Here is a 115343-nt window from a genome sequence, read left to right on the forward strand (position 1 = left end):
CGCGCACAAGACGCTCGGCGTCGTGAACTTCCCGACCTTCTACCAGGCGATGGACGCCGCGCAGCACATCGTGAAGCTGAAGCCGGTGGCCGTCGAACTGGTCGACCGCACGATGATCGACCTGTCGATGGAGAACCCGGCATTCCGGCCCGTGATCGAGCAGGCGCTGGTCGGCCAGCCGCAGGCGATCCTGCTCGTCGAGTTCGCGGGCGAATCGCGCGATGCGCAGCTGACGCAGCTCGACCGGCTCGCCGAGCTGATGGCCGATCTCGGGCTGCCCGACTGCGTCGTGAAAATGACCGATGCCGGCGCGCAGAAGGCACTGTGGGACGTGCGCAAGGCCGGGCTCAACATCATGATGAGCATGAAGGGCGACGGCAAGCCGGTGTCGTTCATCGAGGATTGCGCGGTACCGCTCGAACATCTCGCCGAATACACGCGCCGCCTGACCGACGTCTTCCACAAGCACGAGACCGAAGGCACCTGGTACGCACACGCGAGCGTCGGCACGCTGCACGTGCGGCCGATCCTCGACATGCGGCGCGACGGTGCGGCGCGCATGCGCGAGATCGCCGACGAAGCGGCGGCGCTCGTGCGTGAATACAAGGGAGCGTATTCGGGCGAACACGGCGACGGGCTGTGCCGCGGCGAATGGGTCGCATGGCAGTACGGCCCGCGCCTGAACGCGGCGTTCGCGGAGATCAAGGCGCTGTTCGATCCCGACAACCGCTTCAACCCGGACAAGATCGTCAACCCGCCGCGCATGGATGTGCGGGAGAACTTCCGCTTCGCGCCCGGCTATGCGGCGCTGCCGCTGCAGCCCGCGCTCGACTGGTCGGCCTGGAACGTCACGCGCAACCCGCTGACCGGCGACGAAACCGCGCCCGGCACGGGCACCGACATCACGCACGGGCTCGCGTCGGCCGTCGAGATGTGCAACAACAACGGCCACTGCCGCAAGTTCGATGCGGGCACGATGTGCCCGAGCTACCGCGTGACACGCGACGAACAGCACGTGACGCGCGGCCGCGCGAACACGCTGCGGCTCGCGGTGACGGGGCAGCTCGGCGACGACGGCCTTGCCGGCGACGACGTGAAGGCCGCGCTCGACCTGTGCGTATCGTGCAAGGGCTGCAAGCGCGATTGCCCGACGGGCGTCGACATGGCGCGCTTCAAGATCGAGGCCCGGCATGCGTGGAACCGCAAGCACGGCACGACGCTGCGCGAACGGCTCGTCGCGTATCTGCCGCGTTATGCGCCGTGGGCTTCGAGGATGCGCGGGGCGATCGCGTTCGCAAACGGCGTGCCGATCGTCGCGTCGGCGATGAAGCGATGGATCGGCCTCGCGCCGCAGCGTGCGCTGCCCGCGTTTGCGCGGCCGTTTCTGGCGGATGCAGGCGCACGCGCGGCTGCGCCCACGTCTTCGCAGGAGGCCGGTTCCACAACCCGCGAAGTGCTGCTCTTCGTCGATACGTTCAGCAACTACCAGGAACCGGACAACGCGCGCGCCGCGCAGGCCGTGCTCGAAGCGGCCGGCTACACCGTGCATTTCAACGTGCGCGAAGGCGAACGGCCACTGTGCTGCGGCCGCACGTTCCTCGCGGCGGGGCTCGTCGACGAAGCGAAGGCCGAGGCGAAGCGCACGCTCGATACGTTGCGCCCCTATCTCGAACGCGGTGTCGCGGTTGTCGGGCTGGAGCCTTCGTGCCTGCTGTCGATGCGTGACGAGTTTCTTGCCTATGGCTACGGTGATGAAGCCGCACGACTCGCCAGTCACGCGTTCCTGTTCGAAGAGTTTCTCGTGCGCGAGCAGGAAGCCGGCCGGCTGTCACTGCGACTGCGCGAAATCGACGGAACCGCCGAGGCACTGGTGCACGGCCATTGCCACCAGAAGGCATTCGGCGCGTTCACACCGGTGCAGACCGTGCTGCGCTGGATCCCGGGTTTGAAGGTGTCGCCGGTCGAATCGTCGTGCTGCGGGATGGCCGGCAGCTTCGGCTACGAAGCCGAGCATTACGACGCGTCGCAGGCGATGGCCGAGCTGTCGCTGCTGCCGGCCGTGCGCGCACGCGCCGAAGGCGCGATCGTCGTCGCGGACGGCACGAGCTGCCGGCATCAGATTCATGATGGTGCGCAGACGCAGGCCGTGCATGTGGCACGCGTGCTGGTGCAGGCGCTCGGCGACACCCCATCCCGGTAGCGGCGCGCGCACGCCCCAGCCGGCGTGCTTGCAGGATGTGCCCGGCAGCGTCCGCTCACCGGATGCTCGGGCCACCTTCGATTGTTCCGCTTCGGGATTGCCCGCGCCGATCACGGCATCTGCTCGCCCAGGCGAAGCTGATTCGTTACTTGCGTCACGCCGTCGACTTGCCGAGCCGCCTCCACGGCCATCGCGGCCTGCTGACCGTCGCTCACGCCGCCGCGCAGCGTCACGACGCCGCTCCGGGCACGCACCACGATGCGCGTCGCGTTCAGCCCGCGCGCGCGTGCGAGTGCCGCGCTGACGCGACGTGTCAGGCGCCGGTCGCCGGCTCGGCGCGCCTTGTCCGCGGGTGCCCCGCTGGCAACGGTTGTCGACGCCGGGTCCGATGCGGCTCGCGCGGAGCCGGCTACGGACACGGTGCCGAGTGCCACGACGATCGCGACCAATCCAGGTTGCAATGCCTTCATTGAGTCTCCCTTCACACACGGAAAATGTCGTCGACCAACGCTCAGAACTTCGTCATCAGGCCGATAGATGCGCCCGTCATGCCACTGCCGCCCGGCCGCAAACCGATGGCCGAGATATTGACCGGATCGGTGCGATACGCGCCGGAGAAGCCGTTTCGATCGAACTCCGCATAAATCTCGGTGCGCTTTGACAGAAAGTATTCGACGACCGCATATGTCGTGAGCTTGTGCCCGTCCGCGTCGCGCCGGTTGCCGAGATTGCTGCCGATGTCGTCGTACATGCCGGCCGTGAATTGCAGGAACGGCGTGGCCTGATAGACGACGCCCAGCGACGGGATCTTGTCGCGACGATGCGGCCGGCTCGGGTTCGCGCCCGATATGTCGAGGGCCGAGTAGCTCGCATAGAGCCGGCCGGCACCGATCTGCCAGGTCCCGCCCGCCATCCAGGTCTGCGCGGACTGCGTCGCGTCTGCGCTGTACGTCTTCGCGTAGGACGCTCCGCCGAGCACCGTCTGGTACTGATACATCGCCGCAGCAGAAAAATTGGTTCCGGCACGCGTGTTGCCGGCGACGCCACCGGGCGAATAGCTCGCCGCGACACGCAGGCCGCCCAGTTCGCCGATGTACTTGATCGTGTTGTTGAAGCGGGAATCGAGCGTGAACGGATTGCCGCTCCACAGCACACCGGGCTCGATCGCAAGCGACTGGCCGCGTCCGCCCGCCGGATCCACGACGATCCCGAAGTCGGTTGCCGCGTTGAACTGGCGCCCGAACGTCAGGCGCCCGAAGCCACCCGTCACGCCCACGTAGGACGCCTGCGAAAACAGCGTGCCGGACGTTTTCAGCGCGCCGGTTCCGCTGCTGAAGGAACCATCGAGCACGAACAGCGCCTTGATCCCGCCGCCCAGATCCTCCTTTCCCCGAATGCCGAAATCGTTTCCCGAGATCAGGTTGTTGTTGAACCCCACGGCGCTCCCGCCCTGCATGCCGTTGGTCCATCGAATCCCGCCGCCGATCTGCCCGTACAGGGTCACGCTCGACTGCGCCACACTGATGCCCGGCAACGCGCCGAGCAATGCCATCCATGCGAATTTCCTCATCCGTCTCCTCCTGCCAGTGTCTGGCTTTATGTGCTTTTCACTGCCTCACTTTATTATTCGCATACCGAAATAATTTATCGATACCCGATGCCGATCACTTCCTGTTGCGGCCCGGGACCGGCGTTCCGCGCGCCCGCGTGAGCCGATCTCCGTCTTCCTGGATTACTCGGCCGGGCACCCGACGTTCTGCACGAGCGAGCTGATGTATCCCGGCCCGCCTGCACCGCCGTGCTCGACCTCGACGTACCACGCGAGGTTGTAGCCGGTCCGCAGTTTCAGCTCGGTGCGCCACTCGCCGTCATGCGCCGCCATCGGCGTCGATTGCCACGTTGCGCTGCGCCAGTCCTGCGAGACCGGGTGAAACGCGTGGAACAGCCTGACACCCGACACGTGCTCCGGCTCGACGCGCGCAGCCACGGTCAGCCGGTCGCTGGCCGCCTCGTGCCGGGCCACCGGCATGCGCGGAATGGGGCGGCCGGCAAAGGTGCGGGCGAGCCACATCCGCCATGCCGCCAGATGCTTCGTGGAGACCCACGAATGGCGCACGTTGTCGATGGCGAGATAGGCCTTGTCGCCTGGCATCTCGGTCATCATGCTGTTGGGGGCGCCGAGCGCGAAGAACTCGTCGTTCGTGCCGAGCGCAACGAGATACGCTGCCTTGATCCGGTCACGCCACAGATACGGATCGAAATGCAACAGCATTTGAAAACCGACCGGATTGTTGAGTGCGCGCAGCATCGTCTCCGCACCCTGAAAGCCGGGGCCGGCACGCGACTCCGACGGCCCGGCGACGTGCGGCCCGAACTCGGCGAACTTCGTCGCAAGGTGATACAGGTTGTTCCCGCCGTGGTAGCCGCACACCATCACGCCCGCCACCCGGTCCGGGTCCGCGCCCGCCGCAATGGCCACGCCGACCCCGCGTTTCGAATGGCCGAGCAGGACAGCCCGCTTGGTCCCGATGCCCGCGAGCGAATGCAGCAGCGTGATGGCGCGCAGATATGCCTTGGCGATCGGGTAGTACCCGTTCCAGGTCAGGTCGCCGGTTTCCAGCATCTTCTTCAGCGCGTATCCGGTGAAATCCGATTCGTCGAGGCCGAACGGGCAATCGGCCGGATTCGCGAAGATCATGATCGGCATCCCGAGGTCGAGCGCGGTGCCTTCCGCGTATTCGCCCTCGGTATCGAGCGTCGTGCCCGGAATGACGCGCCGGGCCCATTCTCCGGGCTCGAAGCCCTGGCGCTCCGTGCCGATGATGCCGGCTGCGCCGTCGCCGTCATAACCATCGGGCACGTAGATGCGGGCGGGATGCCGCCAGACGAGCCCGTGCCATTGCTGGCTGGTGAAGGTCAGCTCGATGACGCGAACCCGGCGCCCGGCACGATGCCGGCTCTCGCGCACGCAATCCGAGACGATCTCCGGCTTCAGCGTCGATTCGTCGAGCAGTTCCACCGTGTCGAAGAAGGGAGCCGGCCCCAGCACCGGCTTCGTGTCCGTGAACATCTGATTCATGAGCGGAGTTCCTTGTTGATGAGTGCCGCTTCGGCGGCCTTTGGACGAATGACGCAGGCGAACAGCAGCACCACGGCGACGAGCGCGAGCGCGACGAGATAGAGCGCCGGGTCGAGGCTGCCGGCCCGCACGCGAATCGCGCCGAACAGCGCTGAACTCACGCCGGATGCCGCGCCCATGCTCGAGATCAGCGCAACGCCGGCCGCCGCCGCATCGCGCGGCAACAGACGCGTCGCGATCGCCCAGAGCACCGGATAGGCGGACGCGATGCCGCTGGTCGCCACGACGGCACCGGCCACGACGCCCGGCAGCGCACCGTGCGAGACGGCCATCGTGCATAGTCCGGCAATACCCGTGCCGACTGCGACGATGAAGTGGCCGTAACGCTCGCGGCGCCGGTCCGAACGGCGGCCGTACCAGACCATCGCGATCGTGCCGATCAGGTTCGGGATCACGACATACAGGCCGACCTGCTGCAGGTTCGTGACGCCAGTCGCCTCGATGATGGACGGCAGCCAGAAAATCAGCAGGTTGGTCGCGCACCCCAGCGAGAACGTCGTGAAGCCGAGCAGGTAGACGCACGGCTCCCGCAGCGCGACGCGCAACGGATGGCGGGCGGCATCCCGGCCCTCGGGTGTGCCAAGCGCCTGCTGCACGATGCGACGCTCGTCGGGCGATAGCCACCGTGCCTGTTCGGGGCCTTCGGGCAGCACCCGGTACGCGATCACGCCGAGCACGATACTCGGCACGCCTTCCAGCAGCATCAGCCATTGCCAGCCATCGAGCCCCGCCACGCCGTTCATCGAGTTCAGTACCCAGCCCGATACCGGCCCGGTCACGAGCCCGGCGGCGGCGGCGGCCGTCATGAACAGCGCAATGACCTTCGCGCGGCGCTCGGGAGGAAACCAGAACGTGAGATACACCACGACACCGGGGAAGAATCCCGCCTCGAACGCGCCGAGCAGGAAGCGCAGCGTGTAGAACTGACCCGGCGTCCTGACGAACATCGTCGCGGCCGCAACCGTGCCCCACAGCACCATGATCCGCAGCAGCGTGCGGCGAACACCGACCCGCCTCAGCAGCAGGTTGCTCGGCAGCTCGAACATGAGGATCCCGACGAAGAACGCCGAGGCCGCCACGCCGTATACGGCGTCGGTGAATCCGAGCGCCCCCTGCATCTGCAGCTTCGCAAGACCGATGTTGTTGCGATTGACGAACGCAGTCAGGTAGCACAGGAACAGCAACGGCACGAGGCGCGTCGTGATGCGCGCGAATACCCGATCTGGCTCGATGTGCACGGCCATGCCCTCGCCGCCCGTCTGGCAATCCGTTCCGACGTTCATGCCGATGCTCCTTCTTCGGCGCCCGACGCGCGCACACGGTACCCGAGCCCCGGCGACAGCACGCTGCAGTCGCCGTCGGTCAACATGACGGAGTCGAGCGCGTCGCGATCCATCGCGTCGTCCATGAACTCGACGATCGTGCGCACCTTTGCGCACGCGACGCCGGCGCCGGCGCACGCCTGTTCGAAGTCAGCCGCGCGCCATTCGCGGATCGCGGACGCGAGCACGGCGCGCAACGCCGCCGGATCGCTTGCACGCAGGAAGGCGGCCGGTGCGTCCGCATCGAGCGGCGGATCGAAATAGCGCGGGTCGCACGCGACATCGGCACGCCCGAGCACGCCGAGCACGGCCGCCAGTTGCCTCGGCGTGTTCGCGCCAAGCGCGACCCAGCCGTCCTGCGTCGCAAACAGGTCCGCCGCCGGGCTGCCCGAGTAGCCCTGGTTGCCGACCCTCGGCGGCGCGACGCGGGCCGTAAGCGCCTGACACGCGAACGGATACATCAGTTGCAGCGCGGCACCCGTCATCGACACGTCGAGATAACGGCCGAGACCGGATGCGTCGCGCTCGCGCAAGGCAGCCAGGATCGCCATCGCGGCGATGAGCCCCGTGCCTGCATCGATCACCGGGAACCCGGTCTTGACCGGCGGTTCGCCATCGCGGCCGGCCATCAGCGTCATGCCCGTTGCCGCCTGAACGACATGGTCGTAGGCCGGCCGGTCGCGCCACTCCCCGGTATTTCCCCAACCGCTGATCGAACAGTAGACGAGCCTCGGATTGCGGGCTCGCAGCGAATCGTCGCCGAGACCGAACCGGTCGAGCACGCCCGGCCGCAGGCTGTCGACCAGCACGTCGGCTTCGCGTGCGAGCTCGAGCGCCTGCTCGCGATCGCCGGCATCGCCCAGGTCGAGTTCGATGCAGCGCTTGCCTGCATTCAGCGCAACGAAGCCCATGCGGCCGTTGCCGCGCCGCATCACGTCGCCGCCGTTGCGATTCTCGACCTTGACGACGTCGGCGCCGAGCTGCGCCAGATGGAACGTTGCGAGCGGACCGGCGATGACGTGCGTGAAATCCAGCACGCGTATCCCGGCGAGCGGTTTGAATGGCGTCATGCCTGCGCTCCTTCCGTTGCCGCGCGGCGCGACGGCCCGGCCGGACGCCGTTGCCCGTCTCCTGCTTGTCCCACACCCTTGCGCATATCGGTCTCCATTAGGTCGAGTCGCTATTGTGGGTAGGGCGCGCTTTCATGAAAATTGAAGATTCATGAACTAGACTTCCGAAAACGTGAATCCCGACCTGATTTCCGGACGACGCAATGCCGGCAATTTCCTGCGGCTGCGGCACTTGCGCATGCTTGAGCTCGTCGCGGACGGCGGATCGCTCGCGGCAGCCGCGCGTACGCTGCACCTGTCGCAGCCGGCCGTCACCAAAATGCTGCAGGAGATGGAAGCGGTGTTCGGCACGATGCTCGTGACGCGCGGCGCACGCGGCGGACGGCTGACGGCCGACGGCGAAGCCGTCCTGCAGCGGCTGCGGATCGCGCTCGCACAGTTCGACGTGGCGCTTGCCGGCGACGGCCACGACGAGGGCCGGCCGCTCCTGCGCATCGGCATGCTGCCGGTCGTCAGCGTCGCGCTGCTGCCGCGGATCATGCGGCACTTGCGGGATGCGCCCATGCCGCGGCTCACGATCATGGAATCGAATGTGTCGGGGCTGCTGGATGCGCTTTCCACCGGAAGGATCGACTGCATCATCAGCCGCGCCGAGGCAGAAGCGCTGTCGAAGCTCGATGGCCTCGACGTCACGATTCTCCCCGTGTACGAGGAACCGCTGGCGATCGCTTGCCCGCTCGCGCATCCGTTCGCCGATGCGCGACGCATCTCGACCGAGCAGCTGCGGCGCGAGGACTGGATCATCCCGCACACCGGTACGGACACGCGTCGCGCCTTCGACGCGCTGTTCGTCGATCACGGCCTGATGCCGCCGCGCCCGCTGGTCGAATCAATGTCGTTTCACACGAACCTGCAGATGGCCGACGCGCTCGGTGCGCTGACCATCGCGCCGCAGTCGGCCGTCCTGCACTATGCGCGCATGGGCGTGGTGCGCAGAGTCGGCGGCTTTCCGGTGATGCCGGTGGGCGAAATCGCGCTGATCCATCTCGCCACGATGGCGGACATGCCCGCGTTGCAGCGCTTTCGCGGCGCGGTCGAGGCAGCGGCAAAAGCAAGCTGACGCTGCCCGCGTCAAGTGCGTCACATCAACTCGCCCATCGGCACCATCAGTTGCAGCGGCACGACCATGTCGTGCTGCACACACATCCGGACGTGCGGTGCAGCCCGACCCATGTCAGCTCCGCATCGACGTGTCTACCGCCCTTGCGGCGATAGGATGTTCAGCGCCGCAGATTTGCCTGTCTTCCATCAGGCGACGGACACCGCACGGCACATTTCATGGGGCCCGCGTGCCGGCACAGGCGCTGCAAGACTGATCGCCGCGCCCGCGCTCACGAAATCCACTCGGCGTGCAGCTGCGCGCTGTCGCCGAGATAGTCGAGCACCCAGTGCATCACCGGCGCGGTCTTCTGCGCATGCCACGCGACACAGCACGGGCTCGGCGTCTTCGGCTCGCGCAGTGCCTTCTCGACCAGCCGCCCGGTGTCGACGAACGGCCGAGCGAGATGCCGCGGCATGTAGCCGATGCCGAGCCCTTCGACGAAGCAATTGATCGCACGCTGCCAGTCCGGCACCACGAGCCGCCGCTGGCCCGGCAGCAGCCACGTATCGCGACGCGGGATGTCGCGCGACGTGTCTTCGAGGCAGATCGACGGGAACGCGACGAGTGCGTCGGCCGACAGCGGCGCGTCGGCACCGGCGAGCGGGTGATCGGGGCTCGCGAGGAACGCCCACTCGATCGCGCCCATGTCGCGAAACCGGAATTCGCCGCCCACGGGCACGGCCGTCGTCGCGCCGATCGCGATGTCCGCGCGCCCGGTCGCCAGCGCTTCCCAGACGCCGTTGAACACCTCGATCCGCACGATCAGTTCAACGTTGTCGAAGCGGCGATAGAAGTCGGCCATCAGCGCATCGATGCGGCGGCTCGACACGATGTTGTCGAGCGCGATCGACAGGCTCGGCTGCCAGCCGTTCGCGACGCGCAGCGTGTCGCGGCGGATCTCGTCCATCCGTTTCAGGATGTCGCGCGCCTCGTTCACGAAATGCTCGCCGGCTTCGGTCGGCACGACGTGCCGGTGCAGGCGCTGGAACAGCACGACGCCCAGCTCGTCCTCGATGTTCCGGACCGCATAGCTGACGGCCGACGGCACGCGATGCAGCGCGTTGGCAGCGGCCGTAAAACTGCGCGTGCGCGCGATCAGCTCGATCAGTTGAAGCGACTCGATGGACAGCACCCCGCGTCTCCTTGCCGTGAATTCTTTTGAATGCGCGCGTGAAAATATACCGTTTCACGCCCGTCCGGCCCAGACCGATACTGTTACCCGCAGTATTCGTGGTTCGACATTTATCGGCACGCAACGGGCAGAGGGGACATGGCAAACAACATCATCGGGCTGGCCGCGATCGCGGCGATCGGCGGCTGCGCGGTCGCGCTGCAGGGGCAATTCATGGGGCTCATGTCGAAGAGCATCGGCACGACCGGCGGGATCTTCGTGAACTACATCAGCGGCGCGCTGCTCGCGATCGTGCTGCTGGCCGCGCAGCAGGGCGGCGAACTCCGCGCGTGGACGTCAGTGCCGTGGTATGCGCTGTCGGCCGGCGTGCTCGGCCTCGTGATCGCCGGATCGATCGGCTATACGGCATCGCAGCTCGGCCTGACGACGGCGTTCACGATCATCGTCGCGACGCAGTTCATCGTGTCGGCGCTGCTCGATCATTTCGGCTGGTTCGGCGCGATGACGCGGCCGCTCGACGTCACGCGCTTCGCCGGCATCGGTGCGATCGTCGCGGGGGTCTGGCTCGCGTCGAAGTAATCGAGGGCCGCCGCATGCGCGTCACTGCGGCTCGCCGATCCCGCCCATCAGCGTCGTCAGCTGTTCGCGCAGCCACTGGCTGCCCTGGTCCTGATCGGCGCTGCGATGCCAGTAGCAGAAGTAGTCGAGCCCAGGCATCTCGAACGGCAGTTCGAGAATCCGCGCCGGATAGCGTTGCAGCAGCCGCAGCGGCGCCGTCAGCGCGAGATCGCCGCGCATCGCGATCAGCGGCGCGACCATGTAGTGCTGCACGCGCATCTGGATGTTGCGCCGCAGCCCGAGCCGCGTCAGCTCCGCATCGACGTGCCCGCTGCCCTTGCGGCGGCTCGACACGTGGATGTGCCCCATCGACAGGTAGTCGTCCATGGTGAGCGTGTCGCCCTTGAACGGGTGATCGTCGCGGATCATGCACGCATAGCGGTCCTGCACGAGCAGCGCCTGGTGCAGGTGCGGATCGCCGATCAGCGGCGCGTCGATCGCGATGTCGACCGAGCCGTTCGCGAGTGCGGTCGCGACTTCGCGGCGGTCCATCGTGTAGCTGCGCACGTGCATGCCGGGCGCATGCGTCTGCAGCAGTTCGCCGAGCGCGGGCAGCAGCAGCGCTTCGGTCAGGTCGCTCATGCTGAGCCGGAACACGCGTTCGGACGACGCCGGATCGAACACGTCGCCTTCGTGCGCGCTCGAATCGAGCAGTTGCAGCGCCTCGCGCACGCGGCCGACGATGTTCTCGGCCATCGGCGTCGGCATCATTCCGGCCGGCGTGCTGACGAACAGCGGATCGTTCAGCGTCTTGCGCAGCCGCGCCAGCGCGTTGCTGACGGCCGGCTGCGTGAGGTTCAGCACCTCGGCCGCGCGCGTCAGGTTGCGCTTGTTGTAGATCGCCTCGAATACGACGAACAGGTTCAGATCAATCTTCGAAAGGCGCATCGCCGGATCTCCTTGCCGGCATCTTACGGCGTGCGCCATCCGTTCGTCCATGTCGCGTGGCGGGTCGCGCGGCCGGTCAGCCGCGCGGCGGCGGCGTCAGATACGGTGCGGTCGCACCGGGCTCGCCGTCCTTGATCTCCATCCGCGCGATCGCCTGCAGGTGCACCTCGTCCGGGCCGTCGGCGAAGCGCAGCGCGCGCCCCCAGGTCCACAGGTCGGCGAGCGGCGTATCGGGGCTCAACCCGGCCGCGCCGAACACCTGCATCGCGCGGTCGCACACGTCCGTATAGACGGTCGGCACGAGCGCCTTGATCATCGAGATCTCCTTGCGCGCGGCCTTCGCGCCGACCTTGTCGATCATCCACGCGGCCTTCAGCACCAGCAGGCGCGCCTGGTCGATCTCGATGCGCGAACGCGCGATCCATTCGCCGACGGTACCGTGCCGGTTCAGCGGCTTGCCGAACGCGACGCGCGACTGCGCGCGGTCGACCATCAGCTCCAGCGCCAGCTCGGCCGCGCCGATCGAACGCATGCAGTGATGAATGCGGCCCGGCCCGAGGCGGGCCTGCGCGAGCGCGAAGCCGCTGCCTTCCTCGCCGAGCAGGTTGCGCGCCGGCACGCGCACGTTGTCGAACGTGATCTCGCAGTGCCCTTCCGGCGCGTAGTGGTTGACCACCGTGATGTTGCGCACGACCGTCACGCCCGGCGTATCGCGCGGCACGAGGATCATGCTCTGCTGCTGGTGCGACTCGGCATCGGGATCGGTCTTGCCCATCACGATGAAGATCTTGCAGTTCGGATGCGCGGCGTTCGTGATGAACCACTTGCGGCCATTGATCACGTACTCGTCGCCCACGCGCTCGATGCGCGTCGTGATGTTCGTCGCATCCGACGACGCGACGTCGGGCTCCGTCATCGCGAACGCCGAGCGGATCTCGCCGCGCAGCAGCGGCAGCAGCCACTGCTCGCGCTGCTCGGGCGTCGCGAACATGTGCAGCAGCTCCATGTTGCCGGTGTCCGGCGCATTGCAGTTGAACACCTCCGACGCCCAGCCCACGCGCCCCATGATCTCGGCAAGCGGCGCATATTCGAGGTTCGTCAGGCCCATGCCGGGCTCGTCGTCCTTCAGGTGCGGCAGGAACAGGTTCCACAGCCCTTCCGCCTTCGCACGCTCCTTCAGCTCCTCCATGAACGACACGGGGTACTGGCCCGCGTGCACTTCCTCGTTCCACTGGCGGATGCGCGGCACGATGTACGCGTCCATGAATGCGCGCACGCGTTCGCGCAGTGCGTCCACTTTCGGGGTGTAGCCAAAGTCCATGATCGACTCCTCGAGATTCCGTGTTCCGTTCGGTCAGAAGGCCGAGACACCGCCGTCGACGGCGACGGCCTGCCCGGTCAGATAAGTGTTTTCCTTCGCGCACAGCGTCAGCATCGTCGCGACGATTTCGTCGGGACGGCCGAGCCGCTTCATCGGCGAGCCCTGCGCGAGAAAATCCTGGCGGTCGCCGATATCGCTGTCGGTGACCATCGGCGTCGTGCTGTAGAACGGGCACACCGCGTTCACGCGGATGCCGTGGCGCGCGTATTCGAGCGCGGCCGTTTTCGTGAGCCCGACCACCGCATGTTTCGACGCCGCATACGCGGCCAGCTTCGGCGCGCCGCCGAGCCCGGCCATCGACGCGACGTTCAGGATCACGCCTTCGCGCTGCGCGAGCATCTGGCGGATCTGGTGCTTCATCCCGAAGAACACGCCTTTCGCGTTCACCGCGAAGCTCAGGTCGAGATCGGCTTCTTCGGTATCGATCAGCGCCTTCATCGGCGGTGCGATGCCCGCGTTATTGATGCCGACGTCGAGCCGTCCGAAGCGCGCGGCAGCCTCATGCACCAGCGCGGCAACCTCGGCTTCGACGCGCACGTCGCAGCGCTGCGCGATCACGTCGGCGCCGGCCGCGCGCAACGGCGCGGCCACGCGTTCGAGCGCTTCGCCGTTCAGGTCGCCGAGCGCGAGCCGCGCGCCCATCGCGGCGAGTTCGCTCGCGAGCAGCGCACCGAAGCCGCTCGCGGCGCCGGTGATCATCACGGCCTGTCCGGCGTAGCTGTCGATCTTCATCGCACGCTCAGATCGTCAGGCCGCCGTCGACGACGATGCATTCGCCGTTCGTGTAGCTCGCCGCATCCGACACGAGATACAGCACGGTGCCGGCCATTTCGCGCGGCTCCGCGTGGCGCTTCAGCGGGATCTTCGCCTTCCAGGTTTCGTAGATGTCCTTGTCCGCGAACAGTGCGCCCGCGAACTTCGTCTTCGTGAGCCCCGGCAGCAGCGCGTTCACGCGGATGCCGAGCGGCCCGCACTCCTTCGCGAACGCCTTCGTCATGTTGACGACGGCCGCCTTCGTGATCGAGTAGATGCCCTGGCGATCGCCCGGCTGCAGCGCGTTCACCGACGCCGTGTTGACGATCGCGCCGCCGCCGTGCGCCTTCATCAGCTTGCCGGCCTCGACCGACATGAAGAAGTAGCCGCGGATGTTCACGTCGACGGTCTTGTCGTACGCCGCGAGATCGGTATCGAGGATGTGCCCGAAATACGGGTTCGCGGCCGCGTTGTTCACGAGGATGTCGAGGCGGCCGTGCTTGCCGCGGATATGCTCGAACGTCGCGGTGATGTCCTCCAGCCGCCCGACATGGCACGCCAGCGCCTCGGCGCGGCCGCCCGCCGCGACGATTGCGTCGGCCACCGCCTGGCAGTCGTCGAGCTTGCGGCTCGACACGATCACGTGCGCGCCCTGCTCCGCGAGCAGCTTCGCGATTTCCTCGCCGATGCCGCGGCTCGCGCCCGTCACCAGGGCGATCTTGCCCGTCAGGTCGAACAGATTCGTTGCCATGTTGCTGTGCTCCTCCATTGATTGGGTTGTCGTGTCGCCGCCCGGCGACACTGGCGATATCAGCGGTGCGCGTCGATCACGCCGACGGCCAGTTCGGCCAGCCGGCCGGCCATTTCGCCGACGCGCAATGCCTGCTCGCTCGATGCGTTGCCCTGCAGCGCGCGCGCCTTCACGCCCTGCGCGATCGCCGCGAGCCGGAAGAAACTGAAGGCGAGGTAGAAGTGCCAGTCGCGGATCGGCTCGATGCCGCGCAGTTCGCAATAGCGCGCGACGATCGCCGCTTCCTCCGGGATGCCGAGCGCCGCGCGATCCTGGCCCGCGAGCCCGCGCACCTGCCCGCCGGACGGCAGCCGCAGGCACATGCAGAAATACGCGAGATCGGCGAGCGGGTTCCCGAGCGTCGACAGTTCCCAGTCGAGCACGGCCTGCACGCGATAGCCGTCTTGCGCGAACATCAGGTTGTCGATCCGGAAATCGCCGTGCACCAGCGCCGGCCGGCCCGTATCCTCGGGGCAGGCTTTCGGCAGCCAGTCGATCAGCGTCTCCATCGCGTCGAGGCGCCCGGTTTCGGCCGCGCGATACTGCTTCGTCCACACGCCGATCTGGCGCTCGAAGTAGTTGCCGGGGCGGCCGTAGTCGGCCAGGCCCACAGCGTCGACATCGACGTCGTGCAGCGCGGCCATCGTCTGCAGCAGCGCGTCGTAGCACGTCGCGCGATCGGCCACCGGCAGTTCCGGCAACGCCGGATCCCAGAAGATCCGACCGTCCTCGAAGCTCATCACGTAGAACAGGCTGCCGATCACGTCGCGGTCTTCGCAGAGGTGATACGGATGCGCGACCGGCACCGCGGTGCCCGACAGCGCGGTCAGCACGCGGAATTCGCGGTCGACCGCATGCGCGGATTTCAGCAGTTCGCCCGGCGGCTGGCGGCGCAGCACGTAGCGGCCGCTCTTCGCGTTCAGCAGGAAAGTCGGGTTCGACTGGCCGCCGGCAAACTTCTCCGTGTCGACCGGGCCTTCGAAGCCCGGCACGTGCGTTTCCAGATAACGCGTGAGGCGGGCTACGTCGAGTTGCTGGGAAGGGTTCGTCATCGTCGCGATCGTTCGTGGGTCAGCCGTAGGTTCGCAGCGCGTGCCGTTCGGGATCCTCCAGATGCGGGATGCCGTTGAACGACGCGAGATGGAACGCATCGGCGTTGAAGAAAAACTGCGAAAGACTGCTGTTGCGGATCTGCAGGTTCAGCGCGATCGCGCTCGACGGCGGCGCCGCGAGCACCTGCTGAACGGTGACCGCGATCGGGCCGCCGGAGCTCACCGCGAGCACGCGCTGGCCGCCGCCGTGGCGGATCGCGGCGCGGGCGTCGGCCACGCGCTGCTGGAAATTCGACCAGGTTTCGGGGGCCGCGTCGCCGAGCTTGTCCTCGGTCCACAGCTGCAGCACCTGCCGGAGCGCGCGAAAGTGTTCCTTCATCGAGCCGGCCGCGAGCCGCGCAACCTCCGGGTAGTCGCTGGCGGCCGCCGCGAACAACCCGTGGAAATCGTATTCGTTCAGGCCCGGATGGCGGTCGACCGGCGCGCCTTCCCGGCCCATCCCGCGCAGGATCGCGTCGACCGTCTGCGCGTGGCGGTTCATCGTGCCGCAGATCACGCGGTCGAATTCGAGGCCCTGCCGCGCGAAGTATTCGCCGAGCCAGACGCCCTGCTGCACGCCGCCCGCGGAAAGCCGGTCGTAGTCGTCGGTGCCGAACGACGCCTGCCCGTGCCGTACCAGAAAGAGTTCAGCCATCGCATGCCCGCCAGAGTGAAGGATTCAGCATAGCGAGCCGGCTGTCATTTTTAAAATTTATTTGATGAATGAATGGGTATTCACCATGCGAATTCCTGCCCGTTCGTACCGGCGCGCGCGGCCGGGCCGGCCGACTTATACTGCGCCGACCCGACCGTCTGTTGCCAGGAGCCTCGCCCATGTCTCAATCCCCGCCGAACGACCTGCCCCGCTACCGCCTGCTGACGGGCAAGGACGACGCCGTGTTCTGCCACCGCGTATCGGAAGCGCTGGCGCTCGGCTACCGCCTGTACGGATCGCCCGCCGCCACCTTCAACGGCGTTCACGTCGTCGTCGCGCAAGCCTTGCTCTGGCCTGACGGCGACGGCACGGCTTCCGGCGCGTAATCGCCCGCCGGCCCCGGGGCGAACCGCCCGGGCCGGGATCGGCACTGCACGGCTTCGCCGTCGCCCGATGCGGCACACAAATTGCGACAGCCCCCTCCGTCATGTCGACCACGTTACAGGAGGGGTGCGATGCTCGGTACGATTCTTATCGTCATACTGATTCTGCTGCTCATCGGCGCATTTCCGTCATGGCCGCACAGCCGAAGCTGGGGCTACTGGCCATCGGGAAGCGTCGGGCTGATCGTCATCATCGTCGTCGTGCTGGTGCTGCTCGGGCACATCTGACGCACGGCGACACGATCGTGCCCCGGCGCCCCGGGTCGTCATGGTGCCGCCACCGTCGCCGGCGACGGCACACGCAACCCGTTACTGGCTGCCTTCCAGCCGCAGCTGGAGCCTGCTCTTCACCGACGTCACGCCCGGTACCTGGCGGGCCGCGTCCACTGCGGCCCGGTCCTGCGATTCGTCGGTGATCAGCCCGGCCAGCGTCACGTCGCCCGTCTTCGCCTTCGCGAACACGGTGACCTGCGCATGGCCGACGCCGGGCGCTTTCGCGATCGCCTGGCGGACCTTCTTCGCGAACGCGCGGTCGGCCGCACGGTCCGCTTTCTTCGCCGCACGCGGCGAAGTGGCCGACGACGCGGCGGCCTGCTCGGCGGGCGCGGCGACCGTGGCGGACTGCGCATGGCCGACGATCGGCGACAGCGCGACGAAACTTGCAACGACGATTGCAAAACGGGACTTCATCGGATTCTCCTCAACAGGAACGAACGGGAACTGCGGGTGGATGGGCCATCAGGCCGCGACACCGGACATCGCGCGGGCACGGTCTCCGCCGCGCGGCGCCGCGATCGCGTCCAGCGCACGCGCGTCGGCTTTCAGCGCGGGCGACAGCGTCGCGCGCAAATGATCGACAAAGGTGCGGACCTTCGCGTCCAGAAAGCGGCGGGACGCGTACATCGCGTACACGTCGAGCATCGTCAGCCGATAGTCCGGCAGCACGCGGACGAGCCGCCCGCTTCGCAGGTCGTCGATGGCCGAATAGGTCGCGAGCGATCCGATACCCAGCCCGGCACGCAGCGCGATCGACAGCGCCTCCGGCGCATTCGCCTGGAACGGCGCGGCCGGCACGGCATGCGAGACGGTCTTGCCGCCCGCACCATGCAGCAGCCATTCGCCGTTCGCTTCCGCGGGTGTATCGAGGCGCAGGCACGTATGGCCGGCAAGGTCGGCGGGCGTGGACGGCATGCCGTGGCGGTCGAGATACGCCGGCGAGGCGACAAGCACGCTGAACGACGTGCCGCACGAGTGGGCGATGTAGACGGAATCGGGCAGGCTCGATGCGGTGACGACCGACACGTCGTAGCCCTCTTCAACGAGATTGGGCATGCGTTGCGAATAGGTCATCTCGATGGCGACTTCAGGAAAGCGCGCCTGATAGGCGACGGCGGACTCCGTCACGTGGCTCTGCCCGAGCCCCGGCATCGTGTGCACGCGCAAGCGTCCGTACGGGCGGACCAGCGCGTTCCTGGCCTCGGCGTTCGCCTGGTCGACGTCGCCGAGGATCGACTGCAGGCGCTCGAAGTAACGGCGCCCGCTGTCGGTCAGCGCGATCTTCCTGGTCGTCCGGTGCAGCAGGCGAATCTGCGCATACGCCTCCAGGCTCGCGACGGCTCTCGACACCTGCGCGGTCGCGACAGCGGTCTGCTTCGCCACGGCGGTGAAGCTGCCGGCCTGCACGACGCGCACGAACGTCCGCATGTTCTCGAGCATGTCCATTTCGACTCATCGTTCAGTGCTGCATCCATGCGACACGCCGGCGGGGCGCGGCGACGCATTCGGTGTCACCGATTGTCGGACATTCTCCGTCGCGCCTTCAGCCCCCCGACCGGGGGGCTGAAGCGCGGGCCGATCATGTGGAATGCTTGGCGTTTCCGTCGACGGCGTCCTGCAGCGATCGATCGGCCGCCGGCGTCACGAGCACGATCTTGCCGATATGGCGCCCGGAATCCATCAGCGCGTGTGCCGCACGCGCGTCGCGAAGATCGAACAACCGGTAGACCTGCGGCTTGACGATGCCTTGCCGGATCAGCGGCCACACGGCCTCCTCGAGCTCGCGAATGAGCTCCGCCTTCTCGGCGTAGGTGCGCGAACGCAGCGTCGAGCCGATGTGCGTGAGCCGCTTCGTCAGCATCGGGAACAGGTCGAGCTCCTTCGCGGGGCCGTTGATCACGCCGATCTGCACGATGCGGCCGTTCATCGCGGCCGCCGCGAAATTGCGCGCGACGTAGTCGCCAGCGACGATGTCGACGATCACGTCGACGCCCTTGCCGCCGGTAAAACGCGCGACCGCATCGACAAAATCCTCGCGGCGGTATTCGATCGCGAGATCCGCGCCGAGACGCATGCTTGCGTCGCGCTGCGTGTCCGATCCAACGGTCGTGATGATCGTCGACGCGCCGAATGCCTTTGCCAGCATCGTCGCCGTCGTGCCGATACCCGACGCGCCGCCGTGGATCAGCACGCTTTCGCCGGCCGCGAACCGGCCGCGCTGGAACAGGTTCAGCCAGACCGTCATGAAGGTCTCGGGCAACGCGGCCGCTTCGGCCATGCCGAGGCCGTCGGGAATCGCGAGCGTGTTGCTCTCGTTCGCCAGCGCGTATTCCGCGTAGCCTCCGCCCGGAATCAGTGCGCAGACGCGATCGCCGACGGCAAACCGCGTGACGCCGCGCCCGACCGCAACCACCTCGCCGGCAATCTCGAGGCCGGGAATGTCCGACGCGCCGGGCGGCGGATCGTACAGCCCCTTGCGCTGGAGCACGTCGGGGCCGTTGACGCCGGCCGCGTGAATGCGGATCAGCACGTCGCCGGGGCCCGGCGACGGTACGACGCGCGTCGCAGGCTCGAGTACGTCAGGGCCGCCGGGGCGCACGATTTCGATCGCGGTCATGTCGGCGGGAAGGGGTTTCGCGTCATCAGTCACGATATGATCCTCAACGTTCGTCGATGCACGGCCGATTCGCGGGCCATCCCCGAATCGCGGCATCGCCATGTGTGTGAGGCCAGTCTATGGGCGATGCCGCTCGCGGGCACGCAGCGAATTGCCGGTCGGGGAATGCAAAAATGCATCAGTCGGGACAAACGATGAACTGGGACGACGCGCGCGTCTTTCTCGCAATCCATCGCGAGCGCACACTGCGCCGCGCGGCGCAGACGCTCGGCGTCGATCAGGCGACGGTCGGGCGGCGGCTCGCGACGCTCGAGCACATGCTCGGCGCAACGCTGTTCCTGCGTTCGTCGAAGGGCTACCTGCCTACGCCGGTCGGCGAACTGGCGCTGCGCGCGGCCGAGGCGATGGAACAGCACGCGCACGAGCTGGTCCGGCTGACGCAGGGCGTCGACCGGCGGCTCGCCGGCGAGGTGAAGATCACAACGACCGATGCGCTCGCGCTTGAATTCGTCATCCCGTCGATCGCGCGACTGCATGCGAAATATCCCGATGTATCGATCGCGTTAAGCACGTCGACGCAGATTCTGAACCTCGCGAAACGCGAGGCGGACATCGCTATCCGCACGGTGCGGCCCGAGAATCCCGATCTCGTTGCGCGCCGCCTCGCATGCTGGGACATGGGCCTGTTCGCTTCGCATGACTACCTTCATCGGCACGGCGAGCCCAGGCAAGGTGAAGCTTTCGCCGGCCACGACCTGGCCGTCTACCAGCCGTACATCGACGCGAGCCGCACGCCGACCCTCGCCGGTGAACCGATCGCCGCGGGCCGCGTCGTCGCGCGCATGAACTCGAACCTGATGTTGCGCGCAGCACTGAGAGCGGGCCTCGGGATCGGCGAGATACCGATATACATGGGCGAACGCGACGGCCTGGTACGCGTCTGGCCGACGCAGATCCGGCAGGTGCCGTATGAAGTCTGGCTCGTCACGCATCGCGACCTGCGCCATACCGCGCGCATTCGCGCGACGATCGACGAATTCCTGTTCGCGTTCGCCGCGCACCGATGAACGCGGCTGGCCCGCCGGTTTCATGCGAAACCCGTGCCCCGGGGAGATTCGCGCCGATTTACCGCGATGCCCCCCCGATTTATGTGCGGTTGCAATGCCGGGTGACACGATCGCCCGCTGCAGCGCGATGTAAGATATTCGTCAATGCACGCACTGTCAGGACCGCCATGAGTCAATCCGATCCGGCTATCGCTCCGCCGTTTTCCGCGTCGAAGCAGCCGTGCCCGTTCGAGCAATGCATGGACCTTCTTTCGGGTGCATGGACACTGAGGATCTTGTGGCTTCTCATGGACGGCAAGGCCTGCCGGTTTGCGGAAATCGAGCGAACGATCGGGCCCGTATCACCCAAGGTGTTGACCGAAAAGCTGCGCAACCTCGAGCAGAAGCAGATCGTCAGGCGAACCATCCGCGAAGCGTCGGTCCCTCATGTCGAATACACGCTCACGGAGCGGGGCAGGAGGCTCGAGCCGGTGTTCCGCACCATGGAGCAGGTTTCCGCCCGACTCTTCGAGGATGGCTCCCCGGGCTGAACCCGCAAAGCCGCACGGTGTCGTTCGCGAACCCGGCGTGCATGCCGTGTCGACGTGCGTCGCGGCAGCGCCCGGAATGGCTCGACCGTAACAGCGCGACGGCGGGGCCCGTCGCGCATGCACCGGCTACTTCACCATCCCGAACGGATCCGCAACCGTATGCTGGTTCGCGTTGTTCCAGTAGTTCTGGAGCACGAAACCGTACTCCGGAAGATTCTGGATGAACGGCGCAAGCATGTCGTTCGCACTCGGAAGTTTCCAGTCTGCCTGCAGTTCGCACGCGAGCGGAAACGTCGTGACCAGCTCGGCCCCGGCCTTGCTCATCCGCGACATCGCGGCCTGCGCTTCGTAGTGGTTCCACGCGCCGCAAGCGTCGACGACCGGGAACACCTTGTAGCCGTCCTGCAGCATCGACAGCGTCGGAAACGTACAGCACGTTCCGATGGTCACGCCGGAAATGATGATGTGTCGCCGCCCGGTCTGCCGAACGAGCGTCTCGAGCGCATCCCGGAAGGTGCGGTCCTCGTAGCAGTTGATGATGCCGGTACGGCGATAGATCGGCTCGTCTCCGAAGAGCTCCTTGAGCTCGGGCAGCGTGTCGCCGTTCTGCCACTGCGCGTTGGACGACGAGATCAGCACCGGCATCTTCAGCGCCTTCGCCGTACGCGCGAGACCCACGACGTTGCTGCGATACTCGGCGAGGGAACCGAAGTCGCGCACGCCGGCCATCAGGCCGATCTGATGATCGATGAACAGGAAGATCGCATTGTCGATCGTCGGCTTGTCATAAGCGGCCCGGCCTGCTCGTACCGCATCGTCCGGTGAAACGGCGGGCGGCTGAATCCGGTTGGTGACGGGACTGACGATATCGGCCGGTCGACTGCTCATTTTGCTCTCCTTAATGAATGATTTCCACGGCGACCGGCGAATGAATCCGATCGCGATCGCCATGCAACCCTATCACGCACATCTTCACGACGTAAGGTGCTTACCAACCGGTAACCAGACGGCATTTGCACGGCTCGATCCGGCTCGCCCTTGTCCGTGCCACGTTCGGCGTACCCGCCCCCTGATCGGGGGGCTGATTTCGCGCATCCGTCGCCTCATGCTCGCGCCGTACGGGTGTCCGCACCGCGCCCGTATCCGGGGGCTTGCCCGGACCGGAATGCCGCTTCCCTGCGCGATCCGTTCGATGCTCGACCCGCCGCCACGCCAGCTTGTCAAACAGGAATACCTTGATGATTCGACCCTCCGTTTCAGCCTTCATCGCCATCCTCGCCGTCTCGCTGCCGGCTGCTTCCGTCCAGGCCCAGATCCAGCTTGCCGATATCACCGTGCAAGCCAACCCGGAGGCATCGCCCGCGCCCGCCGCCGATACGGCCCGCAACGCCGCACGCGCCCAGAACCGGAAACTTGCGAAGGATGTGCGGCGCGCACTGTCGCGCACCCAGGGGCTGAACGTCGTGCATATCCACGTGCAGGCGAAATCCACCACCGTGCTGCTCACCGGCTCCGTCCGTGACACGCAACAGATAGAACTGGCCGGAAGCGCCGCACAATCCGTCGCGGGCGTGACAAGCGTCGACAACCGGTTAAGCGTGCGGGAGCCGGGCCAGTAAGCACGGATCGGCGCGCGATCGCACGGCGGCACTGCTGCCGCCGCGATCGGCTTACTCGTCCTCGCGCACGGACGAGCGTCGCGAGTCGAGTGCCAGGCCACTGCGCACGGCCTGAATGCGCGACGTGACGTTGAGCTTTTCGAAGATGTTCTTCAGATGCCACTTGATCGTCTCCGGCGCGACGCGCAGCGCACGGGCGATCTCCTTGTTCGACAAGCCGCGCGCGACATAGTCAAGTATCTCGACCTCGCGCACGCTGAGGTTGCCTGGCGTCCCGGGCGGCACCGCGTTCGATGCGCGGTCCGCGTCGAACGCGCGCGCGAGATCGCGCAAATACCATGCGTCGACCGTCGGAAACCGGTCGCCCCCCTTCAGCATGCGTGCCGTCATGCGTTCGACAGCCTGGCCTTCGTCGAGGAACGTGCGGACCAGCCCGTTCGCCTGACCGTACGCCAGCGCACCGGCGAGAATGTCGAGCGCCGCGCCCTCGTCGCCGGCCTGTTCGAGTGCGATCGCACGCAGCACGGCGGCCTGTGCCGCGAACCAATGGAATCCGTGCGTCGCAAGCGTGTCGTGCACGATCGCCATGACCTGGGCGGCTTCGTCCGCGCGCGCATCGGCGAGGAGCAGCCGGGCCCGCGCCGATTGCGCCATCTGCCACGTCTCGACGTCACTCGACGCCGCCCCCGGCGGCGCGTCCGGCACGAGCGCCGCGAGCGCCCGCCCGACGCGGTGGGCCGGCGTGAGCTTGCCCGCGCTCACGTGAAGCCGGATGCCGGTCGCCATGCACGCGACGCGCAACCGCAGCCACTGCCGGCTGCAGGCGATGTGATCGGCGTCGTCCAGCATTTCATGCGCGCGCTCGTCGTTCCCCGAGTGGAACTGCAACTGCGCGGCCGTCTGCGTGAACCGCAACAGCGGCCCCAGCGAACAGGCCTGCATCGCGATGTCGAAGCGGTCGCGCTGGGCTTCACGCACCTTCGGCCATTCGTTCCATTCGTAGTAGAGCGCAGACAGGTAGCCGGCCGACAGCGCCGTCGCGGCCGACAGCCGCCCCGCGGATCGCTCCGCGGCGCGCAATGCCGCCTCGAATGTCTTCGACGCATCGTGCAGGCGGCCCGTGACGAACTCCGCCAGCCCCGCCATGTTCTGCCGATAGACGTTCGCGTAAAGCGGCTCCCGGCCCGATGCCGCCCGGTCCGCACGCGCGCGCAGATCCAGCACGTCGTCGATGCGTCCCGCGTAGCCGAGCCCGAAAATCAACGTCGTCTGCCCGATCTGCTCGATCCACGAGCCGGGCTGCGGAGCGGCCTCCAGTACGCGTGCGCCGAGCGCCAGCGACTCGCCGCTGTGGTCGGACAGGCCTGCGATCAGCGAGCGAACGGCCAGCAGTTCGGTGGCCGTCGCCGCATCCGTGTCGCCTCCCAACGCGTCGATATCGCGCTCGATCGTATCCAGCGCCCGGCGTGCGTCGACCATCTGCATCGACAGCGCAAGCGCCCATGCATGGGCGATCCGCAACCGCAGGCGGCCTGCCAGCGCCGGCTCGGGCAAACGGGACACCCAGTCGAGCACGGTGCGCACGTCGCTCGCCGCAATCAGCTTCATCGCGCACGCTTCGACCCAGCCGGCCGCCGCGTCGAAATCGCCCGCCGCCAGCGCGTGACGGACGGCATCCGGCCAGTGCCGCTCGGCCGCGTACCAGGCACTCGCCCGGCGATGCAGCGCGGCGACCGCATCGGGTTGGCGCAGCGCCAGTTCCTCGCGCAGGTATTGCTGGAACAGCGCGTGATAACGGTAACTCTGGCGGCCGCCGTCGACCGAGCGGATGAAGAGGTTGTGCGCGCCCAGCCAGTCGAGGCAATCGGCCGCGTCGTCGCGCCCCGTCAGCGCGTCGCACAACGCGGGCGTCATCTGGTCCAGTACCGCCGTGCACAGCAGGAACTGGCGGATCGCGTCGGGTACCTGCGTCATCACGTTCTCGTTCATGTACGCGGCAATACCGGCGCGTGCATGACTCACCTGCTCCGCGACGCGCGCCGCATCGCTGTCGTCACGCAACGCGAGGGCGGCGAGCTGCAGGCCCGACACCCAGCCTTCGGTCGCCGCGCGCAGGCGTTCGACGTTTTCCGCATTGAGCGACTTGCCGGCGACGCGCTCGAAGAACGACCGTGCCTCCGCGTCGTCGAAACGCAGATCGTCCTCGTCGATCCTGACGAGTTCGTCGCGCGATTCGAAATAGCTGAGCGACAACGCCGGCGTCGAGCGACATGACAGGACGACGTGCAGATTCGATGGCGCGTAGCGCAACAGTTCGAACATCGCGCCGTGGATCGCGGACGACGCCAGGCGATCGAAATCGTCGAGCATCAGGAACAGCGTCACATCCGCGGCTTCCAGTTCGTTGAGCAGTTCGTCGAATACCGTCTTCAGCGGGATCAGCGCACGGTCGCGCAGCAACTGCTGCGCGCGGCTGCCGACGCCGCCGGTCGCCTCGACGATCGCGGCGACGACGTACGACGAGAAGATCGACGCATTGTCGTCGTCCGCATCGAGGCTGACCCACGCGACCTTTGCCCCGGTCGATACGAGCACGTTGCGCCATTCCGCGAGCAGCGTTGTCTTGCCGTACCCGGCCGGTGCGCAGACGAGCGTGAGCCGTCGGTCGAGGCCGCGCCGAAGCCGGCCGAGCCGGTCGATGCGCGGCACGATCCCGCGTGCCGACGCCGGCGCAAGCTTGGTCCGCACGAGTACTTCGATCCCGTCGGTATCCGCAGGTTCGGGCGCGTGTCTGCTGTCCCTGGACGTCATGCTGTTCCCGTTCTCCTCGCGTTGTGCGCGTGTCCGTCCCGCCCGGATGGCGAAGCCGTCGACCGGCCCGATCGGGCCGTACGCCGAAACAGCATAGCGACATGGCGCCGGCCGTCAAAAGTAGGTGATATCCGTACCGTCGCGCGCGGGATCGTGTCCCGTGCCGGCCGGCGACAAAAGGACCCGTATTGTTCTCGATCGGCCGCGTGATGTTCAGCCCCCCGTTCGGGGGGGCTGCGTTGCGCAAACGAGTCGTTCCATCCTGACGCTGGCGGCATCCTGCGCAGCCGCTCCGCACGCCGGGGCCGCCGTTCCGTTTTGTCTTTAGGAGTCTCCATGAATCGTCGCGACGTCGTCGTCCGCTTCTTCGACCAGTACCGCAAGCATGACATCGAGGGCATGCTCGCGTTCTTTTCCCCTCGGGCGACACTCGACTACGCACCGCTCGGCGCACCCGCTCCGGCGGCCACGCACGGCAGGATGATCTGGCGTGCGCTGCTGGAAGCCTTTCCGGACCTGTCGAACACGATCGACGCGATTCACGCGGATAACGCCGGCCGCCACGCCACCGCCGAGGTGACGATCAGCGGCACACAGGCTCAGGGATTTCTCGGCATCCGGAATCGCGGGCGGTCGTTCTCCCTGCGGCACGCATTCCTGTTCGAGTTCGATGCCAAGGGCAGGATCGTGCGGCTCGCCGCCTTCTGGGACAACGTCCGGTTCTTCGAGGATCTCGGCAAGGCGACGATCGGATGACCCGATGCCGCCCGCGGCCGAAGCGCCGCTCAGTCCGGCTGGTAGCGCTCGCGCAGCGCGCGCTTGTTGATCTTCCCGACGCTCGTCTTCTCGATCGCGTCGACGATCAGCAGCCGGTCCGGCACCGCATAGCGCGAGATCAGCCCGCGGTCGGCCACCGCCTTCACATGCGCGCGAAGCGCCGCCGGGTCGACGCGGCCGACATGCTCGTCGGCCAGCACGACCAGCGCGAGCGGGCGCTCGCCCCAGCGCGCATCCTTCACGCCGATCACCGCCGACTCCCGCACGGCCGGATGGCGCGACAGGATGTCCTCGAGTTCGAGCGACGAGACCCATTCACCGCCCGTCTTGATCACGTCCTTGATCCGGTCGGTGATCTGCAGCCGGCCGTCGGGATCGATCACGCCGATGTCGTTCGTATGCAGGTAGCCGCCGGCCCACAGCGCCGCCGACGCCGGCGCATCGCCGAGATAGCCTTGCGTCGCCCATGGCATCCGCACGACGACCTCGCCCGCCGACCGGCCGTCGTGCGGCACGTCGCGACACTGCGCGTCGACGATGCGCAGGTCGACGAGCGGCAACGGCAGCCCCGCCTTCGTCCGGCGCGCGATCTCGTCATCGCCTGCCGCAGCGCCAGCGGACGGCGGCGGATCGACCTGGGCGACCGTCATCAGCGGGCACGTTTCCGACATGCCGTAACCCGTGTACACGTCGATGCCGCGCGCCAGCGCCGCCCGCGCGAGGCCTTCCGGCAGCGGCGACCCGCCGACGATCACCTTCCACGCCGACAGGTCGGCCGCCGTCGACGCCGGGCAGTCGAGAATCATCGCGAGCAGCGTCGGCACGCAATGCGAAAACGTGACTGCTTCGCGCGCGATCAGCGCCAGCAATCCGTCCGGCGAATAGCGGCCCGGATAGACCTGCTTGAGCCCGAGCGCGGTCGCGATGTACGGCATGCCCCATGCGTGCACATGGAACATCGGCGTGATCGGCATGTAGACGTCGTCGCGATGCACGCGTCCGCGATCGCGCGCGCTCGACAACGCCGCCATGCCCGCGAGCGTATGCAGCACGAGCTGCCGATGCGTGAACGCCACGGCCTTCGGCAGCCCGGTCGTGCCGGTCGTATAGAAGGTCGTCGCGCGGGTCTGCTCGTCGAAATCGGGGAAGGTGAAATCGGGCGAACCGGCCGCGACGAGCTGCTCGTATTCGTCGACGAAGCCGTCCGGCAGGCCTGCTTCGTCGCCATCGGCGATCAGCACGACGTGCCGCACCGTGTCGAGCCGGTCGCGCATGCCCGCCAGCAGCGGCAGGAAGTCGCGGTGAACCAGCACGACGCCCGCGCCCGAATGGTTGAGCGTGTACAGCAGCTGATCGGGCGACAGCCGGACATTGGCCGTCATCAGTACCGCGCCCATCATCGGAATCGCGTGGTAACACTCCAGGTAGCGATGGCTGTCCCAGTCCATCACGGCGACGACGTCGCCCGCGCCGACGCCGATCGACGACAATCCGCTCGCGAGCTGCCCGATGCGATGCCGGAACGTCCAGTAGTCGTGCCGGACCCGGTCGCCGTACACGATTTCCTGCTCGGGCCGCGTCGCAAGCGGCGCATGCAGCAGTTGCCCGATCAGCAGCGGATACGAGTGGGCGGACGGCGCCGGTTCGTCGTGCGGGTGCGGGTATGACGAATTCATGAAGGTCTCCATAGGCGACCGGTCCGGTCGTCGAGCGTGCGGCCACGATACCGGACGAGCCGGCTTTCGCGTCCCCCCTGTCCGGGGGGAGCCGGCGCCCGCCGGCCGTCCGTACGCGTATCACGGCTGCCGCGACGCGCGACCCACCCGTTCGGGGAGGCGCTCGCGGCAAGACCCCGCTGTACGATGCTTCGCAGCGCGTATCCTCCCTGTGGGGTACCCGTCCGCCCGACCGGGACATGAACGAACCGCCGCGCCGCCGATTCGAAAGCGCCCCTCCGGCACGCGCGTGCGCCGGTCCATGCCCTCCCCCTGAACCCATCCCCGAGCAAGGAGCAGCCATGACTTCCGACACGACGCAGATGGACCGCACACCCGCACCCGATCCCGCGGAAGACAATGCGTTTTTCCCGTCGCCATATTCGCTGTCGCAATACACGTCGTCGAAGACCGACTTCGACGGCGCGGACTACCCGAATCCGTACACCGGCGGCAAGTGGAAAGTCCTGATGATCGCGACTGACGAGCGCTACATCCTGATGACGAACGGCAAGATGTTCTCGACCGGCAACCACCCGGTCGAGATGTTGCTGCCGATGCATCACATGGACAAGGCCGGGTTCGAAATCGATATCGCCACGCTGTCCGGCAATCCGGCCAAGCTCGAACTCTGGGCAATGCCGCACGACGACGAAGCCGTGCAGGACACCTACCGGAAATACCTGTCGAAGCTCAAGACGCCGCTCAAGCTGTCCGACGTGCTCGACCAGCATCTCGGCGCCGATTCGCCGTATATCGCCGTGTTCATTCCTGGCGGCCATGGCGTCCTCGCCGCGATTCCGCACAGCAAGGAAGTCAAGCGGGCACTGCACTGGGCGCTCGACAACGACCGCCACATCATCACGCTGTGCCACGGGCCCGCGTGCCTGCTGTCGGCCGCCGTCGACGAGAATCCGCAGGACTATGCGTTCAAGGACTACGAGATCTGCGTGTTTCCGGACGCGCTCGACACGGGGCCGAACCTCGACATCGGCTACATGCCGGGCCCGCTGCCGTGGCTCGTCGCACAGAGCCTCGAAAAGCTCGGCGCACGCGTGCTGAACAAGGACATGACCGGCCGCTGCCATCAGGACCGCAAACTGATCACGGGCGACAGCCCGCTCGCGTCGAACGGCATCGGCAAACTCGCGGCCGCCGCCCTGCTGAAGGAAGTCGGGCACTGACGGTGCGCGCCGCGCCCCGGGCGAGGTCCTGCCGGGGCGCGGCCGCCAGCCTCCGTTCGATGGAACGGGCGGTGCGGTAGTATGGCGATTCGATGGAACCCCGATGGATCTGAACGAGTGGCCATGCCCGAATTTTCTTCATCTCCCGGCGCCGGCCAGGGCGCGCAAGCGCTCGTCCTCATCGCCGAGGACGAACCCGAGATCGCCGAGATCCTGCTCGCCTATTTCGCGCGCAACGGCCTGCGCACCGTGCACGCCGCCGACGGCCGCCGCGCACTCGAACTCCACCTGTCGCTGAAACCCGACCTCGTACTGCTCGACGTGCAGATGCCGCACGTCGACGGCTGGAAGGTGCTCGCCGAAATCCGCCATCGCGGCGATACGCCGGTCATCATGCTCACCGCGCTCGACCAGGACATCGACAAGCTGACCGGGCTGCGCATCGGCGCCGACGACTACGTGGTCAAGCCGTTCAACCCGGCCGAAGTCGTCGCGCGCGCCCAGGCCGTGCTGCGCCGGTCGATGGCCGGCTCGCGCCAGGAAGAGCAGCGCGTGCTGCGCGCCGCGCCGTTCGAGATCGATCTCGAGCACCACGAAGCGACGGTCGAGGTCGACGGCACGCGCCACACGCTCGTGCTGACGCTCACCGAATTCAAGCTGCTCGCGCAGCTCGCGCGTGCGCCGCGCCGCGTATTCAGCCGCGCCGAGCTGATGGCCACCTGCCTGCCGGAAGGCGACGCGCTGGAGCGCACGGTCGACAGCCACGTCAGCAAGCTGCGCAAGAAACTCGACGACCTCGGCGTGCAAGGCACGCCAGCCAGCGTGCGCGGCGTCGGCTACAAACTGTGGAGCGGCGATTGAAACTCGATGGCCTGAGCCGCCAGATCGCGCTGACGATGGGCGCGATCGCATTCGGCATCACGGTGCTGATCGTCGTGACGGCCTACGCGTTCTACTACCTGCTGTACAAGTACTCGCCGCAGTCGTTCCAGCCGGAAAGCTGGCTCCCGAGCGGGCCGGAGTGGGTGTGGATCAGCTCGACCACGCTGGTCGGCCTGCTGATCGCGATCGTCGTCGCGATCAACCTGTCGCGCCGCATCCTCGTACCGCTGAACTCGGTGACGGACAGCATCCGCCGCGTTGCCCGCGGCGATCTCGGCGCACGCGCGGTCGCCGGCGACCGTTCGCTGCACGAAGCAGCGCTGCTCGCCGACAACTTCAACGCGCTCGCGAGCGAACTCCAACGCGTGACCGACGAACAGACGTTCTGGAACGCGGCGATCGCCCATGAACTGCGCACGCCCGTCACCGTCTTGCGCGGGCGGCTGCAGGGGCTCGCCGAAGGCGTGTTCACACCGAGCGAAGCGCTGTACCGCAGCCTGCTCACGCAGGTCGAAGGGCTGACGCGGCTGATCGAGGATCTGCGCGTGGTCAGCCTCGCCGACAGCGGTCACCTGAGCATCGAGATCCGCGACGCCGATCTCGCTGTCGACGTGCGCGCCGTGGTCGACGTGTTCGCACACGCGCTGCATGCCGCCGGCCAGCATCCGGAACTCGATCTCGATCCGCGGCGCATGTGCTGCGACCCGGTCCGCATCCGCCAGGCCCTGCTCGCGCTGCTGGAAAATGCACGCCGCCATGCGGTGCCCGGCACGATCCGGATCCAGACGCGCATCGAGAACGGCATGTGCCGGCTGCGCGTCGAGGACGACGGCCCCGGCATCCCGGCCGATTTCGCGCCGCACGTGTTCCAGGCGTTCCGGCGCGTCGACGATACGAAACCCGGCGGCACGGGCCTCGGGCTCGCCGTCGTCGCGGCGATCGCGCACGCGCATCACGGCGAAGCCCTCTGCGTGCCGACCGGCGCGGGCGGCACGCGGTTCGAGGTGCAGTGGCCCGACACCCTCGTGCCGGCGCCCGACAGCGAACGGTTCCCGGCGTAACGCGCGCCCTTGCCCCTTTGAACCTTCACCCCTTCACGCGCGCGATTCGCGCCCGACCTGTTCAAGCGGCGGACTGAACCCGAGCACCGTGTACTCCATCGCGGACACCGTCCCTTTCCCGGCCGCGCCCTGCACGACCACCGCGCGCACCGCGCCGGCGCGGTCGAATTTCAGCTTCGTGCCGACGGTCGCGTGACGCAGCGCCTCCAGTTCCTCGATCCGCGCGATCGCCAGCTTGCGCACCGCGCCGGACACGTACACCGGCAGGAACACCAGCGCGATGAAGATCGACACCGCATCCTTCGACACGCTGTCCAGCACCGGCTGGCCCGACATCACGAGCGACAGCGACGTCGCGGCGACGAAGATCGCGAGCACGGTCGCGCCGACGCCGAGCGACGAGAACCGCTCGGCCGCCTTCTTCATGCGCGCCTTCACGAGCGCCCGTGCGGTCACGGACGTCATCAGCCATTCGCGCTGCGCGCCGTAGAACCCGGCAATGCCGAGGAACAGCGTCGCGACCGCGCTGACGGCGATGCTCGTGTACAGCGCTTCGGCCATCATGCAGACGAATTCGAGCACGCACACGAGCACGAGCGGGAGCAGCAGCAGACGGAACGAATAGCCGTCGCGGCCATGGCCGCGAATCCACCATTTCACCGGCGCGAGCTGCCAGAAGCGGCTGTCCCGGCGGAGCAAAAGTTCGTCGTTGTCGGTCAATTCTTCACCCGTGGTGTTTCGTTGCGTCTGTGGGTCCGGCATGCTGAAACAGGAATGAATACCTCAGGTTATCGATTGATCCCAAAGATTCATTAGACAGTGTCTCCGCCGCCGCGCGATGCTGGCTTCGCCCGTGAACGCCGCGTCATTGCAACGCCGCGCACGAAAATGGAGTGAGACACATGCCTAACGACCATCGCCAACGGCGCCACACGCTGTGGCTGCTGTGCGCGCTTTCGTTCATCCTCTACGTCGACCGCGTCAACCTCGCGACCGCAGCCGGCGCGATCAAGGCCGAACTCGGCCTGTCGAATACCGAACTTGGCGTCGCATTCTCCGCGTTCGCGTATTCGTATGCAATCTGCCAGATCGGCGGCGGCTGGATCGCCGACCGGTTCGGCGCCCGCATTACGCTGATCGGCTGCGGGCTGATCTGGATCGCCTCCACCTTCACGACCGGGCTCGTGCACAGCCTCGGGCTGCTGTTCGCCGCACGCCTGCTGCTCGGCATCGGCGAAGGCGCGACGCTCCCGGCCCAGGCCCGCGCGATCACGCACTGGTTCCCGCGTGAGCGGCGCGGCGTCGTACAGGGTTTCACGCATTCGTTCTCGCGGCTCGGCAACGCGGTCACGCCGCCGATCGTCGCGGCGCTGATGACGTGGCTGTCGTGGCGCGCGGCGTTCTTCGTGATCGGCGCGGTGACGATGGTGTGGCTCGTGTGGTGGATCGTCGGTTTCCGCGAACATCCGCTCGGCGACGACGACGGCCGCACGCGCACCGCCCGCCCTGCCGCACCGTCCGGCCCGACGCCGTGGGGGCCGCTGTTCCGCCGGATGGCGCCGACCATCTTCGTCTACTTCTGCTACGGCTGGACCGCATGGCTGTTCTTCACGTGGCTGCCGACGTTCTTCCTGAACGGCCAGGGCCTGAACCTGAAATCGACCGCGCTGTTCGCGTCCGGCGTGTTCTTCGCGGGCGTGGTCGGCGACACGCTCGGCGGCTGGCTCTGCGACCGCATCTACCGGAAGACCGGCAACCTCGCGCTGTCGCGCCAGAGCGTGATCGTCGCGAGCTTCGTCGGCGCGCTGATCTGCCTGCTGCCGCTCGCGCTCGTGCACTCGACGGGCGGCGTCGCGCTGTGCCTGTCGGGGTCGTTCCTGTGCCTCGAACTGACGATCGGGCCGATCTGGGCCGTGCCGAGCGACATCGCACCGACCCACGCCGGCATCGCGAGCGGGATGATGAACGCCGGCTCCGCGATCTCGGGGATCCTGTCGCCGATCCTGTTCGGCTACCTCGTCGACCGCACCGGCAGCTGGACGGTGCCGTTCATCGGCTCGGTCGCGATGCTGCTGATCGGTATCATCGCGGCGCTGCGGATTCGCCCCGATCGCACGCTGTCCGAATCGATGCCGTCGCTCGCCGACGCGCCCGCCGCGCCGTCGGCGCACTGAAGCGGGGTGCTTCGGGTTCGCCTGCCCTAGCTGCCTCGCCGGCGTCGCCGTCACGCTTCACTGCGTTCCGCGATGGTGGTGGCTCGGCTTGCTTGGCGGGTTCGCCGGGTTCGGCTTGCTCGGCTTGCTCGGCTTGCTCGGCTGGTTCGGCTGGTTCGGCCGACGTGGCTGGATCGGCCTGCTCGGCTGGATAGGCCTGCGCGGTTGCCGCGGCTGGCTCGGCCGCCTCGGCTGGCAAACCACGCCATTAAGCCCCGCCATCATCTCCGGCCCCGGTTCCGTGAAACAGCGCGAGAAACTGCTGCGCGGGCACGCTCAGCGGCCGGTCGCGCCGCACGATGCTGCCGTACGACGGCAGTTTCAGTTCGAGCGTGTAATCGATGATCGCAACGAGCCCGTGCTCCGCGTTGCGCTGCGCGACCGTCAGCGGAATCACGCCGAGCATCGGCGAACGGTCGACGAGATTCATCGTCGTCAGGATCGAGCCCGTTTCGACGAGCCCGCGCGGCATCGGCCGGTGGCGCGCACGAAATTCGCGCTCGACGACTTCGCGCGCCGGGCTGCCGGCCGGCTGCACGATCCACGCGTAATCGAGCAGCGCATCGAACGCCACCGGCCCCGCGCCCGCGAGCGGATGGTCGCGGCCCGCGATGATCGCGAGCGCCTCGTCGTCGACCACGCGGAAGTCGCAATCGGTCCCGACGTTGCGCCCGATCACCACTTCGAGCACGCCTTCGCGCAGCTGCGGCATCAGCCGGTCGCTCGTATCGACCGCGATGTCGATCGCGAGCAGCGGGTAGCGCGCCTTCAACTGCACCAGCGCCTCGGTCAGCCGCCCCGGCGACGCGGCCATGATGCTGCCGATCGCGAGCCGCCCCGCGCTGCCGAGCTGCAGTTCGCCGAGCTCGCGGTTCAGCGCCTCCACGCTGCCGCGAATCCCGCGGAAATAGCCGAGCACGCGCTCGCCGGCCGGGTTCAGCACGAGCCCGCGCCCGACGCGATCGAACAGCCGCTGGCCGAGCGCGCTCTCCAGTTCGGCCAGCATCTTCGTCGCGGCCGGCTGCGTGAGGCCCATCTGCTCGGCTGCCGCGCGCAGCGTCGTGCATTCGTCCACGGCCAGTAACAGCGCGATCTGCCGCATCCGCAGGCGGTTCAGCAGTTGCGGGGTCGAGTCTCGTCGGTCGATCGAGCCCATCTTTGATTACTCCAGGTTATCGATTCATCAAGAGTTTTCAATTTACCGACTCATTCCGTCTACCTAGCATGAACCCCATACACGAACGACCACGCGCCGCCACCGGAGACTCCGCATGAACACCCCATCGACCGCCCCCTCGCTGCCCGTCGTCGCGCTGACGCTCGGCGACCCCGCCGGCATCGGCGCCGAACTGATCGCGAAACTGCTCGCCCGCCCGGACGCCACTGCCCGCGCGAACCTCGTGCTGATCGGCGACCGCTGGCTGTGGGAAGCGGGCCAGCGGGTCGCGGGCGTCACCGTCGACGTCGAGCCCGTCGCGTCGCTCGCCGCCGTGCGCGGCCGGCCGTCGACCGCGCGTGCCGCGTTCGTCGAAGTCGACACGATCGATCCCTCACTGGTCACGGTCGGCCAGCCCGGCGCGGCCGGCGGCCGCTCGACGCTCGCCGTGCTCGACAGCTGCGTCGACGCCGCGCTGGCCGGCGACATCGACGCGATCTGCTTCGCGCCGCTGAACAAGTACGCGATGAAGCTCGGCGGGCTGCGCCACGACGACGAGCTGCACCACTTCGCCGAAGCGCTCGGCGTGACCGGCTACTTCTGCGAATTCAACACGCTCGGCGAACTGTGGACCGCGCGCATCTCGTCGCACATCCCGCTGAAGGACGCGGCCGGCTGCCTGAGCATCGAGCGGATCGAACAGGCCTCCGAACTGATCTACCGGTCGCTACTCGCGAACGGCGTCGCCGCGCCGAAGGTGGCGATCGCCGCGTTCAACCCGCACGGCGGCGACGGCGGCAGCTGCGGCCGCGAGGAAGTCGACATCATCGAGCCGGCGGTGCGCAGGCTGCAGGCGCGCGACTGGCCGACCGATGCGCCGTTCCACGGCCCGTTCCCCGCCGACACGATCTTCCTGAAGGCGCAGGCCGGCGACTACCAGGCGATCGTCACGATGTACCACGACCAGGGCCAGATCGCGATCAAGCTGCTCGGCTTCTCGCGCGGCGTGACCGTGCAGGGCGGGCTGCCCGTGCCGATCACGACGCCCGCGCACGGCACCGCGTACGACATCGCGGGCCGCGGCACGGCCGACGTCGGCGCGACCTGGCAGGCACTGCAGATCGCGTGCCGGATGGGCGCCGCGCGCCGCACCCCCGCCGTTTCGGCGTGACGGCCAGCCCGGCCGCCCGCCTTTCACACACGACAACACCGACTCTCGGAGACACCGCCATGAAAATCCGGTCCGTACGCGCTCGCGTATTCCAGTGGAAAGGAAAGACCGTCCCGCCGCAGGGCAACTTCTGTTCGAACGCGATGGACCTGCTGTACGCGCCGCAGGAGACGATGAGCACGTTCCGCTTCCATTCGTGGACGGTCGTCGAGGTCGAGACCGACGACGGCATCGTCGGCCTCGGCAACGTTGCGCTCGCGCCGCATGTCGCGAAGGTCATCATCGACCAGTACCTCGCCCCGCTCGTGATCGGCCATGACCCGTGGGACTACGAGTACCTGAACCAGCGGATGTACCGCGCGACCCACGCATGGGGCCGCAAGGGCATCGGCATGGCGGCGATCTCGGCCGTCGACATCGCGATCTGGGACATCCTCGGCAAGAGCGTCGGCAAGCCGGTGTTCAAGCTGCTCGGCGGCCGCACCAAGGAAAAGATCCCCTGCTACTACTCGAAGCTCTACCGCACCGACCTGAAGGCGATGCAGGACGAGGCGCAGCAGTATCTGAAGGAAGGCTTCCGCGCATTCAAGATGCGCTTCGGCTACGGGCCCTCGCACGGCCAGCAGGGCGTGGTGGAAAACCTGAAATCGGTCGCGGCGATCCGCGAGGTGATCGGCTACGACAACGACCTGATGCTCGAGTGCTACATGGGCTGGAACCTCGAATACGCGAAGCGGATCCTGCCGAAGCTCGAGAAATACCAGCCGCGCTGGCTGGAGGAACCGGTGATCGCGGACGACATCGACGGCTACGCGGAGCTGAACCAGCTGACGCGCATCCCGATCTCCGGCGGCGAACACGAATTCTCGCTGTACGGCTTCAAGCAGCTGCTCGACCGCAAGGCCGTGTCGGTCGTCCAGTACGACACGAACCGCGTCGGCGGGATCACGATGGCGCACAAGATCAACGCGCTGTGCGAAGCGTACAGCGTGCCGGTGATTCCGCATGCGGGCCAGATGCACAACTATCACCTGACGATGAGCACGCTCGCGTCGCCGATGAGCGAGTACTTCCCGATGTTCGACGTCGAGGTCGGCAACGAGCTGTTCTATTACATCTTCGACGGCGAGCCGGTGGCCGAGAACGGCTTCGTGCAACTGCGCGACGACGTGCCGGGCCTCGGTCTCACGCTGAAGACCGAATTCCTCGACCAGTTCGACATCGTCGAGTGAGGCCGATCATGAACGCACGCTACCAGGGCGTCTTTCCGGTCGTGCCGACGATCTTCGACGCGCACGGCGCGCTCGATCTCGACGGCCAGCGCCGCTGTCTCGACTTCATGATCGATGCCGGCTCGCACGGCCTCTGCATCCACGCGAACTACTCCGAGCAATTCGCGCTTGGCGACGACGAACGCGACCTGCTCACGCGCATCACGCTCGAGCACGTCGCGGGCCGCGTGCCGGTGATCGTCACGACGTCGCACTTCAGTGCGCGGATCTGCGCGGAACGCAACCGGCAGGCCCAGGCGCTCGGCGCGGCGATGGTGATGGTGATGCCGCCGTACCACGGCGCGACGTTCCGCGTGCCCGAAGCGCAGGTGCGCGCGTTCTTCCGCGAAGTCGCCGACGGCCTCGACATTCCGCTGATGATCCAGGACGCGCCGGCCAGCGGCGTCGCGCTGCCGGCGTCGCTGCTCGCGTCGCTCGCGCGCGAGATCGACGCGGTGTCGTACTTCAAGATCGAGACGGCCGGCGCCGCGTCGAAGCTGCGCGAGCTGATCGCGCTCGGCGGCGATGCGATCGAAGGGCCGTGGGACGGCGAGGAAGGCATCACGCTGCTCGCCGATCTCGATGCCGGCGCGACCGGCGCGATGACGGGCGGCGGCTACCCGGACGGGATTCGCCGGATCACCGACGCGTATTTCGCCGGCCGTCGCGACGAAGCATACGAGCAGTACGCGCGCTGGCTGCCGCTGATCAACTACGAGAACCGCCAGTCGGGCTTCCTCACCGCGAAGGCGCTGATGAAGGAAGGCGGCGTGATCGCGTGCGACCGGCCGCGCGCGCCGTGGCCCGAGCTGCCTCCGCAGGTGCGCGCGGGCCTGCTCGACACCGCGCGGCGGCTCGACCCGCTCGTGCTGCGCTGGGGGCACTAGACATCGGTTCACACGTGCGACGCCGCGGGGCGTTGCGCATCGGCGGCCGGTGCGACACCGGCGCGTCACGGCGTGACAGCGGTCCATCAGAAGACCGCCGCCGCCCATCACCAAGATCGGAGACACCATGACCCTGTTGACCCCGGCCACCCCGGCATACGAAGCCGACGAAGCCATTCCGCGCCGCCGCTGGCTGCGTGTGATCCCGCCGCTGCTGCTCGCCTGCATCATTTCCTACATGGACCGCGTGAACATCGCGTTCGCGATGCCCGGCGGGATGAACGCCGATCTCGGCATGGACGCGACGATGGCCGGGCTCGCCGGCGGCATCTTCTTCTTCGGCTACCTGTTCCTGCAGATTCCCGGCGGCCGGCGCGCGGCGCTCGGCAGCGGCAAGACCTTCATCGCGTGGTCGCTCGTCAGCTGGGCCGTGCTGTCGGTGCTGACCGGGCTCGTCACGCACACCTGGCAGCTGCTGACCCTGCGCTTCCTGCTCGGCGTGGCCGAGGGCGGGATGCTGCCCGTCGTGCTCACGATGGTCAGCCACTGGTTTCCCGACCGCGAACGCGGCCGCGCGAACGCGATGGTGATCATGTTCGTGCCGCTCGCCGGCATGATCACCGCGCCGCTGTCCGGCTTCATCCTCGCCACGTACGACTGGCATCACCTGTTCTTCAGCGCGGGCGCGCTGTCGCTGCTGTGTCTCGTCGTATGGATGCTGTTCGCCGACGACGGCCCGGAGACCGCGCGCTGGGTATCGCCGCGCGAGAAGGCGTACATCCTCGACGCGCTGCGCGACGAGCAGGAGTGCAAGCGCGCGGCCGGCACGCCGGCTGCCGCCTCGTTCGGCGAGATGCTGCGCAACCCGACGATCTGGCTGCTCATCGCGATCAACTTCTGCTATCAGGTCGGCATCTACGGCTATACGATGTGGTTGCCGACACTGCTGAAAAACCTCACGCACAGCGGGATGGGCAAGATCGGCCTGCTCGCGATGCTGCCGTATGTCGCGATGGTGATCGGGATGTTCGTCACGTCGTATTTGTCTGACCGAACCGGCAAGCGCCGCCTGTTCGTGCTGCTGCCGCTCGTCGGTTTCGCCGCGTGCCTCGCGCTGTCGGTGCTCACGCACGGGTCGATGGCCGTGTCGTTCGCGTTCCTGATCGGCTGCGGCTTCTTCCTGCAGGCGGCCGCCGGCGTGTTCTGGGCGATTCCGCCGAAGCTCTGCAGCGTCGAGACGGCCGGCGGCGCGCGCGGCCTGATCAATGCGCTCGGCAACCTAGGCGGCTTCTGCGGCCCGTATGCGGTCGGCGTGCTGACGCAGCACGTGAGCGCGGCGGCCGGCGTGTACAGCCTCGCGATCACGCTCGCGGTGGCCGGCCTGCTCGCGCTGACGCTGCCGAAGCGCTGCGAGGACTGACGCCGGATACCCGGGACACCGAACGACATTACGGAGACTCACCATGAACGACATCCTGTTGCTGGTGCAGAAATGCGCCCATACCTTCAGCTTCTACGACCTCGAGACGAAAGCGCCGCTCAAGCACATCGTGCTGCCGAACTTCCCGCACGAGTTCACCGTCGACGTGAACGAGCGCCACGCGTACGTCGGCATCTTCGGGATCGAAACGGCCTGGTCGCGCGGCCATGAAGGCGATCACCGGATCGCCGAGATCGACCTCGTCGCACGCACGCACACGCGCATGCTCGACCTGTGGCCGTACTACCGGCCGCACGGGATGGCGAGCGACCGCGACGGCCGGCTGTACGCGATGAGCGAAGCGCACGACATGCTGCTCGTGTTCGACGAGCCGACCCGGCAGCCGGTGCCGAACATGGCCGTGCCGTCCGGCGGCGTGAAGACGCACCTCGTGACGCTCACCCGCGACGCGAGCCGCGCCTACGGCGTGCACCTGCTGTCGAACACGGTCACGCAGTTCCATCCGCGCGACGCGACGGTCGCGCCGCGCGCGGTGATGCCCGGCCCGCGCCCCGAAGGCAATGCGCTGTCGAGCGACGAGCGCACGCTGTTCGTCGCGAATCGCGGCGACGACACGCTGGTCGAGATCGACACGGAAACGATGACGTGCGGCCGCCGCGTGAAGACGCGCAGCGATCCGAACCGCATCTACCGGACGAGCGCGCCGGACGGCCGCGACCTGCTGCTGCTGACCAATTCGGGCGAACGGTCGATCTCGGTGTTCGATGCGCGGCAGCTCGAGGAAATCGAGCGCATCGCGCTGCCCGCGAACCCGACCGCGCTGTCGTTCCATCCGTCGCGACGCGTCGCGTACGTGTCGTTCCAGGACGACTACGTGCGCGAGCTCGACCTCGACGCCTGGCGCTTCGTCAGCGCGCTCGCGACGCTGCGCGAGCCCGATGCGTCGTACGTGCTCACCGGCGCGCGCTGACATGCGCGACGATTCGCCGCCTGACGACATCGACGGCCTGCCCGATGCGCTCGTCGATGCGCATCATCACCTGTGGCAGCTCGATGCGGGCGCGCACTACCCGTGGCTGCAGGCGCAATACGATCCGGCGCGCTTCATGTTCGGCGACTACGCGGCGCTGTGCCGCAACTTCGGCGTCGACGATTTCCGGCACGCGGCGCAACGCGCGCCGATCATCGCCAGCGTGCACGTCGAGGCCGAACGCGCGCACGACGAGGCGCTGGCGGAAACGCGCTGGCTGCACGACGTCGCGGCCGCGCACGGGCTGCCGTCGGCCATCGTCGCGTGGGTCGACCTGCTGGCCGGCGACGCGGACGAACGGCTCGCCGAACAGGCCGCATGGCCGCGCGTGCGCGGCGTGCGCTTCAAGCCGCGCATCGCGGCCGCGCCGGATGCGTCCGTCGACGGGCCCGGCACGCTGCATGACCCGCGCTGGCCGGCCGCACTCGAACGCGTCGCCGCGCACGGCCTGGGCTGGGACCTGCGCGTGCCGTTCTGGCATCTCGGCGACGCGGCCGCGCTGCTCGCCGATGCGCCCGGCGTCGACGTCGTGCTCGAACACGCGGGGCTGCCGTGGGATCGCTCGGCAGCCGGGCTCGCGCGCTGGCGGCGCGGGATGGAAGCGCTCGCCGCGTTGCCGCGCGTCACCGTGAAAATCTCCGAGCTCGGCCTGCGCGACGCGGTGTGGAATGACGCGGACAACACGCGGATCATTCGCGACACGATCGCGATCTTCGGCTGGCAGCGCTGCCTGTTCGCCAGCAATTTCCCGGTGGCCGGCCTGCGCGTGTCCTATCCCTCGCTGCTGCGCACGTTCGTCCGCGCGATGGCGCACCTCGACGACGCGGCGCGCCGTGCGATCTGGCATGACAACGCGCTGCGCGTGTACCGGATCGCGCTCGGCGCGCCGCATCCGTCGCATCCGCCCGCGCAGGGCTGACACCCCTTCCCCTCTCGTCGGGCGGGCATCGCGCCCGCCCGACCGACACATTTTGTGCATCGCACGACTCAACCTGAGCAAAAAGTATCGGTTCGCGAATTCTTTTGATGTGGTGATCGCATCGCCCCCGTCACACCATTGTTCCTGCCGTCGCCGACGGCATTCGAACAAGCAGAATCAAGGAGACACGGGTGAACAAGATGCGAATCGTCGCAGCCGGCCTGCTGCTCGGCGCCTGTCTGCCGGGCGTCGCGGCCGCGCAGGTCTGCAAGGTGCCGACCCTTCGGGTGCTCGCGCAGAAGAGCCTCGGCCTGTCGGTGATGGAGAAGTCGCTGGCCGACTACGAGAAGAAGAGCGGCACCAAGGTCGAGATCAGCTATTTCGGCGAGAACGACCGCCGCGCGAAATCGCGGCTCGACGCGTCGACCGGCGCGGGCTCGTACCAGATCTACTACGTCGACGAAGCGAACGTCGCGGAATTCGCATCGGCCAACTGGATCGTGCCGCTCCTCAAGTACTACCCGAAGGAATACGACTACGACGACTTCCTGCCCGGCCGCCGCGCGGTCGCGAGCTACAACGGCGTCGCCTATTTCGCGCCGCTGATCGGCGGCGGCGACTTCCTGTTCTACCGCCGCGACATCCTCGACGCCGCGCACATCCCGGTGCCGAAGACGCTCGACCAGCTCGTCGCCGCGATCAAGAAGCTCAACGCGCCGCCGAAGCTGTACGGCTGGGTCGCGCGCGGCCAGCGCGGCTCGGGGATGAACGTGTGGCGCTGGTCGCCGTTCATGCTCGGGATGGGCGGCGCGTGGACCGACAAGGGCGGCCAGCCCGCGTTCAACTCGCCGGCCGCCGTGAAGGCCACGCAGCTCTACAGCGACCTGTTCAAGTACGCGCCGCCGGGCGCCGCGACCTACGACTGGAGCAACGCGCTCGAAGCGTTCCGCTCGGGCAAGGTCGCATTCATGATCGAGTCGACGCCGTTCGCGGACTGGATGGAGGATGCGAGCAAGTCGAGCGTGGCCGGCAAGGTCGGCTACACGCGGCCGCCCGCACCGCTGCCGTCGGCCGCGTACGGCCACGGCTTCGCGATCTCGGCGGTCGGCGCGAAGGACGACTGCACGCGGATGGCGGCCGGCCGCTTCATCGCGTGGGCGACCAGCAAGGACCAGGAACAGGCGCGGCTGCGCGCCGGCGTGTTCAGCGACTACAACCGCACGAGCACGATCGCGAGCCCGTACTTCAAGCAGCACGTCGCGCCGCAGATCCAGGCCGGGCTGAACGACACCAACCCCGTCACGCAAGTGACGATCTGGCGTACGCCGCAGTGGCCGGACATCGGCGACAACCTCGGCATCGCGCTCGAACAGGTGTTCACCGGCACGCAGACGGACGTGCGCGGCACGCTCGACGACGCGGTTCAATATGCGAAGGACGCGCTCGAACATGGCGCTCGCAAATGACGGCGCCGGCGGACGCGCGCTCGGCGTCCGCCCGGCTCCTTCCACCCCTTCGGGCGCGCGCGGGCGCGCGCGCCGCGACCGCACGAGCCTGCCGTGGGTGTTCCTCGCGCCGACGCTCGCGCTGCTCGCGGTCCTGAGCCTCGTCCCGACCGTCGCCGCGATCAACCTCGCGCTGCGCAACCGCGTGCTGCGCTACCCGGACAGCGAATACGTCGGACTGCGCAACTTCGTCCGGCTCGCGTCGGACCGGCGCTTCCTGAACGCGATCGAGGTGTCGGTGCTGTGGGAAGTCGTCACGGTGGCCGGCGCGGTGCTCGTCGGGATCGCGCTCGCCGTGTTCCTGTTCGAACGCGTGCACGGCCGCTGGCGCCGCTTCGCGTCGCTGGTGCTGATCATGCCGGTGCTGCTGCCGCGCGTGTCGGCCGCGTTCATCTGGAAGTTCATGTACGCGCCGCTCACCGGGATCCTGAGCTGGCTGCTCGGCATGCTCGGCGTCGAGAACACAGCGTTCCTCGCCGATCCGCATCTCGCGCTGTACGCGGTCGCGCTCGTCGACGTGTGGCAGTGGGGGCTGTTCTTCGCGGTCGTGATCCTGAAGCTGCTGGAGACGCTGCCGCCCGAGCCGCTCGAAGCCGCGCGGCTCGACTACGCGACGACGTGGCAGGTGCATGCGTACATCGCGCTGCCGATGCTGAAGGCCCCGCTCGTGAGCCTCGTGTTCATCAAGATGGTCGAGTCGCTGCGCTCGTTCGACCTGATCTACGTGATGACCAAGGGCGGCCCCGGCATCGCGACCGAAACGCTCGATCTCTATGCGTACCAGCAGGGCATCGGCCTCGCCGGCAAGGTGTCGTATGCATCAAGCATGGCCGTGCTGATGATGGTCGCGACCACGCTCGTCTTCACGCTCATCTGGAAGAGGGTCAACAAATGGGACGACTGACGGCCCGCCGCGGCCCCGCCGCCACTGTTTCCACCGTCGCGATCGCCGGCGCGATCCTGCTCGTCGCCGCGTTCCCGCTGTTCTGGGCCGTGCTCAATTCGCTCAAGCACCTGCTCGACATCGTCAGCCCGACGCCGCGCTTCTTCTTCACGCCGACGCTCGCGAACTACGAGCAGGTGCTGTCGAGCCCCGAGGTGATGATCGGCCTTGGCAACAGCATCGCGATCGTCGGCGCGGCCGTGCTGATCGGCGCGCTGCTCGGCGTGCCGGCGGCCTACGCGATCGCACGCTACCCGGTGCGCGGCAAGCGCGACATCCAGTTCTTCCTGCTGTCGCTGCGCTTCCTGCCGCCCGTCGCGGTCGCGCTGCCGCTGATCGCGATCTGGGTCGATCTCGGGCTGTACGACACCAGGCTGTCGATGATCGTCACGTACCTGCTCGTCACGCTGTCGACCATCACGTGGCTGTCGATCCCCGTGTTCCGCCGGCTGCCGCGCGAGATCGAGGAAGCCGCCGCGCTCGACGGCTACGGCCCGTATGCGGTGTTCTGGCATATCGCGCTGCCGGTGTGCGCGAGCACGCTGCTCGGCGGCATCGTGTTCAGCTTCGTGCTGGTCTGGAACGAACTGATGATCGCGCTCGCGCTCACGTCGTCGCGCAGCGCGACCCTGCCGGTGGTCGCATCCGCGTTCACGTCGCTCGGGCAGGAAGTGCCGTGGGGCGTGATCAACGCGTCGACGGTGCTGCTCGCGCTGCCGCCGCTCGTCTTCGTCGGCATGCTGAGCCGGCTGCTCAATTCGATGGTCAAGGGAAAATAAGGAGGATGTGTTGAAAGCGCTCGTACTCGAACGCACGCGCGAGCTCGCGCTGCGCGACATCGACCTGCCGCAAGAGGTCGGCCCCGGCGATGTCCGGATCAAGGTCCATACGGTCGGCGTCTGCGGCAGCGACGTGCATTACTACGTTCACGGCGGCATCGGCCCGTTCCGCGTCGACGCGCCGATGGTGCTCGGCCACGAGGCCTCCGGCACCGTCGTCGAGACCGGCGCCGGCGTCACGCACCTGCGCGTCGGCGACCGCGTGTGCATGGAGCCCGGCGTGCCGCGCCTCGATTCGCCCGCGACGCTGCGCGGGCTCTACAACCTCGATCCCGACGTGCGCTTCTGGGCGACGCCTCCCATACACGGCTGCCTGACGCCGTTCGTCGTGCATCCGGCCGCGTTCACGTACCGGCTGCCCGACAACGTGTCGTTCGCCGAAGGCGCGATCGTCGAGCCGCTGTCGATCGGCCTGCAGGCCGCGAAGAAGGCCGCGATGAAGCCGGGCGACCTCGCGGTCGTGATCGGCGCCGGCACGATCGGCGCGATGACGGCGCTCGCCGCGCTCGCCGGCGGCGCCGCGCGCGTGATCCTCGCCGACGTCGTGCCGGACAAGCTCGCGCTGTTCGCCGACAACCCGGCCGTCACGACCGTCGACGTGCGCACGCGGCCGCTCGCCGATGTGGTGGCAGAACTGTCCGGCGGCTGGGGCGCGGACGTCGTGTTCGAGGCGAGCGGCAGCGCGAACGCGTATGCGGGCCTCGTCGACCTGATGTGCCCCGGCGGTTGCGCGGTGCTGATCGGAATGCCGGTCGACCCGGTGCCGCTCGACGTGGTCGCGCTGCAGGCGAAGGAAGGCCGCATCGAATCGGTGTTCCGCTACGCGAACATCTTCCCGCGCGCGCTCGCGCTGATCGCGTCCGGCGCGATCGACGTGAAGCCGTTCATCTCGCGCACGTTCCCGTTTTCCGAAGGCGTCCGCGCGTTCGAGGAAGCGGCGAGCGGCCAGCCGCGCGACGTCAAGATTCAGATCGAAATGGATTGAGCCATGGCCCAGATCACCTGCAAGGCTTTGTCGAAGCACTACGAAGGCGGCCCCGCCGTGCTGCACCCGCTCGACCTCGAGATCGCCGACGGCGAATTCATCGTGCTGCTCGGCCCGTCCGGCTGCGGCAAGTCGACGATGCTGCGGATGATCGCGGGCCTCGAGGCGATCACCGGCGGCGAGCTCATGATCGGCGACGCGGTCGTCAACGACCTGCCGTCGCGCGAGCGCAATGTCGCGATGGTGTTCCAGAACTACGCGCTGTACCCGCACATGACGGTGTACGACAACATCGCGTTCGGCCTGCGGCGCCTGAAGGTGCCGGCCGCCGAGATCGACCGCCGCGTGCGCGACGTCGCGCGCATCCTGAGCCTCGACGCGCTGCTCGACCGCCGCCCGCGCGCGATGTCGGGCGGCCAGCAGCAGCGCGCGGCGATCGCGCGCGCGATGATCAAGACGCCGGCCGTGTTCCTGTTCGACGAGCCGCTGTCGAACCTCGACGCGAAGCTGCGCACGCAGTTGCGCGGCGACATCAAGCGGCTGCACCGGCAACTGAAGACGACCACGCTGTACGTCACGCACGACCAGCTCGAGGCGATGACGCTCGCGGATCGCGTCGTGCTGATGCGCGGCGGCCACATCGAGCAGATCGGCACGCCGGCCGAGCTGTACGGCCGGCCGCACACGGTGTTCGCCGCCGGGTTCGTCGGCACGCCCGCGATGAACTTCGCGGACGGCACGATCGAGCGCCTCGGCGCGAGCGTGCTGCTCGACTGCAACGGCGCGCGCTGGCCGCTCGCTTCGCCGCGCTTCGCCGGGCTGCAGGACGGCCAGCACGTGAAGGCCGCGATCCGCCCGAACCACCTGCGGCTCGTCGCCGAAGGCGATCCGGCCCCCGGCACGCTCGCGCTCACCGGCACGGTCGAACTGGTCGAGCTGCTCGGCGCCGAGGCCCTCGTCACGCTGGACTGGCGCGGCCAGCCGTGCGCGGCCCTCGTGCCGGCCCCGATGGCCCCCACGCCGGGCGCCGTGGTAGCGTTCCGCTTCGACGAAGAAGCCCTGCACCTGTTCGACGCCGGCACCGAGCGCAACGTCACGCTGCCGGACGCGAACCCGATCGCGCAGGCGGCGCCGCCGGCGGCCGCGACGCGCGCAACATCGCCTGCCGCAACGGGCTGGTCGATGTCCCGTTCGTAGCACGCCGGCACGCCCGACGGAGCACACGATGAACCCGGATCTCGAGATCGTTCCCACCCACCGCGACGAATCGTTTCGCGCGTGGGTTCACGACTACCCGCATTCGGTCGCGAAGTGGCACTTCCATCCCGAGTACGAGATTCATCTGATCCAGGCGTCGCACGGCAAGGTGTTCGTCGGCGACCACATCGGCGATTTCGGCCCCGGCAACCTGATCGTCACGGGGCCGAACCTGCCGCACAACTGGGTCAGCGAGCTCGCCGACGGCGACCGCGTGCCGTCGCGCGACGTCGTGCTGCAGTTCTCGCGCGATGCGATCGAGAAGATGGTCGGCGCATTCAGCGAACTGCAGCCGGTGATCGACCTGATCGACGATGCGGCGCGCGGCGTGCAGTTTCCCGACCGCGTCGGCGCCGAGGTCGCGCCGCTGATGCTCGAACTCGCGAACGCGCACGGCTGCCGGCGCGTCGAGATCCTGATGTCGCTGTTCGACCGGCTGTCGTCGTGCCGCGAACGGCGCGTGCTCGCGGGCCCCGGCTACCGCAGCGACGCACAGCACTACATGTCGTCGACCATCAACCAGGTGCTGTCGTATCTGCAGCAGAACCTGCCCGGCATGCTGCGCGAGACCGACGTCGCCGCGTTCGCCGGCATGAGCGTCAGCACCTTCACGCGGTTCTTCCGCCGCCACACCGGCTCGTCGTTCGTGCGCTACCTGAACCGGCTGCGCATCAACGAGGCATGCGAGCTGCTGATGTTTTCCGACCTGACGGTGACCGACATCTGCTACCGGATTGGCTTCAACAACCTGTCGAACTTCAACCGTCAGTTTCTCGCGATGAAGCAGGTGCCGCCGTCGAGATTCCGCGCGCTGCACCGGCTCAATGAACCACATGGCCGCGACGACGCGCCGCCCCCGCGACGCGCGCCGCCGCGTGCCCCAGACAGGACGCTTCATACGTGACATTTCTCGGCATCGACCTCGGCACGTCCGAGGTCAAGGTACTCCTCACCGATTCCCGTTCGGTGCCCCTCGCGACCGGCTCGGCCACGCTGTCGATCAGCCGCCCGCATCCGCACTGGTCCGAACAGAGCCCGCAGGCGTGGTGGCACGCGATGCTCGACGCGATCGCGTCGGTGCGCGCCGCGCACCCGGCCGGCTTCGCTGCATTGCGCGGCATCGCGCTGTCCGGGCAGATGCACGGCGCGACGCTGATCGATCGCGCGGACCAGGTGCTACGCCCCGCGATCCTGTGGAACGACACGCGCGCCGGCACCGAATGCGTCGAACTCGAAGCGCTGGTGCCGGAATCGCGCACGATCACCGGCAACATGGCAATGCCGGGCTTCACAGCGCCGAAGCTGCTGTGGCTCGCGAAATACGAGCCGGCCGTGTTCCGCGCGGTGCACAAGGTGCTGCTGCCGAAGGATTACCTGATCTGGCGCCTGTCCGGCGAATTCGTGTCCGAGATGTCCGACGCATCGGGCACGCTGTGGCTCGACTGCGCGCGCCGCGACTGGTCCGACCGGATGCTCGCCGCGACCGAGCTGTCGCGCGCGCAGATGCCGCGCCTCGTCGAAGGCAACGCGCCCGCCGCGCAGCTGCGCGACACGCTGCGGCGCGAATGGGGCATCGCCGGGCCCGTGACGATCGCCGGCGGCGCCGGCGACAACGCGGCGTCCGCGATCGGCATGGGCGTGACGGGCGCGGGCAGCGGCTTCCTGTCGCTCGGCACGTCCGGCGTGCTGTTCGCCGGCAACGACCGTTTCGCGCCGAACCCGGACGCCGCCGTGCACGCGTTCTGCCACTGCATCGAAGGACGCTGGCACCAGATGAGCGTGATCCTGTCGGCCGCCGCGAGCCTCGACTGGCTCGCGCGCGCGCACGGCACGACCGCCGGCGTGCTCGCCGCGCGCGCCGAGCGCGCCGATCCGGCGCGTGCGCCGCTGTTCCTGCCGTACCTCGGCGGCGAGCGCACGCCGCACAACGACACGCACGCGCGCGGCGTGTTCTTCGGGCTGTCCAACGAGCACGACGCGTACGACCTCGCGTATGCGGTGATGGAAGGCGTCGCGTTCGCGATGGCCGACGGCTACGACGCGCTGCGTGCGGCCGGCACGACGCTCGATTCGGTGTCGTTCATCGGCGGCGGCTCGAAGAGCGCGTTCTGGGCACGGCTGTGTGCGAACGCGACCGGGCTCGCGATGCAGCGCCACGCGGACGGCGCGGTCGGTGCGGCACTCGGCGCCGCGCGGCTCGCGCGGCTGGCCGCGACGGACGACACGCTGGCGGAAGTCTGCGTCGCGCCATCCATCATGGAAACCGTCGCGCCCGATTCCGCGACGGTCGATCTGCTGGCGGGGCGGCTCGCGCGGTACCGGCGGCTGTACCACGCGCTGCGGGACGAGTTCGCAGCCGCCGACTGAGCGGCGGGGCGTGGTTCGTCGCTCGCATCCCCAGTATCGCGGCCGGCCAAACCAGGCGGGAACCCGCTTGACCCGGCCCCTGGGATCGCCTTTATGCTGGTCGCAACGAATCGACGACCCGAGGATGACCCATGAGCGATGTCACACGTGGCCTGAGCGCATCGGAAGCCGCTGCGCGGCTCGGCGTATCGGTCAAGGCGCTGCGGCTGTACGAGCGCCAGGGGCTGGTCACGCCCGGGCGCACGGTGGCCGGCTACCGGGCCTACGTCCCGGACGATCTGGCGCGTGCTGCCGAAATCGCGGCGTTTCGCGCGCTCGGCCTGAGCCTGGCCCAGGTCGCGAGCGTGCTGGGTGGCGACGCCGGCAGCCTGAACGACGCGTTGGCGACGCATGAAGCGTCGCTCGAGCACGGCATCCGGGATCTGGTCGGCAAGGTCGACAAGGTTCGCGCCATCCGCGCCGATCTCGCGCGCGGCCGAATGCCCGACGACGGCGAATTGACCCGCCTGCTCGATCCGGCGGCCACCGGCGTGGCGTTCAGCCTCCCCTGGCCGTGGGGCGGCGAATGGTTCGAGTTTCGCGATATCCGCCCGCTGAACTACATCATCGGTTCGCTGGGCAGCGGCAAGACCCGCCTCGCGCACCGGCTGGCCGACGCGTTGCCCGGCGGCGCGTTCCTCGGGCTGGACCGGCTGGGCGAAGACGGCGCGGCCGCATTCGCCGCGTTACGGGCCGATCCGGCGCTGCAGGTGCGCGTCGAGCGTACGTCGGCGTGGCTCGCGGGCGAAGGCGCCACGCCGTCTCCGGCGCTGACCGTGCTGCTCGCCGGCCTCGAGGCGGACAGCGCCGGTGCGCTGGTCGTGGACATGATCGAGCAGGATCTCGACCAGCCGACGCAGGCGGCGTTGATTGCGTGCCTTCGCCAGCGCGCCAGGGCCGGCGGCATGCGGCCGCTGTTCCTGCTGACCCGCTCGTCGGCGATCCTGGATCTGTCGGCCGTCGGCCCCGACGAAGCGATCATTCTGTGTCCCGCCAACCATAGCCCGCCTGCCCGCGTCGCACCGTACCCCGGCGCACCCGGCTACGAAGCCGTGGCCACCTGTCTTGCTTCGCCCGCGACTCGCGCGCGGATCGCACGGAGGCCGGAGGCAGGGTAAAGGCAGCGCTCCGGCTCGTCATTACGGTGGGCGATGGCCCGCGTGCGCGGCCCGGGCGGCCGGTACGTCGTCGGCCACACGCCGCTCACTCGCGAACGACCCGGTGCAGGCGACGAACCAGGGTCAATGCCTGCTGCGCCGACGTCAGGTTCGTGAAGCCGAGCAGCATGCCGGGCGGCGTCCGGCCGCCCGGGCTCCAGCCGCTCAGCGGCTGGACCGACAAGCCCTCCAGATCGGCCATGCGTGCGACGGCGCGATCGTCGACAGCCGCGCGCCAGTACGCCACGACATGCAGGCCGCCCGCGCGGGGCGGAATCTGCAGCGCATCGCCGAAGACCTTGACCAGCGCATCGATCAGCCACGTGCGGCGGGTTGCGTACAGCGCGCGCATTTTCTTCAGGTGGCGCGCGAAGTGCCCGTGTTCCATGAAATCGGCAACCACGGACTGCATCAGCATCTGGCCGCTGCCGCCGAGCCAGCCGGCGGTTTCGCGAAAGGCCTCGACCTGCTCCTCGGGAACGACGAGGTAGCCCAGCCGCAAGCCCGGATACAGCACCTTGCTGAACGATCCGGTGTAAAGCACGCGTTGGTGGCGATCCAGGCTTTTGAGCGCGGGCAGCGGGCGGCCGTGGTAACGGAATTCGCTGTCGTAGTCGTCCTCGACGATCCAGGCCCGCTGCCGGCGGGCCCAGTCGAGCAATGCCAGGCGCCTCGGCAGCGACAGCGCGATGCCGAGCGGGCTTTGATGGGTCGGGGTGACCACGGCAAAACGTGCATCGGCCGCCCGGCGTCGCCCCGCTTCCACGCACAGGCCGTCGTCGTCGACCGGTACGGACACGAGCCGCATGCCCGCGTGCTCGAGCAGGCGGCGTGCGTGGATATAGCCGGGATCCTCGAACCAGCCGGTGTCGCCCGGGCGCAGCAGGGTCCGGCAGATCAGATCGAGTGCGCCGCGATACCCCGCCGTGATGAAGATCTGCCCGGCCGAGCAGTCGATGCCGCGCGACACGCCGAGATAGGCGGACAGCGCACGCCGCAGCGCGTCGTGGCCTTGAGGCGGCGCATAGTCCAGCGACGGTATCGGCATCGCCCGCACATGGCGCCCGGTCAGCCGTATCCACGGCATGCGCGGAAATGCATCGAGCGCGGGAATACCCATCTGAAACGGCTTCGGCCCGCTCGCCGCCGGATCGCCGTGCGGCGGTTCGTCCGGCCTGGGTGCGGCGGCGAGCGGCTGCCGGCCGTCCGGCAACTGGGGCGAGACGACGGTACCGGCCGGCCCGCGTGCGACCAGGTACCCTTCGCCGATGAGGATCTGATAGGCCGCTTCGACCGTGCCGCGCGCCAGATTCAGTTCGCTGGCCAGGCTCCGCACCGACGGCACGCGCTTGCCCGGCGCAAGCCTGCCCGTCTCGATCGCATCGCGGAAGCGCCGGTACAGTTGCCGGTAGACCGGCATGTCGAGATGGCGGTCCGGGATCAGGTCGTCGAAGTTCATGTCCCAGTCAAATAGTCACTTTATGCCCCTTCAGGATACGCCATCCGGTTTGTAAAGTAGCAGCGTTACCGTGGAGCCATCGTGATGCCAGAAATCCATTTGAAACGAGCCGTGACCGACGAGGACTACCGGTCGGCGGCCGACGTGATGCGCGAGCTGCGCCCCCACCTGACCGATCCGGATGCGTTCGTGCGGCAGATGCGCCGCCAGGCCGAACAAGGTTATGTGCTGCTGACCGCACGGCACGCCGGCGCGGACGGCGCAGTCGTCGCGCTGGCGGGATACCGTCACCTCGAAAACACGCTGTACGGCCGCTTCGTCTACGTCGACGACCTGGTCGCGACCGAGCACGCACGCGGCCAGCGGCTGGGCGAGCGGCTGCTCGATGCGGTGCGCGACGACGCACGGCAGCACGGCTGCATGCACCTGGTACTCGATACCGGGCTGTCCAATGCGCTCGCGCAGCGTTTCTATTTCCGCCAGGGGCTGCTGTCCCGCGGCATGCATTTCAGCCAGTCTCTGCAGGCGCTCTGATGAACAATCTTCTTTTTGTCGATGCCAGCCCGCATGGCAGCCATTCGCTGGGCGCGCGCATCGCGCACGAAGCCATCGCGCAATGGCAGGCGGAACGCCCCCACGCACGTGTCGTGTCGCGCAGCCTCGGCGAACCCGGGTTGCCTTCTCTGTCAACCGCTTATGCGCATGCGCTGGTCGCGAGGCAACCGAACGCCGATCCCGCGCTCGCGTGCTCCGAACAGCTGATCGCGGAAGTGGAACACAGCGACGGCATGTTGATCAGCACGCCGATGCACAATTTCACGGTCCCCGCCGCGCTGAAGCTGTGGATCGATTACGTGCTGCGGATCGGCCGCACGTTCACGGCCACGCCGGAAGGCAAATTCGGCCTGCTCGCCGATCGTCCCGTGCTCGTGCTGGTGCGCTCCGGCGGCATCTGCACGGGGCCGGCGGCACGGCAGCCCGATTTCCTGACGCCGTACCTGAAGCAGGTGCTGGCCGTGATCGGCCTGTCGACGGTCGATTTCATCTACCTTGAAGGCATTGCGCCGGACGGCGCGGCCATCGATGCGGTACGCGGCCAGTTGGCCGCATCGGCCCTGCTGGCCCGACGGGCGACGGAAACCGCATGAACGCTCGACGCCCCCGCACGCGCATGCGTTACCGGATGCGTACCGGGGGCCGCTGATATCGGGCGCCCCGGGCCGGGCGCGTCGCCGTCAAGGCTCCAGCCGCCCCATCCGGCGCGCCATCGCCGGGCTCACCGCATGCGCGGGATCGAACCCGAAGAATTCGAGCACGTGCCGCGCGACGTCGTCGCGATCGTTGTCCGCGCAGATCATGTGATAGCTGTTTTCCAGCACGATCCCGCGCGCGTCGGGCATCTTTTCCAGCAGGAAATCGGCCGAGCGCAGGCTCGTCAGCTCGTCCTCGCGCGCATGCAGCACGAGCGCCGGGCACGGCGTGCCGGCGGCGGACTCGAGCACCCAGTCGCGCATCCGGTCGACCTGCTTCACGCACGCGAGCGGCACCCACGCATAGTGGAAGCTGTCCTCCCGCTCGAACTTCTTCTTCACGATCGCGCGGATCGTCGCGTTCTTGATGCCGAACGGATCGCCTTCCTCCACGCGCATCCGTTCGGCGACACCGGGCACGCGGTACAGCACGTGCCGCAGCGCCCGGTACCACGGCGTCGACCAGCCGTCGAGGAACACCGGCGCGGCCAGCAACGCGAGCCGGCCGCGTGCATGCTGCACGCGATGGCACAGCAGCAGCGCGACCAGCGCACCCATGCACATGCCCGCGACATGCAGCGTGTCGTACTCGCGTTCCAGCGCGCGATACTGCTCGGTCACCGCGTCGAGCCACGCTTCCGCACGCACGCCGACCAGATCCTCGGGGCGCGTGCCGTGCCCCGGCAGCGTGATCATGTGCGTGTCGCCGCCCGCGCGCCGCACCGCCTTGTGCAGCGAGCCGAGATCGTATTGCGTGCCGCCGAGCCCGTGGATCAGCAGGACGCCCGTGCGGTCCGTCATGACGCGTATCCGCTCATTCGTCCGCCGGCCACACGCGCTCGATCTGCCAGACGCCCGCGACCACCGTCACGTCGACGTTCGAATCGAGCAGCGGCGCGCCGTGATCGGTGATCGTCTGCGTGCCGCCGTCGCGCTGCACGATGCGCAGCGACAGCGATGCGCGATCCTCGCCCGCGATCTCCGCATTCCAGTAATCGCTCAGCGCGTCGCGGTCGCCCGGCTGCACGCGTTCGAGCACGAGCGGCACGCTCGCGATCTGCGACGCGTCGACGCCGACGCCGAACACGCGCTCGACGTCGCCGCTCCAGTCGATCCTGCCTGACACCGGATCGAGCACGTACGCAATCTGGCCGGCGCTCGCGAGCGCAAGCTCCATGTTGTTCTGCAAGACCGCCGCATGTTCGTGCACGCGCTCGCGCGTCGTCTTCAGCGTGCTGACCGTCAGCACCAGCAGCGACGCGACCGCCATATAGAGCTGCGCTTCGAGCAGCGCGTTGCCGTAGTGCTCGTGGAACGACGAAAACGGGCCGTCGCCCTGCGCGGTCTGCTCGATCACGATCAGCGCGAGCACCAGCACCGACGACGAGCCCACGCGGCCGCCGAGCAGCAGCGTGACCGCAACCGTCAGGAACAGCGGGATATACGTGAGCGCGAAGCCGGCGCCCGTGCCGAATTTCTGCGCCGTGTCGCCGTCGAAGATCACGAGCGCGACGATCGTGAGCAGCGCGAATGCAACGATGCCGAGCACCAGGTCGAAGCGCTCATGGTCGCCCGAGCGGTGCGCGCGAAAGCGCGACCACGATGCGAGCACCGGCGTGACCAGCAGTACGCCGACGAAATCGGACGCGGCCCACACCGACCACACGTCGAAGAACGGCGCGCCCTTGACGATCGTGTACCACGCCGCGCCGCCGACCGCGCCGACGACGCCCGCGATCATCCCGGCGAGGATCACCGAGCGCAGGAAGTACAGCCCCTCGAGCGAGAAGCGCACGCGCTGCACGAGCCAGACCGCGAGCGCGGCCGCGCCGACCTCGTCGATCGTGAACAGCACCGCGTTGACGAGGCTGCCGTGCTCGATCGTGGTCAGCGCGAGCTGCCCGACCAGGAACGCACCGGCCAGCGTCAGCCATTCGCGCACCGGCCGCAGCATGAACGCGCCGACCGTCACGCCGGCCGGCAGCCAGATGTAGCCCGTCAGCCGGACGGGGCCGTTGAACTCGTGCGAGATGTAGCCGGTCGCGAGATACAGCGCCGCCCAGAGCAGCGCAGCGACGAGCCCCGGCCGCGATCGTTTCGTGTCCATCGAGAATCCCTGTGTGCCGCGCCTGCCGCCTGCAGGAGCGCGATGTGCGAATGATATGCGGACAGGGCGGACGGTGGAATACCGGCGGAGCAGAATGGGCGGTCGCGGGCCTGCGACCAAGCGCGCACGGCCTGCGCGGTCGATCGGGCCGCGCCGGCCGCGCGCGTGCCCGTTTGCGATCGGCGCAGGGTCGGCGCCCGTCTCAATCGACGCGCCGCCATACCGAGATCGGTATGTCGCCGTTGGGGCGCGGCGGAACGCGATAGCTCAGTTCGCCGTCTTTCAACTGATAGCTGCGCATCTGCGTCTGCCCGATCCAGTTCGGATAAGACGAGTCGACGATGTGAAACGCCAGCTTGTGCTTCGCGGGATCGACGGTCAGCGTGCCGTAATGGGTGCTGGACCCGAGCACGGCCGCACGGAATTCATCCGGCGTGCCGCCCGCCTTGTCGTTCGACACGAAACGCGGGCGTTCAGACTTGAAGATCTGCAGCGAGTAGTTCCCGGACAGGTCGATCAGCAGCAGGCCTTTCGGATCGGTGCCGTAGTCGCGGCCGATCGTGCCGTCGGGATGCTGAACGTCCGCCGCGACCAGGGCCCAGGTCCCCGCGAGCGACGGTTCCGCCGATGCGCTGCCGGGAACCATCGATGCGGCCAACAGCATGCCGGGGAAGCCTTGACGGAATATCGAGCCGATTTTCATTCGGAGTCCTTGTCAGAAAGAGGAAAAGAAACGTCACGAAAATCCGCAGCGCATGCGCGCATCCCCGTGAACCGCCATGAACGGTTCGCTTGATGGTAGCGGGGTAAATGTGCAATAAATACGATAATTTGAAACCGACTTATAAGTAAAACCGAATCATGACACTCCCGAATCTCGACATGGATGCGCTGCGCACGCTGCTCGCCGCGGATCGGCTCGGCAGCCTCAACCGCGCCGCCGACCGGATCGGCCGATCGCAGTCGGCGGTCAGCCAGCAGATGCGCAAGCTCGAAACCCAGATCGGCCAGCCGCTGTTTCGCCGGCAGGGGCGCGGCCTCGTGCCGACCGATGCCGGCGAACTGATGCTGTCGTATGCGCGCCGTATCCTCGAACTGAACGACGAGGCGGTGAGCGCCATCCGCGGCTCGGCCATCGAGGGGGCCGTGCGATTCGGGTTGCCGGGCGATTTCGCGGAATCGTGGCTGCCCGTCGCGCTCGGCCAGTTCAAACGCACGCATCCGGGCGTGCGCGTCGACATCGTCGTCGACGGCAACGGTGCGCTGCTGGAGCAGCTCGACGGTGGCGGGCTCGACCTCGTGCTCGCGATGGGCCGCGGGCATCGCGCCGACGCCGAACACCTGGCCATGCTGCCGATGGCATGGATCGGGCCGTCGGGTTTCGACGTGCGTCGGCACGCCGGCGCGTCGCTCGATCTCGCGCTGTACAAGCCGCCGTGCCTGTTCCGCAAGGCCGGGACCGATGCGCTCGACAAGGCCGGCATCCCGTGGCGGCTCGCTTATACGACCGGCAGCCTGCAGAGCCTGTGGGCCGGCGTCGCGGGCGGGCTGGGCATTACGCCGAGAACGACGGTCGGCGTGCCGCCGACGCTGCGCCGGCTGGGCGAGCGCGACGGCCTGCCGCCGTTACCGTCCGTCGAGGTGTGCCTCCACGGCGCCGGCGGCAATGCGCCCTCCGCGCTCGCCAGCCTGAAACGCGTCGTGATCGACAACCTGACCGCCAATCTGGGCGACGTGTAATCGGCCTCCTGCCGACGCATCGGGCTGGACGACCGCGCATGCGCAGCGGAATCCGCACCAGGCCCTTTGACCGGCTTCGCGGGATCGGGAATCATTCGCTGCGGGGTTCGAGTTTCCCGTCAACGCTCCCGAACGAACGAGTCCGCACCATGACACACGCGATCAGCCTGCGCGCGGCCTCTGCCGCCGACTTCCCGTTCCTGCTGACGCTCCGTCAGCTCACGATGACCGAGCACCTGCAGCGCGTCGGCGCGCCGACCGACGACGACGCGCACGACCGGCGCATCCGCGCGAACTTCGAAGACGCGATGATCGTCTGCGACGGCGCCGACGCCATCGGCCTGCTGAAGGTGACGCGCGCCGCCGGCGAATGGCACGTCCATCAGATCCAGATTCACCCCGCGCGCCAGGGCCAGGGAATCGGCGAGGCCGTGCTGAACGTATTGCTGACCGACGCCGCACGCGAACACGTGCCGGTGTCGCTCAGCGTGCTGCACGGCAATCCGGCGCGGCGGCTCTACGAACGGCTCGGCTTTCGCGTCGTATCCGAAACCGACACGAGCGCGAACATGATCCGGCACGCGTGACGCGCGCTGTCGCAACGTCACGGCCTGCCCGTTACTGCGTGATCTTCGCGTCCTTCAGCAGATTGCCGATCATCTGCGCACTCGCCTTCTCGACCGCGATCGCCTGCAGCTGCTGCTGCAGCCCCGGCTTCGCGGTTTCGAAACCCGGCACCTGCGTCGGTCGCTTCGCATCCAGCTTCACGATCGCCCGCACGCCGTCGACCGGAATCGAATCCTTCGTCACCGCGCCGACCGACAGTTTCTCGAGCGCCTGCGCGACGGGCAGCGGCAGGCCGGACGTCTTGCCCTCCGCCGCCGGCGTGCTGAAGCTCACCCACGGCAGCTCGCCGCCCGTATCGCGGCTCGGCGCCATGCTGTACTGGCGTGCCAGCCCGTCGAACGACTTGCCCGCTTTCAGCTCGCTCAGCACGGTCGCCGCCGTCACCGGATCCCTGACGACGATCAGGCGCGGCTTGTATTCGTTCTTGCCGAGCGTCGCGACGAGTGCGTCGTAACGCGCCTTGACCTGCTCGTCGGTCACCGGCTCTGGCTTCACGTTGTCGCGCAGGTACAGCTGCACCTCGGCCGTCACCTTCGCCTGCTGCACCGCCGCCTTGACCTCGGGCTTGTCGCCGTAGTTCGCCTTCTCGGCCGCCTGCTGAACCAGCACGCGCGTGATCAGCTGGTTCTTGATCGCCTGGCGGACCTGCGGCGAATCGGGCTGGCCGGATGCGCGCAGCAGCGCATCGACGTCGGCCTGCGTGATCGGCGTGCCGTTGACGGTCGCAACGTTCGCCGCCGTCTGTGCGTGGACAGGACCGCTCAGTGCGCCGGCCAGCGCGGCAATCAGCAACAGGCGGTTCGGTGTCGTTTTCATCTTCATCGTTTGGTCACTTCGAGCATGGAAAGCGCGGCAGGGGGATGTCGCGCCAGTTCATCGTGCACGCACACGCAGCGTCTGCGCATGCCGCTGTCATTGTGCACGGAACCGCATTTCCGCGTCGGGAGGTTGGGAACGGCCGCGCCACGCGGCACGGCGCGCATGGTGCGCGCCGTTCATTGCATTCGTGTTGCGCGGCAATCCCGCGAAAGCGCGTCAATTACCGTCATGACTACGCGCGGACGGCCGCAGGCTCAACGGGTCAAGGCGTCCACCGGTACACGGTGATGCTGTTCCCCTTCACGTTGTTCTTCATCACCACGTACTCGCCGTTCGATCGCCGGTACGCGCGGATGCTGTACATCGCATCGATCGCGCTGCTGGTATCGACGGTCGCGGGGCTCGCGTTGACCAGCGTGGTGTCGAGGTTGCCGGTGGTGAGGTTGAACGCGTCGACGTTCGGCCACAGCGGCCCGCTGCTGCTGAACCAGTAACCGACGAACAGATGATTGCCGGCCGCGTCGATCGATTTCGCGCCGCTGTGCGGCAGCGTGATCACCGGATCGGGCTTCGTCGTGTTGCCCGCGCGCCAGCCGTGATACACCTCGATGCGCGTGCCGATCGACGTCCAGTCGTTGCTGCCTATCGCGCCCTGCGCGAGCACCATCGTGTCGCTGTCGGCGAGATAGACGATGCGGGTGAGCGGCAGGATGCTGGCCGGGATGCGGGTCGCGACGCCTGGCCCCCACGACGGCTTGCCGTTCGCGTCGAAGCCGGTCAGCGGGTAATGCGTGATCGCACCGGTCTTGTCTAGGCCGGCCCACACGCCGCCCTTGCTGTCGACGCTGAAGCCGCTCGTCACGCGTTGCGTCGTGTTGAACGCGGGGCCCGGAATCGATCCATCCGGAATCGCGATATAGCCGTTCGCCGCGTTGAAATGGTAGAAGTAGAAGACCGGCGGATTCTGGCCGGCTGCGACGAGGATCCGGTTCGCGCCGACCGACGTGAGCAGCCCGAAGTGTTCGTCGCGCTGCGTGTCGCTCATGTTGATGCGCGGGTCCGACGGATACGCGAACGGGTCGACGGTATTCGCGACGAACCTGCCGCCCGCGCTGCCGCTATAAACGTGCGTGCCGCTGTAGAACAGCGCGCCGTCCGTGACGGGGTCCGGCGCCGCGATGCCTTCGAAGTTCAGCGACTGCAGCGTCCAGCGCAGGCTGCCGGTGCTGCTGTACGCATGGATGTCGGTCGCACCGTTGCGGCCGAGATCCCAGCTGCCGCCCCACGGGTTGTTGAGCACATACAGGTTGCCGCCGGTGTCCTTGCCGATTCCGACGATGCGCGTGAAGCGTTGCGCGCCGACCTGCCCCTTGATGCCCGTCGTCGTGTCGAGATAGCCGCCGCGCACACCGAACGTACCGGCCAGCGCGGGCCGGCCCGCTATCGAATAACGCTTGATGTTCTGGTCGGGGCCTTCGTCGCCCACCAGCAGTTGCGCGGCCACCGCATCGAAGTACAGCGCCGACGGCTGCGAGCCGGCCGGCATCCGGATCGTGTTCAGCAACGTGCCCGCCGGGCTGAAGCCGACGATCGAGCCCGCCCCCTTCTGCGCGACCCACACGTTGCCCGCGCCGTCCACCGCGAGCGCACCCGGCGCCGACACGCTGATATCGCGCTGCCACACGCCGTCGGCGGTGAACACGCGCACGCGATTGCCGTAGAAGTCGCTGGCATACAGCAGCGAGCCGGCCGTCGCAAGCCCGGTGACCACGTCGATGCGCGGCTGGTTGGTCGCCGCGCTGACCTGGATCACGCGGTCGCGATACTTCGTCGCGCGGTTGTAGCGCCCCACCGCGCCGCTACCGACCGTCTTGCCGGGCTGCAGCGCGACGAACAGCGACGTCGCGTTGCCGGTGATCGCGCTGCCCTGGAATTCCGAATGCGCACCGATCGAGCCGAGGCTCTTGCCGTTCTGGTAGATCGCGACGCCGCCTTCATCCTCGTCCCACATCGACGCCGTGTAGATCACGCCTTCGGGCGCGACCCACATCGCACGCGCGACGTTGCCGACGTGCGCCGCGAGCGTGCCGTACGTATTCGCGAGCCAGTCGGTGGTGTTGCCTGCCTGCGCGGCCGGCGCAATCGAGGCGATCGCTGCGGCGAGAAGCGCAGCCTGGATTCGTTTTCTGGCGACCATGACGGATGCTCTCCTGAACGGGGCAAACATTCACATGAGGGATCGGCCGGCCAGATGGCGTGAAATCGCGATGCGTAAATTCTTCCCCTGAATCATCCGGCGCAGTCGGTATGACGTACGGCATGCCTTCGGTAACGGGCAGGGCGAGAATAGCGTGATATAAATCGAAAAAAATTGCGGATCGCTCGCGCTGGCGGCGAGCGCGACTGCGCGTCAGCGAACGTTCACTGACATGCCGGGGAGGGAATCGGGAGAATCAGGCATTCGCCTGCGGGAAGATCGCCGCGGATTCGACGGCGACATCATGAAACGGCGAATGCCGTTTCCGGAGCGTCGGGAAAAGCTCTTGCACAAAACAAATCGCCGGCCTGGATCCATATCGATTCCAGGCCGGCGATCGTCATGCACGTCGGGTCGGGCAACGCGCCGTCGCCGCCGCGCTGCCATCCATCATGCCGCGGTTTCCCGCACCTTCACCTCGGCCACGCGCCCGCCATCCGGGTCGTTGTCGTCGCGCGGCTCACCGAGCTGCCCTTCCCACTTCGCGACCACGGCGGCCGCGATCGAGTTGCCGACCGCATTGGTGGCCGAGCGGCCCATGTCGAGGAACATGTCGACGCCCATGATCAGCAGCAACCCGGCTTCGGGCATGTTGAACTGGTTCAGCGTCGCCGCGATCACGACCAGCGACGCGCGCGGCACGCCGGCCATCCCCTTCGACGTCACCATCAGCATCAGCAGCATCGTGATCTGCGTGCCGAGCGGCAGATGGATGCCGTACACCTGCGCGATGAACAGCACCGCGAACGTGCAGTACATCATCGAGCCGTCGAGGTTGAACGAATAGCCGATCGGCAACACGAAGCTCGAGATCTTGCGGTTCACGCCGAAGCGGTCGAGCGCGTCCAGCAGCTTCGGATACGCGGCCTCGGAGCTCGCCGTCGCGAACGACAGCAGGAACGGCTCGCGGATCAGCCGGATCAGCGTGAACGTGCGCTTGCCGAGGAACACCACGCCGGCGAGCGTCAGCACGGCCCACAGCAGCGCGAGCGCCAGATAGAAGCTCGCCATGAACTTCGCGAACGTGAGCAGGATGCCGAGCCCTTCGGTCGTGATCGTCGACGCGAGCGCCGCGAACACCGCGACGGGTGCGAACCACATCACCGCGCCCGTCACCTTCAGCATCACCTGCGCGAGGTCGTCGATCACGCCGGTCAGGCGCTTGCCCGCTTCGCCGAGCGCCGACAGCGCGGTGCCGAAGAAGATCGAGAACACGACGATCTGCAGGATTTCGTTGTTCGCCATCGCCTCGGCGATCGACTTCGGCACCAGGTGGACCACGAAATCCTTCAGCGTGAAGGCACCCGTCTTCAGGTTGAGGGCTGCATCGGTCGCCGGCAGCGGCAGGCTCAGGTGGCTGCCCGGCTGCAGGATCGTCGCGGTCAGCAGGCCGAGCAGCAACGACGTGAACGATGCGATGAAGAACCAGCCGAACGCCTTGACGCCCACGCGGCCCACCGCGCTGCCGTCGCCCATCTGCGCGATGCCGACGGTCAACGTCGCGAATACCAGCGGCGCGATGATCATCTTGATCAATCGCAGGAATACATCAGACAGCAACGACACGTAACCGGCGACTTCCTTCGCCATCTTCGGGTCGGGAAACGCGCTATGGCATGCGTAACCCACGGCGATACCAAGAATCATCGCGACAACGATGTACTTGGTAATGTTGTGCTTCTTCTTCATTAGTAGTCCAAATCACAAAACGTATGTTGCTAACGGCTGGCAAATCATTCGCGTCCGGCTGCGAATCGGAACCTGTGTCGCCACGTGTGCGACCCGTCCGCCCGGGCGGTCGCCGGGGTGGACAAGGGGGGGCATTCTAACGCAAATGGCGCGCAGGCTTTCAAATCTGAAAGCGGCCGAGGTTGATTTGCGTCCAGATGTCGTCGGAAGGGCGGGTTTTGTCGCGATCCGGCCCGTTATTTTTGGGGTCGGATGAATGGACAAGAAAGAATAAAAACGACCCGTGAGTGCGGGCCGCTGCGTGGGTGTCAGGAAACCAGGACGTAGGTCCGGAAGAAATCGCCGAGCGCGGCGGCCATCTGCTCCATGTCGGCGGAGGTGCCGAGGCTGCGGTCGAGCCACATGCCGTTGAACAGCGAGAAGACGATGTTCGCGGCGCCGGCCGGATCCAGCGACGGCCTGACCCAGCCATCGGCCTGGCCGCGCGCCAGCACGCGCGCGAGTTCCTCGCGCATCGTCCGGTCGAGCGCGGCGAAATCGGGGCGCCGGTCGGCATCGCGCGCCACTTCGAGCCAGCTGTCGACACCCAGGCCTTCATCGGTCTGCCCGGTCATCGCGGCCAGTTCGTCGGCCGTGATGCGGACAAGCCGCAGCAGCCCTTCCTGGCTGAGAAAGCGCTGAACATCCTGCGTATAGCGTTCGATTTCGACCGAGATGATCGCGTCGATCATCTCGCGCTTGTCGGCGAAGTACCGGAATACCGCGCCCGCGCTCATGTCGGCCGCCGCACAGATGTCCTCGGTGCGCGCGCCGTGGAATCCCCTGGCCTTGAAGACCCGGGCGGCCGCGGCCAGGATCTGCTCCCGGCGTTGCTGATGAAGGTTTTCGTTTCGTGTGCGAGCCATGCTTCCCGATATAACCGGACTAATTAGTCTCATTATATGGAAGGCACCGGCCGAGATCAAATCCGGGGCGACTTCCCGTCACATTCGCGGGAGAACGTTGCGCAGGCGGCGACATGATCAAGCGATCGCCACACATTTTCACAAAGATGCGCAGACTTCGACACTACGGCACGTAAACGATATGTAATATTTGGAAATGATTCGCGCTGCCCCTGTCCCTTGACGTCGACGCGCAATCCCGAGTCGGAAATGCGGCACCGTGTTTCAGTCATTGCTCCCATCAGGCTGAGTCGTTCATTTCATCAGTAGTCCTTTGAAGTGAGCGATCGAGAAAAAACGGCATCGTGATGAATATTCTGTACACCAATTTCCACGGCGACTACGGCGGCGGCCAGGACACCTACGTCCGCGATCTCGCCGTCGCGATGAACCGCCATCACCGTGTGACCGTCGCGTCGCCGGAGGGGAGTCGCCTGTCGCGACTGCTGAAGGACAGCCCCGACGTGGCCATCTTCGACATGGAATTCAAGCCGCGCTGGAACCGGCTGTGCCAGGAAATCGTCCGGCTGCGCCAGCGGATCGTCGCCGAGCGCTTCGACGTCATTCACGTCAACGGCTCCGCCGATCACCGGCAGGTGATGCTCGCGCTGCTCGGATGCCGGTATCGGCCCGCGGTCGTCCTCACCAAGCACAACACCTATCGCGCCGACAGCCTCGGCAACCTGCTGCGCGCCCGGCTGGCCACCGATCACACGATCGCGGTCAGCGACTACGTCGCGAGCATGCTCGCGCTGCGGTCGCCGTACGACAACGTCACGGTGGTCAAGCACGGTGTGCGGCGGGCGGCCGGCGAACGACTGGCGGGCGACGAGATCCGCCGCCGCAAGGTCGCGCTGTTCGGATCGACCGGTGCGGAAGCGATCGTGCTGGGCAGCAGCGCCGGCACCGCGCCGGAAAAAGGCTGGATGGATCTGATCGCGGCGCTCGGCCGCCTGCCCGAATCCGAGCGCGAGCGGTTTCGCGTGCTGCTGGTCGGCGCGGAGCCGTCCGGCGAGCAACGCGAGCAGATCGCGCGACACGGCATGGCGTCGCGCACCGCCTTCACCGGGCGGCTCGACGACGTGCGGACGCCGTTCTCGATCATCGACGTGTCGTTCGTGCTGTCGTACCACGAGAGCCTGTCGTATGCGTGCCGCGAAGCGATGTCGCTCGGCTGCCCCGCGATCGTGACGCGCGTGGGCGGGCTGCCCGAGAACGTGGAGCCGGGCGTGGACGGCTGGGTCGTCCCGCCGCGCGAGCCCGAAGCGATCGAGGCGATCCTGCGCGCGATCGTGCAGGAACCCGGCTGTGTCCGCGCGATGGGCCGCAGCGCGCGGCTGAAAGGCAAGCGCGAATTCTCGTTCGACACCTTCGTCGACGCGACCCTGTCCGTCTATCAGAAATCGATTCGACACAACCCCTATCGCTGGGTGACTTCCCTGAGAACCACGAAATGGCAATGAATGTCTGGAAGAAGTACTGGGATCTGCGCACGCAGGAATGCCCGTGCGACGTGCACTTCGTCGAGTGGCTGGAATCCGTGCGCCTCAGGGGCGTGCGCATCTACCACTTCGGCACCGGCGGCCATCACCACGTCGGCGTCGAATGCGCGCGGCCGCACCTGAACAACACCGTCTTCGGCGTGACGGCGTCGCCGAAGGAATACAAGTCGTATGTCGATCTCGTCACGCGGCAACCCGAGGTGAGCAAGACCTATCTCGCGTATTTCGGCGACATCTACACGAGCAATTCGGGCCTGCTGCCGGCGTTCGACGTCGTCACGCTGTTCCATCTGTGCGAGTTCCGCGACGAATCGAACACCCGCTACGGCGCGAAGACCGACGAAGAGGTGCTCGACCTGTTCGCGCGCCATACCGCGCCCAACGGCCACCTGCTGTTCTACAAGGGCTCGTCGGCCTACCGGAAGGCCGAACCGATCATCGCGCAGTGGGCCGCGAATGCCGATTTCGTGGAAGTCGGCGACTTCAAGACCCTGCGGATTTTCCGCAAGGCCGCGTAACCCCGCTTTCACGCGATCCACCGATGCTTGCGCGCACCCCACGCTACCCGATCCTGATGTATCACCAGATCCGCCCGCTGCCGCCGCCGTCCGACCGGCTGCGCGGCCTGAGCGTCGCACCCGACGCATTCCGCCGCCAGATGACGCTGTTCAAGCGGCTCGGCTACCGCGGCGTCAGCGTGCGCGAACTGCAGCCGTACCTGCGCGGTGAGCGCACGGGCAAGGTCTTCGGCATTTCGTTCGACGACGGCTTCCTCAACGTGCTGACGCACGCGATGCCCGTGCTGGACGCACTCGGGTTCACCGCGACCTGCTATTTCGTCGCCGGCCGGTTCGGCGGCGCGAACGACTGGGACGCGGATGCGCCTACCTCGCGCTCGCCGCTGATGACGTGCGAGGACATGCTCGCGTGGCGCGATCACGGCCATGAAATCGGCTCGCATACGCTCGATCACGTCGCGCTGTCGTATGTGCCGCCGCCCGTATCGGACTTTCAGGTGACCGAATCGAAGCGGCAACTCGAAATGCTGAGCGGCCAGCCGGTCGAATCGTTCTGCTATCCGTACGGCGACCTGGACGCGCGCGTGCGCGACCAGGTCAGGGACGCCGGTTACGGCAATGCGACCACGACCCGGCGCGGATGTGCCGGTGCGGCCGACGATCCGTTCCTGCTGCCGCGGATTCCGGTGGCGGGCGGGGTCGGGCCGGTACGGCTCTGGTTCAAGTGCGTGAAGGGCAGGATCGCAGGGCGCGGCTGACATGCGCCGGCACATCGCCCGGCCGCCCGCCGAGCGATACCCGATACCCGTCCATGCCGCGACGACACATGGACGGGCCCCGCCGGCCGCTCAAACCGGCGGCCGAAACACCCGCGTCGCGGACAGCGCGCGCGCATGCTGCTTCAGGTACGCCAGCGCATCGTCGATCTTCAGCACGTGCTGCTCCCCGCCCCTCATTCGCAACGACACCTCGCCGGCCAGCGCTTCCTTCCGCCCGGTGACCGCGACGATCGGCGCGGCCAGCTCCGTCGCGTCGAAGATCTTGCGCGGCAGGCGTTCCGAACGGAAATCCCGCCGCACCCGGCAGCCGATTTCCTCGAACGCGAACGCCGTTTCGTCGGCGAATGCGCGCTCGCCTTCTCCGATGTTCGCGACGACGATCTGATCGGGCGCCAGCCACGTCGGCAGCCACCCCTCGTAGTGCTCGAGCAGGATGCCGATGAACCGTTCGAGGCTCCCGAGCACCGCGTGATGCAACATGACGGGCGCGGCTTTCGCACCGTCCTCCGCGACATAGGTTGCGCCGAGCCGCTCCGGCAATACGAAGTCGAGCTGGATCGTTCCGCACTGCCACTTCCGCCCCTGGCGGTCGAGCAAATGAAACTCGAGCTTGGGGCCGTAGAATGCGCCTTCGCCCGCCTGGACCGAGAATTCCAGGCCCGCCGCCCGCGCAGCGGACGCCAGCATCGCCTCCGCGCGATCCCACACCGCATCGTCGCCGGCGCGAAGCGGCGGCCTCGTCGACAGCGCCACGTCGAATCCGTCGAACCCGAAGTCTGCGTAGATCGTCTTCAGCAACACGCAGAAGCGCGCCACTTCGACCTCGACCTGGCCGGGCATGCACAGCACATGGGCATCGTCCTGCGTGAATGCCCGGGCACGCATCAGGCCGTGCAACGCCCCCGACGGCTCGGCCCGGTGAACCGCGCCGAACTCCGCATACCGGACCGGCAGATCGCGATACGAGCGCGTGCCTTTCCTGAAGACCTGCACATGGCCCGGGCAGCTCATCGGCTTCAGGCAGTACGGCTTGCCGTCGCTCTCGAGCGAAAACATGTTTCGCCCGAACTTCTCCCAATGACCGCTCTGCTCCCAGAGCTCGCGCGAGACAATCTGAGGTGTCCTGACTTCCGCGAAGCCGGCTTGCCGCATGCGGGCACGAATGGATTCCTCGACGACGCGATAAAGGATCATGCCGCGGGGATGCCAGAAAATGGCGCCCGGACTTTCATCCTGCTGGTGAAACAGGTCGAGTCGGTTGCCAAGCACTCGATGATCGAAATCGTCCATCACGTTCTCCGTTGACGTTCGGTGCCGGTCGAACGGAGCATGAAAAAAGCCCCGTCCGTTTCCGGCGGGGCTCCTGGGGATGCTGTGACGCACTGTCCTACGACGTGCAACCTCCCCCCGGCCCGCCCTTGGCGGTCGTGGTGGTGGTCGTGGTGGTCGTGACGAAACGTGCGTTCATGTGGTGAATCTAGACAACCTCTCGTCGCCTGTCAATCGCGTATTCGAATGCGCTGCGTCTCGGGTATGCAAAAGGCAGCCCGAATTCATCGCCATCGCACCCCCGCTGGATCTTGCGCGGGACTCGAAATCACGCGTCTCCGGTTATTTCAATACACATCCATTTCTTTCGGATACACCGACATCGTCATGTCCCGTCAAACGGGGATTGAGCAGGTGTCGCGCAATCACTTTCGATTATCTTTCGATACCTCGGAAGCGCAACATCGATAACGGCAGGTGGGTTATACGACCTTCGTCCGCCAAGTCGAACGCAAGCGCTCGGTCGCTCGCGTGTGCGTTTTGCACCCGACACCGTCCGCCACTCTTCGAGATGGCTGTAATTCGATTGCAGATGCAGGTAAGATCCCACTTGCACCCGCTCGCTCGGCACATCGAGGTAATGATAAATAATTGAACAGACCGAGATGCATTGCTTCCGAATGAGAAAGCGATACAACGCTGTTGCGTCACTATCGTTCGCGGGCACCACAAAGCGAAGGGGACATCGACAATACTCGAAGATCAGCCAAACCCATCGTCAGCATGCGGACCGGCAAACCATGCACTACATACCGCTTGTCCAATATATTGTTCATCGCTATTAGTCGCATTTCACGAGAATGTTCAACTCCCCTCCCGATCTACGCCAGTGGTACTACTTCGTGGCAGTTGCCGAGGAGCGACACTTCGGCCGCGCCGCCGTGCGTCTTTCAATCACCCAGCCGCCCCTCTCACAGGCTATCCGTTCCCTGGAGCGGGAACTGGGCGTCGTTTTGTTTGCGCGCACGAACCGAACGGTTGCGCTAACCCCTGTCGGAGAAGCGTTGCTGCCCGAGGCACGCAAGCTGCTCGCCGAGGCTGAAGCGCTTCCCCGGCTCGCGCAGAGTCTCGCGCGCGGCGAAACCGGGAAACTGTCATTCGCCTTTGTTTCGATTGCCGATTACGGGCTCCTGCCATCGCTGCTACGCGAATTCGGCGCCCGCTATCCGCTGGTGCGATTGCAACTCACCGAAGCGACAAGCGACGTTCAAATAGACGCACTGGCCGCAGGCCACATCGACGCGGGCCTGATCATCCCGCCGGTTTCGCCACGCTACGCGGCTGAACTGTCGTATTTTCCGGTCCTGAGCGAACCGCTTGTGCTCGCGATGCCGGCCGCCGCATCGAACGCCCCCGAGGATGTACCCATTCATCTGCCGGACGTCGCCGCGCTTCCGCTCGTGATTTTTCCGCGGCATCTCGCACCGGCCTTCTACGACACCATTATGGAGTGCTACAGTTCTGCCGGCATCGTTCCGCGCATTGGTCAGGAAGCGATCCAGATGCAGACAATCGTCAGTCTCGTGTCCGCCGGCATGGGCGTCGCCCTGGTCCCGCAATCGCTTCGTAACCTGCGACGTACGGGCGTCATCTACCGCCCTCTGGCGCACGGGCCATCCGTCGTCGAAACGGGTCTTGTCTGGCGGAAAGACGATATCGGGCACGTCCTCGCGAGCTTCATCAACATCGTGCGAACACTCGCACCTCAAACGAGACCGGCTTGATCCCGACAACGGTCAACGCTCGGGACTGATCCGCCAGCCGCTCGCGGTTCAACCAGCAATACACGCATGCATACGCACGCTCGGTCGCTCGATCATGTAGGACACCGGGCATGCCCGGCCATTTGTCGGTGCCATCGCATCCGATCGAGAAGATGGCTTGCTCGCCTATTTTTTCGGGTAGGAACGCAGCACCCCATCCGATAGCAGGCCAACCACGCACGGCATCCGTTGCCAACGCAAAAGAGCCCCGCACAGCGGGGCCCCGTCCCACCAATCCGGTCAGCAACGCCTGCCTGGGTGCGCAACGCAGCCTCCCGCAGCGGGCAGGCTTCGGCTGCCGGTCAGGCCTTGCCGTGCCCCAGCGATCCGGGGCCGGACGAGAATTCGCGCACGCCGTCGCGATTGATGCCGAAGCCGAGGCCCGGCGCATCCGGCAGCGCCAGCGTGCCGTCGTGCTCGGCCGGCAGGCCGGTAAACAGGTTCCGGCAGATCTCCACCGCGACGACGTGCCACTCGACCGACCCGCCGTTCGCGAGCCCGCCGTGCAGGTGCATGTTGTGGAACGGGAACGTGCCGCCGTTGTCGATCGGCACGCCGAACGCCTGCGCGAGCGCGGCCGCGCGCGCCGCGACCGAAAAACCGCCGCACACGCATACGTTGGGCTGCAGGATGTCGACGGATTCGTTCACGAGGAAATCGCGGAACCGGAACAGTTGCCCCTCGCTCTGCCCGGTCGCGACCGGAATGCCGCCGCGCTTTCTCAGGTCGGCGAGCTTGACCGGATCGTTGTCGGCAATCGGCTCCTCGAAGAAGCCGATGTTGCAGTCGGCCACGCGTTCGGCGAGCCGCAGCGCGTGATAGTGATCGAGCCCGCAATTCGCGTCGATATAGATTTCGGCGGCGTCGCCTACCGCATCGCGAACGGCGCGCACGCGCGCCACATCGTCGGCGACGACCTGGTCGAGCGGCCGCCCTTCGTTGCGGCGTGCAAGCGCGTGATAGCCGACGATCATCTTGATGCGCCGGTGCCCGGCACCGACGAGCGCGCGCGCAGCATGGGTCAGTTCACTGCGCTCGAGCGACGCGAAGCCGAACGTCGTATAAAGCGGCACCACCGGGCGCGCGCCGCCCAGCATTTTCCATACCGGCATGCCCGCGATCTTTCCGATCGCATCCCAGACCGCGATGTCGATCGCCGAGATCACGTGCCCCGCATAGCCGGTCTGCCCGCGCGGGCACAGCAGCCAGTAGAGCTTGTCGAGAATCCGCTCGCGCTCGACGACATTCATGCCGACCAGGTTCGGTGCGGCAACGTGATCGATCGCGGCAGCCACGACCGCCTCGTCGGTGATCGCCGTAAAGCCGTGGCCGACCACGCCCTGTGACGTCTCGATTTCGACGATGACGCCCGACAGCTTGCCGGACAACCGGACACCGGCGATCTCGGCGTCGCCGCGCGCGAACACCGGCGTCGCGGTCATTTTCACGATGGTGTGCTGCATGTCTGCTCCGTTTTGTTTTGATGGATGCAACAGAATTTCGTCAGGCCGCGCGTGCGTGCTGCATCACCGGCTCTGCCCGCGACGCAGCACGAACGTCACGCCGATGCCGGTCAGCAATCCCCAGAACGCGCCGCCGATGCCGAAGAACGCATGGCCGGCGATCGTCACGAGGAAGGTCAGGATCGCGGCTTCGCGCGCATCCTTGTCGGTGAATGCGTTGAGCAGCGCGCCGCCGAGCGCGTTCATCAACGCGAGGCCCGCAACGGCTTCGATGATGATCGGCGGGGCGACCGCAATGAAAAGCGTCGCGGCGCTCGCCGCCAGCCCGTACACGATGTACGCGGCGCCGCACACGATACCCGCCCAGTAGCGGCGCGATTCGTCAGGGCCCGCCTCCTCGCCCGCGCACAGCGCGGCGGTGATCGCGGCCAGCCCGATCGGCGGTGCGCCGAACGGCGCGGCCAGCAGGCTGCACAGCCCCGTGGCGGTGAACAGCCGCGACGCTTCGGGCCGGTATCCGTTCACGTTGAGCACCGCGACACCCGGAATGTTCTGCGACGCCATCGTCACGATGAACAACGGCACGGCCACGCTCATCATCGTCGCCACGGAAAACACCGGCGCGACGAGCGCGAGATGCGGCATCATGCCGTCCACACCGACGCTGCCGCCCTTCGCGATGAACGCGATCACGACCAGCGTCGCGACTGCCGCGCACGGCACGGCGAGGATCTTTCTGACCCGCATCATGACGACCCAGACGAGCAGGATCGGCGCGACGTACAGCGGGTACTGTGCGAGCGCATGCACCGGCGCGACGCACAGATTCAGGATGATCCCGGCGAGCATCGCGTTCGCGATCGGCAGCGGAATCCTCGAGATCATGCGGCCGAGCGGCTTCCACAGGCCGGCCAGCGTCAACAGCACGCCCGTCAGCACGAGCGCACCGACCGCCGCCGGATAGCCGCCTTTCACGGCGCCCAGGCCGAGCAGCAGCGCGGCACCGGGCGTCGACCACGCAACGCTGACCGGCATCCGGGTCCGGAAGCTCAGCACGATGCCGGCCAGCCCCATCACGATCGACACCGCCATCAGGCCCGACGCAGCCTGCGCGCGCGTCGCGCCGACGTTCGTCAGCGCATTCACGATCAGCGTGAACGTCGACGCGAACCCGACGAACGATGCCAGCGCTCCTGCGCCGGCCGCACGTGCCGAGAACCCGCGTCCGGTCTTCATTTCCGCGATACTGCTCATCTGTCCTCCGTGGAATGGATTGGATACGGCGGCAACGTCATCGCGCGCCGTGTGCCGGCTCGCCGCACTCCTGGTTCAGCGTTCCGGCGTGATAGGCGGCGAGGAACGCGTCGAAGTTGCCGATCTGCGTGCGCTCCAGATCGGCCTGGCGGCTCAGCGACTCGGCCGCCGTCGCGTCGAATCGCGCCTGCAGGTCGGCCGGCAGCGGTCGCGCGCGAAAATCCCCGGTATGCACGCGCGATTGCCGCATTCCGAACGCAAAGCACGCGCCGCGCGCGTCGTCGCGCAGCGTGTGCAGCGCGTCGAGCACGCGCGCCGACGGCGTCACCCGCGGATCGTCGAGCTTCGCGTATTGCGCATCGAGCGCCGCGGTCGTCCGTGTGTCGCCGCGCTGGAGATCCAGCACGCCGGCCGCCTCGTGAACGCGTGCGAGCAGTTCGTGCGCCCAGGTGCGCAGCGCGACGCGTTCGCCGCCACGCTGCAGCTCGAGCCCCGGCCGCCGGCCCTCCCGTGCAACCGTCGAGAAATTGCGCCGGCAGCTGTCCTGTTCGGTATCCGTGAAGCACGGGCTGTCGTCGAGCGCGCAGAACAGCAGGAATGCATCGACGAAGCGCAGCGTCGTCTCCGATACGCCGTGCGGCGCAAACGGATCGATATCGAGGCACCGCACTTCGACATACTCGACACCGCGGCTGCGCAACGCATCGAGCGGCCGCTCGCCGCTGCGCACCGTGCGCTTGGGACGAATCGCCGAGTAGAACTCGTTCTCCATCTGCAGCAGGTGCGTGCTGAGCTGCAGCCATTCGCCATCGCGCTTCGCACCGATCGCCTGGTACTCGGGACACGGCTGCGCGACGGCCCTCGCGAGCCCTTCCAGATAGGCCGGCAATGCGTCGAGGCACGGTGCGAACGCGCCCTGCACGCGATTCTGGTAGCCGAGGTCGCTCATGCGAAGGCTCGTCGCGTACGGCCGGTACAGCGTCTGCGCATCGAACGTGTCGAGGTCGTGCAGGTCACCCGCGACGAAGCCCGCGCACAGCGCCGGCGACGCGCCGAACAGGTACAGCAGCAGCCAGCCGTAGCGGTGGAAATTGCGGATCAGCGCGAAATAGCCGGCCGAACGCGCGTCGTGCCCGTCGCGGCCGGCCGGCGCGCGCCCGTCGCGCAGCAGCGGCCACACGGCATCCGCGAGCGAATAGTTGTAGTGAATCCCGGCGATGCACTGCATCGCCTTGCCGTAGCGGAACGCGAGCCCGCGCCGGTACACGTGCTTCAGGATGCCGAGGTTCGACGTGCCGTACCACGCGATCGGAATGCGGCGATCGTCGTCGAGCGGGCACGGCATCGACTGGCTCCACAGCAGCTCGTCGCCGATCGCATGGCACGCATAGCGATGCAGCTCGTCGAGCCGCTCGATCACGTCGGCGGCGTCGTGCTGCGGCGGCGTGACGAACTCGAGCAGCGGCTCCGCATAGTCCGTCGTGATCGACGGGTGCGTGAGCGCCGCGCCGAGCGCGCGCGGATGCTGCGTCATCGCGAGCCGGCCGGCGCCATCGACGCGCAGCGTCTCGCGCTCGACGCCGCACAGCCCGTGGCCGAGCAACGGCAGATGGGCCACGTCGCTCAGCACGCCCAGCCGGCGGCGATAGGTCGTCGTCATCCACGTGTGTCTGGGTGAGGCTTCATGGGTCATTACGGTCTCCCGTCACGAATTCGGATGCGGCACCGCTCAGTCGAGCGGGCTCTTCGGCCGCGGCAGGCCGATGTTCTCGCGCAGCGTCGCACCTTCGTAGCGCGTGCGGAACAGGCCGCGCCGTTGCAGCTCCGGCACCACCATCGTCACGAAGTCGTCGTAGCCGTCGGGCACCGTGTAGAACACGACGATGAAGCCGTCGCATGCCTCCGTCATCAGCCACTCCTCCATCTGGTCGGCGATTTCCGACGCCGTGCCGACCATCTCGCCCGTGCCGGATTCGGCTGCACGCTTCGCGAGTTCGCGCACCGTCAGCCCCTCGCGACGCGCCAGTGCCGCCCATTCGCGCTGGTTGCCCTGCCCCTGCTCGGTATGCGGCAGATCGGGCAACGGCTTGTCGGGATCGAATTTCGAGCAGTCGACGCCGAGCCGGATCGACAGGTTCGGAATGTTGCTGTCGACGTGCACGAGATCGTCCATGTAGCGCTTCTTCGCCAGCGCTTCGGCACGCGTGCGGCCGACGTACACCTGGTTCGCGGGCAGGACCTTCAGATGGTCGGGATTGCGTCCGGCCGCGACCGCGCGCGACTTCACGTCGCGATAGAACGCGCGGCCCGTCTCGATGCTGCGTGCGTTGCCGAACACGAGATCGGCCGATCGCGCGGCCATGTCGCGTGCCTCCTCGGACGCCCCGGCGAGCGCGATCACCGGCCAGCCCTGGACCGGCCGCGCGACGTTGAGCGGCCCCTTCACCGAGAAGAACTTGCCCTTGTGGTTGAGCGGCCGGATCCGGTCGAGATCGGAGAACACGCCGGCTTCCTTGTCCATCACGAGCGCATGATCGGACCAGCCGTCCCACAGCCCCGTCACGACCTGGAAGAACTCTTCCGCGCGCTCGTAGCGCTCCGCGTGCCGCAACGCGGTCTCGAGCCCGAAATTGAGCGCGGCTTCCGGATTGACGGTCGTGACGATGTTCCAGCCCGCGCGCCCGCCGCTCAGGTGATCGAGCGACGCGAAACGGCGTGCGAGCAGGTATGGATCCTCGTAGCTCGTCGTGCCGGTCGCGATCAGGCCGATGCGGTCGGTGCACGCGGCGATCGCCGACAGCATCACGAGCGGGTCGTACGACGTGATCGTGCCGCTGCGCTTGAGCGCGTTCGGCGGCATCGGCATCACCGCGAGATGGTCGGCCGTGAAGACCGCGTCGAAGCATGCATGCTCGAGCTTCTGCGCGAGCGACCGGATGATCGGCCAGTTGAAGTTTGCGAGCGTCGGCGCATTCGGATGCCGCCACCATGCGGTGTGCAGGCAGATCGGTCGCATGAATCCACCCAGGCAGAGTTGCTTCGTCATACGGGGTTCCTCGTCGTCGGAATGAGGCGCAATGCGTGCGGGCCGCGCGTGGCGCGGCCCGTCAGCGCGCGTCGTTGAAGCGGGCGAAGCCGGCCTCGAGATCGCCGATCAGGTCGTCGGCGTTTTCGAGACCGATGTGAAAGCGCACGCACGGGCCGCCCGGGTCCCAGTGCGATGCGGTGCGATAGGCCGAGCAGTCGAACGGCATCGCGAGGCTTTCGTAGCCGCCCCACGAATAGCCGAGCCCGAAATAGGCCAGCCCTTCGAGCAACGCGGCGACGGCCTGCGCAGGCGCCGGCCGCAGCACGACGGAGAACAGCCCGGTCGCGCCGCTGAAGTCGCGCGCCCACAGCGCATGCCCGGGATCGTCCTCGAGCGCCGGATAGCAGACCCGCCGCACTTCCGGGCGTGCCGCGAGCCAGCGCGCCACGCGCAGCGCATTCGCCTGGTGCTGGCGAATCCGCACGCCGAGCGTGCGCAACCCCCGCAGCGCGAGAAACGCATCGTCCGAGCCGATGCACTGCCCCGTGTCCCGCTGGTACTGCTCGAGCGCGGCCAATGCGCGCGCCGATGCCGACACCATGCCGATCATCACGTCGGCGTGGCCGGCGAGATACTTGGTGCCGGCCTGGATCACGAGATCGGCGCCGTGCGCGAACGCATCGAAGAACAGCGGCGTCGCCCACGTGTTGTCGAACAGCACCACCAGCCCGCGGTCGTGCGCGAGTGCGGCGAGCGCCGGAACGTCGCACATCTCCATGCTCTGCGATGCCGGGGCCTCGAGATACAACGCCCGCGTGTTCGGCCGGATCAGCGCGGCGAGCGTGTCGACCGACGCGCACGGATCGAAGTACGTGGTCTCGATGCCCGCGCGCCGCAGCACGCCGTCGCACAGCTGCCGGGCCGGCCGGTACACCGCGTCCGTCATCAGCAGGTGATCGCCGGCCGACAGGCATGACGACAGTGCGGTCGTGATTGCGGCCAGCCCCGACGGGCACAGCACGACACCGGCGCCATGATCGAGCGCAAGCACCGCGTCCTGCAGCGCCGCGGTCGTCGGCGTGCCGCGCCGGCCGTAAACGTAGGGCTGCGTGTAGCCGAGCAGATCGGCCACGCTCGGCGCGAGCACGGTGGAGCCGCGATAAACGGGCGGATTGACGAAGCCGTGGTGCGCGGCCGGCGTGCGGCCGCCCGTGACGAGCACGGTGTCGACCTGCGCGTCGGCTGCTGCCGGCCGGATCGGGGCGGGCCGCATGATCACCCCTTCACGATGCGCACCGCGCCGCGCGCGGCGCTGGTGGTCATCGCCGCATACGCGCGCAACGCCCCCGACACGCGGCGCTGCCGCTTCTCCGGCTGCCACGCGCGTTCGCCGCGCTCTTCCATCGCCGCGCGACGACGCTGCAGCTCGTCGTCGCCGACGACGACACGGATCGAGCGGTTCGGGATGTCGATTTCGATCACGTCGCCGTCCTCGATCAGGCCGATCTCGCCGCCTTCGGCCGCCTCCGGCGACACGTGCCCGATCGACAGCCCGGACGAGCCGCCCGAGAAGCGGCCGTCGGTAATCAGCGCACACTGCTTCGCGAGCCCCTTCGACTTCAGGTAGCTGGTCGGATACAGCATTTCCTGCATCCCGGGCCCGCCTCGCGGCCCCTCGTAGCGGACGATCACGACGTCGCCCGGCCCGACCGCGCCGCCAAGGATGCCCTCGACCGCTTCCTCCTGCCCTTCGAACACACGGGCGGTGCCGGAAAAGCTCAGCATCCCGCCATCGACGCCGACGGTCTTCACGATGCAGCCGTCGCGTGCGATGTTGCCGAACAGCACGGCGAGCCCGCCGTCACGCGAGAACGCGTGCTCGGCGTCGCGAATGCAGCCGGCCTTGCGGTCGAGATCGAGCTCGTCGTAGCGGTTGTCCTGGCTGAACGCGACGTGCGACCGCACACCGCCCGGCGCCGCGCGATAAAAGCGCGCGACCGAATCGACACGATTGCGCATCACGTCCCAGCGCGCGAGCATATGCGCGACGCTCGGCGCGTGGACCGTCGGCAGCGTCGTGTTCAGCAGCCCCGCGCGATCCAGCTCGCCCATGATCGCGATCACGCCGCCGGCGCGATGCACGTCCTCCATGTGCACGTCCTGCACGGACGGCGCGACCTTGCACAGCACCGGCACGCGGCGCGACAGCCGGTCGATGTCGGCCATCGTGAACGGCACTTCACCTTCATGCGCGGCGGCCAGCAGATGCAGCACCGTGTTCGTCGAGCCGCCCATCGCGATGTCGAGCGTCATTGCATTTTCGAACGCTTCGCGCGTCGCGATCGAACGCGGCAGCACGCTCGCATCGTCCTGCTCGTAGTAGCGGCGCGCGAGATCGACGATCACGCGACCGGCCTCGAGGAACAGCCGCTTGCGTTCCGCATGCGTCGCGAGCACCGAGCCGTTGCCCGGCAACGCGAGCCCGAGCGCCTCGGCCAGGCAGTTCATCGAATTCGCGGTGAACATGCCCGAGCACGAGCCGCAGGTCGGGCAGGCGACGTTCTCGACTGCGCGCACTTCGTCGTCCGATATCTGCTCATCGGCGGCCACCACCATCGCGTCGATCAGGTCGAACGACCGCCGCTTGCCGCGGAAGGTCAGCTTGCCGGACTCCATCGGGCCGCCCGACACGAAGATCACCGGAATGTTGAGGCGCATCGCGGCCATCAGCATCCCCGGCGTGATCTTGTCGCAGTTCGAGATGCACACCATCGCATCCGCGCAGTGCGCGTTGACCATGTATTCGACGCTGTCGGCGATGAGTTCGCGCGACGGCAGGCTGTACAGCATGCCGTCGTGACCCATCGCGATGCCGTCATCGATCGCGATCGTGTTGAATTCCTTCGCGACCGCGCCGGCCGCTTCGATCTCGCGCGCGACGAGCTGGCCGAGATCCTTCAGGTGGACGTGGCCCGGCACGAACTGCGTGAACGAGTTGACGACCGCGATGATCGGCTTGTCGAAATCAGCGTCGGTCATTCCGGTGGCGCGCCACAGGCTGCGCGCACCGGCCATGTTGCGTCCGTGGGTGGAAGTACGTGAACGATAGGTAGGCATCGTGATCCTCGGTTGATTCGGTTCGAAAAGGTCGGCGGCCGGCAAGCGGCCCGCCGTCAGTGCGGCCTGCCGGCCCCACCCCAGTTGTTGTCGTTCTTCGCGAGCGTCGGCAGCACGAACGACAGGATCTTTCGCCGGTCGAGATCGGACGACACGCTGAGCTTGTATTCGAGCGCGGTCAGCTTGATCACGATGGACCTGAGCGCCTGGGTCAGGCGTTCGTAGCCCCCTTCGAAATAGAGTGTTTCGCCGCGCTGCGCGATCACGCCGTGACGAGACAGGTAATGGAACAGCGCGACGGACGAGCGCGCGTCGTAGTTGTCGAGCGGCGGCGCCTGCAGCGGGTAGCGGATCAGGCGCTCGGCCAGGATGTACTGGATCGATGCGCGCAGCACGCGGTCGTCCGAGCGCAGCCGGAACAGCGCGAGGATCGACAGGATGTCGACGCGCAACTCCTCCGCGCCCGCGCCGTTGCGCGTGCTCTTCGCATCGAGGTACTCGGGAATCGGCAGGAAGCCGGTGCGATGGTGGTATTCGTGCAGATGCACCCAGATCGCGCTGGCCTGCGTCAGCAGTTCGTCGTCGGCCGCGAGCAGATCCGGAAAGGCCGTCGGCGACCATCTCGCTTCGATCGCCGGGCGCGTGTACCGTTTGAAGCGCTCGACGAACTTGTCGATGAAGTAATACGCCTTGTGATACGCGTGCAGATCGGCGTCGATGAAGTTTTCGCCGAACACGGCAACCGCCAGCGGATTGCGGAAGCCGTCCGTGCACATGCGGATCTGCACCGGCAGCGCATTGCCGTCCGGCGCGACGGCAAGCACGCTCGGCGGAATCGGCACGGGTGCGATAGCGGCCGCCTCGAGGAACGCGTCGGCGTTGTACGGCACGTCGAAGAACCCGAGGATGAAGCTCGGATCAACCGAGTACGTGAGGTCCAGCAGGCGCCCCGATGCGAGGCAGCGATTTTCCAGCGTCACGAGCAGCGCGCGCACGTGCGGGTTGTCGGCATAGTCGCCGAGGTGCGTCCGTGCGCATTGGGCAATGCGCGTGACGTCGGTGCGAAAGCCGCCCGCGAGGATCTCGCTGCGGCAGCGGTTGGTGGCTTGTACGATTTCGCGTTTCATGTCGGTCGTCCTGTCGGCGCGCGTCGTTACACGACGCGGAATTCGCGCTGCAGATAGACGAGCGCGTCGTCGTCGGGCGCCGCGCAATGCAGCGACACCACTTCGCCCACGAGCAGCTCGTGCGTCGCGGCGCTCATCGATGCCACGAGCCGGCAGTCGAGCGCGATGCGCGCACTCGCCAGCACCGGCGCGCGCGTCGCGAGCGTGCTCCATTCGCCCACCGAGAAGCGCTCGTCGCGCGCGTGCGCGGTGCGGCCCGCGAACACGTCGGCGAGAAACCGGTCGGCCGCGCCGAGCGTGTTCACGCAGAACACCTCGTTCGCGATCAGCCGCTGCGCCGACACGCTGTCTCGATTGACCGACACCAGCACCGTCGGCGGTGCATCGGACACCGACAGCACGGCAGTCGCCGTCATGCCGCAGCGTCCTGCCGGCCCGTCGCTCGTGAGTAGGTGAACCGCCGACGCCACGCGGCACATCGCGTCGCGAAAGCGTTGCGGCGAAGCGCCGATCGACGGGTCGGTGAACAGCGCGGGTTCGTTATGGATCATGTTCTGTCTCCGGGATGCATTGGGGATGGCCGCGCACCGCGCTACCGGTTCACCAGCGCCTTCGGCAGCGACAACGCGAGCAGCCCGCCCAGCGCCATGCAGCCGGCCATCATGTAGAGGCCCGCATCGTTCGATCCGGTCACCTGCTTGAGCAGCCCCATCAGATAGGGGCCGAGGAATCCCGCGAGATTGCCGATCGAGTTGATCATCGCGATCCCGGCGGCCGCCGCGGTGCCGCCGAGGAAAGCGGTCGGCAAGCTCCAGAACAATGGAATCGCGGTGAGGATGCCCATCGTCGCGAGCGTCAGCGCCGCGATCGCGAGCCCGGTCTGATGCGCCCATCCGACCGCGAGCACGAGCCCGACCGTGCCCATCGCGCCAGGCACCGCCAGGTGCCAGCGCCGCTCGCGCTGCCGGTCCGAACTGCGCGCGATCGCGATCATCGCCAGCACCGCCAGCGCGTACGGCACCGTCGACAGCAGCCCGATCGTCAGTGGATCGGCCACGCCGGTCGCATGAATGAGCGTCGGCAGCCAGAACCCGACGCCATACAGTCCGATGACGAACGAGAAGTAGATCGCGCACATCAGCCAGACGCGCGGATTCACCATCACGGCACCCAGCGACAGATGGGACTTGACGGCTTCCTCCGCGTTCACGTTGCGCTCGAGCAGCGCGCGCTCGTCGTCGCTCAACCATTTCGCCTGTGCGATCCCGTCGTCGAGCAGCGCATAGACGAGCACGCCGGCGACGATCGACGGCAACCCTTCGAGCAGGTACAGCCACTGCCAGCCGTGCCAGCCGTTGAGCCCGTCGAACGCCTTCAGGATGTAGCCGGACACCGGGCCGCCGACGACACCCGACAGCGCCACGGCCGTCATGAAGACCGTCGTCATCCGTCCGCGCCGGTGCGCCGGATACCAGTAGGTCAGGTACAGGATCACGCCCGGAAAGAACCCTGCCTCGGCGGCGCCGAGCACGAAACGCATCGCGTAGAACGCCGTCGGCGTCGTGACGAACATCGTCAGTGCGGATATCACGCCCCACGTCACCATGATCCGCGCGATCCAGACCCGTGCGCCGACACGATGGAGAATCAGGTTGCTCGGTACTTCGAAGATGAAGTAGCCGAAGAAGAAGATGCCGGCGCCGAGCCCGTAGGCCGCGTCGGACAGCCCGAGATCGCCGGCCATCTGCAGCTTCGCGAAGCCGACGTTGACCCGGTCGAGATACGACACGAGATAGCAGAACAGCAGCAGCGGCATCAGCCGCCACGCCACCTTGCGATAGGCGGCTTCCTCCGAAACCCGCAATGCGGGCGATACGGCCGATACAAGCGTCTCCATGATTTTTCCTTTCTTTCGATCGGTTATTTTTTATTGCGCACGGCTTCCGGATTCCGGCGCGCGCCGCTCGGCATCGGCCCGCGTCGTCCCGCGCGGGCGACCGCAGTCATCACGTTCGGGCGCGCAGGATGCCGCGGGCCGCACGCCTGCGTGCGGCGTCCGTTCAGCGGCTCGTCGAATCCGGTTCGGGTACTGCGGATCAGGTGCGCATCGGTGTCGCGATGGCCGATCGCGACGGTGCGGTGTGCCGGGGGGCTCGTTGTACGTCGTTGTGCCCGGGAACTGCGTCGCCGGCAGGATGGAACGCGCGCAGCGCGCGCGGGTAGTCGAAAGCGTTCTTCATGTTCGGCCTTTTGCTCACATGCCCGCTTAGGGCTCCTTTACAACGTTCGTCGACGTTCGAAGTCGAGAACGCACCGCTGGACCGGACGCCCTTGTGGAGCCTCCGGTACCGTGATTCCATCCGGCGCGCACGGCGCGCCGTCACTGCATGGCTGGCGGGCGATCGCGCAATCCGGCGATGTAGGCGACCGTGTTGTCCCGATACGACGTCGACACGCCCGCATCGGCCAGCCCGCGCACCAGCAGGTCGCGATAGCGCGCACTCGGCGCAGCGTCGCGGTCGAGCGTGACCGCACCGCGATACGTCAGCGCGTGCACGCGCCGCCCACTCGGCGCCGACACCTCGACCGCGCACCGTACGTAGCGCCCGAGATGCACGCCTTCGCGGCGCTCCAGCGCGGCGAGCAGGCTCATCGGCAACCGGTACAGCGCCCCCTCGACGATCGCGCCGGCGGCCGGTTCGATGTTCGCGCAGCAGACCGGCTCGTTGAGCGACGCGTAGTTGAAGGCGAGGCGGTGATCATCGAGCCGCGCCGCGCCCGCGAAATACGGCGCCGCGTCGCATCCGAGCGAGGCCGACAAGCTCGCGAGATTCATGCACGAGCCATACGCGAAATACGTGAAATGCTCGCCGCTCAGCAGGATTTCCGTCGTCATCGTGTCGCGTCCCGGTTCGTGACGTTCGAGGCTGGGCCGGTGCGCATCAGCACAACGAACCCGCGGCGCGCGGCGCGCCCAGCACGTAGTGGTCGTAGATCGCCGCGACCGACGCGATCGAGTCGAGCACGAAGTCGCCGATCGGGATCTCGATCCTGAGCGTCTGCTCGATGAACAACACGAAGTGCACGAGCGACAGCGAATCGAGCAGGTTGGCATCGAGCAGATTCGTCTGCGCCGTCACACGTGCCGGGGCGCCCGGATCGATACCGGCCAGAAACGTCTTCACGCTGTCGATCAATTCGTCGAGACTCATCATCCGCATCACGATCACGCTCCAGAAACCTTCGTTCGTCCCGTCCCGCATGCATCGCGCCCGCTGGCGACGTCCGCATCGAGCCGCACTATCCTTCACATCGTCTTTCGTTTTTGACTTTCGATCGGGCGTCATGCACCATGCGACGCGTCGACACGACAACCCGGTCAGCTTCCCGATTCATATAAATAGGACACTTAACCAATATGAAAACTCATACGTTGTTCTACTGCCCCGGCCACCTGTCATTTGCACCGCACGTCATCCTGCGCGAGCTCGGCGCGCCGTTCGAACTCGCACTCGTCTCGATCAAGGACGGTGCGACGCAGAGCGCCGAATTCCGGCAGCTCAACCCGAAAGGCAAGGTGCCCGTGCTGCACACCGGCGACGACGTGCTGACCGAGTCGTCCGCGATCCTGCTCTATCTCGGCATGCGCTACCCCGAGGCCCGGCTGCTGCCCGATACCGCGATGGGTGTCGCTCGTGCCGTCGAGTGGATGAACTGGCTCGCGTCAGTGCTGCCCGGGACGGTCGCGCTCAATTTCCATCCGTCGCGCTTCAGCGACGACACGGCTGCTCACGACGGTATCCGTGCGAAAGGGCGTACCGGCATCCTCGCCGCGTACGCGCAGATCGACGAACGGCTCGCCGCGCACGACTGGGCGCTCGGCGAGCATTACTCGATTGTCGATCCGATGCTGCTGATCTTTTTCAAATGGGGGAACATGCTGAAGCTCGACATGCGCGGGTTCGCGCATTGGGCGGCGCATACGGAGCGCATGCTCCGCCGCCCTGCCGTCGCGACCGCGCTGTCGGTCGAACAGATCTCGGTCTGGGCGTAATGGCGAAACCGGGTCGGGCATGTGCCCGATCCGGAGTGCTGCCCGCGTCCGTCGCGTCTCCTTCATCTTCTCAGGTCCTTTTCGCCGCTTTTCTTTCTCTGTTGCCCCGGCCTGGCCCACGGACATTGTTTTCAATGCCCGGCCGACCCGTGCCACGACTCCGGGAACAGGAGCCGCGACCGCAATCGTGAATGGCGTTCGCTCGCGTCACGTTGCCCTTCGGCACAATTTCCGCAATCACGGCGAATGCGTGAACAATGCAGCATCCATTTCGAGACGTCCAATATATTTTCGACAACCGATTGAGTCGCGGAAAGTATCAATCCGACGATTCCAGCCTCGTCGGAAGCAATCACGCACCCTCTCGCTGATCACCAAACACGACAAACGGATCGGCTGGCATGTAGATGCGGGGCAACGTGTTGAAAAGCGGGGCATCTTTTCTGACAGACAACAACGACTGTGGAATCTCAGAAAAGCTGTCTTGGGCCACGAAAATTCTTGGAAAAGTCGTCTCTGGGAATATCAGGGCCCTGCCCAGTCCCTCGACTGAATTTGACGACAAGCAGCGCCACAGACGGGGGTCTCAGCGACCACCATCGTCGACACCGCCTAGGCTACAAATGTGCGAATAGTGTGCACACGGACCAACCTGCCATGAGCCCTGATCTGGCCCGAGATTCAACGCCGCCCGTCGATTTCGACCAGTTCATAGCGTCCTTGAGGGACCCGAAAAATGCTGCGCCTGTCGTCTCGGTACGGCGCTTCGCAGCCGCCTTGCATATCGATATGCAGACACTCGCGCGACTGGCACATGTTCATGCGTAATACGCCGGGCCGTCTGGCGGGTTCCGAAAGCGTACAGAAGTGCCTTCGGGAAGCGCTCAGAATTATTCGAGCCGCAACCGACATCTCCGGCGAACTGCACAGCGCGCTCTTCTGGTATCGCAATGCCCCTTTGCCGATCTTCGACTACAAAACTGCAGAACAACTCGTATCCGAAGGACGCACCGAAGACCTACTGCGCTACGTCACATTGCTAGCGGCCGGGGCAGCCGGGTGGCACCGCAAGGCACGCATTGCAGGCCGCCAAAACTCCAGCGACTCTTGCGATGTAGCCGGTCAGGTTTGGCGAAAGAAAACAGGAAGCAGGACTTATCGGACTGGACGTTGTTCCGCGGTTTGTTCACGCCCCACCTCTTCATGAGCCCGCTCAACGAGCGGGCATTGTCGTTTCTGCGACATTCGGCTTGATGGCTCCCAGTTCCCGCCGGGGCGACGTGACAATACATCAATGAAATATTTCTCGGACGGGTGCGGTGCCAAGCGTAGCGAATAGCGCTCGCTACTGCTGAATGACGGCATTCTTCAGCAAGCCACCGACGAATTCCGCGCTGGCCTTCTCGAGCGCGAGCGCCTGCAATTGCTGCTGGATCGTCGCCTTGACAGCGTTGAACGCCGGCACCTGCGTCGGCCGCTTCGCATCGAGCTTGACGATCGCCCGCGCATTGCCGATCGCGATCGAGTCCGGCGTAACGGCGCCGACCGGCAGCGTTACCAGCGCCTGCGCGACAGCCAGCGGTAACCCAGCAGTCTGCCCGTCCACAGCCGGTGTCTTGAAGCTCACCCATGCCAGCTCGCCCCCGGCGTCGCGACTCGGCGCGAGACTGTACTGCCGTGCGAGCGCGTCGAACGAGGTTCCGGACTTCAGCTGGGCGAGCACGGTCGCCGCTGTCGCGACATCCTTCACGGCAATCAAGCGCGGCTTGTATTCATCCTTGCCGAGCGACGCGACGATCTCGTCGTAGCGTGCCTTGACTTGCGCGTCCGTCACCGGTGCGGGCTTCACGTTGTCTTTCAAATACAGTTGCGTCTCGGCGTTTGCCTTCGCCACCTGCATCGCGGCCTGGACTTCGGGCTTTGCGCCGTAGTTCGCTTTTTCTGCTGCCTGCTGAATCAACACGCGCGTGACGAGCTGATTCTTGATTGCCTGCCGAAGTTTCGGCGTGTCAGGTTGGTGCGACGCCCGCAAGACGGCATCGATTTCGGCTTGCGTAATCGACGTACCGTTGACGATTGAAGCAGTACCCGTCGGCAAGGCCGACGTCTGGGCTTGTGCCATGCATCCCAAGCCCAGATACAACGCGGATGCAGCAAGAACGGACTTCCAGTGCGGGATATTCATTTACATATTCCAGTTCAAGGTTCCAAGTACGAGCGTCGCTTTCGAGCCGAGTGCGGCGGGCTGCGTCAGCGCACGGCCGACGAGCAGTTCGCCCGACAGCATTTGCTTGTGCCATTGCCATTGAGCACGCAGGCCCGCGCCAATACCGGCCAGCGTCGGAAAGCCCGAGCTTGCGATCAGGTTCGCCTTGCCGGCATCGAGAAACAGGTAAGGTTCGATTCGGCCGTCCTTCCACGCCGGCGCATTCACCCACGCGAGCTAGTTGCGCGAATAGAAGCCGCGATCGCCGGCGATTTCGCCCGAGCGAAAGCCGCGAATCGTGTCCATGCCGCCCAAATACAGTTGCTCCGAGCCGAACAGCGCGACGTTCGTGAACTGCCCGCCGAGCGACCCGCGATAGGCCAGCATCGCGGATCCCAGCTTCGGCAGCGGCAACGTGAATGCCGCGGTCGCATCGAGCTTCGTGAACTGACTGTGTGCGTCGTCACGCGTGATCCCTTGACCATCATGGTTTGCGCCGAGCCACGGCAGACCCTGTGACAGCCCTGCGCTCGCTGTGAAGTTGCCCTGCGCGTCGTTCATCACGAACTTGTGCAGCCAGTTACCGCCCAAGCGAAACACCGCGACGCGCTGCGGATCGAGATCGATTCCGTTGACCTCCCGGTCGGTGCGGCGCCACGAAAGCGTCGCATCTACGCTCGTGATGTCACTCACGCTGCGGCTGACCAGGTAGTTCCAGCCGAAGATGTGAGACAGCGTCCGGCCATATTCCAGCGCGGTCGTGCCGATCAATTGCTGGTACTCCGAATCGGAAACCGTGTAGCTGAACGTGTGGCGGCCGAACGGTATCGCGAACGAGCCAACGAGCGCATTGCTGTCGAGGCTGTCGAGGAAGTTCACGCTCAGCGATTCCTGCAGGCCGAGCAGATTGTCGGCCTCGACGCCCGCGCGATAACGCGTGACACCTGTGGCCGAACTGCCGTAATTGTCGACACCCAGGTTGTAGTAGAGGCGATCACCCGATTTATTGGTGATATCAACCAGCGATTCACCCGGGCTTTGGCCCGGCAGGATCTGCACTGTTGCCTGATTGCGGCGCAGGCGGTTGATCTGGGCGACACCCTGGTCGATGTCCGACAGGCGCAGTGGATCGCCGGGTGACGTCGGGAATGCGTTCTCGTAGCCGGCGTCCGTGAGCCAGCCACCACCGGCTGAAGCCTCGCCCGCCTTGAGGCGATGAACCGGCTTCCCGTTGACCAGGAAGTCCGCGATCCGCCCAACCTGAATCGTCACCTTGAGGGTGCCTGACGCGAGGTTCTGGGGGCCGAGCAACGCACGGGTCGTCACGAATCCGGACTCGACGAACACATCGGTCAGCCGTTTCAGCAGCACGTTGATCCGGTGCGAGCCGAGATCGTGGCCGGCAAAGAGGGTCGCGACTGCATCCAGCTTCGCGCGCGAGACGCCGCCGGGCGGCTCGAACGGATTGCCGTCGGCGGTTTGCAGCACGATCCGTTGCACCGGAAAGGTCGGCCCGGTTTCCACGATCGCGTCGACAGGCGTACCGGGTGGAATCTCGAGCGTCGTTTCCGAGGTCGGTGCGATCGTGATCGACGCCGGTGGCTGCTCGAGCTGACGTTGCCGCGCCTGCTCGCGCTGCTGATCAATGATCAGTTGCGCGGGGTCCTGCACCGGACGAGGCGTTGGCGCGGGCGATGTCTGGGCGAACACGGGAACATGCAGCACGGCGACGGCCGGGATCGTGCCCAGCCATTGTTTGAGCGAAATGCGCATCGTCACTCCTGGCGGGCCAAATGCGCCGTACCAGCGCGCGACACGGTCTTGATGTTCGGCGGCGGTGCAGTGAGCAACACGATCACGAGTGTGGCCAGCAACGCGGCGGCCATCAGCAACAGAACAGACAACGCAGTCCGGCTCATTATCGCCACCACCACGTCGTCAGTCCGAGGTGCTGATCGATCGTGACCGGCGTACGCGACGGCGCACGCACGGTCGTGATCCCGCCTGCCGCCGTCACGCCCTTGCCGCCACTGAACGAACCGCCATCAATCACGCCGTCACCCGTCAACGTCACACTGCCGTTCGCCGAAAAGCCGCCACCGACGTCCATTGCGATGATCTCCGCCCACGTACTGCCGAAGAACGCCTTGAAGCCGCGGTCCTGGTTGATTGCCGAGTAGCCGGTCACGCCTTGTGCGTAGGTGACAGGAGCGTTAACCGTGATGTTTCCGGTCGCGAAGACGTTGCCGCCGACGTTGCGAGCGACCGTGCCAGCCTTGATGCCGACGTTGCCGCCCGCCTGAATGGTTCCGCCGTAAGGCGTGACGTTGCTCGAAGCGCTCGCGTGGCAGAAGATCCAGCAGCCGCGCGAATAGCTCGCCTGTCCGCTGAAAACGGCAGCGTTGGTGAAGGCGTTCTGAGCGGTGATGTTGACGTCGCTGTCGTTGGACTGGACGATCCCACCCGAATTCGTGAAATTGCCGCTCAAGATCGTCACTGGCCCGTGCACCGCGGCGATATAGGCGAGCTGGTTCGGGTTGGCGACGGCGCCGTAGTCAACGTTGAAGCCGCTGGTCGTGTGCGTGAAAAACAGGAAGCTGCCGCCTCGATCCGAATAGGCGGTCGGCTGACCGCCGTTCGTGCCGCTCGTGTGGTCGATCGTGTTCTGAACGTCGCCTGCGGCTGTCAGGCTCACTGCGCCGTTCGACAGGATGCGCGCATTGTCGTTGATGATGTTGCCGCCAGCAGTCAGCGAGGTCTGTCCGTTTGCGGCGAACATGATCCCGAGATTGGCGGCACTCGAGCGATTCGTGATGTCGCCGGCGGCGTTGAGGATCACGTCACCGCCCGTCGTGGTGCCGTCGCTCGCAGTCGTACCGGCCTGGATCAGGCTCCCGGTGTTGGCAATCGTGCCACTGCTGGTCAGCGTGACAGTATTGCCGGCGGTGAGCGTCGAGGGTCCGGAAGTGTCGTCCGACAACGCAATATTGCCGGCCTGAATCGTCGCGTTGTTCGCCGCGGTCACCTGCGCCCCCTGCAGCGACACGGTACCCGGCGTGGTGAGCGCGATGTCTCGTTCTGCCTTCAGCGAACCGTCCGCAATCGCGATGTCGCCACTCGTCGTGACAACGACATCGCCGGCGTTCGCGTAGATTTTGCCGAGGCTGTGGACGCCCGCGCCCTGGTCGGTGACGATCAGTTGGACGCGCCCCGCCGTCAGGCCGCCGGCTGAGGTAATGTCAACGGCAACCGCATTGCTCTTCGTCGCCGGAGACGTCATGCCGATCAGCCAGTCGTGGCCGTTGTCGGATGGGGAAAAGCTGGTGTCGTAGGTTGCGGTGCTGTCGCCGACGATCGCGCGAATGCCGCTCGTCGAGCTCGTGAAATCGTTGTTGATCGGGCCGTTGATGCTGAGTTGCTTTGCAATCAGGTCGAGGTTGACCAGCGTGCCGGAAAGACCACCCGGGCCGATCGCGATTCCGCCACGGTTGGTCGTCAGCACGACGTTGCGCTGTGTAACGCCCGGCGCCAGCGTGAGATCGTTGAAGCTCACCTGGCCAGTCGAAAGCACGACGTGACCGGTATTCGTGAAGCTCCCGCCGTCAACCGTCACGCCGTTCGGGTTCGCCAGGATCACGTTCGCGCGTGGGCCGAGCACGTTGATGTTGCCCTGGATCAGCGACGGGTTCGTGCTCGTGACCTGGTTGACGATCGTGCGTGCGTTGATGCCGACGTTGTTGAGATCGGCGCCGGCTTTCGAGACGTTGAACGATGAGTAGGTGTTGTTCGAGACGCCGCCGATTGAAGGCGCAATATTGACTGTCTGACGCCCGCTCGCGCCGCTCGACACCGTAGTTGCTGTGCCACCATCGGCAACAATGCCGGACGCACAGGCCGACGCCACAAGGTTAAGGTTAGCCCAAACCAGAATAAGGCCCGACGAAATATTATTGATTTTCATTTTATAAATAATATTTATATAGCCAGAAGCGTCCGACAAGCGGGAGTGCAAAAGCCACTACTGAAAAATAACTGGAAGATCGTGCCTTGCCGCGAGAGAGGCAAGATCACGAATCCTTCCTAACAAAAATTCTCCATCGACATCAACAAAAGACTCAAAAGCGCTCGCGGGAATGATTCCCAGTCGCTTCGCTATGTCCCCTTGCCAGTCAGACGAAAATTTAATCGGATCTTGCCCCTTCATACTTTCCACAATGCAATCCAGTTCCTTTTCGAGTGTTATGCATTCCTTCGCCGTCCACTCGCCATCGCAATCCGAGTGGGGAATAAAAACAGGAAACCGGCTGCCTGCAGCACCACCTTCAAGCTCACGAACAATATACTGTCTTAGATTGTCAAAATCAGCATATGGACCAACTTCGACACCGTCAATCTCATCGTCACCGTCAAAAATACAAAGATAAAGACCCATCAAAAATTCTCCCGCGTCACTCTTCGACCACAAAGCTTCATCAGATCAATCAATGATTGATCAAATTTGCAGGTCGCAGGCACTCGAATAACTAAGTGCGTCCCCTGGTCTACCGCACGAAATGCAAGCAGCCGGATCTGATACGTTGCCCGAAGCCGCGAAACATTCTTGATCAGGTACATCTTATTGAACACCACCGCGTCCGGCATCGCGCTTCGTGCAACTTGATGTTGCGTGTACTTATACTCCACAGCTCTCACCTATTTTGGCAATGGCTTAACCGTAACGCCCTAATTACTCAGATACTGTCTAAAAGTCGGATTGACGGGGCGACTCGTGTAAATTGTAAATGGGGTTCCGTTAACTACCGCGCCATACGTCTGCAATCTCAACTGATATGAAGACCCGAGTGAGCTCCCCCCTGGCTTGCCGCCCGTCTCATCCGGGTGCACACCGGAGTGCTTCAGTGCAGAGTTATTCAGGGCTTCATTCTGACCCGCGGTCATTGCGCCCTGAACGTTCTGGCCTGCGAGAGCAGCAAGGCCGCCACTGCCCGCCATGACAATGGATGCAAGCGCAGCGAGCCCACCTTCGTCGAGGTTGCCAGCCCCACCGAATTGACTGACCAGTGACGGCGCGATCATTGCGCTTACGGCCCCGCCAATCGTACCCCCGCCACATCCCTGCCCGGTTGCGGCGCCCAATGCCGCAACAGAACACCCGACGTGACCGCAAATCGCACCTCAAGTTGCTATAACCGGCCAAATCCCAAATCGCGTCGTGACAACGTATGACTCAAGCCCGTTTCGTTCCGGGATGATCTTCAAGTGCTTCCCATCTCCGAAGTTCAATGTCAGCGTCGACTCGTTGTCGAATTCAGCGCTTTCCACCGTGTGATTTAGGTATTCAAACAGGAGCAGACTGTCAGCAACCTGCTCTCCATGCCCTTGACGAACGCCCCCGAACTCGACGCACTGAAACGTGCACTGAACGAGTATGTGTGCTCCGCTTGCAAAGAGCAGTATCAACGAACCGATCCCAACAGTTACTCCTGTCAAGATTGTTGCGCAGAACTCCGCTAAATCTTTTTCCTCAATCATTTTCGTCCTCTCATCGCGTGGGCGGCATCGTGTTGGGCGGCAGCGGGATATGTGTCTGACCTCTCGGACCAGTTCCTCCTGTCGCGGGATTTATCGGCTGCCCGTTTTGGATGGAAACCCAATAGCCATTTTCAAGCCCAGGCACTGGCGTCGACCCGGGGGGCATCACTCGAATGTACGTGCTTCCGGGAGTACTGGGGTCCGTTCCCGGAGGGTAGTAAATGGTACTGCCTGGCGTCCTGCCAGGTTTACTGACCCAATCGGAAGGAATGACCGGACCCTGAGCGGGATTTGTTAGCGGCTGAAGGTTCGGTGGGACTTTGGGTCCACCCGTCGCCGTGTTTGCATCTCCGCCCGCCGCTCCCGCAACCGTCGAGGACGACCCTACTGTCACGGCTTCGGCATCTGTTCCACCACCTCCGCCCTGCTGCGCCTGATCGACCGGAGCGCCCTGCGGCGTCGGCGTCACGACAAGCTTCTCGCCTTCGTTTTGCTGCCCCGGCTTTTCCCAGTGCTCGGCGGTGTTGTTCAGCGCCTCGTTCTGCGCAGCCGTCGCGCCAGCCGTCGCATTCTGACCCGCAAGGCCGGCAAGACCACCACCGGCAAACGTAGCAACCGCTGCGAGCACTGCCAACTGCCCTTGATCAAGCGGTGCGTGCGTCGCATCAATCGTGCCCAGCACCAGCGGCGACAGCACCGCGCTCACCGCCCCACCAATCGCCCCCCCGCCACATCCCTGCCCGGTTGCGGCGCCGGCCGCACACCCCAGCGCCGCGTGCGCCAACCAATAACCGGGCGTTCCAACCTGAATCGGCGAGCCTTGAATGTTCGCTGCATTGCCAATCGAGTAAGCCGCTGCAGCTGCGACATCAGCTACAGCACTGTTGCGCAGATTCGTCAGGAAGCTGCCGCCCTGAATCGCCGTCTGCACCCCAGCCTGAATCGTCGCCTCGGCACCCAGCGCAAGCGCGGTTTGTCCGATCGACGTCGCGGTCGACGCGCCGGCCTGCGGAACGATGGCCCCGCCTACATTCTTCACACCCGCGAGCGCGGAAAGACTGTTGTCGCCAATCTGGCCGCCAAGTCCCGCCCAACCCACGCCGGCATCCGGCGAATAGGTGATGCCGTTCGTCAGACCCGCGGTAATCGCGCCGGTCGCACCGCCCTCGAGGGCCGCCGTGAGGCTGAACTGGCCAGTGCTCGCCTGCGAAATTGCGCTCGCGCTGAAGCCGCCAACCCCGGCCGAGATCATCGAGCCGCCGACCGTCGTTGCCATAACGCCTGGCATCATCGCGCTTGCGGCACCTGCCGTGATGAATGACGCCACAACAGCGGTGACAGCCATCCCGATCTGCTGGAACAGGCCAGGACTATCGGCCAGTGATTTGAAGCTCGTCTGCAGGTTGTCGCTGACGGTACTCTGCGTAAAATTCCCACCGAGCTGGCTCTTGAGCGCCTCGAGCTGATCCGCCGTCGCGCTCGCGTCGACTTGCCCGTTCGGGTCCAGCTTCTGAAGTGCGCCACCCACCTGATTCAGTCGATCGACGTTCAGGTCGTAATTGGCGGCCGACATGAAACCGCCTTGCTGCGTGACGGTCCCTGTCGTCGTCAGCAGCCCCATCACGTCCGGCATATACGTGTAGATCGTGCCGACGTCGGTCGACCGCTGCTGATTGGTCACCGTGCCGGCGTCGATCGACAACGTGTTGGTTGCGGTGATGGTTCCGGTGTTGGTAATCGAACCCTTGTTCGTCGCAACAAGCGAGACGTCCTGGCCCGTGATCGTGCCGTCGTGTTGGACTACCGCGTAGTTCTGCGGCAAATAGACCTGCGGCATCAGCGCGGTCACGGTCGGGCAGCTCGCCACACCTGTCGCGGTGCAGCCCGGCTGCGGCACGGTTTCCTCGACGTACCAGAGCATCGGCGCATCAAGCGACGCGATCTGCTGCGACGAAAGCGCGGTCCCGAGTGCGATGTTGTTCGCCTTCGCATACGCGATCGCGTTGCCGTACAACACGGACTTCTCTTGGTCCGTCACCGACTTCTGATTCTGATTGTCGAACGTCAAGCCGTTGATAAAGCTCGCCGTGCCCGTTTGTGCGAGTGCGGCCTGCTGAAGCAGTTGATCTTCACTGAACGGGTCGTAGTAGAACAGCGTCGAGCCGGGCCGCAAATTGGCTGGCAGGTTCGCGATCAGGTCGGACGGGCCGACACCGCCGATCACCTGCGACGCCGGATTGTTGATCAGATAGGTCGGATTGCTGTTCGACGTGGCGATGGTCTGGACGGTGCTGCCCTGCGGCGTAGTGGCCGACGGAACCGCCGGGTTATGCGGCGTACCAACAGTTTGGGATGTAATCGCCGTGGACGGACCGTTCGATACCGCGCCTGCCACGACCGACGACTGAATCAGCGAGTTCGCAACGGCGTTTGCGCCATTCTGCGCGGTGCTTGCGCTCGCCGGCACACCTACGGGACCGAGCGGAACGACTTGCTGCGAGGATGTCGGTTGCGGTGTATAGACGTTCGGGGACGTCAGGCCGTTGACGAGCGTTGCGCCTGTCACCGATACCTGCTGGCCCATCACGTTGCCGGAGTTCTGCACGGCACCGCCCGCCGTTACCGTCAGCGACGGCGCCTGAATCGTGCCGGGCAGGCTCTTGTACGGTGTCGGCGGCTGGATGCCCGCACCGGCCTGATACGCACTGCCGAACAGCGACGAGCAGGTACCGGAGCTCCCGCACCCGAAGTTGTCCGGCGGCAGTGAGCCGCCGACAATGCCGCCCCAGAATCCGTCATGCCAGTACGCGTTCAGCGTCTGGTCCTGGTTCGTGACGCTCGACGTAGCCGTGACCGTAGCCTGACCACCCGCCGTGATCAGGCTGCCCGTATTCGTCACGCTGCCCGCACCGATAAACAGGTTACGGTTAGCAGAAATCGTCGATGCATCGCCTGACTGCATGTCGACGAAGGCATCGCAATAGTGCTGAAACGCCCCGCTACAACCGTACTGCGCGGTCGTGCCGTAGTTCTGATAAACCTGCTGCGGCGCCGAAAGGGTGTTCGTCAGCGACGCGGTACTCATCGCGATGTCGCGACCGGCCTGTATGTTCCCAGAGGAATTCGTTACGCTGGCACCCTGAGTCAGGGTGGTTTGCGGGTTGTTCGGATCAGTGTTGTCTCGGCTCGTTCCGGTACCGCCAATCACCACATCGCGACCGGCCAGCAAATTCCCGTAGCTATTCGTGACCGTCGGCGCAGCAATGGTCAGATCGCGACCGGCGAAGACGGTATTGTTGGTCTGCGTGTAGCTGTAACTCTGCGTATTGATCTGGTCTGCATAGAGACCGATCGAATCGTTGTTCGGGCCGAACGTAGTAGAAGGCGTCCGGGTCAACGGCACGAACGGCATGGCGTCGCTGAATGCCTGTCCTGGCCGGTCGAAAGCGAAGCCGTAATAGGCGAGCGGCTGGCTATGCGATTCGTAACGATAGCCGCACTGCGACGCCGATACCCCCGCGACGCAACCGACCGTCGACGTCACGTTGCTGGTGTGATACCCCTGATTCGTGAAGTTGTTCGCGGTGATTGTCAGATCCTGACCGGCATAGAGATTGCCGGCGTTGGTCAGGCTCGATCCGGTGCCGGTCAGACTCAGGTTGTTCCCGGCCACGATCTGGCCGGCGTTCTGGCTTGTATAGGTGGTAATAGTCGACGTCTGCAGCGCGGGCGGACTGACTTGTCCGGGCGTAAAGCTCACAGCCACGCTGTCGGCGACGCCGGGAAGCGCCACGAGCTGGCCAGACTTGTACGCGGCCTGCAATTGCGTCAGAAACGCGGTGTACGCCGACGTGCTGATACCGTCGGTGATCGTCGTCACGGCCGCGTCACCGCCATTGTCGAGCGACGCGACGTTCAGTACGGCGTTGTTCCCTGCGGAAATCGTGCCGCCGTGATTGTTCAACGTCCCCGTCGTGAGCGACAGGTTCTGACCCGCGGCGATCACACCTGCCGTACCCGAGGTCTGCGTCGTCGTGGACGTTTGTGTAACGGCCGGGAGTGCAATACCGTACAGCGTTCCGCCGCTAACGTCCGGGGCGCTCATCGAGGTCGCGCTCGACGGCTGCAAGTCGCCCACGCGTGCGGTAATCGTTGACGAATAACTGAAAGTTGTCCCACTGTCGATGTTGGTGATGACCGACGAAGTGAGCGTCTCCGTGCCAATCGGCGAAGCCAGCAGCGCAGCGCTGAGACCCGCGTCGTTCACGGTGGTGGTGGATGTCGACGTGTTTGTCGTACTGCCACCTGCGCGGCTGTTGTTGACGTTCGCCGCGTTGATCGTGACGTCGTTCTGGGCGGACATTGTGCCGCCGACGTTCACGAGGTCGCCGGACAATGACGCATTCAGATCGCGGCCTGCCTTCGTCAACGCGCCCGTGTTGTCGTAACTGCTACCCGACAAGTTGACGTCACGCACGGCGCTGACCGTTCCCGCGTTCGTGACGACACCTGCGAGGTTCACGTCCTGATTCGCCGTGATCGTGCCGCCGGACTGGTTGTCGACCGTACCCGACAAGTTCACGTTGTTGCCGGACGAGATCGTCCCGCTGTTGGTCAACGTGCCGTTCGTCGACAGCGTAATATCGCCTGCCTTGCTGATCGTTCCGGTGTTCGTCAGGCCCTGCGCGGCGTTCAGCGCGACGCTGTTGCCCGGCATCGCCCACGTGCCCGAATTATTGATCTGTTGCGCGTTGATCGTCAGCGCATTGCCGAGATTGATCGTCCCGGCCGATGCGGCCGACGGATCGAATGCCTGATTCGGCAGATTCAGCGTCAGGTCATGCTGGGCGAGAATTTGGCCGGCAGTATTGTCATACGTCCCGTTGCCGCCATTTACCGTGAGGGTCACGTCGCCGGTCGGCGCCGTCTTGTTGTTGACGTCGCCCGCGAAGATCATCCCGTTGCGGTTGCTCAACGCGTTCGTCGTCAGATTGAGTGCATTCGTCGCGAGCAACGAACCGGAGTTCGTGGTCGTGCCGGACACCGTCAGGCCAGTCGTCGCGCCGTAAATCGACCCACTGTTCGTCAAATTCGCCGCATTCACGGTGCTCGTACCGAGCGACGACAACGTACCGGTGTTGCTGACGTTGGAGCCTGAGACGGTCAGGTTAGCCCCCGACAGTTGCGTACCGACGTTCGTCACCGTCCCGCCGGCCAGGGCGGCGCCGCCCTTGAACGCCGCCGTACCACCCGTGGTGACGCTCTGCGTACCGGTGATCGCCGTCGTGCCACCAACCACCGCGTTCGCCGTCGTGACATTGGCCCCAGACAGCGACGCATTACCCCCGACCGACAGCGCCGGCGCGTTTGCGTCGAACGTGGCGTTGAGCTGTCCGGCGGACGTATCGAGATTGTTGCTTGCCGTCGCCGTCAAATTGCCGCCGACTGCGACGCCTTGCGTGGCGATGTTCCCGGCCGTCAGCGATGCATCCTTCGATACGGTCGTCTGGCCGTTGAGCGACATGGACTGACCCGCGCTCAACGTCGCGTTGCCGCCAGTGGACACCGGACCGCCAGCGGTCAAGTTACCGCTTTTCGCCGTCACGGCGAGGTCGCCAAGGCTCTTGACGCTGCCCTGCGCGTTCACGTCTGTGCCGGCCGTGATCGTGGTCGTGCCGCCGGACAATGCATTACCGGTCAGCGTCGCGCTGCCATTCGTTGCAGTCAACGTGCTCTTGCCGACGGCCGTGGCACCGCCGACCGCAAGGTTCTGTCCGGCCGTTGCGGTCAGATTGTTGCCCGTCTGGACCGCACCCGATACGGCGATGTTATTGCCGGCGTTGAGCGTCGTGTCGTTCGCCACGTTCACGGCGCCCGATCCGGTGATATCGCGCCCTGCCGTGACGCTCGCGTTGCCCGCGTTGTCGACTTCGACGCCACCGTTCAGGTTCACGTCACGCGTGGCGGCGATCGTCGCGGTTTGGCCGCTATGAAGCGTTCCGGCAATCGTCGCATCCTGCCCGGCGTTGATATTGACCGTGCCCGGCGTGGACACCGCACCCGCGACCGACACACTGCCCGCGCTCGATCCGATCGTTGCGTTGCCACCGCTGTAGACCGTGCCGCCCAAGTTGACGCCTTGCTGGCCAGTCGCATTCAACGCGCCGAGTGTCACGACGTCGCCAGTGGTGGTCAGAGAGCCACCGTTGGCCTCGAGAGTCATGTTACCGATCGACCCGGCCGTGCCCTGGACACTGGTGTTGCCGCCCGAGCTCACGCTCAGATTCCCGCCGCTCGTCACGTTTCCGCCAAGCGTCGTATCCTGACCTGCCTGAATCGTCACGGCTCCCGGCGCCGACACCGTACCGCCGAAATTGGCGTTCGTGCCGGCTGTCGCGCTGACCGTGCTGCCGCTCTGCACCGCGCCGTTCAACGCGATGGCCTGGCCGGCATTCAGGGCGACTGCGCCTTGCGACGAGGTGACATTGCCTTGCCCCGTGATCGAGCCGCTTTGTGCAGCGATCGTCACCGGCCCCAGTGCCTGCACCGTGCCGCCGATCGCGGCGTTCTGGCCAGCCGTGACGGTGGCCGTGCCATTGGATTGCAGGTTGCCGTTGACCGCGGCCGAGCCCGTCGTTGCCGTCACGCTCGTGTCGCCTACCGAAGACACCGCCCCGTTGACGGTCGCATTGCGCGCACCGGCGAGCGCCACCGTGCTGCCCCCCTGAACCGCGCCGTTGACCGTGAGATCCCGACCGGCCTTCGCCGATACCGTTCCGGGTGCGCTCAGGCCGCCGACCGTGAGATCACCATTCGTCGTCTGCAGCGCGATATCGTGTGCCGACAGCGAGTCGATCGTCATCGACTGCCCCGCCGTGAGGTTAGCCGCGCCGTTCGCCGCGACAGATGCGGCATTCAGATTGCCGCCGGCCGTCATCGTGACGTTCTGCCCGGCCGACACCGCGCCCGGCGCGTTGATGTCGCCGTTCGCCGCAACCGTATAGTTCTGGTTCGCCAGGCCGGTCCCGCTGATCGTCGTGTTGCCCGCGCTAGTCAGCGCGACGTTTTGGTTCGCGAACGTTTGCCCGACGGACACATCGCCATTCGCATTGACGACCACGTTGCCCGCCGTTGCCGACAGCGGGCCCTGCGTGTTCACGCCCATCCCGGCCGCCGTCGACACGATATAGACAGTACCCGACGTGACCGAGCCATATTGGCTCGCATCCACCGCGACGCTCTTGCCGATCGCCGCGGCCGTATTGGCCGTTCCGTTCCCCGCCGTGCCATACGTAATACCTGTCGCATCCGACGACGTCGGCGTCACCAGCTGGTTGCCGGTCACCACGTTCACTCGTTGATCAGCTCTCAACGGCGCGTTGACGGTGACGCTTTGGCCAATCAGGTCGAGGTTGCCAACTGTTCCTTCCACCCCCGCGCCTGGCGTCCCGTTATTACCTGCCGGCCCATTGATCGTGATGGCGCCCGACATAACGTTGTACGCGACCGCGCCTGCGTGCGTAAAATCGGTTGCCGTGCCGCCAACGCCAGTGAGAAATTGCGGCGTGCCGGTCGTCAGCGTCAGATTCGTGACGTTCGTCAGGCTCAAACCGTTTACGCTGACGCCATTTGGCGAGGCCACGACCACGGCCGCGGGTACCCCAAAGACCTCGAGCGGCCCGTATAGTTGGGCTGCTGGCCCCGTCGAGGTCACCTGGTTGATGATCAGCGAGGCCGACCGGCCGTTCAAATTCGGGTTCGCGCCCAGCGTCCCGCCGAGCAAAGGCGTTCCTGCGACGGTGCTGTTATTCAGCACCAATCCTTGAGAATCAACTCCAAACGATTGATATTGATTCAAACTCACGCCATTTGAATTCGGCGCGGCGATATTCACTGCGGGTACACCTGAGCTTGTCTGCGTAATGGTTGGCTGGAATGGAATCGGCGCGCGCGGATCGATGATCGGCGCAGCATGCGCGACTTCGTCGGCAAGAAATACAGCGGGTGCGAAGTAAGTGACGGCGACCATCACGATTGCCGTGACGCGCATCCATAGCGGTCGTGCCGCGCTATCCGAATGGGATAGCGCAGAAAAATGGTGATTCATCCAGCCTTGCCGATGCGCCATATCGCGCAGAACGTGGCGAGCCGCCAGCGTTCGTCGTAGGGTCTCTACTCGCATTTTTCTTCTGGATTGGTGTTCTTGGTATCTTCCTGTCGGACAGCCCGGAATCTCGGAAGTCTGCCGAATGAGAACTTTGGCTCGAAGTTAGCATGACGAATCGTGGCGCGACGCAACCCTGACAAGATTTGACGTTTGTTGATTAATTGAAAGCAAAACTAAATAAATTTACAGTCATTCAAAATCACACCATTTCATTAATTTTCAAAGCCAAAACTTCATGAACGGTGGAGCCGGGCAAGGGAACGATTTCGCTCAATGAGCGCGCGCCGTGGTGAGCGCCGTCAATACGACAACAATGAGACGGCGAGCTTGATCAAACATTGCGCCAACGTTCCATGTAGGCAAATATGTTTCGATCCTTTCGCACAAGTCGAGACACGACACATCCTTCACATACGGGATGCAGTCAATTCTTCAAAGACAACTCACTGACACTTCGGACATCTTTTCCGAGACGCAACTGTGAGCTCTCAGAAAAGGCGTCTTTGGGAATGACACGACCCTGCCGAGGTTCCTCGACGGAATTTGGCAACAAGCAGCGCCATGGACAGGCCTGCATCAGTTGGCGTTGCCGGGTGGGCGCCTGGCACTCGATCAATTGATACCGTGAGCCCGGGTAGGAAATTTGATTTGATCGGCATGCGAACCGCTCACGTTCAATCAGCTCGCTCGAAGGGGCACAGTTCTCTAACTAGCTGTCTCAGCCATTCGCTCCCCGGCTCCCGATCTTCACGGGAATGCCATACCATTGCGATCGGATTAGCGGACAATGAAATCGGAACGGGACAGGTCGAAAGACCAAAACGATCCGCATACCGATGTGCAATGCGTGATGGCAAGGTCGTGAGAACAGGGGTGTCCGCTGCCATCATGAGCACTGCGAGAAAATTGGGGCCGGCGGAAACTATATTGAGTTCGACGCGCGCACCGCGCAATGCATCTTCGAGACAACCCAATATCGTATTTCGCATTGATACAACTACGTGCGGCGTTTCGATATAGGTTTTTTCGTCAATCGGTGTTTTGATCGGAAGCAGATCAGGATTGAAACAACAGGTCAGTGTTTCATTAAATAGCTCGTGTCGTCGTATCCAGGGATGGGTGCTTTCGTAGCAACCGATAGCTAGATTCAGTTCACCACGATCAAGCATGTCGGGCATGTCCTGCGGATCGACCGAGCGCGCCAGCAACGTCATGCCTTGAGCGTCGGTCCGGAAGCGGGCAACGATATCCGGCAGGAGCAGCGATTCGATTCCGTTTGTCATTGCAACGCGGAAGTCTCGCCGCGCGTTCGACGGATCGAACGACGCTTCCGTTTTCAATGCTTCCTGCAACTGCAGCAATGAACTCCGAACCGGATCCTGCAACGATAACGCTCGCGGGGTCGGCTGCAATGTCCGCCCGACTCTGACGAACAGTTCGTCTCTGAGCAGCAGACGCAACGTGGACAGCGAGTGGCTCATCGCCGGTTGCTGGATCCGTAGTTTTGCGGCTGCGCGCGTCACGCTGCGTTCCTGCATCAGCGCATCGAACGCGATCAACAGATTCATGTCGAACGAGCGCAGATCGAAATGATCGATAGTTTCCATGCCTGGTATCGATTGGATGTATTGGCGTAGCCTGAGTATAGTGGATTCGTTCAGCCATCACTATGAGAGTCAGATGAGCGTCGATATCTCAACAATTGCAGCACCCCGATTTCACGTGGGTGATATGGAAATCACACGTATCACCGAAATTTCATTCGAATTTCCGGTGACTTTTCTGTTTCCGGAATGGCAGGACAACCTGACTGAAGCAAAGCTCCAAAGTCTGCACGAAGGTGTTTTAACGCCTGATCGCAGAAGTGTGATCGTCTATGTGAACTCCTGGGTCGTCCGAACACCAGATCTGTTGTTCATCGTCGATACCGGAATCGGAGATGGTCGAGTACGTCACATCGAAGCATTCAACAACCTTAATACCGGATACCTCGAACGAATGAAGATTAACGGCATCGATCCGCATGCCGTCGATTTTGTATTTTGTACTCATCTTCATAGCGATCACGTTGGCTGGAACACACATCTATCCGGCGGAGTCTGGGTTCCGACGTTTCCGTCCGCGCGTTATCTCTGGTCTCGCGGCGAGCATGACTGGGCTGCCGGAGATACTTTCAGGAATGTCGTCTCTCCTGGCGTCTACGAGGACAGCGTGCGTCCGATTGTCGATGCGGGTCTTGTCGATGTTGTTCCCGACGCTGGTGCAGAAGTGATCGAAGGCGTGATGTTTCACCCCACGCCCGGGCACACTCCCGGCCATATGTCGATCAGCATCCGGTCAGGTGGAGGCGAAGCATTTTTCAGTGGCGACGTCATTCACAACCCGATTCAGATTTACCGACCGGAATGGAACTCCGCCTTCTGCGAGAACCAGGATGCGGCACGCAAGTCGAGGCACTGGATGCTCGAATATACGGCTGAATCTGGTGCACTGGTTTTGCCTGCGCACTTTGGCGCGAATTCAGCAGGTTACGTGAAGCGGGAGTCGAACAACTTCCGCTGGATCTTCGCTTGAACTATCGGGACTATTCCATTGACTCAACCACACCTTTCACCTTCCGTCCGATCGGGAGAAATAGTTTTCACTTCCGGTCAACTCGCATTCGATGCTGAAGGGCATATCGAGGGAGACGTGGTGCATCAGACTCGCGTCATACTGCAACGCATTGCATCGCTGCTCGCACCTTCGAGCCTTGGCTTGACGGACATCGGTAAAACCACGGTCTGGCTTCGCCGTGCGTCAGATTTCGAAGCGTTCAACGCCGCATACGCGAGCGTGTTCGGGACACATCGACCGGCGCGATCAACGGTGGTATGTGGATTGACCGTCCCCGAGGCACTTGTCGAGATCGAGGCGGTGGCATGGTCGGGAGGTAGCGCATGAGTCACGTTCCGCTGGACCCGGGCGCGGCACGCGTTGTTGCGCTCGCGCGCGAAAGTGGGGCTTCGGGCCCGGAAGCCGGGTCCCCCGAGCAGGCGCGCGCTGCATTTCGCAAAAGTCGCAAAGCGCTTGCGTCGCAGCCGGTTCAGGTTTCCTCGGTTCGGGATCTCGAAGTCGTGCACTCCGACAGAAAATTCGGACTCCGCTGTTATCGCGGGTGGGGAACGGACGACGGATCCCGGCTTCCTTGCCTGCTCTTCTTCCATTCCGGCGGCTGGGTGTCCGGGGATCTCGACACCCATGACAACGCCTGCCGAGCGATAGCCAGCACGGCGCGCATCTCGGTGATGGCGGTCGATTATCGACTCGCTCCCGAGCATCCGTTTCCGGCGGCAATCGAAGACGCGCAAGCTGCGTACGCTTACATTCTTGAACACGCGGCGTCATTGAACATCGATGCGACAAAGATCGCCGTGGGTGGCGACAGTGCGGGTGGCAACCTCGCGGCGGTTCTCACACACCTGTTGCGCGACGCGGGCGGGCATCAGCCGATCGCGCAGGTACTGCTCTATCCGGCCACCGACTTCGCGGCGAATACAGCGTCACTCGAGCAGTTCTCGCTTGGACCGACGTTGACAAAAGCAAGTCTCGATTGGTTCGCAGATCAATATTTGCCGGTAGGCGAAGATCGCCTCGACTGGAAAGCGTCACCGCTCAGGGCGCCCACTTTTTCCAACTTGCCGGCAGCGTATGTCGTGACTTGTGGCCATGATCCGCTGTGTGACGAAGGCGCCGCCTATTCTGCTCGACTTCGCGATGCGGGTGTCCCGGTTCGTCACCAGCACTATCCAGGTCAGATACACGGCTTTCTGACGATGGGTGGCCTGATTCCCGAGTCAACGGTTCTGATTGGCGAGGTCGCAGTCTTTCTTGACCAGGTATTCAGCAGATTTCGCGAAGCGTAGGCACCGCCGCTAGTACTCGCTATCTCGTGTCGAGAAAGATCGAACTCGCAAGATCGTGCGCCGACTCTCGCCGCAAAATTTCACCCCACTGCACCGACAACCTGCAGTGACGGCAGCCCCGGGACCTTGGACACGCATCGGGGGGCGAAACTGCTGCGCTCACTGTCTTTAGACTGCGGACATCTTTTCCGAGAGACAACAACAACCGTCAACCAGCGCTTCCGCCCCACTCCCCCCGTACCGGTATTCGTCAAACCAACTGTACCGGTACTGTACAGACAACCGTCGCTAAACTGATCTCCATCCCAGCCTAGAACCGAACGGAGAATCCGCGATGGAATTCCTCACCCTCAGCGCATTGCCCGCCGGCATGCTGTTCGCGCTCGTCACGTCGATCACGCCCGGCCCGAACAACACGATGCTGCTCGCATCCGGCGTCAATTTCGGCTTCCGCCGCACGATGCCGCACCTGTTCGGCATCAGCATCGGCGTCGCGATCCTGATGCTCTGCGTCGGCTTCGGCCTCGGCGAAGCGTTCAAGCGCCTGCCGCTGCTGTACACGATCCTCGAAGCCGCGAGCGTCGCGTACCTGCTGTATCTCGCATGGCGCATCGGCACGTCGGGCGAAGTGAAGGCGCACGGCGCCAAGCCGCGGCCGATGACGTTCGTCGAAGCCGCCGCGTTCCAGTGGGTCAACCCGAAAGCCTGGATGATGGTGCTGACCGCCGCGACGACGGTCCGGCTGTCCGCCGACTACGGGATGAACGCCGCGTGGATGTCCGTCGTGTTCATCCTGATCGGCTTCCCGTGCATCTGTCTGTGGGCCGCGTTCGGCCTCGGCCTGCGCCGCTTCCTGTCGAACCGCCGCGCACTGCGCATCTTCAACGTGACGATGGCCGTGCTGCTGATCCTGTCGCTGTATCCGCTCATCGCGCACCTGCTGCCGCAGTGAGCGCTCACAGCGCGCCCGTTGAGATTCACGCCTGGCAGGCGTACCCTTTTGGTACGGGCGCGTGCAACCGCTTCGCCGGTTGCGCCGCTGCTGCCGGGAGAGTGCCGATGAAGTCACTGCTGAGGACGGGCGAACACATCGAGGGGATGCACTGGATCGCCGAGTATCACCCGCTCACGCACGACATCCGCGTGCTGCGCGAGAACATCGAAGTCGGCACTTACTGCGCGCCGCCGACGCTGTTCGGCGATGAGGACGAGATGGGCGCCGCGAACCTCGCCGATCATCGCGGCCGGGAGGCCGCGCTGCGCGCGTATCTGCGCAACTTCGTCAAGGAACACGACGCGGAAGAATAGCGGCCCGAACGGTGCCGCTCAAAAAAGGGGCCGGCGCAATGCACCGGCCCGCACGCCGCTCAATGCCCGAGCGACTCGATCTTGCCCGCCGGCTGCACGACACCATGCGGCCGCGCCGTCTGCTTGATCAGCAACGCGACGCACGCCAGCACGCCCGCGACGGCGATCGTCGCGAACACCCCCGCGAACGAGAAGTGCCGACGCGTCAGTTCGGCGACGAGGAACGAACCCGCGATCCCGCCGAAACGGCCGACGCCGAGCATCCACGCGACGCCCGTGCCGCGCCCTTCCGTCGGATAGAACGCGGCGGCCAGCGCCGGCATCGACGATTGCGCGGTGTTCATCAGCACGCCGGCCACGAACACGACCAGCACGAGCAGCCCGACGTTGCCGGCCGCCTGCCCGATCGCATACACGCTCACCGCCGTCAGCGCGTAGCACACGGCGATCACGCGGTTCGCGTTGAAGCGGTCCATCAGCACGCCGCACAGCACGGCGCCTACGCCGCCGAGCGGGAACAGCGCCGAGATCAGCGTCGCGCTCTTCGGCGTCAGGCCCGCATCCTTCAGCAGGATCGGCATCCAGTTGATCGATGCGTAGAAGATCACGAGGCCCATGAAGTACGCGAGCCACAGCATCACCGAGCCGACGATGTACGAGCGCGACAGCACCACGCCGAGGCCCTTGCTGCCCGTCTGCGGCGCCACTTCGGTCATCGCGAACGAGCCGGCGTTCAGCGCGTCGCGCGAGATGCGCGCGAGCGTCGCGCGGATCCTGTCGACGTGCTGGCCGCTCGCGACCATGAAACGCACCGATTCCGGCATCTTCAGCAACAACAGCACGCCGAGCAGCAGCGGCGTCACGCCGCCGAGCATCAGCACGCTGCGCCAGCCGAAATGCGGAATCATCCACGCGGCCAGGAAACCGCCGAACGCGGCGCCGAGCGGGAAGCCGCAGAACATCAGGTTGATCACGGTCGCGCGGCGCTTGTCCGGACAGAACTCGCCCATCATCGTGACCGCGTTCGGCATCGCCGCGCCGAGCCCGACGCCGGTGATGAAGCGCAGGATCGTCAGGTGCCCGATCGTGTTCGAGAAGGCGGACATCAGGCACGCGACGCCGAACAGGAACACCGAGCCGAGCAGCAGCGAGCGGCGCCCGAGCCGGTCGGACAGCGGGCCCGACACGAGCGCGCCGCACGCGAGGCCGAACAGCGCGGCGCTCAGCACGGGTGCGAGATCGGGCTTGGTCAGGTTCCATTCGCCGAGCAGCGACGGTGCGATGAAGCCGATCGCGGCCGTATCGAAGCCGTCGAGCAGCACGATCACGAAACACATGAGGAACACGAGCCATTGAAAGCCGCCGAACGGCTGCTCGTTGATGAAGGTCTGGACATCGACCACGGGTGCGCGATTCATCGCGAGTCTCCTGATATAAGTAGCGCGGCCTGGTAGCCGCGCCTTTCCTTGTTCACGCACCGGCCATCCGGTACGCCGCGCGCCGATTCACTGCCGGCGCGTTTTTTCATCGTCGACGGCCCGCCAGACACCCGCGGGCCGCGCGACCGCATCACCACCGGTGCTTAACCGGCCTCACCTAGGCGGCCCCATCCTGTTCCTTGAAGATCTTGTCCGCGAGATGGAACGCGGAATTCGCAGCCGGCACGCCGCAATAGATCGCGGTCTGCAGCAGCACTTCCTTGATCTCGTCGCGCGTCACGCCGTTGTTGCGCGCGGCGCGCAGATGCAGCGCCAGCTCCTCGCCGCGATTCAGCGCGACCATCATCGCGATGGTCAGCAGGCTGCGCGTGTGGCGCGGCAGGCCGTCGCGCGTCCAGATCTCGCCCCATGCATAGCGCGTGATCAGGTTCTGGAATTCGTCGGTCACCTCGGTGCGGTTCTCGATCGAACGGTCGACGTGCGCGTCGCCGAGCACCGCGCGACGCACCTTCATCCCTGCTTCGTAACGTTCCTGGTCGTCCATCGCCATCACCTCACGCGTTCAGGAAATCGAGCAGCGCGCGGTTGAAGCCGTCGGTGCACTCGATGTTCGAAATGTGCGCGGCGTCGAATTCGATGTGCAGCGCACCGGGAATCGCGGCAGCGAGCGCGCGACCCTGGTCGGGCGGCGTCGACATGTCGTTCGCGCCGGTCACGACGAGCACCGGCAGCGCGATGCCCTTCACTTCGTCGCGCAGGTCGGCCGCGTTCAGCGCGTCGCAGTTCGCCGCATAGCCGTCCTTGTCGGTATGCACGAACGTATCGCGGATCGCGTCGAACATGCGCGGCTCGCGTTCGACGAACGCGTCGGTGAACCAGCGCGGCAGCACGGCGTCGGCAAGCGCAGCCATCCCTTCGGCGCGCGCCTTCTGCGCACGCGGCGCCCACACTTCCGGCGAGCCGATCTTCGCGGCGGTATTCGACAGCACCGCACGCACGATGCGCGACGGGTAGCGCGCGGCGAGCGCGGCGCCCGTCAGCCCGCCCATCGAGATCCCGCAGAAATGCGCGCAATCGATGCCGACGTGGTCGAGCAGGCCGATCACGTCGCCGGCGAGCTGCTCGATCGTGTACGAACCGGCCGGCGCGTCGGAATGGCCGTGGCCGCGCGTGTCGTAGCGCAGGATGTTGAAGTGCTGCACGAGCGGACGGATCTGCGGCGCCCACATCTGCAGGTCGGCGCCGAGCGAGTTCGAGAAAACGAGCCACGGCGCGTCGGCGCGTGCGGCACGGTCGATCCGGTAATGCAGTTTCACGCCGTTGACAGTGGCGAAAGGCATCAATGTTCTCCTGGTTGGATCGTGCCCGCATGCAGCGCGAGCACGGCGTCGACGTAGGCCTGCGCCTCGCCGACGTAATGTGCGGGATCGAGCAGCCGCGCGAGCGCATCGCGCGACAGGTGGGCCGACACGGTCGCATCGGCGGCGAGCACGTCGAACAGCGTCGCGCCGGTGCGCACGGCTTCCTTCGACGCGTGCTCGACGACGTGGTGCGCGTCGAGCCGGCCGATGCGGTCGCCGAGCGCGAGCATCACGGCTTCGCCGAGGATCAGCCCGTGCGTCAGGTCGAGGTTCGCGGCGAGTCGTTCGGTATTGACGTCGAGGCCCGCGACGATCTGCGCGATCTGCGCGAGCGCGCCGCCCGTCAGGCGCGCGAGGTCGGGCAATGCGTCCCATTCGGCCTGCCAGCCGCCGAGCGCACGTTCGTGCTCCTGCACCATCCCCGCGAACACGGTCGCGACGAGGTTCGGCGCACGCACGGCCGCCGTCAGCACGGCGGCACAGCCGACCGGGTTGCGCTTGTGCGGCATCGTCGACGAGCCGCCCTTGCCGGCGGCGGCCGGCTCGCCAAGCTCGCCGACTTCGGTCTGCATCTGCAGCGACACGTCGCGTGCGATCTTGCCGAGCGTACCCGCCAGCATCCCGAAGCAGGACGCGGCTTCCGCGATGCGGTCGCGCTGCGTATGCCACGGCACGGCCGGCACGGCGAGCCGCAGGTCGGCGGCAAGCGCGGCCGTGACGCCGGCCGCCTGCTCGCGCAGGCTCGCCAGCGTGCCGGCCGCGCCGCCGAACTGCAGCACCAGCACGCGCGCGCGCAATTCGGCGAAGCGCGCGCGATGGCGCAGCAGCGCATCGAGCCATTGGGCGAATTTCAGGCCAAGCGTGATCGGCAGCGCCTGCTGCAGCCACGTGCGGCCGATCATCGGCGTCGCGCGATGCGTGCGCGCAAGCACCGCGAGCGACGCGCACGCTTCGTCGAGCATCGGCTCCAGCACGTCGAGCGTGTCGCGCAGCTGCAGCACGGTCGCGGTATCGATGATGTCCTGGCTCGTCGCGCCCCAATGCACGAACTTCGCGGCCTCGGGGTCGTCGGCCTTCACCTGCGCGGTGAGCTGCTTGACGAGCGGAATCGCGAGATTGCCGCCGAGCGCCGCGCCATGCGCGAGCGCGTCGGCGTCGAGCCGGCCGGCGTCGCACGCGCGTTCGATCGGCGCGACCGCGGCGGCGGGAATCACCTGCTGCGCGGCGAGCGCGCGTGCAAGCGCGGCCTCGACGTCGAGCATCCGCTGGATCGTCGCACGAGGCGACCAGATCCGGTTGAGCGGCTCGGTGCCGCAGATGAGGGAGGTCAGGCGGGCGCTGTCTTCGAGCATGGCATCAGATTGGAGAAACGGCGTGCGCCTATTGTCCACCCAAGCGTGCCGGCCTGCGCGCGAGCGCACGCGCCGGCACGCCGGGGGTTCAGGCCGCTGCCTTGTGCGTCGCGTCGATCAGCGGCACGCCGGTCAGCTTCTGCAGCTCGTCGAACGACAGGTCGGTGAAGATCTCGCTCACCGCGAGGCCGTCGGCCGTCACGTCGAGCACGGCGAGATCCGTATAGATGCGGCTCACGCATTGCACGCCGGTGACCGGATACGAACACTGCGCGACGATCTTGCTTTCGCCCTGCTTCGTCAGGTGCTCCATCATCACGAATACCTGCTTCGCGCCGATCGCGAGATCCATCGCGCCGCCGACGGCCGGGATCGCATCGGGTGCGCCCGTGTGCCAGTTCGCGAGATCGCCGCCCGCCGACACCTGGAACGCGCCGAGCACGCAGTAGTCGAGGTGGCCGCCGCGCATCATCGCGAACGAATCGGAATGGTGGAAATACGCGCCGCCGGTGAGCAGCGTCACGTGCTGCTTGCCGGCGTTGATCAGTTCGTCGTCTTCCTCGCCGGGCGCGGGCGCGGGGCCCATGCCGAGCAGGCCGTTCTCGCTGTGCAGGAAGATTTCCTTGCTCGGGTCGAGGTGGTTCGCCACCAGCGTCGGCACGCCGATGCCGAGGTTCACGTACGCGCCTTCGGGGATGTCCTGGGCGACGCGCTTGGCCATTTCATCGCGGGTCAGTCGTTTCATTTGAATGCTCCTCGGGCGGTCAGGCGGCTTGGGACGTGGCGTGTTCGGCGGCCAGCTCGGCCGCGTGCGCGGCCTGCGGCACCTCGACGATCCGCTGGACGAAGATGCCCGGCGTCACGATGTGCTCCGGGTTCAGCGCGCCGAGCGGCACGACTTCCGACACCTGCACGATCGCGACCTTCGCGGCGCTGGCCATGATCGGGCCGAAGTTGCGCGCCGTCTTGCGATACACGAGATTGCCCCAGCGATCGCCCTTGTACGCCTTCACGAGCGCGAAATCGGCATGGATCGGCGTCTCGAACACGTACGGCTTGCCGTCGATCACGCGCGTTTCCTTGCCTTCCGCGAGCTTGGTGCCGTAACCGGTCGGCGTGAAGAAGCCGCCGATGCCGGCGCCCGCCGCGCGGATGCGCTCCGCGAGGTTGCCCTGCGGCACGAGCTCCAGCTCGATCTCGCCCGCGCGGTACAGCCCGTCGAACACCTGCGAATCGCTCTGGCGCGGGAACGAGCAGATGATCTTGCGCACCTGCTTCGCCTTCAGCAGCGCCGCAAGACCCGTTTCGCCGTTACCCGCGTTGTTGTTGACGATCGTCAGGTCGCGCGCGCCCTGTTCGATCAGCGCGTCGATCAGCTCGGACGGCATGCCGGCCGTGCCGAAGCCGCCGATCATGATTGTCGCGCCATCGTGGACGTCGGCAACCGCCGACTGGAGCGATTCGAAAATCTTGTTGACCATGTCTCTTCCTGATACGAACCCGCGGCTCGATGCGCGGCCTGTCGAGGGGACACGCGCGTGCCGCGTGCCGCGCCGGGGCCGATGTCGATCCTGGTATTTGTTCGCTATTCGAACCTAGATTCGATTAGCGAACGATGGGCCGATCATAGAGTCGTGCACAGCGCGTTGTCAAGGCGGGTTGCCTCGGGGGCCGTCGCATCGTCGAACGGCAACCCGACGTAGTTTTCGGCGAGCGACTGCGCGGCGGCCCGTGAGCGCGTCACGTATTTCAGTTCGGCAAACTTCAGGCGATTGACGAACGGCGAATCGTCCGGCGTCGAGTGCAGCATGTTCGTCATGAAGTAAGAGAAGTGCTCCGCGCGCCACACGCGTTCGAGGCAGGTCGCCGAATAGGTGTCGAGCGGCGTCGCGTCGCCTGTCCGGTAGCGCGCGCCGAGCGCGCGGGACAGCGCGCGGACGTCGGCCACCGCGAGGTTCATCCCCTTCGCGCCGGTCGGCGGCACGATGTGCGCGGCGTCGCCGGCGAGAAACAGGCGCCCGTGTTGCATCGTCTCCGACACGAAGCTGCGCATCGGCGTCACGCTCTTCTGCGTGATCCGGCCCTCGGTCGGCGTCCAGCCGGTGTCGTTCGAGAAGCGCGTGTGCAGTTCGTCCCAGATCCGCGTGTCGGACCATTCGGCGAGATCCTCGTCGGGCTTGCACTGCAGGTACAGGCGCGTGACCGTCGGCGAGCGCATCGAGAACAGCGCGAAGCCGTTGTCGTGATGCGCATAGACGAGCTCGTCGAGCGACGGCGCCGCATCGGCGAGGATGCCGAGCCACGCGAACGGGTAGACGCGCTCGAACGTGTTCAGCCGCTCGGCCGGGATCGTCTGGCGCGCGATGCCGTGGAAGCCGTCGCAGCCGGCGATGTAGTCGCAGTCGATGCGGTCGGCGCGGCCGTCCGCATGCTTGAACGTGACGAACGGGTGCTCGCCTTCGACGTCGTGAAGTGCAACGTCGCTGACGTCGAAATGCATCGCGTGGCCGTGCTCGACGCCGGCCGCGATCAGGTCGCGCACGACTTCGTGCTGGCTGTAGACGGTGATCGCGCGCCCGCCGGTCAGTTCGGACAGGTCGATACGATGGCGCCGGCCGTCGAACAGCAGCTCGATGCCGTGGTGTTCGAGCCCTTCGCGGCGCATCCGCTCGCCGAGGCCGGCTTCGTTCAGCGTGTCGACCGTGCCCTGCTCCAGCACGCCGGCGCGGATGCGGTTCTCGCAATACTCACGCGAACGCGCTTCGACGAGGATGGAATCGACGCCTTGCAGGCGCAGCAGATGGGAAAGCAGAAGGCCGGACGGGCCGGCGCCGATGATGGCGACCTGGGTGCGCATTGTTCGTCTCCTGAACATTGGTTCGAGTAATGGAACACATTTGAGCGCTTTCCCGACTATGCGGCAATGCGATTCAGGAGATATGTTGTATACGTTTTGAAGATACTGGTCCGACCATGGATGCGCTCGACCTGAACCTGATTCCCTACCTCGTCGCGCTCGACGACACGCGCAACGTGAGCCGTGCGGGCGACCTGCTCGGCGTCAGCCAGCCGCGCGTCAGCACCGCGCTCGGGCGCCTGCGCGAGTATTTCGGCGATCCGCTGTTCGTGCGCACGTCGCGCGGGATGGAGCCGACGCCGCGCGCACTCGCGCTGCTGCCGGCCGCCCGCGATGCGCTTGCGCAGATCGAGCGCGGCCTCGTCGCGCCGCACGACTTCGACCCGGCCGCGAGCACGCATACGTTCTCGATCGCGCTGTCGGACGTCGGCGAGATCGTGTTCCTGCCGAAACTGCTGCAGGCGTTCGCGACGCTCGCACCGCACGCGAACCTGCGTTCGGTCTCGCTCGCGCACGACGAAGTCGGGCGGGGCCTCGAAGCCGGGTCGATCGATCTCGCGGTCGGCTACTTCCCCGATCTCGACGGCAACAACTTCTTCCAGCAACGGTTGTTCACGCACCGGTTCGTATGCCTGATGCGGCGCGGCCATCCGTTCGAGCAAACACCGCCGTTCACGGTCGAGCAGTTCCTCGCGTGCGGGCACGCGGTGGTGCGCGCCGAAGGGCGCAGCCAGGAAGTGCTCGAGAAATATCTCGCGAAGCAGCGCATGCAGCGCCGCGCCGTGCTCGAGACGCCGCACTTCATGAGCCTGCCGTTCATCCTGAGCCGTACCGACCTGATCGCGACGGTGCCGCATGCGATCGGCTATGCGTATGCGGCCGAGCACGCGTTCATCGTGCCCGTCGAGCCGCCGCTCGCGCTGCCGCGCTTCGACCTGAAGCAGCACTGGCATCGCAAGTACCACAACGACCCGCGCACCGCATGGCTGCGCGGCGTCGTCGCGTCGCTGTTCAACGACGAGCAGGACGAATGGCCGAAGTGACGCTGGGAGCGCGGCAGCCCGCACGCACGACCCGCGAAAGCATGAAACAATGGCCGGATATCGGCCGCCGCAGGCGGCCTTCGATGGAGCCACTACATGGGTAAAGGAAAGAAATCCGCGCGGTCCGAGCCGGCCGTCTCCCGGCCGAGCCGTGAAGAAGCAGAAGATGCGGTCCGCGTGCTGTTGCGCTGGGCCGGCGACGATCCCGCGCGCGAAGGCCTGCTCGACACGCCCGCACGCGTCGTACGCTCGTACGAGCAGTTCTTCGCCGGCTATGCGCTGGAGCCGCGCGACATCCTCGCGCGCACGTTCAGCGAAGTCGACGGCTACGACGAGATGATCGTGCTGAAGGACATCCGCTTCGAGAGCTACTGCGAGCACCACATGGTGCCGATCATCGGCCGCGCGCACGTCGCGTATCTGCCGAACCAGCGGGTCGTCGGCATCTCGAAGCTCGCGCGCCTCGTCGACGCGTTCGCGAAGCGCCTGCAGATCCAGGAAAAGATGACCGTGCAGATCGCCGACACGCTGTTCGACGTGCTGCAGCCGAAGGGCGTCGGCGTGATCCTCGAAGCCGCGCACCAGTGCATCTCGACGCGCGGCGTGCACAAGCCGGGCGTCGAGATGGTCACGTCGCGCATGCTCGGCACGTTCCGCACCGATCCGTCGACGCGGCGTGAATTCCTGTCGATCGTCGCGAATCCTTCTTCAGTCAACCTGACGAATACCTGATGGCGCAGACGAAGCAAGCGGCGCACGCGCCCGTCGTGCTCGTGACCGGCGCCGCGCGCCGGGCCGGGCGCGCGTTCGCCGAGTATTTCGCCGCGCACGGCTATCGCACCGCGGTGCACTACGACCGTTCGGCGGATGCCGCGCAGGCAGCCGCCCGCGCGATCGCCGAGCGCGGGCACGATTCGGTGGCGCTGCAGGCCGACCTGTCCGATGCCGCGCAGATCACCGCGCTGATCGACCAGGTATATGCGCGCTTCGGGCGTCTCGACGTGCTGGTCAACAACGCGTCGGTGTTCTGGCAGGACCATTTCCCGAGCTTCGACCTCGCGGCGTTCGACCAGGCGTGGGCCGTCAACTGCCGCGCGCCGATCCTGCTCACGCGTGCGTTCTACGAACGGGCCCGCGCGGCCGGCACGCAGGGTGTCGTCGTTAATGTGGTCGACCAGAAGATCAAGGAAAACTTTCACCGCGATCATTTCAGCTACACGGTCGCGAAGGCCGCGCTCGGCAACCTCACGCAGATGCTCGCGCTGTCGTCCGCGCCGGTGCTGCGCGTGAATGCGGTGTTCCCCGGGCTGATGCTGCCGAGCGACGACCAGACGCAGGCCGACTTCGAACACGCGAGCCGCGCGTCGACGCCGCTCGCGCGCATCGCCGGCCCCGACGACGTCGCGGGCGCGATCCTGCTGCTGACCGGCAATGCATACAACGGTGTGGATTTCGTCGTCGATGCGGGGCAGAACCTGATCCGCGTCGACCAGGACGTGCTGTACAAGCACCGCTCGCCCGCCGGCAAGCACTGACGCACCCGGCACGCGCCCGCGCGAACCGGGCGCGCCGCCGCGTTACGGCTTCTCGGCGCTCCCGCCTTCGCGAACCTTGCCCTGCGCGACGCTCGTGCCGGCCGGCACGCTGTGCGTGAGCCACACGTTGCCGCCGATCACCGAGCCGCGCCCGATCGTCACGCGGCCGAGAATCGTCGCGCCCGCATAGATCACCACGTCGTCCTCGACGATCGGGTGCCGTGCATTGCCCTTCACCAGCGCGCCTTCGCCATCGGCCGGGAAACTCTTCGCGCCGAGCGTGACGGCCTGGTACACGCGCACGCGCTCGCCGATGATCGCGGTTTCGCCGATCACGACACCGGTGCCGTGGTCGATGAAGAAGCTCGGGCCGATCTGTGCGCCCGGGTGGATGTCGATGCCGGTAGCCGAGTGCGCGATTTCATTGATGAACCGCGCGAGCAGCGGCACGCCGAGCCGGTGCAGCGAATGCGCGAGCCGGTGGTGCATCATCGCCAGTACGCCGGGGTAGCACAGCAGGATCTCGGTGATGTGCTGCGCGGCCGGATCGCCGGCGTACGCGGCCTGGATGTCGCTGACGAGCAGCGCGCGGACCGCCGGCAACTGCCGGCCGAATTCGCGCGCGATCTCGAACGCGCGTTCGTCGAGTTCGGCGAACGGCGTATCGGCATGCTCGGGCAGGAACGGCAGCGCGCGGCGGATCTGTTCGGACAGGATGCGCAGTGTGCTTTCGAGCGTATGGCCGACGTAATAGTCGACGCTTTCGTCGGTCAGATCCGGTGCGCCGTAATGCGTCGGAAACATCGACGCGCGCAGGCCGGTCACAATCTTGCAGATTGCATCGCGCGACGGCAGCTCGCGGATGCCGCGCGGATGGCGCGTGCGATGGAGTTCCTCGCGCGACTCGCGCAAGCCGGCGACGATTTCTTCGAGGTCCCACTGACGGGCGGGTGATGTCGACATATGCCAATGCAGGCAGCCGCGCTCGGTCGCACGGCCGCTAATAAAGTGACGGGTTCCGCAAGATTACCGCGTTTTTTGTCCGGGAGCGGCGCACCGGGGATCGGCCGGACGGCCGGCGCCGCACACACGCGGCCAGGTCACATCGTGATGCTGCTCGCGTCGATCCATCGCACCGCCCAGTCGCGCGCGTGTGCGATCGCGTCGCCTTCGTCGTTGAACTGGAGCTCGATCGGAAAAAAACGGTTCGCGACGAGCTCCCCGTCGCTCGATCGGGAGATCACGACGTAGGGCTTGAACGAACCATCGCTGGCGCGCGCGGGCGCGCAGTTCAACAGATAACCGCGGTGCGTGAAGGCAGTAGTCGCTTGCATGAATCCGCCACCTCTAGTCCCTTGCTTTGTTGTTCACTACCCGTCTTTGAGGGTGCCGCGGCGCCCCGGCGCGGGCAGAGGCGGCGAGACTGCATCCCCTGTCGCCGCTTCGCAG

General features: G+C 66.1%; 99 protein-coding genes and 2 pseudogenes (1 of these 101 running past the window's edge). 45 read left to right on the forward strand and 56 right to left on the reverse strand.

Translation table 11 applies throughout. The annotated features are described in order from the left end of the window. Nucleotides 1-2200, forward strand: partial view of an FAD-binding and (Fe-S)-binding domain-containing protein gene (locus AC5LXK_RS31055; protein ID WP_493392471.1) — the 3' portion only. The gene continues 857 nt to the left of window position 1, outside the view; the window shows 2200 of its 3057 coding nt (coding positions 858-3057); its start codon lies beyond the left edge, outside the window; the stop codon is at nt 2198-2200. Between the two features lie 110 nt (nt 2201-2310). Here AC5LXK_RS31055 and AC5LXK_RS31060 read toward each other — a convergent pair whose 3' ends face one another. The 5 genes from AC5LXK_RS31060 to AC5LXK_RS31080 form a co-directional block, all read right to left on the reverse strand. Next, the gene (locus AC5LXK_RS31060) at nt 2311-2670 is read right to left on the reverse strand and encodes a BON domain-containing protein (RefSeq protein ID WP_493392472.1); all 360 of its coding nucleotides are present in this window, start codon (nt 2668-2670) and stop codon (nt 2311-2313) included. A gap of 41 nt (nt 2671-2711) precedes the next feature. Further along, a complete protein-coding gene (locus tag AC5LXK_RS31065) occupies nt 2712-3770 on the reverse strand; it encodes a porin (RefSeq protein WP_493392473.1) in 1059 nt (352 codons plus the stop codon). A gap of 162 nt (nt 3771-3932) precedes the next feature. Further along, nucleotides 3933-5279 carry a PhoPQ-activated protein PqaA family protein gene (locus tag AC5LXK_RS31070; protein WP_493392474.1) on the reverse strand — a complete coding sequence of 449 codons (1347 nt, stop codon included), beginning with the start codon at nt 5277-5279 and terminating at the stop codon, nt 3933-3935. Continuing rightward, nucleotides 5276-6622: an MFS transporter gene (locus tag AC5LXK_RS31075; RefSeq protein WP_493392475.1), complete on the reverse strand. Its 1347-nt coding sequence runs from the start codon at nt 6620-6622 to the stop codon at nt 5276-5278. Before AC5LXK_RS31075 ends, AC5LXK_RS31070 begins: the two co-directional genes overlap by 4 nt. After that, nucleotides 6619-7731, reverse strand: a complete 1113-nt coding sequence (locus tag AC5LXK_RS31080) for a CoA transferase (RefSeq protein ID WP_493392476.1) — start codon at nt 7729-7731, stop codon at nt 6619-6621. The genes AC5LXK_RS31075 and AC5LXK_RS31080 overlap by 4 nt, the downstream gene beginning before the upstream one ends. 238 nt (nt 7732-7969) lie before the next feature. Here AC5LXK_RS31080 and AC5LXK_RS31085 point away from each other — a divergent pair, with 238 nt between their 5' ends. Further along, entirely contained in the window at nt 7970-8851 is an 882-nt protein-coding gene (locus AC5LXK_RS31085; RefSeq protein WP_493392477.1) for a LysR family transcriptional regulator, read from the forward strand. Between the two features lie 271 nt (nt 8852-9122). Here AC5LXK_RS31085 and punR read toward each other — a convergent pair whose 3' ends face one another. Then, nucleotides 9123-10025, reverse strand: a complete 903-nt coding sequence (gene punR, locus AC5LXK_RS31090) for a DNA-binding transcriptional activator PunR (protein ID WP_493392478.1) — start codon at nt 10023-10025, stop codon at nt 9123-9125. Nucleotides 10026-10163: 138 nt separating this feature from the next. Between punR and AC5LXK_RS31095 the strand changes: the two genes are divergently transcribed. Beyond that, nucleotides 10164-10604, forward strand: a complete 441-nt coding sequence (locus tag AC5LXK_RS31095; protein ID WP_493392479.1) for a DMT family transporter — start codon at nt 10164-10166, stop codon at nt 10602-10604. A gap of 21 nt (nt 10605-10625) precedes the next feature. On the opposite strand, the gene AC5LXK_RS31100 is transcribed toward AC5LXK_RS31095, so the two are convergent. The 6 genes from AC5LXK_RS31100 to AC5LXK_RS31125 all read right to left on the reverse strand — a co-directional run bounded on the left by AC5LXK_RS31100 (nt 10626) and on the right by AC5LXK_RS31125 (nt 16201). After that, nucleotides 10626-11531: a LysR family transcriptional regulator gene (locus AC5LXK_RS31100; protein WP_493392480.1), complete on the reverse strand. Its 906-nt coding sequence runs from the start codon at nt 11529-11531 to the stop codon at nt 10626-10628. Nucleotides 11532-11607: 76 nt separating this feature from the next. Further along, nucleotides 11608-12852, reverse strand: a complete 1245-nt coding sequence (locus tag AC5LXK_RS31105; protein ID WP_493392481.1) for an acyl-CoA dehydrogenase family protein — start codon at nt 12850-12852, stop codon at nt 11608-11610. A gap of 33 nt (nt 12853-12885) precedes the next feature. Further along, nucleotides 12886-13644: an SDR family NAD(P)-dependent oxidoreductase gene (locus AC5LXK_RS31110; protein ID WP_493392482.1), complete on the reverse strand. Its 759-nt coding sequence runs from the start codon at nt 13642-13644 to the stop codon at nt 12886-12888. 7 nt (nt 13645-13651) lie between these two features. Next, entirely contained in the window at nt 13652-14416 is a 765-nt protein-coding gene (locus tag AC5LXK_RS31115) for an SDR family oxidoreductase (protein ID WP_493392483.1), read from the reverse strand. A gap of 59 nt (nt 14417-14475) precedes the next feature. Continuing rightward, the gene (locus AC5LXK_RS31120; RefSeq protein WP_493392484.1) at nt 14476-15507 is read right to left on the reverse strand and encodes a phosphotransferase; all 1032 of its coding nucleotides are present in this window, start codon (nt 15505-15507) and stop codon (nt 14476-14478) included. A 19-nt stretch (nt 15508-15526) separates the two neighbouring features. Continuing rightward, nucleotides 15527-16201, reverse strand: a complete 675-nt coding sequence (locus tag AC5LXK_RS31125; protein ID WP_493392485.1) for a histidine phosphatase family protein — start codon at nt 16199-16201, stop codon at nt 15527-15529. A 179-nt stretch (nt 16202-16380) separates the two neighbouring features. On the opposite strand from AC5LXK_RS31125, the gene AC5LXK_RS31130 reads away from it, so the two are divergent. Together AC5LXK_RS31130 and AC5LXK_RS31135 are read left to right on the forward strand one after the other, a co-directional pair. After that, nucleotides 16381-16587 (forward strand): DUF1737 domain-containing protein, encoded by a 207-nt coding sequence (locus AC5LXK_RS31130; protein WP_493392486.1) that lies wholly within the window; start codon nt 16381-16383, stop codon nt 16585-16587. A gap of 129 nt (nt 16588-16716) precedes the next feature. Further along, entirely contained in the window at nt 16717-16872 is a 156-nt protein-coding gene (locus tag AC5LXK_RS31135; RefSeq protein ID WP_493392487.1) for a DUF3309 family protein, read from the forward strand. 81 nt (nt 16873-16953) lie between these two features. Here the strand turns inward: AC5LXK_RS31135 and AC5LXK_RS31140 are convergent, their stop codons facing one another. The 3 genes from AC5LXK_RS31140 to AC5LXK_RS31150 form a co-directional block, all read right to left on the reverse strand. Beyond that, complete coding sequence (locus AC5LXK_RS31140; RefSeq protein ID WP_493392488.1) at nt 16954-17334, reverse strand: BON domain-containing protein; 381 nt, start codon at nt 17332-17334, stop codon at nt 16954-16956. Between the two features lie 48 nt (nt 17335-17382). Beyond that, nucleotides 17383-18366, reverse strand: a complete 984-nt coding sequence (locus AC5LXK_RS31145) for a LysR family transcriptional regulator (protein WP_493392489.1) — start codon at nt 18364-18366, stop codon at nt 17383-17385. Nucleotides 18367-18499: 133 nt separating this feature from the next. Beyond that, complete coding sequence (locus AC5LXK_RS31150; protein ID WP_493392490.1) at nt 18500-19639, reverse strand: NAD(P)H-quinone oxidoreductase; 1140 nt, start codon at nt 19637-19639, stop codon at nt 18500-18502. Nucleotides 19640-19731: 92 nt separating this feature from the next. On the opposite strand from AC5LXK_RS31150, the gene AC5LXK_RS31155 reads away from it, so the two are divergent. Both AC5LXK_RS31155 and AC5LXK_RS31160 read left to right on the forward strand, forming a co-directional pair. Next, a complete protein-coding gene (locus AC5LXK_RS31155) occupies nt 19732-20604 on the forward strand; it encodes a LysR family transcriptional regulator (protein ID WP_493392491.1) in 873 nt (290 codons plus the stop codon). A gap of 167 nt (nt 20605-20771) precedes the next feature. Further along, nucleotides 20772-21134 (forward strand): winged helix-turn-helix transcriptional regulator, encoded by a 363-nt coding sequence (locus AC5LXK_RS31160; RefSeq protein WP_493392492.1) that lies wholly within the window; start codon nt 20772-20774, stop codon nt 21132-21134. A 126-nt stretch (nt 21135-21260) separates the two neighbouring features. On the opposite strand, the gene AC5LXK_RS31165 is transcribed toward AC5LXK_RS31160, so the two are convergent. Beyond that, nucleotides 21261-22022, reverse strand: a complete 762-nt coding sequence (locus AC5LXK_RS31165; RefSeq protein ID WP_493392493.1) for an isochorismatase family protein — start codon at nt 22020-22022, stop codon at nt 21261-21263. Nucleotides 22023-22372: 350 nt separating this feature from the next. On the opposite strand from AC5LXK_RS31165, the gene AC5LXK_RS31170 reads away from it, so the two are divergent. Next, nucleotides 22373-22753, forward strand: coding sequence for a BON domain-containing protein (locus tag AC5LXK_RS31170; RefSeq protein ID WP_493392494.1), 381 nt, complete (start codon nt 22373-22375; stop codon nt 22751-22753). A 51-nt stretch (nt 22754-22804) separates the two neighbouring features. Here AC5LXK_RS31170 and AC5LXK_RS31175 read toward each other — a convergent pair whose 3' ends face one another. After that, nucleotides 22805-25564, reverse strand: a complete 2760-nt coding sequence (locus tag AC5LXK_RS31175) for a winged helix-turn-helix domain-containing protein (RefSeq protein ID WP_493392495.1) — start codon at nt 25562-25564, stop codon at nt 22805-22807. A gap of 336 nt (nt 25565-25900) precedes the next feature. Here AC5LXK_RS31175 and AC5LXK_RS31180 point away from each other — a divergent pair, with 336 nt between their 5' ends. Further along, complete coding sequence (locus AC5LXK_RS31180) at nt 25901-26320, forward strand: nuclear transport factor 2 family protein (RefSeq protein ID WP_493392496.1); 420 nt, start codon at nt 25901-25903, stop codon at nt 26318-26320. A gap of 29 nt (nt 26321-26349) precedes the next feature. Here AC5LXK_RS31180 and AC5LXK_RS31185 read toward each other — a convergent pair whose 3' ends face one another. After that, nucleotides 26350-28017: a fatty acid--CoA ligase gene (locus tag AC5LXK_RS31185; protein ID WP_493392497.1), complete on the reverse strand. Its 1668-nt coding sequence runs from the start codon at nt 28015-28017 to the stop codon at nt 26350-26352. A 341-nt stretch (nt 28018-28358) separates the two neighbouring features. Here AC5LXK_RS31185 and hchA point away from each other — a divergent pair, with 341 nt between their 5' ends. From hchA to AC5LXK_RS31200, 3 genes are all read left to right on the forward strand, one after another. After that, nucleotides 28359-29240, forward strand: a complete 882-nt coding sequence (hchA, locus tag AC5LXK_RS31190; RefSeq protein WP_493392498.1) for a glyoxalase III HchA — start codon at nt 28359-28361, stop codon at nt 29238-29240. Between the two features lie 123 nt (nt 29241-29363). After that, the gene (locus AC5LXK_RS31195) at nt 29364-30101 is read left to right on the forward strand and encodes a response regulator (protein ID WP_493392499.1); all 738 of its coding nucleotides are present in this window, start codon (nt 29364-29366) and stop codon (nt 30099-30101) included. After that, nucleotides 30098-31183: an ATP-binding protein gene (locus AC5LXK_RS31200; RefSeq protein ID WP_493392500.1), complete on the forward strand. Its 1086-nt coding sequence runs from the start codon at nt 30098-30100 to the stop codon at nt 31181-31183. The genes AC5LXK_RS31195 and AC5LXK_RS31200 overlap by 4 nt, the downstream gene beginning before the upstream one ends. 33 nt (nt 31184-31216) lie before the next feature. On the opposite strand, the gene AC5LXK_RS31205 is transcribed toward AC5LXK_RS31200, so the two are convergent. Next, the gene (locus AC5LXK_RS31205; protein ID WP_493392501.1) at nt 31217-31903 is read right to left on the reverse strand and encodes a hypothetical protein; all 687 of its coding nucleotides are present in this window, start codon (nt 31901-31903) and stop codon (nt 31217-31219) included. A gap of 182 nt (nt 31904-32085) precedes the next feature. Here AC5LXK_RS31205 and AC5LXK_RS31210 point away from each other — a divergent pair, with 182 nt between their 5' ends. Further along, the gene (locus tag AC5LXK_RS31210) at nt 32086-33357 is read left to right on the forward strand and encodes an MFS transporter (protein ID WP_493392502.1); all 1272 of its coding nucleotides are present in this window, start codon (nt 32086-32088) and stop codon (nt 33355-33357) included. A gap of 247 nt (nt 33358-33604) precedes the next feature. On the opposite strand, the gene AC5LXK_RS31215 is transcribed toward AC5LXK_RS31210, so the two are convergent. After that, nucleotides 33605-34552 carry a LysR family transcriptional regulator gene (locus AC5LXK_RS31215; protein ID WP_493392503.1) on the reverse strand — a complete coding sequence of 316 codons (948 nt, stop codon included), beginning with the start codon at nt 34550-34552 and terminating at the stop codon, nt 33605-33607. Between the two features lie 115 nt (nt 34553-34667). Here AC5LXK_RS31215 and AC5LXK_RS31220 point away from each other — a divergent pair, with 115 nt between their 5' ends. From AC5LXK_RS31220 to AC5LXK_RS31285, 14 genes are all read left to right on the forward strand, one after another. Next, nucleotides 34668-35723: a 4-hydroxythreonine-4-phosphate dehydrogenase PdxA gene (locus tag AC5LXK_RS31220; RefSeq protein WP_493392504.1), complete on the forward strand. Its 1056-nt coding sequence runs from the start codon at nt 34668-34670 to the stop codon at nt 35721-35723. A 59-nt stretch (nt 35724-35782) separates the two neighbouring features. Then, on the forward strand, nt 35783-36955 hold the full coding sequence (locus AC5LXK_RS31225) for an L-rhamnonate dehydratase (RefSeq protein WP_493392505.1): 1173 nt from the start codon (nt 35783-35785) through the stop codon (nt 36953-36955). An 8-nt stretch (nt 36956-36963) separates the two neighbouring features. Continuing rightward, nucleotides 36964-37881, forward strand: a complete 918-nt coding sequence (locus tag AC5LXK_RS31230; RefSeq protein WP_493392506.1) for a dihydrodipicolinate synthase family protein — start codon at nt 36964-36966, stop codon at nt 37879-37881. 127 nt (nt 37882-38008) lie between these two features. Next, the gene (locus AC5LXK_RS31235) at nt 38009-39301 is read left to right on the forward strand and encodes an MFS transporter (protein WP_493392507.1); all 1293 of its coding nucleotides are present in this window, start codon (nt 38009-38011) and stop codon (nt 39299-39301) included. A 43-nt stretch (nt 39302-39344) separates the two neighbouring features. Then, nucleotides 39345-40292 carry a YncE family protein gene (locus AC5LXK_RS31240; RefSeq protein ID WP_493392508.1) on the forward strand — a complete coding sequence of 316 codons (948 nt, stop codon included), beginning with the start codon at nt 39345-39347 and terminating at the stop codon, nt 40290-40292. 1 nt (nt 40293) lies between these two features. Next, nucleotides 40294-41271, forward strand: a complete 978-nt coding sequence (locus tag AC5LXK_RS31245; RefSeq protein WP_493392509.1) for an amidohydrolase family protein — start codon at nt 40294-40296, stop codon at nt 41269-41271. Nucleotides 41272-41471: 200 nt separating this feature from the next. Beyond that, nucleotides 41472-42737, forward strand: coding sequence for an ABC transporter substrate-binding protein (locus AC5LXK_RS31250; protein WP_493394092.1), 1266 nt, complete (start codon nt 41472-41474; stop codon nt 42735-42737). After that, nucleotides 42721-43680, forward strand: coding sequence for a carbohydrate ABC transporter permease (locus AC5LXK_RS31255; protein WP_493392510.1), 960 nt, complete (start codon nt 42721-42723; stop codon nt 43678-43680). The genes AC5LXK_RS31250 and AC5LXK_RS31255 overlap by 17 nt, the downstream gene beginning before the upstream one ends. Beyond that, nucleotides 43668-44498, forward strand: coding sequence for a carbohydrate ABC transporter permease (locus AC5LXK_RS31260; RefSeq protein WP_493392511.1), 831 nt, complete (start codon nt 43668-43670; stop codon nt 44496-44498). Before AC5LXK_RS31255 ends, AC5LXK_RS31260 begins: the two co-directional genes overlap by 13 nt. A 10-nt stretch (nt 44499-44508) precedes the next feature. Then, on the forward strand, nt 44509-45543 hold the full coding sequence (locus AC5LXK_RS31265; RefSeq protein WP_493392512.1) for an NAD(P)-dependent alcohol dehydrogenase: 1035 nt from the start codon (nt 44509-44511) through the stop codon (nt 45541-45543). A 3-nt stretch (nt 45544-45546) separates the two neighbouring features. After that, on the forward strand, nt 45547-46740 hold the full coding sequence (locus AC5LXK_RS31270; protein ID WP_493392513.1) for an ABC transporter ATP-binding protein: 1194 nt from the start codon (nt 45547-45549) through the stop codon (nt 46738-46740). A 28-nt stretch (nt 46741-46768) separates the two neighbouring features. Continuing rightward, a complete protein-coding gene (locus AC5LXK_RS31275) occupies nt 46769-47704 on the forward strand; it encodes an AraC family transcriptional regulator (RefSeq protein ID WP_493392514.1) in 936 nt (311 codons plus the stop codon). Next, complete coding sequence (xylB, locus tag AC5LXK_RS31280; RefSeq protein ID WP_493392515.1) at nt 47701-49167, forward strand: xylulokinase; 1467 nt, start codon at nt 47701-47703, stop codon at nt 49165-49167. Before AC5LXK_RS31275 ends, xylB begins: the two co-directional genes overlap by 4 nt. Before the next feature lie 131 nt (nt 49168-49298). After that, nucleotides 49299-50324: a MerR family transcriptional regulator gene (locus AC5LXK_RS31285; RefSeq protein ID WP_493392516.1), complete on the forward strand. Its 1026-nt coding sequence runs from the start codon at nt 49299-49301 to the stop codon at nt 50322-50324. Between the two features lie 85 nt (nt 50325-50409). Here AC5LXK_RS31285 and pdxR read toward each other — a convergent pair whose 3' ends face one another. Next, a complete protein-coding gene (pdxR, locus tag AC5LXK_RS31290) occupies nt 50410-51822 on the reverse strand; it encodes a MocR-like pyridoxine biosynthesis transcription factor PdxR (protein WP_493392517.1) in 1413 nt (470 codons plus the stop codon). A gap of 84 nt (nt 51823-51906) precedes the next feature. On the opposite strand from pdxR, the gene AC5LXK_RS31295 reads away from it, so the two are divergent. Continuing rightward, nucleotides 51907-52356 carry a GNAT family N-acetyltransferase gene (locus tag AC5LXK_RS31295; protein WP_493392518.1) on the forward strand — a complete coding sequence of 150 codons (450 nt, stop codon included), beginning with the start codon at nt 51907-51909 and terminating at the stop codon, nt 52354-52356. Further along, entirely contained in the window at nt 52356-52970 is a 615-nt protein-coding gene (locus tag AC5LXK_RS31300; RefSeq protein WP_493392519.1) for an FMN-dependent NADH-azoreductase, read from the forward strand. The genes AC5LXK_RS31295 and AC5LXK_RS31300 overlap by 1 nt, the downstream gene beginning before the upstream one ends. A gap of 87 nt (nt 52971-53057) precedes the next feature. Here the strand turns inward: AC5LXK_RS31300 and AC5LXK_RS31305 are convergent, their stop codons facing one another. The 3 genes from AC5LXK_RS31305 to AC5LXK_RS31315 all read right to left on the reverse strand — a co-directional run bounded on the left by AC5LXK_RS31305 (nt 53058) and on the right by AC5LXK_RS31315 (nt 55882). Next, nucleotides 53058-53873, reverse strand: coding sequence for an alpha/beta hydrolase (locus AC5LXK_RS31305; protein ID WP_493392520.1), 816 nt, complete (start codon nt 53871-53873; stop codon nt 53058-53060). A gap of 13 nt (nt 53874-53886) precedes the next feature. After that, on the reverse strand, nt 53887-55179 hold the full coding sequence (locus tag AC5LXK_RS31310) for an MASE1 domain-containing protein (RefSeq protein ID WP_493392521.1): 1293 nt from the start codon (nt 55177-55179) through the stop codon (nt 53887-53889). A gap of 202 nt (nt 55180-55381) precedes the next feature. After that, nucleotides 55382-55882, reverse strand: a complete 501-nt coding sequence (locus tag AC5LXK_RS31315; protein WP_493392522.1) for a lipocalin-like domain-containing protein — start codon at nt 55880-55882, stop codon at nt 55382-55384. A 158-nt stretch (nt 55883-56040) separates the two neighbouring features. On the opposite strand from AC5LXK_RS31315, the gene AC5LXK_RS31320 reads away from it, so the two are divergent. Together AC5LXK_RS31320 and AC5LXK_RS31325 are read left to right on the forward strand one after the other, a co-directional pair. After that, nucleotides 56041-56919 (forward strand): LysR substrate-binding domain-containing protein, encoded by an 879-nt coding sequence (locus AC5LXK_RS31320; protein WP_493392523.1) that lies wholly within the window; start codon nt 56041-56043, stop codon nt 56917-56919. 149 nt (nt 56920-57068) lie between these two features. Further along, the gene (locus tag AC5LXK_RS31325; protein WP_493392524.1) at nt 57069-57506 is read left to right on the forward strand and encodes a GNAT family N-acetyltransferase; all 438 of its coding nucleotides are present in this window, start codon (nt 57069-57071) and stop codon (nt 57504-57506) included. A 31-nt stretch (nt 57507-57537) separates the two neighbouring features. Here AC5LXK_RS31325 and AC5LXK_RS31330 read toward each other — a convergent pair whose 3' ends face one another. From AC5LXK_RS31330 to AC5LXK_RS31345, 4 genes are all read right to left on the reverse strand, one after another. Continuing rightward, a complete protein-coding gene (locus AC5LXK_RS31330) occupies nt 57538-58368 on the reverse strand; it encodes a peptidylprolyl isomerase (protein WP_493392525.1) in 831 nt (276 codons plus the stop codon). 259 nt (nt 58369-58627) lie between these two features. Further along, nucleotides 58628-60562, reverse strand: coding sequence for an SMP-30/gluconolactonase/LRE family protein (locus AC5LXK_RS31335; protein WP_493392526.1), 1935 nt, complete (start codon nt 60560-60562; stop codon nt 58628-58630). 450 nt (nt 60563-61012) lie between these two features. Further along, nucleotides 61013-62311 carry a dicarboxylate/amino acid:cation symporter gene (locus AC5LXK_RS31340; protein ID WP_493392527.1) on the reverse strand — a complete coding sequence of 433 codons (1299 nt, stop codon included), beginning with the start codon at nt 62309-62311 and terminating at the stop codon, nt 61013-61015. A 308-nt stretch (nt 62312-62619) separates the two neighbouring features. Beyond that, a complete protein-coding gene (locus AC5LXK_RS31345; RefSeq protein ID WP_493392528.1) occupies nt 62620-63249 on the reverse strand; it encodes a TetR/AcrR family transcriptional regulator in 630 nt (209 codons plus the stop codon). Between the two features lie 314 nt (nt 63250-63563). Here AC5LXK_RS31345 and AC5LXK_RS31350 point away from each other — a divergent pair, with 314 nt between their 5' ends. The 3 genes from AC5LXK_RS31350 to AC5LXK_RS31360 are packed head-to-tail and all read left to right on the forward strand — an operon-like array spanning nt 63564 to nt 66033. Continuing rightward, nucleotides 63564-64718 (forward strand): glycosyltransferase, encoded by a 1155-nt coding sequence (locus AC5LXK_RS31350; protein ID WP_493392529.1) that lies wholly within the window; start codon nt 63564-63566, stop codon nt 64716-64718. Then, nucleotides 64715-65275, forward strand: coding sequence for a hypothetical protein (locus AC5LXK_RS31355; RefSeq protein WP_493392530.1), 561 nt, complete (start codon nt 64715-64717; stop codon nt 65273-65275). The genes AC5LXK_RS31350 and AC5LXK_RS31355 overlap by 4 nt, the downstream gene beginning before the upstream one ends. 23 nt (nt 65276-65298) lie before the next feature. Continuing rightward, on the forward strand, nt 65299-66033 hold the full coding sequence (locus tag AC5LXK_RS31360) for a polysaccharide deacetylase family protein (RefSeq protein ID WP_493392531.1): 735 nt from the start codon (nt 65299-65301) through the stop codon (nt 66031-66033). 90 nt (nt 66034-66123) lie between these two features. On the opposite strand, the gene thrS is transcribed toward AC5LXK_RS31360, so the two are convergent. Beyond that, entirely contained in the window at nt 66124-67344 is a 1221-nt protein-coding gene (thrS, locus tag AC5LXK_RS31365; protein ID WP_493392532.1) for a threonine--tRNA ligase, read from the reverse strand. A gap of 839 nt (nt 67345-68183) precedes the next feature. Between thrS and AC5LXK_RS31370 the strand changes: the two genes are divergently transcribed. Then, nucleotides 68184-69107 (forward strand): LysR family transcriptional regulator, encoded by a 924-nt coding sequence (locus AC5LXK_RS31370; RefSeq protein WP_493392533.1) that lies wholly within the window; start codon nt 68184-68186, stop codon nt 69105-69107. A 341-nt stretch (nt 69108-69448) separates the two neighbouring features. On the opposite strand, the gene AC5LXK_RS31375 is transcribed toward AC5LXK_RS31370, so the two are convergent. The 11 genes from AC5LXK_RS31375 to AC5LXK_RS31425 form a co-directional block, all read right to left on the reverse strand. Next, on the reverse strand, nt 69449-70609 hold the full coding sequence (locus AC5LXK_RS31375; RefSeq protein ID WP_493392534.1) for a mandelate racemase/muconate lactonizing enzyme family protein: 1161 nt from the start codon (nt 70607-70609) through the stop codon (nt 69449-69451). A gap of 63 nt (nt 70610-70672) precedes the next feature. Beyond that, the gene (locus AC5LXK_RS31380; protein WP_493392535.1) at nt 70673-71863 is read right to left on the reverse strand and encodes a benzoate/H(+) symporter BenE family transporter; all 1191 of its coding nucleotides are present in this window, start codon (nt 71861-71863) and stop codon (nt 70673-70675) included. Nucleotides 71864-71900: 37 nt separating this feature from the next. Next, nucleotides 71901-73523 (reverse strand): glutamate--cysteine ligase, encoded by a 1623-nt coding sequence (gene gshA / locus AC5LXK_RS31385; protein WP_493394093.1) that lies wholly within the window; start codon nt 73521-73523, stop codon nt 71901-71903. Between the two features lie 69 nt (nt 73524-73592). After that, the gene (locus AC5LXK_RS31390; RefSeq protein WP_493392536.1) at nt 73593-74909 is read right to left on the reverse strand and encodes an LLM class flavin-dependent oxidoreductase; all 1317 of its coding nucleotides are present in this window, start codon (nt 74907-74909) and stop codon (nt 73593-73595) included. Nucleotides 74910-74970: 61 nt separating this feature from the next. Further along, nucleotides 74971-76164 carry a cystathionine beta-lyase gene (gene metC / locus AC5LXK_RS31395; RefSeq protein ID WP_493392537.1) on the reverse strand — a complete coding sequence of 398 codons (1194 nt, stop codon included), beginning with the start codon at nt 76162-76164 and terminating at the stop codon, nt 74971-74973. Between the two features lie 2 nt (nt 76165-76166). Continuing rightward, nucleotides 76167-78008 carry a dihydroxy-acid dehydratase gene (gene ilvD, locus AC5LXK_RS31400; protein ID WP_493392538.1) on the reverse strand — a complete coding sequence of 614 codons (1842 nt, stop codon included), beginning with the start codon at nt 78006-78008 and terminating at the stop codon, nt 76167-76169. 56 nt (nt 78009-78064) lie between these two features. Then, nucleotides 78065-79135, reverse strand: a complete 1071-nt coding sequence (locus AC5LXK_RS31405) for a DUF6421 family protein (RefSeq protein WP_493392539.1) — start codon at nt 79133-79135, stop codon at nt 78065-78067. 26 nt (nt 79136-79161) lie between these two features. Then, nucleotides 79162-79686 (reverse strand): flavin reductase, encoded by a 525-nt coding sequence (locus AC5LXK_RS31410; protein WP_493392540.1) that lies wholly within the window; start codon nt 79684-79686, stop codon nt 79162-79164. 41 nt (nt 79687-79727) lie between these two features. Then, entirely contained in the window at nt 79728-81032 is a 1305-nt protein-coding gene (locus AC5LXK_RS31415) for an MFS transporter (RefSeq protein ID WP_493392541.1), read from the reverse strand. A 483-nt stretch (nt 81033-81515) separates the two neighbouring features. Beyond that, nucleotides 81516-82031, reverse strand: a complete 516-nt coding sequence (locus AC5LXK_RS31420) for a gamma-glutamylcyclotransferase family protein (protein ID WP_493392542.1) — start codon at nt 82029-82031, stop codon at nt 81516-81518. Between the two features lie 46 nt (nt 82032-82077). Beyond that, a complete protein-coding gene (locus tag AC5LXK_RS31425) occupies nt 82078-82398 on the reverse strand; it encodes an acyl carrier protein (protein WP_493392543.1) in 321 nt (106 codons plus the stop codon). A gap of 155 nt (nt 82399-82553) precedes the next feature. On the opposite strand from AC5LXK_RS31425, the gene AC5LXK_RS31430 reads away from it, so the two are divergent. Both AC5LXK_RS31430 and AC5LXK_RS31435 read left to right on the forward strand, forming a co-directional pair. Next, on the forward strand, nt 82554-83189 hold the full coding sequence (locus tag AC5LXK_RS31430) for a glutathione S-transferase family protein (protein WP_059238139.1): 636 nt from the start codon (nt 82554-82556) through the stop codon (nt 83187-83189). A gap of 657 nt (nt 83190-83846) precedes the next feature. Further along, nucleotides 83847-84249, forward strand: a pseudogene (locus AC5LXK_RS31435) (DUF2384 domain-containing protein); the annotation flags it as partial. 285 nt (nt 84250-84534) lie between these two features. On the opposite strand, the gene AC5LXK_RS31440 reads toward AC5LXK_RS31435, so the two are convergent. The 7 genes and pseudogenes from AC5LXK_RS31440 to AC5LXK_RS31470 form a co-directional block, all read right to left on the reverse strand. Next, entirely contained in the window at nt 84535-85374 is an 840-nt protein-coding gene (locus AC5LXK_RS31440) for a peptidylprolyl isomerase (protein ID WP_493392544.1), read from the reverse strand. Further along, nucleotides 85375-87168 (reverse strand): annotated as a pseudogene (locus AC5LXK_RS31445) (ShlB/FhaC/HecB family hemolysin secretion/activation protein). It lies immediately after the preceding gene. A gap of 2 nt (nt 87169-87170) precedes the next feature. Further along, nucleotides 87171-87314 carry a hypothetical protein gene (locus tag AC5LXK_RS31450; protein ID WP_493392545.1) on the reverse strand — a complete coding sequence of 48 codons (144 nt, stop codon included), beginning with the start codon at nt 87312-87314 and terminating at the stop codon, nt 87171-87173. Further along, nucleotides 87314-89356 carry a two-partner secretion domain-containing protein gene (locus AC5LXK_RS31455; RefSeq protein ID WP_493392546.1) on the reverse strand — a complete coding sequence of 681 codons (2043 nt, stop codon included), beginning with the start codon at nt 89354-89356 and terminating at the stop codon, nt 87314-87316. Before AC5LXK_RS31455 ends, AC5LXK_RS31450 begins: the two co-directional genes overlap by 1 nt. Nucleotides 89357-89413: 57 nt before the next feature. After that, on the reverse strand, nt 89414-89827 hold the full coding sequence (locus tag AC5LXK_RS31460) for an Imm70 family immunity protein (RefSeq protein ID WP_493392547.1): 414 nt from the start codon (nt 89825-89827) through the stop codon (nt 89414-89416). A 1110-nt stretch (nt 89828-90937) separates the two neighbouring features. After that, the gene (locus tag AC5LXK_RS31465; protein ID WP_493392548.1) at nt 90938-99034 is read right to left on the reverse strand and encodes a two-partner secretion domain-containing protein; all 8097 of its coding nucleotides are present in this window, start codon (nt 99032-99034) and stop codon (nt 90938-90940) included. 734 nt (nt 99035-99768) lie between these two features. Next, nucleotides 99769-100701, reverse strand: coding sequence for a LysR family transcriptional regulator (locus AC5LXK_RS31470; protein WP_493392549.1), 933 nt, complete (start codon nt 100699-100701; stop codon nt 99769-99771). Nucleotides 100702-100774: 73 nt separating this feature from the next. On the opposite strand from AC5LXK_RS31470, the gene AC5LXK_RS31475 reads away from it, so the two are divergent. From AC5LXK_RS31475 to AC5LXK_RS31495, 5 genes are all read left to right on the forward strand, one after another. Further along, nucleotides 100775-101668, forward strand: coding sequence for an MBL fold metallo-hydrolase (locus tag AC5LXK_RS31475; RefSeq protein WP_493392550.1), 894 nt, complete (start codon nt 100775-100777; stop codon nt 101666-101668). A gap of 18 nt (nt 101669-101686) precedes the next feature. Continuing rightward, the gene (locus AC5LXK_RS31480; RefSeq protein WP_493392551.1) at nt 101687-102037 is read left to right on the forward strand and encodes a RidA family protein; all 351 of its coding nucleotides are present in this window, start codon (nt 101687-101689) and stop codon (nt 102035-102037) included. Continuing rightward, the gene (locus AC5LXK_RS31485) at nt 102034-102999 is read left to right on the forward strand and encodes an alpha/beta hydrolase (RefSeq protein WP_493392552.1); all 966 of its coding nucleotides are present in this window, start codon (nt 102034-102036) and stop codon (nt 102997-102999) included. Before AC5LXK_RS31480 ends, AC5LXK_RS31485 begins: the two co-directional genes overlap by 4 nt. Before the next feature lie 334 nt (nt 103000-103333). Next, nucleotides 103334-103951, forward strand: a complete 618-nt coding sequence (locus AC5LXK_RS31490; protein ID WP_493385623.1) for a LysE family translocator — start codon at nt 103334-103336, stop codon at nt 103949-103951. Nucleotides 103952-104058: 107 nt separating this feature from the next. Continuing rightward, a complete protein-coding gene (locus AC5LXK_RS31495; RefSeq protein ID WP_493392553.1) occupies nt 104059-104307 on the forward strand; it encodes a hypothetical protein in 249 nt (82 codons plus the stop codon). Between the two features lie 59 nt (nt 104308-104366). Here the strand turns inward: AC5LXK_RS31495 and AC5LXK_RS31500 are convergent, their stop codons facing one another. The 7 genes from AC5LXK_RS31500 to pobA all read right to left on the reverse strand — a co-directional run bounded on the left by AC5LXK_RS31500 (nt 104367) and on the right by pobA (nt 111316). Then, on the reverse strand, nt 104367-105725 hold the full coding sequence (locus tag AC5LXK_RS31500; protein WP_493392554.1) for an MFS transporter: 1359 nt from the start codon (nt 105723-105725) through the stop codon (nt 104367-104369). A 178-nt stretch (nt 105726-105903) separates the two neighbouring features. Continuing rightward, complete coding sequence (gene pcaC, locus AC5LXK_RS31505; protein WP_089443676.1) at nt 105904-106290, reverse strand: 4-carboxymuconolactone decarboxylase; 387 nt, start codon at nt 106288-106290, stop codon at nt 105904-105906. 10 nt (nt 106291-106300) lie between these two features. Beyond that, nucleotides 106301-107086, reverse strand: coding sequence for a 3-oxoadipate enol-lactonase (gene pcaD, locus AC5LXK_RS31510; protein WP_493392555.1), 786 nt, complete (start codon nt 107084-107086; stop codon nt 106301-106303). Beyond that, nucleotides 107086-108459, reverse strand: coding sequence for a 3-carboxy-cis,cis-muconate cycloisomerase (locus tag AC5LXK_RS31515; RefSeq protein ID WP_493392556.1), 1374 nt, complete (start codon nt 108457-108459; stop codon nt 107086-107088). The genes pcaD and AC5LXK_RS31515 overlap by 1 nt, the downstream gene beginning before the upstream one ends. Before the next feature lie 88 nt (nt 108460-108547). Beyond that, nucleotides 108548-109204: a CoA transferase subunit B gene (locus tag AC5LXK_RS31520; RefSeq protein WP_493392557.1), complete on the reverse strand. Its 657-nt coding sequence runs from the start codon at nt 109202-109204 to the stop codon at nt 108548-108550. 19 nt (nt 109205-109223) lie between these two features. Further along, a complete protein-coding gene (locus AC5LXK_RS31525; protein WP_493392558.1) occupies nt 109224-109940 on the reverse strand; it encodes a 3-oxoacid CoA-transferase subunit A in 717 nt (238 codons plus the stop codon). A gap of 143 nt (nt 109941-110083) precedes the next feature. Continuing rightward, nucleotides 110084-111316, reverse strand: coding sequence for a 4-hydroxybenzoate 3-monooxygenase (pobA, locus tag AC5LXK_RS31530; RefSeq protein WP_493392559.1), 1233 nt, complete (start codon nt 111314-111316; stop codon nt 110084-110086). Between the two features lie 116 nt (nt 111317-111432). Between pobA and AC5LXK_RS31535 the strand changes: the two genes are divergently transcribed. The 3 genes from AC5LXK_RS31535 (at nt 111433) to AC5LXK_RS31545 (ending at nt 113894) form a co-directional block, all read left to right on the forward strand. After that, a complete protein-coding gene (locus tag AC5LXK_RS31535; protein ID WP_006480134.1) occupies nt 111433-112359 on the forward strand; it encodes a LysR family transcriptional regulator in 927 nt (308 codons plus the stop codon). A gap of 96 nt (nt 112360-112455) precedes the next feature. Further along, a complete protein-coding gene (gene folE, locus AC5LXK_RS31540; protein WP_493392560.1) occupies nt 112456-113091 on the forward strand; it encodes a GTP cyclohydrolase I FolE in 636 nt (211 codons plus the stop codon). After that, a complete protein-coding gene (locus tag AC5LXK_RS31545; RefSeq protein WP_493392561.1) occupies nt 113091-113894 on the forward strand; it encodes an SDR family oxidoreductase in 804 nt (267 codons plus the stop codon). The genes folE and AC5LXK_RS31545 overlap by 1 nt, the downstream gene beginning before the upstream one ends. 42 nt (nt 113895-113936) lie before the next feature. Here AC5LXK_RS31545 and epsC read toward each other — a convergent pair whose 3' ends face one another. Next, nucleotides 113937-114857, reverse strand: coding sequence for a serine O-acetyltransferase EpsC (epsC, locus tag AC5LXK_RS31550; protein WP_493392562.1), 921 nt, complete (start codon nt 114855-114857; stop codon nt 113937-113939). A 137-nt stretch (nt 114858-114994) separates the two neighbouring features. Further along, the gene (locus tag AC5LXK_RS31555; protein WP_059238184.1) at nt 114995-115228 is read right to left on the reverse strand and encodes a hypothetical protein; all 234 of its coding nucleotides are present in this window, start codon (nt 115226-115228) and stop codon (nt 114995-114997) included. Nucleotides 115229-115343 lie beyond the last annotated feature (115 nt).

This window comes from Burkholderia pulmonis (assembly GCF_984667975.1).

Bases quoted from the DNA above. Each gene is read 5' to 3' on its own strand.
- AC5LXK_RS31060 (WP_493392472.1), bottom strand. From the start codon at position 2,670: ATGAAGGCATTGCAACCTGGATTGGTCGCGATCGTCGTGGCACTCGGC.
- AC5LXK_RS31065 (WP_493392473.1), bottom strand. From the start codon at position 3,770: ATGAGGAAATTCGCATGGATGGCATTGCTCGGCGCGTTGCCGGGCATC.
- AC5LXK_RS31070 (WP_493392474.1), bottom strand. From the start codon at position 5,279: ATGAATCAGATGTTCACGGACACGAAGCCGGTGCTGGGGCCGGCTCCC.
- AC5LXK_RS31075 (WP_493392475.1), bottom strand. From the start codon at position 6,622: ATGAACGTCGGAACGGATTGCCAGACGGGCGGCGAGGGCATGGCCGTG.
- AC5LXK_RS31080 (WP_493392476.1), bottom strand. From the start codon at position 7,731: ATGACGCCATTCAAACCGCTCGCCGGGATACGCGTGCTGGATTTCACG.
- AC5LXK_RS31085 (WP_493392477.1), top strand. From the start codon at position 7,970: ATGCTTGAGCTCGTCGCGGACGGCGGATCGCTCGCGGCAGCCGCGCGT.
- AC5LXK_RS31095 (WP_493392479.1), top strand. From the start codon at position 10,164: ATGGCAAACAACATCATCGGGCTGGCCGCGATCGCGGCGATCGGCGGC.
- AC5LXK_RS31100 (WP_493392480.1), bottom strand. From the start codon at position 11,531: ATGCGCCTTTCGAAGATTGATCTGAACCTGTTCGTCGTATTCGAGGCG.
- AC5LXK_RS31105 (WP_493392481.1), bottom strand. From the start codon at position 12,852: ATGGACTTTGGCTACACCCCGAAAGTGGACGCACTGCGCGAACGCGTG.
- AC5LXK_RS31110 (WP_493392482.1), bottom strand. From the start codon at position 13,644: ATGAAGATCGACAGCTACGCCGGACAGGCCGTGATGATCACCGGCGCC.
- AC5LXK_RS31115 (WP_493392483.1), bottom strand. From the start codon at position 14,416: ATGGCAACGAATCTGTTCGACCTGACGGGCAAGATCGCCCTGGTGACG.
- AC5LXK_RS31120 (WP_493392484.1), bottom strand. From the start codon at position 15,507: ATGACGAACCCTTCCCAGCAACTCGACGTAGCCCGCCTCACGCGTTAT.
- AC5LXK_RS31125 (WP_493392485.1), bottom strand. From the start codon at position 16,201: ATGGCTGAACTCTTTCTGGTACGGCACGGGCAGGCGTCGTTCGGCACC.
- AC5LXK_RS31130 (WP_493392486.1), top strand. From the start codon at position 16,381: ATGTCTCAATCCCCGCCGAACGACCTGCCCCGCTACCGCCTGCTGACG.
- AC5LXK_RS31135 (WP_493392487.1), top strand. From the start codon at position 16,717: ATGCTCGGTACGATTCTTATCGTCATACTGATTCTGCTGCTCATCGGC.
- AC5LXK_RS31140 (WP_493392488.1), bottom strand. From the start codon at position 17,334: ATGAAGTCCCGTTTTGCAATCGTCGTTGCAAGTTTCGTCGCGCTGTCG.
- AC5LXK_RS31145 (WP_493392489.1), bottom strand. From the start codon at position 18,366: ATGGACATGCTCGAGAACATGCGGACGTTCGTGCGCGTCGTGCAGGCC.
- AC5LXK_RS31150 (WP_493392490.1), bottom strand. From the start codon at position 19,639: ATGGCGATGCCGCGATTCGGGGATGGCCCGCGAATCGGCCGTGCATCG.
- AC5LXK_RS31155 (WP_493392491.1), top strand. From the start codon at position 19,732: ATGAACTGGGACGACGCGCGCGTCTTTCTCGCAATCCATCGCGAGCGC.
- AC5LXK_RS31160 (WP_493392492.1), top strand. From the start codon at position 20,772: ATGAGTCAATCCGATCCGGCTATCGCTCCGCCGTTTTCCGCGTCGAAG.
- AC5LXK_RS31165 (WP_493392493.1), bottom strand. From the start codon at position 22,022: ATGAGCAGTCGACCGGCCGATATCGTCAGTCCCGTCACCAACCGGATT.
- AC5LXK_RS31170 (WP_493392494.1), top strand. From the start codon at position 22,373: ATGATTCGACCCTCCGTTTCAGCCTTCATCGCCATCCTCGCCGTCTCG.
- AC5LXK_RS31175 (WP_493392495.1), bottom strand. From the start codon at position 25,564: ATGACGTCCAGGGACAGCAGACACGCGCCCGAACCTGCGGATACCGAC.
- AC5LXK_RS31180 (WP_493392496.1), top strand. From the start codon at position 25,901: ATGAATCGTCGCGACGTCGTCGTCCGCTTCTTCGACCAGTACCGCAAG.
- AC5LXK_RS31185 (WP_493392497.1), bottom strand. From the start codon at position 28,017: ATGAATTCGTCATACCCGCACCCGCACGACGAACCGGCGCCGTCCGCC.
- hchA (WP_493392498.1), top strand. From the start codon at position 28,359: ATGACTTCCGACACGACGCAGATGGACCGCACACCCGCACCCGATCCC.
- AC5LXK_RS31195 (WP_493392499.1), top strand. From the start codon at position 29,364: ATGCCCGAATTTTCTTCATCTCCCGGCGCCGGCCAGGGCGCGCAAGCG.
- AC5LXK_RS31210 (WP_493392502.1), top strand. From the start codon at position 32,086: ATGCCTAACGACCATCGCCAACGGCGCCACACGCTGTGGCTGCTGTGC.
- AC5LXK_RS31215 (WP_493392503.1), bottom strand. From the start codon at position 34,552: ATGGGCTCGATCGACCGACGAGACTCGACCCCGCAACTGCTGAACCGC.
- AC5LXK_RS31220 (WP_493392504.1), top strand. From the start codon at position 34,668: ATGAACACCCCATCGACCGCCCCCTCGCTGCCCGTCGTCGCGCTGACG.
- AC5LXK_RS31225 (WP_493392505.1), top strand. From the start codon at position 35,783: ATGAAAATCCGGTCCGTACGCGCTCGCGTATTCCAGTGGAAAGGAAAG.
- AC5LXK_RS31230 (WP_493392506.1), top strand. From the start codon at position 36,964: ATGAACGCACGCTACCAGGGCGTCTTTCCGGTCGTGCCGACGATCTTC.
- AC5LXK_RS31235 (WP_493392507.1), top strand. From the start codon at position 38,009: ATGACCCTGTTGACCCCGGCCACCCCGGCATACGAAGCCGACGAAGCC.
- AC5LXK_RS31240 (WP_493392508.1), top strand. From the start codon at position 39,345: ATGAACGACATCCTGTTGCTGGTGCAGAAATGCGCCCATACCTTCAGC.
- AC5LXK_RS31245 (WP_493392509.1), top strand. From the start codon at position 40,294: ATGCGCGACGATTCGCCGCCTGACGACATCGACGGCCTGCCCGATGCG.
- AC5LXK_RS31250 (WP_493394092.1), top strand. From the start codon at position 41,472: ATGCGAATCGTCGCAGCCGGCCTGCTGCTCGGCGCCTGTCTGCCGGGC.
- AC5LXK_RS31255 (WP_493392510.1), top strand. From the start codon at position 42,721: ATGGCGCTCGCAAATGACGGCGCCGGCGGACGCGCGCTCGGCGTCCGC.
- AC5LXK_RS31260 (WP_493392511.1), top strand. From the start codon at position 43,668: ATGGGACGACTGACGGCCCGCCGCGGCCCCGCCGCCACTGTTTCCACC.
- AC5LXK_RS31270 (WP_493392513.1), top strand. From the start codon at position 45,547: ATGGCCCAGATCACCTGCAAGGCTTTGTCGAAGCACTACGAAGGCGGC.
- AC5LXK_RS31275 (WP_493392514.1), top strand. From the start codon at position 46,769: ATGAACCCGGATCTCGAGATCGTTCCCACCCACCGCGACGAATCGTTT.
- AC5LXK_RS31285 (WP_493392516.1), top strand. From the start codon at position 49,299: ATGAGCGATGTCACACGTGGCCTGAGCGCATCGGAAGCCGCTGCGCGG.
- pdxR (WP_493392517.1), bottom strand. From the start codon at position 51,822: ATGAACTTCGACGACCTGATCCCGGACCGCCATCTCGACATGCCGGTC.
- AC5LXK_RS31295 (WP_493392518.1), top strand. From the start codon at position 51,907: ATGCCAGAAATCCATTTGAAACGAGCCGTGACCGACGAGGACTACCGG.
- AC5LXK_RS31300 (WP_493392519.1), top strand. From the start codon at position 52,356: ATGAACAATCTTCTTTTTGTCGATGCCAGCCCGCATGGCAGCCATTCG.
- AC5LXK_RS31305 (WP_493392520.1), bottom strand. From the start codon at position 53,873: ATGACGGACCGCACGGGCGTCCTGCTGATCCACGGGCTCGGCGGCACG.
- AC5LXK_RS31310 (WP_493392521.1), bottom strand. From the start codon at position 55,179: ATGGACACGAAACGATCGCGGCCGGGGCTCGTCGCTGCGCTGCTCTGG.
- AC5LXK_RS31315 (WP_493392522.1), bottom strand. From the start codon at position 55,882: ATGAAAATCGGCTCGATATTCCGTCAAGGCTTCCCCGGCATGCTGTTG.
- AC5LXK_RS31320 (WP_493392523.1), top strand. From the start codon at position 56,041: ATGACACTCCCGAATCTCGACATGGATGCGCTGCGCACGCTGCTCGCC.
- AC5LXK_RS31325 (WP_493392524.1), top strand. From the start codon at position 57,069: ATGACACACGCGATCAGCCTGCGCGCGGCCTCTGCCGCCGACTTCCCG.
- AC5LXK_RS31330 (WP_493392525.1), bottom strand. From the start codon at position 58,368: ATGAAGATGAAAACGACACCGAACCGCCTGTTGCTGATTGCCGCGCTG.
- AC5LXK_RS31335 (WP_493392526.1), bottom strand. From the start codon at position 60,562: ATGGTCGCCAGAAAACGAATCCAGGCTGCGCTTCTCGCCGCAGCGATC.
- AC5LXK_RS31340 (WP_493392527.1), bottom strand. From the start codon at position 62,311: ATGAAGAAGAAGCACAACATTACCAAGTACATCGTTGTCGCGATGATT.
- AC5LXK_RS31345 (WP_493392528.1), bottom strand. From the start codon at position 63,249: ATGAGACTAATTAGTCCGGTTATATCGGGAAGCATGGCTCGCACACGA.
- AC5LXK_RS31350 (WP_493392529.1), top strand. From the start codon at position 63,564: ATGAATATTCTGTACACCAATTTCCACGGCGACTACGGCGGCGGCCAG.
- AC5LXK_RS31355 (WP_493392530.1), top strand. From the start codon at position 64,715: ATGAATGTCTGGAAGAAGTACTGGGATCTGCGCACGCAGGAATGCCCG.
- AC5LXK_RS31360 (WP_493392531.1), top strand. From the start codon at position 65,299: ATGCTTGCGCGCACCCCACGCTACCCGATCCTGATGTATCACCAGATC.
- thrS (WP_493392532.1), bottom strand. From the start codon at position 67,344: ATGGACGATTTCGATCATCGAGTGCTTGGCAACCGACTCGACCTGTTT.
- AC5LXK_RS31370 (WP_493392533.1), top strand. From the start codon at position 68,184: ATGTTCAACTCCCCTCCCGATCTACGCCAGTGGTACTACTTCGTGGCA.
- AC5LXK_RS31375 (WP_493392534.1), bottom strand. From the start codon at position 70,609: ATGCAGCACACCATCGTGAAAATGACCGCGACGCCGGTGTTCGCGCGC.
- AC5LXK_RS31380 (WP_493392535.1), bottom strand. From the start codon at position 71,863: ATGAGCAGTATCGCGGAAATGAAGACCGGACGCGGGTTCTCGGCACGT.
- gshA (WP_493394093.1), bottom strand. From the start codon at position 73,523: ATGACGACGACCTATCGCCGCCGGCTGGGCGTGCTGAGCGACGTGGCC.
- AC5LXK_RS31390 (WP_493392536.1), bottom strand. From the start codon at position 74,909: ATGACGAAGCAACTCTGCCTGGGTGGATTCATGCGACCGATCTGCCTG.
- metC (WP_493392537.1), bottom strand. From the start codon at position 76,164: ATGCGGCCCGCCCCGATCCGGCCGGCAGCAGCCGACGCGCAGGTCGAC.
- ilvD (WP_493392538.1), bottom strand. From the start codon at position 78,008: ATGCCTACCTATCGTTCACGTACTTCCACCCACGGACGCAACATGGCC.
- AC5LXK_RS31405 (WP_493392539.1), bottom strand. From the start codon at position 79,135: ATGAAACGCGAAATCGTACAAGCCACCAACCGCTGCCGCAGCGAGATC.
- AC5LXK_RS31410 (WP_493392540.1), bottom strand. From the start codon at position 79,686: ATGATCCATAACGAACCCGCGCTGTTCACCGACCCGTCGATCGGCGCT.
- AC5LXK_RS31415 (WP_493392541.1), bottom strand. From the start codon at position 81,032: ATGGAGACGCTTGTATCGGCCGTATCGCCCGCATTGCGGGTTTCGGAG.
- AC5LXK_RS31420 (WP_493392542.1), bottom strand. From the start codon at position 82,031: ATGACGACGGAAATCCTGCTGAGCGGCGAGCATTTCACGTATTTCGCG.
- AC5LXK_RS31425 (WP_493392543.1), bottom strand. From the start codon at position 82,398: ATGCGGGACGGGACGAACGAAGGTTTCTGGAGCGTGATCGTGATGCGG.
- AC5LXK_RS31430 (WP_059238139.1), top strand. From the start codon at position 82,554: ATGAAAACTCATACGTTGTTCTACTGCCCCGGCCACCTGTCATTTGCA.
- AC5LXK_RS31440 (WP_493392544.1), bottom strand. From the start codon at position 85,374: ATGAATATCCCGCACTGGAAGTCCGTTCTTGCTGCATCCGCGTTGTAT.
- AC5LXK_RS31450 (WP_493392545.1), bottom strand. From the start codon at position 87,314: ATGAGCCGGACTGCGTTGTCTGTTCTGTTGCTGATGGCCGCCGCGTTG.
- AC5LXK_RS31455 (WP_493392546.1), bottom strand. From the start codon at position 89,356: ATGAAAATCAATAATATTTCGTCGGGCCTTATTCTGGTTTGGGCTAAC.
- AC5LXK_RS31460 (WP_493392547.1), bottom strand. From the start codon at position 89,827: ATGGGTCTTTATCTTTGTATTTTTGACGGTGACGATGAGATTGACGGT.
- AC5LXK_RS31465 (WP_493392548.1), bottom strand. From the start codon at position 99,034: ATGAATCACCATTTTTCTGCGCTATCCCATTCGGATAGCGCGGCACGA.
- AC5LXK_RS31470 (WP_493392549.1), bottom strand. From the start codon at position 100,701: ATGGAAACTATCGATCATTTCGATCTGCGCTCGTTCGACATGAATCTG.
- AC5LXK_RS31475 (WP_493392550.1), top strand. From the start codon at position 100,775: ATGAGCGTCGATATCTCAACAATTGCAGCACCCCGATTTCACGTGGGT.
- AC5LXK_RS31485 (WP_493392552.1), top strand. From the start codon at position 102,034: ATGAGTCACGTTCCGCTGGACCCGGGCGCGGCACGCGTTGTTGCGCTC.
- AC5LXK_RS31490 (WP_493385623.1), top strand. From the start codon at position 103,334: ATGGAATTCCTCACCCTCAGCGCATTGCCCGCCGGCATGCTGTTCGCG.
- AC5LXK_RS31495 (WP_493392553.1), top strand. From the start codon at position 104,059: ATGAAGTCACTGCTGAGGACGGGCGAACACATCGAGGGGATGCACTGG.
- AC5LXK_RS31500 (WP_493392554.1), bottom strand. From the start codon at position 105,725: ATGAATCGCGCACCCGTGGTCGATGTCCAGACCTTCATCAACGAGCAG.
- pcaC (WP_089443676.1), bottom strand. From the start codon at position 106,290: ATGGACGACCAGGAACGTTACGAAGCAGGGATGAAGGTGCGTCGCGCG.
- pcaD (WP_493392555.1), bottom strand. From the start codon at position 107,086: ATGCCTTTCGCCACTGTCAACGGCGTGAAACTGCATTACCGGATCGAC.
- AC5LXK_RS31515 (WP_493392556.1), bottom strand. From the start codon at position 108,459: ATGCTCGAAGACAGCGCCCGCCTGACCTCCCTCATCTGCGGCACCGAG.
- AC5LXK_RS31520 (WP_493392557.1), bottom strand. From the start codon at position 109,204: ATGAAACGACTGACCCGCGATGAAATGGCCAAGCGCGTCGCCCAGGAC.
- AC5LXK_RS31525 (WP_493392558.1), bottom strand. From the start codon at position 109,940: ATGGTCAACAAGATTTTCGAATCGCTCCAGTCGGCGGTTGCCGACGTC.
- pobA (WP_493392559.1), bottom strand. From the start codon at position 111,316: ATGCGCACCCAGGTCGCCATCATCGGCGCCGGCCCGTCCGGCCTTCTG.
- AC5LXK_RS31535 (WP_006480134.1), top strand. From the start codon at position 111,433: ATGGATGCGCTCGACCTGAACCTGATTCCCTACCTCGTCGCGCTCGAC.
- folE (WP_493392560.1), top strand. From the start codon at position 112,456: ATGGGTAAAGGAAAGAAATCCGCGCGGTCCGAGCCGGCCGTCTCCCGG.
- AC5LXK_RS31545 (WP_493392561.1), top strand. From the start codon at position 113,091: ATGGCGCAGACGAAGCAAGCGGCGCACGCGCCCGTCGTGCTCGTGACC.
- epsC (WP_493392562.1), bottom strand. From the start codon at position 114,857: ATGTCGACATCACCCGCCCGTCAGTGGGACCTCGAAGAAATCGTCGCC.
- AC5LXK_RS31555 (WP_059238184.1), bottom strand. From the start codon at position 115,228: ATGCAAGCGACTACTGCCTTCACGCACCGCGGTTATCTGTTGAACTGC.